Source organism: Salinigranum halophilum (assembly GCF_007004735.1).
In the GTDB taxonomy this organism is placed as follows: domain Archaea; phylum Halobacteriota; class Halobacteria; order Halobacteriales; family Haloferacaceae; genus Salinigranum; species Salinigranum halophilum.
In genome coordinates, this window is the sequence record NZ_SSNL01000006.1 from 457502 (window position 1) to 572844 (window position 115343).

The 115343-nt window shown below is 59.8% G+C and carries 99 protein-coding genes and 9 pseudogenes (2 of these 108 running past the window's edge); 56 read left to right on the forward strand and 52 right to left on the reverse strand.

The window, feature by feature from the left end; genetic code table 11:
• Both E6N53_RS17335 and E6N53_RS17340 read left to right on the forward strand, forming a co-directional pair.
• Window positions 1-63, forward strand: a pseudogene (locus tag E6N53_RS17335) (IS5 family transposase) (it extends 806 nt beyond the left edge of the window).
• A gap of 12 nt (window positions 64-75) precedes the next feature.
• Window positions 76-822 (forward strand): transposase, encoded by a 747-nt coding sequence (locus tag E6N53_RS17340; protein WP_201741196.1) that lies wholly within the window; start codon window positions 76-78, stop codon window positions 820-822.
• A 509-nt stretch (window positions 823-1331) separates the two neighbouring features.
• On the opposite strand, the gene E6N53_RS21135 is transcribed toward E6N53_RS17340, so the two are convergent.
• Window positions 1332-1790: a hypothetical protein gene (locus E6N53_RS21135; RefSeq protein ID WP_201741182.1), complete on the reverse strand. Its 459-nt coding sequence runs from the start codon at window positions 1788-1790 to the stop codon at window positions 1332-1334.
• Between E6N53_RS21135 and E6N53_RS17345 the strand changes: the two genes are divergently transcribed.
• Window positions 1771-2607: a serine/threonine-protein kinase gene (locus E6N53_RS17345; RefSeq protein ID WP_201741183.1), complete on the forward strand. Its 837-nt coding sequence runs from the start codon at window positions 1771-1773 to the stop codon at window positions 2605-2607. The genes E6N53_RS21135 and E6N53_RS17345 overlap by 20 nt on opposite strands.
• 116 nt (window positions 2608-2723) lie before the next feature.
• On the opposite strand, the gene E6N53_RS17350 is transcribed toward E6N53_RS17345, so the two are convergent.
• Entirely contained in the window at window positions 2724-4829 is a 2106-nt protein-coding gene (locus E6N53_RS17350) for a beta-alanine-activating enzyme beta-propeller domain-containing protein (RefSeq protein ID WP_142860749.1), read from the reverse strand.
• 95 nt (window positions 4830-4924) lie between these two features.
• On the opposite strand from E6N53_RS17350, the gene E6N53_RS17355 reads away from it, so the two are divergent.
• The 8 genes and pseudogenes from E6N53_RS17355 (at window position 4925) to E6N53_RS17390 (ending at window position 13726) form a co-directional block, all read left to right on the forward strand.
• Window positions 4925-5563: an IS6 family transposase gene (locus tag E6N53_RS17355; protein WP_142860750.1), complete on the forward strand. Its 639-nt coding sequence runs from the start codon at window positions 4925-4927 to the stop codon at window positions 5561-5563.
• A gap of 124 nt (window positions 5564-5687) precedes the next feature.
• On the forward strand, window positions 5688-7421 hold the full coding sequence (locus tag E6N53_RS17360; protein ID WP_142860751.1) for an outer membrane protein assembly factor BamB family protein: 1734 nt from the start codon (window positions 5688-5690) through the stop codon (window positions 7419-7421).
• Between the two features lie 64 nt (window positions 7422-7485).
• On the forward strand, window positions 7486-8604 hold the full coding sequence (locus E6N53_RS17365) for a transposase (protein WP_142860752.1): 1119 nt from the start codon (window positions 7486-7488) through the stop codon (window positions 8602-8604).
• A 119-nt stretch (window positions 8605-8723) separates the two neighbouring features.
• Window positions 8724-9826, forward strand: a pseudogene (locus tag E6N53_RS17370) (IS630 family transposase).
• Window positions 9827-10180: 354 nt separating this feature from the next.
• Window positions 10181-11239 (forward strand): outer membrane protein assembly factor BamB family protein, encoded by a 1059-nt coding sequence (locus tag E6N53_RS21765; protein WP_142860753.1) that lies wholly within the window; start codon window positions 10181-10183, stop codon window positions 11237-11239.
• A complete protein-coding gene (locus E6N53_RS21535; protein ID WP_343183784.1) occupies window positions 11133-11570 on the forward strand; it encodes an outer membrane protein assembly factor BamB family protein in 438 nt (145 codons plus the stop codon). The genes E6N53_RS21765 and E6N53_RS21535 overlap by 107 nt, the downstream gene beginning before the upstream one ends.
• A gap of 30 nt (window positions 11571-11600) precedes the next feature.
• A pseudogene (locus E6N53_RS21540) lies at window positions 11601-11789 on the forward strand (outer membrane protein assembly factor BamB family protein); the annotation flags it as partial.
• Between the two features lie 131 nt (window positions 11790-11920).
• Window positions 11921-13726, forward strand: coding sequence for a protein kinase domain-containing protein (locus tag E6N53_RS17390; protein WP_142860756.1), 1806 nt, complete (start codon window positions 11921-11923; stop codon window positions 13724-13726).
• Between the two features lie 169 nt (window positions 13727-13895).
• On the opposite strand, the pseudogene E6N53_RS17395 reads toward E6N53_RS17390, so the two are convergent.
• Window positions 13896-14126: pseudogene (locus E6N53_RS17395) on the reverse strand (IS5/IS1182 family transposase); the annotation flags it as partial.
• Window positions 14127-14199: 73 nt separating this feature from the next.
• On the opposite strand from E6N53_RS17395, the pseudogene E6N53_RS17400 reads away from it, so the two are divergent.
• A pseudogene (locus E6N53_RS17400) lies at window positions 14200-14364 on the forward strand (ISH3 family transposase); the annotation flags it as partial.
• Window positions 14365-14657: 293 nt separating this feature from the next.
• Here E6N53_RS17400 and E6N53_RS21770 read toward each other — a convergent pair.
• Entirely contained in the window at window positions 14658-14816 is a 159-nt protein-coding gene (locus E6N53_RS21770; protein ID WP_449421037.1) for a DUF7837 family putative zinc-binding protein, read from the reverse strand.
• Between the two features lie 250 nt (window positions 14817-15066).
• Here E6N53_RS21770 and E6N53_RS17405 point away from each other — a divergent pair, with 250 nt between their 5' ends.
• A complete protein-coding gene (locus E6N53_RS17405; protein WP_142860757.1) occupies window positions 15067-16248 on the forward strand; it encodes a serine/threonine-protein kinase in 1182 nt (393 codons plus the stop codon).
• Window positions 16249-16493: 245 nt separating this feature from the next.
• Here E6N53_RS17405 and E6N53_RS17410 read toward each other — a convergent pair whose 3' ends face one another.
• A complete protein-coding gene (locus tag E6N53_RS17410) occupies window positions 16494-16955 on the reverse strand; it encodes a hypothetical protein (protein ID WP_142860758.1) in 462 nt (153 codons plus the stop codon).
• Window positions 16956-17024: 69 nt separating this feature from the next.
• Between E6N53_RS17410 and E6N53_RS17415 the strand changes: the two genes are divergently transcribed.
• On the forward strand, window positions 17025-17480 hold the full coding sequence (locus E6N53_RS17415) for a dual specificity protein phosphatase family protein (RefSeq protein WP_142860759.1): 456 nt from the start codon (window positions 17025-17027) through the stop codon (window positions 17478-17480).
• 666 nt (window positions 17481-18146) lie between these two features.
• On the opposite strand, the gene E6N53_RS17420 is transcribed toward E6N53_RS17415, so the two are convergent.
• Window positions 18147-19796: a hypothetical protein gene (locus tag E6N53_RS17420; protein ID WP_161596599.1), complete on the reverse strand. Its 1650-nt coding sequence runs from the start codon at window positions 19794-19796 to the stop codon at window positions 18147-18149.
• Window positions 19797-19964: 168 nt separating this feature from the next.
• Window positions 19965-20858, reverse strand: coding sequence for a metallophosphoesterase family protein (locus E6N53_RS17425; RefSeq protein ID WP_142860761.1), 894 nt, complete (start codon window positions 20856-20858; stop codon window positions 19965-19967).
• Window positions 20859-21019: 161 nt separating this feature from the next.
• Here E6N53_RS17425 and E6N53_RS17430 point away from each other — a divergent pair, with 161 nt between their 5' ends.
• A complete protein-coding gene (locus tag E6N53_RS17430) occupies window positions 21020-21760 on the forward strand; it encodes a TATA-box-binding protein (protein ID WP_142860762.1) in 741 nt (246 codons plus the stop codon).
• Between the two features lie 240 nt (window positions 21761-22000).
• Window positions 22001-24091 (forward strand): minichromosome maintenance protein MCM, encoded by a 2091-nt coding sequence (locus E6N53_RS17435; protein ID WP_142860763.1) that lies wholly within the window; start codon window positions 22001-22003, stop codon window positions 24089-24091.
• Between the two features lie 230 nt (window positions 24092-24321).
• Here the strand turns inward: E6N53_RS17435 and E6N53_RS17440 are convergent, their stop codons facing one another.
• From E6N53_RS17440 to E6N53_RS17455, 4 genes are all read right to left on the reverse strand, one after another.
• Window positions 24322-25311, reverse strand: coding sequence for a TIM barrel protein (locus tag E6N53_RS17440; RefSeq protein ID WP_142860764.1), 990 nt, complete (start codon window positions 25309-25311; stop codon window positions 24322-24324).
• A 286-nt stretch (window positions 25312-25597) separates the two neighbouring features.
• The gene (locus tag E6N53_RS17445; RefSeq protein ID WP_142860765.1) at window positions 25598-25933 is read right to left on the reverse strand and encodes a hypothetical protein; all 336 of its coding nucleotides are present in this window, start codon (window positions 25931-25933) and stop codon (window positions 25598-25600) included.
• A gap of 995 nt (window positions 25934-26928) precedes the next feature.
• On the reverse strand, window positions 26929-27237 hold the full coding sequence (locus E6N53_RS17450) for a hypothetical protein (protein WP_142860766.1): 309 nt from the start codon (window positions 27235-27237) through the stop codon (window positions 26929-26931).
• Window positions 27238-27285: 48 nt separating this feature from the next.
• Entirely contained in the window at window positions 27286-27693 is a 408-nt protein-coding gene (locus tag E6N53_RS17455; RefSeq protein WP_142860767.1) for a transcription initiation factor IIB family protein, read from the reverse strand.
• A 174-nt stretch (window positions 27694-27867) separates the two neighbouring features.
• Here E6N53_RS17455 and E6N53_RS17460 point away from each other — a divergent pair, with 174 nt between their 5' ends.
• The gene (locus E6N53_RS17460) at window positions 27868-28305 is read left to right on the forward strand and encodes a TRAM domain-containing protein (RefSeq protein ID WP_142860768.1); all 438 of its coding nucleotides are present in this window, start codon (window positions 27868-27870) and stop codon (window positions 28303-28305) included.
• Between the two features lie 99 nt (window positions 28306-28404).
• Here E6N53_RS17460 and E6N53_RS17465 read toward each other — a convergent pair whose 3' ends face one another.
• Entirely contained in the window at window positions 28405-29025 is a 621-nt protein-coding gene (locus E6N53_RS17465) for a DUF7509 family protein (RefSeq protein ID WP_142860769.1), read from the reverse strand.
• Window positions 29026-29122: 97 nt separating this feature from the next.
• On the opposite strand from E6N53_RS17465, the gene E6N53_RS17470 reads away from it, so the two are divergent.
• Window positions 29123-29536, forward strand: coding sequence for an ArsR/SmtB family transcription factor (locus tag E6N53_RS17470; RefSeq protein WP_142860770.1), 414 nt, complete (start codon window positions 29123-29125; stop codon window positions 29534-29536).
• A gap of 70 nt (window positions 29537-29606) precedes the next feature.
• Here the strand turns inward: E6N53_RS17470 and E6N53_RS21775 are convergent, their stop codons facing one another.
• From E6N53_RS21775 to E6N53_RS17480, 3 genes are all read right to left on the reverse strand, one after another.
• Entirely contained in the window at window positions 29607-29759 is a 153-nt protein-coding gene (locus tag E6N53_RS21775; protein ID WP_449421038.1) for a DUF7837 family putative zinc-binding protein, read from the reverse strand.
• Window positions 29760-30074: 315 nt separating this feature from the next.
• A complete protein-coding gene (locus E6N53_RS17475; RefSeq protein WP_142860771.1) occupies window positions 30075-30335 on the reverse strand; it encodes a DUF8150 family protein in 261 nt (86 codons plus the stop codon).
• Complete coding sequence (locus tag E6N53_RS17480; protein WP_236642398.1) at window positions 30313-30588, reverse strand: hypothetical protein; 276 nt, start codon at window positions 30586-30588, stop codon at window positions 30313-30315. The genes E6N53_RS17475 and E6N53_RS17480 overlap by 23 nt, the downstream gene beginning before the upstream one ends.
• Before the next feature lie 573 nt (window positions 30589-31161).
• Here E6N53_RS17480 and E6N53_RS17485 point away from each other — a divergent pair.
• The 3 genes from E6N53_RS17485 to E6N53_RS17495 all read left to right on the forward strand — a co-directional run bounded on the left by E6N53_RS17485 (window position 31162) and on the right by E6N53_RS17495 (window position 34306).
• Entirely contained in the window at window positions 31162-32469 is a 1308-nt protein-coding gene (locus tag E6N53_RS17485; protein ID WP_142860911.1) for a tyrosine-type recombinase/integrase, read from the forward strand.
• A 494-nt stretch (window positions 32470-32963) separates the two neighbouring features.
• Entirely contained in the window at window positions 32964-33875 is a 912-nt protein-coding gene (locus E6N53_RS17490; RefSeq protein ID WP_142860772.1) for a ParA family protein, read from the forward strand.
• A gap of 14 nt (window positions 33876-33889) precedes the next feature.
• Complete coding sequence (locus E6N53_RS17495) at window positions 33890-34306, forward strand: DUF8160 family protein (protein ID WP_201741198.1); 417 nt, start codon at window positions 33890-33892, stop codon at window positions 34304-34306.
• Window positions 34307-34994: 688 nt separating this feature from the next.
• Here the strand turns inward: E6N53_RS17495 and E6N53_RS17500 are convergent.
• Both E6N53_RS17500 and E6N53_RS17505 read right to left on the reverse strand, forming a co-directional pair.
• Complete coding sequence (locus E6N53_RS17500) at window positions 34995-35567, reverse strand: hypothetical protein (RefSeq protein WP_142860774.1); 573 nt, start codon at window positions 35565-35567, stop codon at window positions 34995-34997.
• A complete protein-coding gene (locus E6N53_RS17505; RefSeq protein WP_142860775.1) occupies window positions 35564-35932 on the reverse strand; it encodes a ribbon-helix-helix domain-containing protein in 369 nt (122 codons plus the stop codon). Before E6N53_RS17505 ends, E6N53_RS17500 begins: the two co-directional genes overlap by 4 nt.
• A 302-nt stretch (window positions 35933-36234) precedes the next feature.
• Between E6N53_RS17505 and E6N53_RS21495 the strand changes: the two genes are divergently transcribed.
• The 3 genes and pseudogenes from E6N53_RS21495 (at window position 36235) to E6N53_RS21340 (ending at window position 38188) form a co-directional block, all read left to right on the forward strand.
• Window positions 36235-37494 (forward strand): thiol-activated cytolysin family protein, encoded by a 1260-nt coding sequence (locus E6N53_RS21495; RefSeq protein ID WP_269090106.1) that lies wholly within the window; start codon window positions 36235-36237, stop codon window positions 37492-37494.
• 4 nt (window positions 37495-37498) lie between these two features.
• A pseudogene (locus E6N53_RS21705) lies at window positions 37499-37564 on the forward strand (hypothetical protein); the annotation flags it as partial.
• Between the two features lie 327 nt (window positions 37565-37891).
• Window positions 37892-38188: a C2 domain-containing protein gene (locus E6N53_RS21340; protein WP_236642401.1), complete on the forward strand. Its 297-nt coding sequence runs from the start codon at window positions 37892-37894 to the stop codon at window positions 38186-38188.
• Between the two features lie 122 nt (window positions 38189-38310).
• Here E6N53_RS21340 and E6N53_RS17520 read toward each other — a convergent pair whose 3' ends face one another.
• The gene (locus E6N53_RS17520; RefSeq protein WP_142860777.1) at window positions 38311-39687 is read right to left on the reverse strand and encodes a hypothetical protein; all 1377 of its coding nucleotides are present in this window, start codon (window positions 39685-39687) and stop codon (window positions 38311-38313) included.
• A 105-nt stretch (window positions 39688-39792) separates the two neighbouring features.
• Between E6N53_RS17520 and E6N53_RS21780 the strand changes: the two genes are divergently transcribed.
• Window positions 39793-39906 (forward strand): DUF7845 domain-containing protein, encoded by a 114-nt coding sequence (locus E6N53_RS21780; protein ID WP_449421039.1) that lies wholly within the window; start codon window positions 39793-39795, stop codon window positions 39904-39906.
• A gap of 402 nt (window positions 39907-40308) precedes the next feature.
• Here E6N53_RS21780 and E6N53_RS21140 read toward each other — a convergent pair whose 3' ends face one another.
• Window positions 40309-40596: a DUF8069 family protein gene (locus E6N53_RS21140; RefSeq protein ID WP_201741184.1), complete on the reverse strand. Its 288-nt coding sequence runs from the start codon at window positions 40594-40596 to the stop codon at window positions 40309-40311.
• A 685-nt stretch (window positions 40597-41281) separates the two neighbouring features.
• Between E6N53_RS21140 and ppk2 the strand changes: the two genes are divergently transcribed.
• Together ppk2 and E6N53_RS17535 are read left to right on the forward strand one after the other, a co-directional pair.
• On the forward strand, window positions 41282-42172 hold the full coding sequence (gene ppk2 / locus E6N53_RS17530; protein ID WP_142860778.1) for a polyphosphate kinase 2: 891 nt from the start codon (window positions 41282-41284) through the stop codon (window positions 42170-42172).
• A gap of 152 nt (window positions 42173-42324) precedes the next feature.
• Entirely contained in the window at window positions 42325-42903 is a 579-nt protein-coding gene (locus E6N53_RS17535) for a cupin domain-containing protein (protein ID WP_142860779.1), read from the forward strand.
• Window positions 42904-43378: 475 nt separating this feature from the next.
• Here the strand turns inward: E6N53_RS17535 and E6N53_RS17540 are convergent, their stop codons facing one another.
• Window positions 43379-44119: a helix-turn-helix transcriptional regulator gene (locus tag E6N53_RS17540; protein WP_136591306.1), complete on the reverse strand. Its 741-nt coding sequence runs from the start codon at window positions 44117-44119 to the stop codon at window positions 43379-43381.
• 110 nt (window positions 44120-44229) lie between these two features.
• On the opposite strand from E6N53_RS17540, the gene E6N53_RS17545 reads away from it, so the two are divergent.
• Window positions 44230-45114, forward strand: coding sequence for an alpha/beta fold hydrolase (locus E6N53_RS17545; RefSeq protein ID WP_142860780.1), 885 nt, complete (start codon window positions 44230-44232; stop codon window positions 45112-45114).
• A 399-nt stretch (window positions 45115-45513) separates the two neighbouring features.
• Here E6N53_RS17545 and E6N53_RS17550 read toward each other — a convergent pair whose 3' ends face one another.
• Entirely contained in the window at window positions 45514-46083 is a 570-nt protein-coding gene (locus E6N53_RS17550) for a flavodoxin domain-containing protein (protein ID WP_142860781.1), read from the reverse strand.
• A gap of 295 nt (window positions 46084-46378) precedes the next feature.
• Here E6N53_RS17550 and E6N53_RS17555 point away from each other — a divergent pair, with 295 nt between their 5' ends.
• On the forward strand, window positions 46379-46957 hold the full coding sequence (locus E6N53_RS17555; RefSeq protein WP_161596601.1) for a cupin domain-containing protein: 579 nt from the start codon (window positions 46379-46381) through the stop codon (window positions 46955-46957).
• A 223-nt stretch (window positions 46958-47180) separates the two neighbouring features.
• Window positions 47181-47864 carry a DUF4386 family protein gene (locus E6N53_RS17560; protein WP_142860783.1) on the forward strand — a complete coding sequence of 228 codons (684 nt, stop codon included), beginning with the start codon at window positions 47181-47183 and terminating at the stop codon, window positions 47862-47864.
• Window positions 47865-47991: 127 nt separating this feature from the next.
• On the opposite strand, the gene E6N53_RS17565 is transcribed toward E6N53_RS17560, so the two are convergent.
• Entirely contained in the window at window positions 47992-48693 is a 702-nt protein-coding gene (locus E6N53_RS17565; protein WP_142860784.1) for a hypothetical protein, read from the reverse strand.
• Window positions 48694-48997: 304 nt separating this feature from the next.
• Between E6N53_RS17565 and E6N53_RS17570 the strand changes: the two genes are divergently transcribed.
• The 3 genes from E6N53_RS17570 (at window position 48998) to E6N53_RS17580 (ending at window position 50881) form a co-directional block, all read left to right on the forward strand.
• The gene (locus E6N53_RS17570; RefSeq protein ID WP_136591302.1) at window positions 48998-49855 is read left to right on the forward strand and encodes a DUF7351 domain-containing protein; all 858 of its coding nucleotides are present in this window, start codon (window positions 48998-49000) and stop codon (window positions 49853-49855) included.
• A gap of 92 nt (window positions 49856-49947) precedes the next feature.
• The gene (locus E6N53_RS17575) at window positions 49948-50466 is read left to right on the forward strand and encodes a type II toxin-antitoxin system RatA family toxin (RefSeq protein WP_142860785.1); all 519 of its coding nucleotides are present in this window, start codon (window positions 49948-49950) and stop codon (window positions 50464-50466) included.
• A gap of 88 nt (window positions 50467-50554) precedes the next feature.
• Window positions 50555-50881: a DUF5367 family protein gene (locus E6N53_RS17580; protein WP_142860786.1), complete on the forward strand. Its 327-nt coding sequence runs from the start codon at window positions 50555-50557 to the stop codon at window positions 50879-50881.
• 949 nt (window positions 50882-51830) lie between these two features.
• Here the strand turns inward: E6N53_RS17580 and E6N53_RS17585 are convergent.
• From E6N53_RS17585 to E6N53_RS17595, 3 genes are read right to left on the reverse strand one after another with little or no spacing between them, the layout of a single operon-like run.
• Window positions 51831-53357, reverse strand: coding sequence for a primase-associated protein (locus E6N53_RS17585; RefSeq protein WP_142860787.1), 1527 nt, complete (start codon window positions 53355-53357; stop codon window positions 51831-51833).
• Window positions 53354-54238 (reverse strand): bifunctional DNA primase/polymerase, encoded by an 885-nt coding sequence (locus E6N53_RS17590; protein WP_142860788.1) that lies wholly within the window; start codon window positions 54236-54238, stop codon window positions 53354-53356. The genes E6N53_RS17585 and E6N53_RS17590 overlap by 4 nt, the downstream gene beginning before the upstream one ends.
• Window positions 54235-58029: an ATP-binding protein gene (locus tag E6N53_RS17595; protein ID WP_142860789.1), complete on the reverse strand. Its 3795-nt coding sequence runs from the start codon at window positions 58027-58029 to the stop codon at window positions 54235-54237. Before E6N53_RS17595 ends, E6N53_RS17590 begins: the two co-directional genes overlap by 4 nt.
• Window positions 58030-58636: 607 nt before the next feature.
• On the opposite strand from E6N53_RS17595, the gene E6N53_RS17600 reads away from it, so the two are divergent.
• Window positions 58637-58996: a hypothetical protein gene (locus E6N53_RS17600; RefSeq protein WP_142860790.1), complete on the forward strand. Its 360-nt coding sequence runs from the start codon at window positions 58637-58639 to the stop codon at window positions 58994-58996.
• A gap of 881 nt (window positions 58997-59877) precedes the next feature.
• Here E6N53_RS17600 and E6N53_RS17605 read toward each other — a convergent pair.
• Window positions 59878-60120 (reverse strand): annotated as a pseudogene (locus E6N53_RS17605) (heavy metal translocating P-type ATPase); the annotation flags it as partial.
• A gap of 177 nt (window positions 60121-60297) precedes the next feature.
• Here E6N53_RS17605 and E6N53_RS21145 point away from each other — a divergent pair.
• On the forward strand, window positions 60298-60474 hold the full coding sequence (locus tag E6N53_RS21145; RefSeq protein ID WP_201741185.1) for a hypothetical protein: 177 nt from the start codon (window positions 60298-60300) through the stop codon (window positions 60472-60474).
• 369 nt (window positions 60475-60843) lie between these two features.
• On the opposite strand, the gene E6N53_RS17610 is transcribed toward E6N53_RS21145, so the two are convergent.
• The 3 genes from E6N53_RS17610 to E6N53_RS17620 form a co-directional block, all read right to left on the reverse strand.
• Entirely contained in the window at window positions 60844-62496 is a 1653-nt protein-coding gene (locus E6N53_RS17610; protein WP_142860791.1) for a COG1361 S-layer family protein, read from the reverse strand.
• Window positions 62497-62680: 184 nt separating this feature from the next.
• Entirely contained in the window at window positions 62681-63478 is a 798-nt protein-coding gene (locus tag E6N53_RS17615) for an ABC transporter permease (RefSeq protein WP_236639633.1), read from the reverse strand.
• Window positions 63462-64397 carry an ABC transporter ATP-binding protein gene (locus tag E6N53_RS17620; RefSeq protein WP_142860913.1) on the reverse strand — a complete coding sequence of 312 codons (936 nt, stop codon included), beginning with the start codon at window positions 64395-64397 and terminating at the stop codon, window positions 63462-63464. The genes E6N53_RS17615 and E6N53_RS17620 overlap by 17 nt, the downstream gene beginning before the upstream one ends.
• 748 nt (window positions 64398-65145) lie before the next feature.
• Here E6N53_RS17620 and E6N53_RS17625 point away from each other — a divergent pair.
• Both E6N53_RS17625 and E6N53_RS17635 read left to right on the forward strand, forming a co-directional pair.
• Window positions 65146-67362 carry an efflux RND transporter permease subunit gene (locus E6N53_RS17625; RefSeq protein ID WP_269090107.1) on the forward strand — a complete coding sequence of 739 codons (2217 nt, stop codon included), beginning with the start codon at window positions 65146-65148 and terminating at the stop codon, window positions 67360-67362.
• 388 nt (window positions 67363-67750) lie between these two features.
• Entirely contained in the window at window positions 67751-68968 is a 1218-nt protein-coding gene (locus E6N53_RS17635; protein ID WP_142860794.1) for a Gfo/Idh/MocA family protein, read from the forward strand.
• A gap of 6 nt (window positions 68969-68974) precedes the next feature.
• On the opposite strand, the gene E6N53_RS17640 is transcribed toward E6N53_RS17635, so the two are convergent.
• Complete coding sequence (locus E6N53_RS17640) at window positions 68975-70006, reverse strand: Gfo/Idh/MocA family protein (RefSeq protein WP_142860795.1); 1032 nt, start codon at window positions 70004-70006, stop codon at window positions 68975-68977.
• 160 nt (window positions 70007-70166) lie between these two features.
• On the opposite strand from E6N53_RS17640, the gene E6N53_RS17645 reads away from it, so the two are divergent.
• Both E6N53_RS17645 and E6N53_RS17650 read left to right on the forward strand, forming a co-directional pair.
• A complete protein-coding gene (locus tag E6N53_RS17645; RefSeq protein ID WP_142860796.1) occupies window positions 70167-71405 on the forward strand; it encodes a Gfo/Idh/MocA family protein in 1239 nt (412 codons plus the stop codon).
• Window positions 71406-71490: 85 nt separating this feature from the next.
• Complete coding sequence (locus E6N53_RS17650; RefSeq protein WP_142860797.1) at window positions 71491-72705, forward strand: aminotransferase class V-fold PLP-dependent enzyme; 1215 nt, start codon at window positions 71491-71493, stop codon at window positions 72703-72705.
• A 44-nt stretch (window positions 72706-72749) separates the two neighbouring features.
• Here E6N53_RS17650 and E6N53_RS17655 read toward each other — a convergent pair whose 3' ends face one another.
• The 6 genes from E6N53_RS17655 to E6N53_RS17680 form a co-directional block, all read right to left on the reverse strand.
• On the reverse strand, window positions 72750-73835 hold the full coding sequence (locus E6N53_RS17655; RefSeq protein WP_142860798.1) for a glucose 1-dehydrogenase: 1086 nt from the start codon (window positions 73833-73835) through the stop codon (window positions 72750-72752).
• A complete protein-coding gene (locus E6N53_RS17660) occupies window positions 73832-74215 on the reverse strand; it encodes a Rid family detoxifying hydrolase (RefSeq protein WP_142860799.1) in 384 nt (127 codons plus the stop codon). The genes E6N53_RS17655 and E6N53_RS17660 overlap by 4 nt, the downstream gene beginning before the upstream one ends.
• 159 nt (window positions 74216-74374) lie before the next feature.
• Window positions 74375-75433, reverse strand: coding sequence for an ABC transporter permease (locus tag E6N53_RS17665; protein ID WP_142860800.1), 1059 nt, complete (start codon window positions 75431-75433; stop codon window positions 74375-74377).
• Window positions 75430-76506, reverse strand: coding sequence for an ABC transporter permease (locus E6N53_RS17670; protein WP_394343782.1), 1077 nt, complete (start codon window positions 76504-76506; stop codon window positions 75430-75432). Before E6N53_RS17670 ends, E6N53_RS17665 begins: the two co-directional genes overlap by 4 nt.
• A gap of 50 nt (window positions 76507-76556) precedes the next feature.
• The gene (locus E6N53_RS17675; RefSeq protein ID WP_142860801.1) at window positions 76557-78125 is read right to left on the reverse strand and encodes an ABC transporter ATP-binding protein; all 1569 of its coding nucleotides are present in this window, start codon (window positions 78123-78125) and stop codon (window positions 76557-76559) included.
• A gap of 56 nt (window positions 78126-78181) precedes the next feature.
• The gene (locus E6N53_RS17680; protein ID WP_142860802.1) at window positions 78182-79435 is read right to left on the reverse strand and encodes a BMP family ABC transporter substrate-binding protein; all 1254 of its coding nucleotides are present in this window, start codon (window positions 79433-79435) and stop codon (window positions 78182-78184) included.
• 627 nt (window positions 79436-80062) lie between these two features.
• On the opposite strand from E6N53_RS17680, the gene E6N53_RS17685 reads away from it, so the two are divergent.
• Window positions 80063-80887: a PIG-L deacetylase family protein gene (locus E6N53_RS17685; RefSeq protein ID WP_142860803.1), complete on the forward strand. Its 825-nt coding sequence runs from the start codon at window positions 80063-80065 to the stop codon at window positions 80885-80887.
• A gap of 372 nt (window positions 80888-81259) precedes the next feature.
• Window positions 81260-82186: a carbohydrate kinase family protein gene (locus E6N53_RS17690; RefSeq protein ID WP_142860804.1), complete on the forward strand. Its 927-nt coding sequence runs from the start codon at window positions 81260-81262 to the stop codon at window positions 82184-82186.
• Window positions 82187-82322: 136 nt separating this feature from the next.
• Here E6N53_RS17690 and E6N53_RS17695 read toward each other — a convergent pair whose 3' ends face one another.
• From E6N53_RS17695 to E6N53_RS17710, 4 genes are all read right to left on the reverse strand, one after another.
• Window positions 82323-82523, reverse strand: a complete 201-nt coding sequence (locus E6N53_RS17695) for a PIN domain-containing protein (RefSeq protein WP_236642404.1) — start codon at window positions 82521-82523, stop codon at window positions 82323-82325.
• A gap of 71 nt (window positions 82524-82594) precedes the next feature.
• Window positions 82595-82726: an antitoxin VapB family protein gene (locus tag E6N53_RS21345; RefSeq protein WP_236642405.1), complete on the reverse strand. Its 132-nt coding sequence runs from the start codon at window positions 82724-82726 to the stop codon at window positions 82595-82597.
• A gap of 247 nt (window positions 82727-82973) precedes the next feature.
• Window positions 82974-83258 (reverse strand): hypothetical protein, encoded by a 285-nt coding sequence (locus E6N53_RS17705; protein ID WP_142860805.1) that lies wholly within the window; start codon window positions 83256-83258, stop codon window positions 82974-82976.
• A gap of 336 nt (window positions 83259-83594) precedes the next feature.
• A complete protein-coding gene (locus E6N53_RS17710) occupies window positions 83595-84164 on the reverse strand; it encodes a response regulator (protein ID WP_142860806.1) in 570 nt (189 codons plus the stop codon).
• 185 nt (window positions 84165-84349) lie between these two features.
• Here E6N53_RS17710 and E6N53_RS17715 point away from each other — a divergent pair, with 185 nt between their 5' ends.
• Complete coding sequence (locus E6N53_RS17715; RefSeq protein ID WP_142860807.1) at window positions 84350-86158, forward strand: sensor histidine kinase; 1809 nt, start codon at window positions 84350-84352, stop codon at window positions 86156-86158.
• Between the two features lie 85 nt (window positions 86159-86243).
• Here E6N53_RS17715 and E6N53_RS17720 read toward each other — a convergent pair whose 3' ends face one another.
• On the reverse strand, window positions 86244-87653 hold the full coding sequence (locus E6N53_RS17720) for a PGF-pre-PGF domain-containing protein (protein ID WP_142860808.1): 1410 nt from the start codon (window positions 87651-87653) through the stop codon (window positions 86244-86246).
• Between the two features lie 79 nt (window positions 87654-87732).
• Complete coding sequence (locus tag E6N53_RS17725) at window positions 87733-88170, reverse strand: hypothetical protein (RefSeq protein WP_142860809.1); 438 nt, start codon at window positions 88168-88170, stop codon at window positions 87733-87735.
• 175 nt (window positions 88171-88345) lie between these two features.
• Here E6N53_RS17725 and E6N53_RS17730 point away from each other — a divergent pair, with 175 nt between their 5' ends.
• The 7 genes from E6N53_RS17730 (at window position 88346) to E6N53_RS17755 (ending at window position 95990) form a co-directional block, all read left to right on the forward strand.
• Window positions 88346-89968: a bacterio-opsin activator domain-containing protein gene (locus E6N53_RS17730; protein WP_142860810.1), complete on the forward strand. Its 1623-nt coding sequence runs from the start codon at window positions 88346-88348 to the stop codon at window positions 89966-89968.
• Window positions 89965-91071, forward strand: a complete 1107-nt coding sequence (locus tag E6N53_RS17735) for a sensor histidine kinase (protein ID WP_142860811.1) — start codon at window positions 89965-89967, stop codon at window positions 91069-91071. The genes E6N53_RS17730 and E6N53_RS17735 overlap by 4 nt, the downstream gene beginning before the upstream one ends.
• A gap of 355 nt (window positions 91072-91426) precedes the next feature.
• On the forward strand, window positions 91427-91747 hold the full coding sequence (locus E6N53_RS17740) for a hypothetical protein (protein ID WP_142860812.1): 321 nt from the start codon (window positions 91427-91429) through the stop codon (window positions 91745-91747).
• A gap of 918 nt (window positions 91748-92665) precedes the next feature.
• Window positions 92666-93058 (forward strand): DUF5684 domain-containing protein, encoded by a 393-nt coding sequence (locus E6N53_RS17745; protein WP_142860813.1) that lies wholly within the window; start codon window positions 92666-92668, stop codon window positions 93056-93058.
• A gap of 248 nt (window positions 93059-93306) precedes the next feature.
• The gene (locus E6N53_RS17750; protein ID WP_142860814.1) at window positions 93307-94725 is read left to right on the forward strand and encodes a DUF6498-containing protein; all 1419 of its coding nucleotides are present in this window, start codon (window positions 93307-93309) and stop codon (window positions 94723-94725) included.
• 71 nt (window positions 94726-94796) lie between these two features.
• A complete protein-coding gene (locus E6N53_RS20830) occupies window positions 94797-94946 on the forward strand; it encodes a hypothetical protein (protein ID WP_161596602.1) in 150 nt (49 codons plus the stop codon).
• Between the two features lie 210 nt (window positions 94947-95156).
• Entirely contained in the window at window positions 95157-95990 is an 834-nt protein-coding gene (locus tag E6N53_RS17755; RefSeq protein ID WP_142860815.1) for a helix-turn-helix transcriptional regulator, read from the forward strand.
• A 129-nt stretch (window positions 95991-96119) separates the two neighbouring features.
• Here E6N53_RS17755 and E6N53_RS17760 read toward each other — a convergent pair whose 3' ends face one another.
• The 3 genes from E6N53_RS17760 to E6N53_RS21350 all read right to left on the reverse strand — a co-directional run bounded on the left by E6N53_RS17760 (window position 96120) and on the right by E6N53_RS21350 (window position 99177).
• Complete coding sequence (locus tag E6N53_RS17760) at window positions 96120-97256, reverse strand: DUF7973 family transport facilitator (RefSeq protein WP_321167807.1); 1137 nt, start codon at window positions 97254-97256, stop codon at window positions 96120-96122.
• 681 nt (window positions 97257-97937) lie between these two features.
• A complete protein-coding gene (locus E6N53_RS17765; protein WP_142860816.1) occupies window positions 97938-98390 on the reverse strand; it encodes a pyridoxamine 5'-phosphate oxidase family protein in 453 nt (150 codons plus the stop codon).
• 619 nt (window positions 98391-99009) lie between these two features.
• Entirely contained in the window at window positions 99010-99177 is a 168-nt protein-coding gene (locus E6N53_RS21350; RefSeq protein ID WP_236642406.1) for a hypothetical protein, read from the reverse strand.
• Between the two features lie 102 nt (window positions 99178-99279).
• Between E6N53_RS21350 and E6N53_RS17770 the strand changes: the two genes are divergently transcribed.
• From E6N53_RS17770 to E6N53_RS17785, 3 genes are all read left to right on the forward strand, one after another.
• The gene (locus E6N53_RS17770) at window positions 99280-100500 is read left to right on the forward strand and encodes a glutamate-cysteine ligase family protein (RefSeq protein WP_236642407.1); all 1221 of its coding nucleotides are present in this window, start codon (window positions 99280-99282) and stop codon (window positions 100498-100500) included.
• Between the two features lie 932 nt (window positions 100501-101432).
• Window positions 101433-101951 (forward strand): DUF7342 family protein, encoded by a 519-nt coding sequence (locus E6N53_RS17780; protein ID WP_142860819.1) that lies wholly within the window; start codon window positions 101433-101435, stop codon window positions 101949-101951.
• Window positions 101948-102388 (forward strand): hypothetical protein, encoded by a 441-nt coding sequence (locus E6N53_RS17785; protein WP_142860820.1) that lies wholly within the window; start codon window positions 101948-101950, stop codon window positions 102386-102388. Before E6N53_RS17780 ends, E6N53_RS17785 begins: the two co-directional genes overlap by 4 nt.
• Window positions 102389-102470: 82 nt before the next feature.
• On the opposite strand, the pseudogene E6N53_RS21355 reads toward E6N53_RS17785, so the two are convergent.
• Window positions 102471-102690, reverse strand: a pseudogene (locus E6N53_RS21355) (ferredoxin); the annotation flags it as partial.
• Between the two features lie 40 nt (window positions 102691-102730).
• Window positions 102731-104161, reverse strand: coding sequence for a Fe-S cluster assembly protein SufB (gene sufB / locus E6N53_RS17795; protein ID WP_142860821.1), 1431 nt, complete (start codon window positions 104159-104161; stop codon window positions 102731-102733).
• A gap of 138 nt (window positions 104162-104299) precedes the next feature.
• On the opposite strand from sufB, the gene E6N53_RS17800 reads away from it, so the two are divergent.
• A complete protein-coding gene (locus E6N53_RS17800; protein ID WP_142860822.1) occupies window positions 104300-105262 on the forward strand; it encodes a transcription initiation factor IIB in 963 nt (320 codons plus the stop codon).
• Between the two features lie 312 nt (window positions 105263-105574).
• Here E6N53_RS17800 and E6N53_RS17805 read toward each other — a convergent pair whose 3' ends face one another.
• Entirely contained in the window at window positions 105575-105970 is a 396-nt protein-coding gene (locus E6N53_RS17805; protein ID WP_142860823.1) for a hypothetical protein, read from the reverse strand.
• Window positions 105971-106094: 124 nt separating this feature from the next.
• Between E6N53_RS17805 and E6N53_RS21150 the strand changes: the two genes are divergently transcribed.
• The gene (locus E6N53_RS21150; RefSeq protein ID WP_201741187.1) at window positions 106095-106256 is read left to right on the forward strand and encodes a hypothetical protein; all 162 of its coding nucleotides are present in this window, start codon (window positions 106095-106097) and stop codon (window positions 106254-106256) included.
• A gap of 872 nt (window positions 106257-107128) precedes the next feature.
• On the opposite strand, the pseudogene E6N53_RS21710 reads toward E6N53_RS21150, so the two are convergent.
• A pseudogene (locus E6N53_RS21710) lies at window positions 107129-107251 on the reverse strand (universal stress protein); the annotation flags it as partial.
• Window positions 107252-107471: 220 nt separating this feature from the next.
• Here E6N53_RS21710 and E6N53_RS17820 point away from each other — a divergent pair.
• Entirely contained in the window at window positions 107472-107930 is a 459-nt protein-coding gene (locus E6N53_RS17820; protein ID WP_142860824.1) for a pyridoxamine 5'-phosphate oxidase family protein, read from the forward strand.
• A 365-nt stretch (window positions 107931-108295) separates the two neighbouring features.
• Window positions 108296-108727 (forward strand): ester cyclase, encoded by a 432-nt coding sequence (locus E6N53_RS17825; protein ID WP_136591241.1) that lies wholly within the window; start codon window positions 108296-108298, stop codon window positions 108725-108727.
• Between the two features lie 336 nt (window positions 108728-109063).
• Here the strand turns inward: E6N53_RS17825 and E6N53_RS17830 are convergent, their stop codons facing one another.
• The 3 genes in view from E6N53_RS17830 to E6N53_RS17840 are tightly spaced (at most 25 nt apart) and all read right to left on the reverse strand, a layout consistent with a single transcriptional unit that may run on beyond the window.
• Window positions 109064-111646: a CIS13 family contractile injection system protein gene (locus tag E6N53_RS17830; RefSeq protein ID WP_142860825.1), complete on the reverse strand. Its 2583-nt coding sequence runs from the start codon at window positions 111644-111646 to the stop codon at window positions 109064-109066.
• A 25-nt stretch (window positions 111647-111671) separates the two neighbouring features.
• Window positions 111672-114287: a phage tail protein gene (locus E6N53_RS17835; protein ID WP_142860826.1), complete on the reverse strand. Its 2616-nt coding sequence runs from the start codon at window positions 114285-114287 to the stop codon at window positions 111672-111674.
• Window position 114288: 1 nt separating this feature from the next.
• Window positions 114289-115343, reverse strand: partial view of a putative baseplate assembly protein gene (locus E6N53_RS17840; protein ID WP_142860827.1) — the 3' portion only. Its footprint extends 1015 nt past the window's final position; the window shows 1055 of its 2070 coding nt (coding positions 1016-2070); its start codon lies off the right edge, out of view — the gene reads right to left on this strand; its stop codon occupies window positions 114289-114291.

A 115343-nucleotide genomic window follows, 5' to 3' on the forward strand; every position in this document is an offset into this window, starting at 1 on the left:
TTCCGTGAAATTATCCTCATGTTCACCATCAGCAACATAGAACCACTGTGTGAGCTGCTGTAACCATGACTCAGCATCTATTCAACAGAGCAGTCACACCACTCTCCCGACGAACTCTGTCACACGACACCCCGTGATGGCACCTCACAGTGCCATCGCTACCTTGCTGGATTCGTCCTCTGTCGGGCGAAGCCGCTCGTCGTCGCCGTCACTGCGGTTCGTGGAGACGAACCAAAGTGCGACGCGGTTGAGCGACTGCTCAACCACGTCGCGGCACTTCCCTTCGATGTCGCTGGTCTCCTCTGTGACCGCGGGGTCTACAGCGGTGCGTGCATCCAGCGGTTGCGTGAGACTGCACCGGTCGTTCTCCCGGTTATCCGACGCGGTCAACGGATGGCCGAGAAACTGGAGACGTCAATCTCCTACTGGACGGAGTACGCGATGTACGAGGGAAGCGAGCGGGAACTGCGCTTCCCGCTCGCTGTCTGTGTCTCCTACCGACAGGGCAAGCGGGGGAAGCACGGGCTGCTTGTTCGTCCCTACACGGCGTGCGATCAACCAGATCGCACGCCGAAGGAGGTCGAAGCTCTCTACCGGAAACGATCAGCCATCGAGACAGCCTTTCGAACCATGCGCGAAGCACGTGCACGTACAACCACAACCGACCCGGTCGTTCGGTTGGTGTTCGTGCTGGTGAGTTTCCTGTTGCGGAATCTGTGGCTGATTGTCCACTGGAGCGTGCTCGCCACGCCGCGGCGGGCGAGCACTATCCGTCTGGTTCCGTTTCGAGGTATTCCGAGAATGGAGCAACCACACTCTTGACGAACTGCTACACCGGAAGTGGGAAGCACCGACCAACGGTGTCGGGATTCTCGCGACCTATGGCCAGTTGGACGCGGGCTGATTGAGCCCGCGTCCAGCGAGTGCCCACGATGAGCGATTGCTTTACACCATTGTCATGCATTCGGCGCTCTCACAGGCGTGAGACCGCCTTTCGCTGTTCATCCTCTCCGCACTCAGATCGGACGTGTCGCTTCTGTCGTGGAAAATCAAGTCAGTTCGTAGAACCGATGGGAACTACCGACATTACAGCACTAGCTCCGTAACTGTCCCTCAGAACGAGTTGGACGATCATACTGTTCACCCCAGGCCAGCCGAGAACGTGAGACTATCCCACTACTCAGACCGTTCTCGCGCGTCACCCGTCTCGCGTCTGCCCTCCGAATCGCTGGACAGCTGCTCCGCAGAACGGCGTCGTGCGCGCATCGGAACACGACGCTACCCCTCGCGAGTACGCTTGGAACCAAAGTGTTTCGCCGACCACATTTCCATTACCGGTCGCCTCGTACGTCCGTCGTATGGAGTACATCTACGCGTACCTGCTCCTCCACTGTGTGAGGACACCTGTCACCGAGGACACGCTGACTCGGACGCTTCGGGAGGCCGGTATCGACGTGAGCCGACAGCGTGTTCGGGCGCTTCTCACGAGGGTCGAAGACCTCGATGACGAGGAACTGCCCGACGTGGACGACGGACCGGGGCCGTACATGTACGCCGCGCTCTCGCTCCACGAGGCTGGCCAATCCACCACCGACGAGAGGCTCGAGGGGCTCCTCGAGTGCGCCGGTCTCGAGGTCGACCGAGACCGCGTGACGGCTCTCGTGGATGCGCTCGGGGATGTCGACATCACAGACGCGATTGACGAGTTCGACGAGACATCCGTACCCACAGCCACCGACGACGAACACCCACCGGAGTCGATTTCCCCGCGTGGAACCGCTGTCGCTCACTTACGACGACCTTTGCGTCGAGGAGCCCATCGATTCCGGGAGGAACCCCGACGTCCAACGGGCGACGGTCTCCACCCCCGAGGGAGAGGTCACGCTGGCGGTCAAGCCCCCCGGGTTGAGGGAAACAATCCACGCCGACCGCGTCGAGCGGTTGCTCTCCGAAGCGTCGACGTGGGACCGACTGGACAACCACTACCACGTCATCGGCGTTGTCGACTGGGGGCCGAAGCCGTTCCCGTGGATTGCGATGGAATTCATGGACTGCGGCGACCTCGGCGTGCGAGCGGGTACGCTGCCACAATCGCAGGCGCTCTGGACCGCCATCGCGGTCACCGAAGGCGTTCACCACGCACACCGTCGTGGGGTGGCACACCTCGATCTGAAGCCTGCGAACGTCCTCTTCCGGTTGGTCGACGGCGCGTGGGACGTCCCGAAGGTGGGCGACTGGGGACTCTCGAAGCACCTCTTGGACCACTCCGCAAGCGTCGAGGGGCTGTCCGTCGAGTACGCTGCGCCCGAACAGTTTGACTCCGCGTACGGCCCTGCCGACGACCTGACGGACGTCTACCAACTCGGGGCCGTGTTCTACGAGCTGTTCACCGGCCGTCCCCCGTTCGAGGAGTCACCGGCGGCGGTGATGCGCGCGGTTCTGGAGGAGACGCCAACGCCGCCGAGCGAGCACGCGGACCTCCCGAGCGACATCGACGACATCCTCCTGCGTTCGCTGGCGAAAGAGCGGACCGACCGCTACGAGAGCGTCCTCTACCTCCGTGACCAACTCCGTACACTGTACGAGCAGTCACGTCCCGTCGTGTGAGCCGCGGCGGCCGGCGCGAGTCACACTTGCCCGTGGTCGTCGTGTTCAACTCACCCGACGACTGCGGCATCGTCGGTCGTGACTGTGGCGTCGGGTGGAGTGGTCTCGGCCACTTGTCAGTCGGTCGCCTCGACAAGCGCGTACAAGACGCCGTCGTTGCTCCCGACGTAGACGGTCCCGTCGCCGACCGCGGGGGAGGACCACTGCACGCTACTGTCGGTCTCGAACCGCCACTGTTCCTCGCCGGTCGCCGCCTCGAACGCGTAGACGTGTTGGTCACCCCCGCAGACGTAGACGGTCGACCTGCTCACTGCCGGTGACGACCGCAGAAACCTCGCGGCGCCGATCTCGACAGTCCACCGTTCTTCACCAGTGTCGGCGTCCAGCGCGGAGACCTGTCCGTCATTGTTTCCGACGTAGAGCCTCCCATCGACGACAGCCGGCGACGAGTACACAACGTCACCGGTGTCGAACCGCCACTGTTCCTCGCCGGTGTCGGCGTCCAGCGCGCGGACGTACCCGTCCTTCGCTCCGACGTAGACCGTCCCGTCGACGACAACCGGCGACGAGTACACCGGTCGATACGACCCGCTCGACCACTGTTTGTCGCCCGTCGACGCGTCCACCGCGTACACCCAGTAGTCGCGACAGCCGACGTAGACCGTCCCGTCGACCACCGCCGGGGACGAGTCGATTCTGAACTCGCGCTCGAAGACCCACTGCACGAAGCCGGTCTCGGTGTCCACGGCGTACAGGTGGCTGTCGTCGCTCCCGACGTAGGCCGTCCCGTCGACGACAGCAGGTGAAGACTTCATCGGGTCTCCGGTCACCATGCGCCACTGCACTTCCCCGGTCGTCGTGTCCACGGCGTACAGTTGGCTGTCCTTGCTCCCGACGTAGACCGTCCCGTCGACGACGGTGGGTGAGGAGGTCACCGCGTCTTCGGTCTTCACGCACCACTGCTCGGCCCCGGTCGCCGTGTCCACAGCGTACAGATGACCGTCGCCGCTCCCGACGTAGACCGTCCCTTCGACGACGGTGGGAGACGAGCTAATCGCCCCGCCCGTTTCGAGGGTCCACCGTTCGGCGACCCGCTCGCGTGGCCCGCGTGACTGACCGGTGGATCCGGTGCGTGCCGGCCCACCGCGGAACATCGGCCACTGTGTGGGCTGGGCTCCCGTCGGTTGGGCTTCCGTGGACTGACGTCCGTGGTCTGGTCGGCTGTCCGGCTCGGCGTGTCCCCCGAGCGACCGGCCGGTGTCGTGGGCGTCATCCAGCTGGCGGGCGACGACCGGTGGGAGCGCTCGGTCGGTCCGAATCGCCTCGAGCGCGTCGCCGAACGTGGTGGCCGTGCGGTACCGGTTGGACTTAGCCGTGTTGAGCGCCGTCGCGACCGCGGCGTCGAGTGCCGCAGGGACATCGTCGCGCACGTTGCTGGGTGTTGCCGGCGCCGCTCCGGAGAGGACGTCGTGCATGATGCTGACCTGGCTGCCGGTGTACGGGGGCTCGCCGGTCAGGAGCGCGTAGACGAGTGCGCCGAGCTGGTAGACGTCCGTCAGGGTATCTGGGGCGCCGTACCCGTCGGCGTCGAACTGCTCGGGCGCGGCGTACTCAACCGACAGGCCTTCCATGGTCCCAGTCTGCTCGGCCAGCACCCGTGAGAGCCCCCAGTCGGCCACCTTCGGGACGTCCCACACGCCCGTCGGTGTGCTCCGGAAGAGGACGTTTGCGGGTTTGAGGTCGAGATGCGCGATGCCGTAGCTGTGTGCGACCTCCACGCCTCGACAGATCGACTCACCGATCCAGAGGGCCTCGTCGACCGGGAGCCCGTCGGGGTTGTCTCGAAGTCGGCTGTCAAGGTCGCCGCCGTCCATGAACTCCATCGCGACCCAGGGGAGGTCGTCGCCGGTGTCGATCACGCCGACGACGTGTTCGGAGTCTTGCCAGCGCGGCTCGCTCCGCTGGCGTCTGTCGACCAGCTCCCAGGTGCTGGCCTCCGCGAGAAACCGCTCGACCACCTCTCGCGTCAACGTCTCCCGACAGTGTGGTTCCTTGAGCGCGATCCGGTCTGGCGGGTCGGGGCCGTTGAGGCTGACCTCGTAGACGATTGCATGGCCTCCCGTGTCGATCGGACGGTCGCCGACCCGGAGCGTCGTGTAGTCGAGAGTCCTGCGTGGTGGACTGGCGACCGTCGAGCGATCGGGGATCGGCGACTCGGTCATTCAGAATACCCATACGGATCACCTGTATTAATGCTATCCCCCTCAGTATGGGTCGTGTTAAGTTAGGAATGAGGCGGTCAATTTCTAAGTTGTCTATGCCCGAAACCAACCGCCTCAGCGGACCTACCGAGTGGATTGACTTGGAATTTGTGGAGCGACAGCGGACACCCGAGTTCGCGATTCAAGTGGGTATTCAGCTTCATCTTGCTGGTCTGTCGCTCTCGAATACCAAACCATATCTTGAGAAGTTGGGTGTCGAGCGAAGTCGAACCGCGATTCACGACTGGGTGCGGAAAGCTGATCTACAGCCCGACTGCGATGTGAGTCCTAATCAGATTGCGGTTGACGAAACGGTGATTCGAGTCAACGGCCAGCGCCACTGGCTGTACGCTGCGGTCGATCCTGAAACAAACCAATTCCTTCATCTACGGCTGTTTCAGACGTGTACAACGCAACTCACCGTGCTGTTTCTTCGTGAACTCCGTGAGAAACAGCAGCTCTCAGACACCACGTCTTTGATCGATGATGCGGCTCATCTCAAAGCTGCACTTGACCGACTCGGCCTCCGATCTCGAGTGAACCGCCATGGAAATCGAAACAGCGTCGAACGTGTCTTTCGTGGGATAAAACGACGAACCTCTTTGTTCTCAAATACGTTCTCGAACGCTAAGCTATCGACCGCGGATTCGTGGCTGAGGGCCTTCGCCGTCTGGTGGAATCGATGTCAAAGTTAACACGACCCGGTCGCCCACGTAGGTCACCGTTACTCGACCGTGCTGGATTCACCGGTGTAATGCATACCCCACTCAGGATCCAGTATACAAACATTCATGATAGCAAAAGAATCACGTATAGACCGTGACTCGCGGTGACAACAACTCGTCCGGGCTTCGCCCCATCGAGCCAGGTGATTTCGTTTATCTCTCTCTCACAGAGGTCGAAATACGGGACGGAGAGGTTCACACCAATGAAGGATTGGGTTCGATCGATACCTACGGCGTGCTCGTGGGTGCTGGGGAGTTGCCAGTCGTGCTCGAACGCTCGCTTGTCGGAACTCAGGTCGGCCATGAGGCTGGCATCGAGTTCGAATCCAGATCTGTGCTTGTCGACCCCGTTACCGAGGAGGAACACTGGGTACCCGTCGACGAGGTGACCGGCATCGGCGAGGTTACCTCTACCATCTCCGATATCCCTTCTGAGGAGGTTGCAACCCGCCTGGAAGACGGTGGAATCAAATCCGCGTGGCATCTCGTGATCGCCGATCCGGAGCGATTCACGGACGTGTTTCTGCTGGACAAATCACGTGTTCAGGAGCTGCGGACAGCCGCAAAAGACGTGCTCGCGGACCGACGACTGCTCTCGTACGAGGTCGTCGAGGTGTACAGCTGGCACGAACGGACCGACGAGGGACGTCCTTCAGGCATCACCGCGGGAGGGCAGACGAGCCCGACGAGTGATCCGACCGTCATTAAGACGGACATCCTCGACGGCGGTGATCCCGAGGGCGGTGCTGATACCACGGCCACGGCCGCGGCAACGGGGACGGATGGTCCGGAGGACTGGCCAATGTTCCGTGGAGGTCCTGCCCGATCCGGGGCGAACCCCTCAGTGCAGCGGTCTCCGGCACCGACGTGTAACATCGACTGGCAGTTCGATACCAGTGGTTCAGTCGTGTCGTCACCGGCAGTCGCCCGGGGAACGGTGTTCGTCGGGAGTCAAAACGGACGCCTGTACGCGTTGGACACTGCTGACGGTACTGAACTGTGGACGGCCGACCTAGGAAGTGGGATACGGTCTTCACCCGCAGTCGCTGATGAAACGGTTATCGTGGGGTGCACAGGTACCAACGAAACTATTTACGCGTTGTCAACTGTGGATGGGACCGTCCAGTGGAGTCTCGACGCGGGTGAGATCGTCTCGTCTTCGCCAGCCGTGGTCGACGGGACGGTGTACATCGGGACCAACCGTAACGCCGTCTCTGCGCTTTCCGTCGAGGATGGGACCACGCACTGGACAGCCGACGTTGGGGGGAACGTCAGATCCTCACCTGCGGTGGTTGATGATACGGTCTACTTCGGCAGTGACGACAGGTACGTGTACGCCGTGTCTGCTGCGGATGGATCCGAACAGTGGCGAACGCGAACGGATGGGAAGATCTACGCCACTCCAGCAGTCGTCGACTCGACGGTGTACGTCGGGAGTTCGGATGGTGGAATCTACGCCTTGTACCCCGGCGACGGTGATCGACTCTGGCAGTTCCGGACGAACGCCGAAGTAATGTCCTCACCCGCCGTCGCGAACGATACCGTCTTTGCGGGGAGTTACGACGGGACTCTCTACGCGCTGAGCAGTCAACGGGGCAAGGTGCGCTGGCAGTTCGACACGGACCACTGGATCAGATCATCGCCGACGGTCGTCGACGGAACCGTATACATCGGCTGCAACGACTACGGCATTCACGCGTTCGGTGCCGAGACGGGTGATCGACGGTGGCGGATCGGAACCGGCGCCCGAGTGTATTCATCCCCAGCGGTCGCCGATGGAACGGTCTATATTGGCAGTCATGACGGCTGTGTCTATGCGCTCCGTTGACATCCTCCCCGCCCTGAACAGTAGACGCCGAACCTAACTGACGACTCGATTCGTAGTCGTCGATATGGTTGACACAACCGAGGCAAAACAGGTCTGCCGTGCCGTCTTAACCCTCCTCTATCCGGCACTAGACTTCGGGATCAAACCGTGTGGAACCTACACGAGAGAGGACTTCGAGCAAGTCCTCTCTCGAATCTCTTTCGATCAAGAGTTCGCCAATACGGGTGGCAAAACCGTTCAGTTGGATCGGTCCGAGCCGGTCGACGTCACGTCGACGGCTCGGAATCCACTCGCGAAATCGCTCCTCTATCACCTTCGACATCTCGACGCGGACGCCATCGACGCCCAGTTCGATGGCGTCCGCGACCGCCTCTTTCAGGTCCTTCGGTCACTCCGGTTGCTTCCCTCTCGTGTTGACGTTGCGATCGACCTCCACGAGTGGCGGTTCTACGGCTCAGCCGACACGGGCCACGTCCTCATCACCTATCCTGATCTCGGGACGAACCGAGCGTACTGCTTTGCGACGCTCTGTATTGTCGCTCCGGGTGTTAGATTCACGCTTGCTGTCTTACCGATGGATGCGAACGGCTTCCCTGCAAAGCAGGAAGCCGTTCGCTCACTCATCATCGAAGCGCGGCGGTACGTATCGATCAGACACGTCTACCTCGAACGGGGCTTCTACCAAGTTCACGTTGTTGCGGAGTTAGATCGACTGAACGTCGGGTACATCGTGCGTGCGAGACCGAGTAAGGGGATGAAAGACCGTCTCAGCGCCGGCGCTGAGACGGTCGTCGATGCCTACCAGATGCAACGACAACGAAAGCGGCCACCGACGGCGTCGGTTGACCTCACCGTATTTGCTGTGCCACATCGAACGAGTGAGGACGAACACGTCTGGTTCGTCACGAATCTTGACGTAGAGCGTGAGACGGCCAAAGCGTACGCGGCGGCGTTCCGCCGCCGCTGGGGTATCGAGACATCGTATCGGCCGATCGGCGACTTCCTGCCGAGAACGTCGGCGACGACGTTCTCGGTGCGGTTGTTCTACTTCCTGTTCGCGGTCTCGCTGTACAACCTGTGGGTGTTAGCGAACGTCCTCCTCGCAGGTGGAACGATTCCAAAGAAACCGCCGCTCTCAACGCGAATCTTCCGAACGTTCGTCCTCTCGACAGACTACGGCTAGCGGCTGAGTCACACCGACCGGGACGACCGGTCAGAACGCCTCAACTGAGTGGCAACGCTCGGGACCGCCGCCGATAGTAACCAAGGTGACTTTTGATCATGGATTGAGACACATGTGCTATGAGCGAAGATCGGCGCAAAGAGATCGTCCGTCACTTGAGTGAGGACGATCTCGATCGTCTCCTCGCCGAAACAGATGATGAAAAGGTGAGCAAGCGGCTCACCTTCGTCAAGAATCTCTACAAAGGAGATACGCTCGAAGAAGCAGCCGACCGCGTCGGCAAGTCTGCTTCAACCGGGAGTCGCTGGGCACGACGGTGGAACGAGGGTGGAATCGGACTACTCACGCCGAACTTCGGGGGCGGCCAGCCCCCGAAGCTCGGCGAAGACGAGCAACAAGAGCTTCTTGAACTCCTGCGTGAGGGACAACCCTGGAAAAACAGGAGATACAGCATCTGATCAAGCAAGAATTCGGCGTCGAGTATTATCCAGTCTATCTCAGTGAGTTTCTCAAGAAACTCGGGCTGTCGAATACGATTCCTCGCCCAAAACGTCCGTCGAGACCCGACAACGCCGAGGAGATACTCGACGAACGCGTCGGCGACGCGTTCGACGAGGCGTCCGATGAACCGCACAATAAGCGAGCCGGTGACGACGAGGAAGGCTGGACGGTTGACGACGAGATCCGGACAGATGGCGGAACCGTCCTCGGGTTTTTCGACGCGTCACATCCACAACCGTGGGATAACTCGCAGCGGCTGTATCACGTCGATGACCCACACATCACCCGACCGCTGGTTCACATCTTCGAACCAGCGGTCGGGTTCTACGCACTCAACGGTCAGAGCGTGGTGAGCTTCCCGGAAGATCAGAAGAAGGAACGGATTTGTGAGTGTCTGGAGGGGATACGCGAGCAGAATCTCGTCAAGCGGATTCTGCTCGTCTTGGACAATCACTCTGCGTATACGTGCGGGCACACGCGCAAGCGGGCCCACCAACTCGGCATCGATCTCGTGTTCTTACCGGTTGGGTCGCCTGATCTCAACCCAATCGAGCAGGTCTGGAAGCAGTTGAAGTGGGTTGCCTCACCGCTGATCGTCGAGAGCGCGGCGGAGTTCCGCGCTCTCGTCGATGACCTCTTTGGGCAACTCACCAGTCGACTGAGTTTCGCGAAGGCATGGATCGACGAGTTCCTCGGCTCTCGTATGCAAAAGTTATCTTAACCACTAGCGGCGGCGGTCCCTCGGTCTCCGATTCCGTTCTGTGAGTTTCCGTTTCGGAATCGTCTCACCTCAGCTGCCGAGAGGAACGAACCTCTTCCGGCATCAATGTGATTCGGCGTCTACTGTGAAGAGAGGGGTTTTAGCCTTGAATCTCCCATGATCCGAGTCCATAGACACTACAGACGCTCTGTGATCACACCACTCGAACCCGATCAGTCACTGGTGTGTCCGTGAGCCACCCGCACAGCATGGCGCTTTTGAGGAAATGAACCTCGGCCACACGCCTCCACCGTGTGCTCACCGGCACTCTCGCCCCAATATATATCAGCTCACCCTCGGTTTCAACGTGTACGAATGGCTGAGAACACGGGAGACGAAAATCCCACGCTGCAATCCGGCGACTTAGTCTATCTTTCTTTATTCGAGGGGGAGACGTATTTTGGCAGCAGACATCCGTTCCGGGAGACGTTTACTGTCCTCATAGGCTCCGGAGAGCTCCCCGCACTCGAAGAGACGCTGGTCGGCATGGACATCGGCGACTCCGGAACGATCGAGATCCCGATACAGAAGCCGGTGACAGACACGAGAATCCCACATATACCGCTGTCTGAACTGCTTCCGGAATCAGTTGTCGATATCGTCGAAACCGCTGGCATAGACACCCCTACTAAGTTCGCCGAGGCTGATCCCGACTGGTTGGAGGAAGAATTTTTGCTTGCATCGGAGCAGGTCTCGGAACTTCAATCCCGTGTCACGGAGGAACTCGCGGATCGACGCATCATCGAGTATACGATTGCCAGCGCCTACCGGTGTCGAGACGGCTACCGCTGGCAGGAGAATCAGCGCCAGCAGTCAAATAGATTAGCTAAGAGTTCGGACGACGAGCGGACCGGATCGACACAGCTAAACGCAGAGACGGAAGCCACACCGGGTGCCGGGTGGCCGATGTTCCGCGGCAATCCGTCTCGAACTGGGGTTGTACAGGACGATCAGTTCCCCAAAATAACCTCCCCAGAGGTTCTCTGGACGTTCGATACGGATGGTGGGATCAGGTCCTCTCCAGCTGTCGATGACGGTACTGTGTACGTCGGAAGCCGAGACTCGCGAGTGTACGCACTCTCGTCCCGCTCCGGTGAGGTGGAGTGGACGTACGCTACTGGCGATGGAGTGAACTCTTCACCAGCTGTTGGCGACAGATTCGTCTACATCGGGAGTAACGACGGCCACCTATATGCATTGAACAAACATACCGGGGATAAACAATGGGCAGTTACCATTGGGAGTAAGGTGGAGACCACACCCCCTACTGCACGACGGAACCGTATATGTCGGAGGCGGCGGTGGGGTCGTACGCGCATTGGAGGGCGAGTCGGGAGAAGGGGTGTGGAAGACGGATATCGGGACGCCGGTTGATTCATCTCCCTCCATCGCTGACGGGACTGTCTCTATCGGCGTTCATGATGGGGTGTATGCTTTGGATGAAGAGACTGGAGATTCCCAGTGGCATTTCAACACCCAAAGTTGGGTATCCTCCTCGCCAGCCGTGTCGAACGGGACGGTTTTGTTCGGAACGTGGCTGAACGATGTCTTCGCTATCAACATGAGTGATGGCACCGAACTGTGGAAATTCACCTGCCACAAATGGGTGCGATCATCACCAGCGGTGACTGACAACACTGTGTACGTCGGAAGTTCGGACAAGACTCTGTACGCAATAAACAAGGCGACAGGTGACGGGGAGTGATCGTTTGACGCACAAAGCTGGGTTCAATCATCACCGACGGTGGCTGCGGGGACAGTATATTTCGGATGTGGCGGTCGCAATGTGTACGCCGTCGACGCCGAATCTGGGGACCAGAGGTGGAAGTTCGAGACGGAGGGGCGGGTCTCGTCATCACCAGCCGTCGCCGAAGGGACGGTGTATATTGGAGACGACGATAGAACCATCTACGCCCTCAACTGATTACAATCGAGCCCGATTTTCTGGCAGTCTCCCGTTTTCGTAGTCCACCTCCTCGAGAGCGATTAGAGACACGTTTCTTCCCCAGCTAAACTGACAGAAAGATATATTGGTAAGGTATCCAATACCGACGTATGGCGCGCTGGACCGCGGACGTTCCGCAGGTACCTGATTTCTCAACCGTAAAGAGTCCAGAACGATTCTCCGTGTCGTACGACGACATCTCAAAAGAACATCGTATCGGCCGTGGGGGGAGCTCGGACGTCTATCAGGGGTCGATCCCAACCGCTGATATCGCTTTCGCGATCAAAGAACCGCGATTCCAGGGAACGATCAACGCACAGACGATTCAAGCGTTCGAAGACGAAGCCGAGCAGTGGTCGCGAATCGACGACCACGACCACATCGTCGGTGTACTCGATTGGGGGAGCAAACCAGTTCCCTGGATTGCCCTGGATTATCTGGACGGTGGAAGCCTCCGCGACCGTCTCGATGACCCAGAAGATCGAATAGAGCATATAGAAGCGCTCTGGATCGGGATCTGTCTCTGTCGAGCCGTCCGCTATGCACACCGACACGGGATGGCCCATCTTGACCTGAAGCCGTCGAACGTTCTGTTCCAGCGCACGCCCGCGGACCGATGGGACGTGTCAAAAGTGACTGATTGGGGCCTCGCAACGTTCCTGATCGAACACTCCGGGAGTGTTGACGGCCTTACACCAACGTACGCTGCTCCCGAGCAGTTCGACGCCGACGAGTACGGCGACCCGAGTGACTTCACCGATATCTATCAGCTGGGCTGTCTCCTCTTCGAGCTTCTCACTGGACAACCACCGTTCCCGGGAAGTGGAGCCGGAGTGATGCACTCTCATCTGACCGAAGAGCCGCCGAGGGCGACCGAAATAAATCCAGACCTCCCTCCGGAGATCGATCCTATTCTCATCCGTGCCCTCTCGAAGCGACAGCGCGAGCGACAAGAAACGGTGGTTGAACTGCGCCAGGCACTCGAAGCAGTGTTTGACGACGTGAGTGCGTCGGGAGCTGAGAGTCCGGAGGAACGGACCCCTGATGAGTCAGTAAGTTACTCGGATGGTCATTCCTCATCAGGCGGTGAGATGACAGCAGATCCCGGTACGACGCCAGCAGCCGAGACCAGTGACCTCGAGTCGATAGATGAGACGCGTACCGAATCAAGCAATCGCTCAGACGAGAAGTCGGGACCTGTGGCAGACCTGTTGGAGCAGACTTTACCGGAGGAGACTGATCGTGAACAGTTCGGGCGGTTCCTCCTGTCCAACACCCATGGGACGCTTCCAGCGGCTTCATCAGTTCCGTTGCGACTGCCGGTGGCAGATGTCTATACTGTCGACGGAACGGCGGTTCTGACTGGTACGGTTGGAACTGGTGAAATCTCGGTCGGCGACGAGGTTATCGTCCAGCCCGAGAGTGTCACTGGAACGGTCGATATCATAGAGCAACATCACGAGGAGATTGACTCCGCTGTTGCAGGTGATTCGGTTGGATTCACAGTCGAGGGGATCGACAAAGAAGACGTTCGACGCGGGAGCGTAGTTGGGCCTGCAGACCAGCCTTCATCCGTACCTGAGACGTTCGTCGCAGAGATTCTTGTCACCGAGCATCCCTCGGTCATCACTGCGGGCTACACCCCAGTGTTCCACGCCCACACCACACAGGTCGCCGGGACACTGGAGTTGATCGAGGCGAAACTCGACCCGGAGGACGGACAGGTCGCCGAACAGAATCCGGATTTCATTCAACCGGGTGAGGCTGCGCGGGTCACTGTGGAGGCCGCTAAGCCGACGGTTTTGGAGCGATTCCTCGACTTTCCTCAACTTGGGATTTTTACTATTCGAGATATGGGCCAGCTGGTTGGAATGGGAGTCGTCCGTGAGGTGAACGGTGTCGACGCTCCTGAATAGCTTCGGACCTATCTGAGTGAATCCGAAGAGTAATCTGGAAGACTCTTCGAGTGACTGGGATAGCGGCGTGGGCAATCTCTCGGAGTACTGGCGAGTAAAGGATGATTTTCGACCAGCGACCTCTCTGTGCGAGATACTTTTGCCCTGTTGAATAGATGCTGAACCACGGTTACAGCGGCTCGCACAGTGATTCTACGTTGCTGATGGCGAACATCAGGATGATTTCACGGAACTGCCGATACCAGCCGAGCACTCGCACGGCATCGCCGAGCGAGCGCTTCGCTGTCGAGTACGAGGTTTCAGCCATCCAGCGCTGAGAGTAGCCTTTTCCCCGGATGAGCGCGTTGTTCAGGGTTGCTTTCGGTGATGAACCGCGGTAGTGAACGAGATACTCAACGTCGGTACTTCACGAACGGCGTAATCAGCCGGATTGATTCGTTACATTGACCGGCAGAACGTGTCTGGGTCTGGATGTGTTCAGAATCCCCAACCCAGACGAGTACATTTCGGCCTCGGATGTTAAAGACGTAGCGGATGAAGTCATCTCTCCACTCCCCTTGCCGGGCGTCGAGGGGAGCCCCCTCGACCCCGGCGACATCTGGCTCGTCGTCATCTTAGCTTGCGTCAACCAGAGTAACCCTTTCTACGGACCGGTGAAGGGAGATATTAGATGCCGAGAAGATGAGTTTCTGGGCCGTCCCCAGCGGATGAGTGGCAACTTAATCGCCTTAATTGCATGGGTCAACCGTATCTCAGTGAGTACTGTCTCCGAATCGGAATGATTCGCGAACGACAGCTGGAGCAAATTTTGCGATACTTATAAAATGACGTCAGTAGAGGGCCGGTTCGGTGAAGGACAGTACTCGACAGCATGACTCATGAGACTCGAACGGTATCGACCCCGAAGTCGGTCTCACACCTTCCTACACGGCTAGGTGGGTTGGATGACTTCGCCACAGGAGGGACACTCGGCAAAGACGTCCGTACTCCCATCGTCTCGCTCGAACGTGATGAGCGTCCAGCCGGACGGAATGGACCGTCCACGGTCAGGACAGCTACCGGGCGAGGAAGAATCAGGATCCGGACACATATGGATAAGGACTGGTGTAGCAGAACGATGTTCATCACACAAACATATGAACGCCGCGATATCTAAAAACGAGTATCAGATTCAGTTCAGATAGACCACTCTTTGATGAATTCGGGATATCACCCGAAGTAATCGTCGTACTGAATCACATCTACCATTCGTCCGAACAGTTTTACGTAGCAAGTATACATACTCTATACCGATTACACGATGGTCCTGCATCTGAAATCGTATATCTGAAATCGTATTCATGAGTAACGAGTCATCACCGGAAGATTTCGAGGAGATTCGAGAGGTTTTCGAGAGACGGGTCCGCCATCTCGGTTCAGCAGATGAAATCACTGACAGCAAGCCAGCAAAGGAGACGAGTGAGACATCCGTAGAGGAACCCAACCCGGACGAGTCGAAAGTGGAAACTTCGTCTGGTGCAACCTCCTCAAGTGACAGCGACGGATGGTCTGTACAACCCGAATCGAACCCTCGTGAGAGTGACGATCGACGAGCGATCCGAGCTGAGCCGAGAAGGAGTCGCAGGAGTCCGTTCTCGGAAGTATCGCAGGTTCCAGACTCGTTCACATTTGATTCCCCGCTTGAAGTCACATCGTGTCCTGAAGACCTGAGTATGAGAATCGATACCGGGGGTAACGCAGACGTCTATCAGTCCTCAGTTTCAATCGATGGCGACACGCACGAGATCGCGGTAAAGATACCCAGAGGATACGGAACGATCCACCGAGACCAGGTTCAACAGTTGCTCGATGAGGCAGAGAACTGGTCGAAGCTCGACGACCACCCACATATCGTTACGGTCTTCGGCTATGGGGCCGAGTCAGGACTGCCGTGGATCGCGATGGAGTACATGGAGGGCGGGAATTTAGCCAGTCGCATTCGCGAAACTTCGATTTCGAGTCTGGAGGCAGTCTGGATCGCGTATGCACTTGCGACAGCACTAAACCACGCTCATCATCGAGGTGTCGCTCATAACGACCTCAAGCCCCGGAACGTCCTGTTCACGGAGGCACAGTCGGGCTCGTGGGCGATCCCGAAGCTCACGGACTGGGGGATTGCAAAAGAACTCATCGAGCGAGAACAGTCTGTCGATGGGTTCACGCCGGAGTATGCTGCCCCGGAACAGTTCCGTCCCGACGAGTTCGGGAAGCCGGACAAACGAACCGATATCTACCAACTCGGCGTGATCCTGTACGAACTGCTCGTCGGCGAGCTACCATTCGTCGGTCCGCCAGCCAAACTGATGTATGAAGCAACGCACGGAGAGGTGGTGCCGCCGACCGAGCGTGATTCGAGCCTCCCCAACATGGTCGATCGGGTGTTGCTCACGGCGCTGGCTACGCGGCCCGAAGATCGGTACGAGTACGCATTGTACTTCCGGGATGATCTCGCTGAACTGGCCTCTCAGCTACAGCGCGACTGAACCGAAGTCTGTGGGCATCGACCCGAACTCGTTTCGGTGTGTTCCGACCCGAATTCGTTTCCGCAGGCTTCGACCAGAGTTCGGGCATCCCATGTCCAACCAAGAATTCACACGCCGAAACCGACCTGGACTGCGATAATCGCTTGAACGAGTACCAGACTCACTCCGCAACTTCGTATAAAGCGACCGTCACGTTGTCGGATGCGCCCGCGTCGAGGGCTCGGTGGATCAACGTCGACCCCGCGTCAGCGATCGTCGAGGAGTTCGCTCGGCCGGTCTGTGGTTCCACTCAACAGGCAGATCGTACGGGACTCAGAAGACGAGAGAACGGTCGACACCCAGTCGGGAACCGTCGCCTCGCAAAGGTCACCAGTGAGGAAGCAGAAGTCGTAATCGGACACCCCATCTGCCACCGATACTGCCTCACCCTCGCTCGAGATGGTCTGGATATTTGCAGCTGTCGCAGTGTCGATCGAATCGACGATGCCGCTCCCGCGCCTGTCCACACCAACAACCGAGACCGATGGTTCCCAGAACGTTTCGCCAGGCTCTGTTGACACGATACGCCCTTTTCTAATCCGGGCTACAATAAGACGTGGTGTGGGACAGATTATGATTAACAGGATACGTTCTCCAACAAACCTTGAGATACAGTCGCTACAAAGTTCCCAGGGCATCTTGACGTGGACGTCACCACAGTCGGTCATGACTCGACAGCAGCAAGCAGTTACGATACCTGCAGATGGCCCGAACGAATCCGCTCAGGTGGCTGAAAGATGACTGAAACCCCGGAGAGCGAGGTTATCCCCGATGGGATGGATCGTATCACCGACCAGTTGTACATCTCCAGTGCACCGTCTGCACGTCGTCTGCCCGAAGATCACCCGTTCGATCGGGTGATAACAGTTGGATACTTCGACCGGCTTGGGTATGAACGACCGGAAGCAACGACAGACGAGCACGTGTTTCCTGATGGGGACCACGACTATACTCAGTTCAAGTGTGCAACCGACACGGCGTTAGCCGCCCTTGCGGACGGCCAGCGAGTCCTCGTCCACTGCCAAGCGGGCGTGTCACGAAGTGCTGCAGTGTGCTCGGCGGTACTTGCTGTTCAGATGGAAATCCCGCTCGAGAAGGCGTATGCGCGCATTCACAACGTACGACCGAAGGTCGACCCGGTCCCGGAGGTTTGGGCTAGTGCCGAGCGGTACGTTGAGGACAGGCACAAGTGAGACCAGTTCCTCTCTTCGCATCACCCACCAATCGTACCGAAATGAATCCCAGAATAGTCCTCGATTCTCTGCGTAATCTCCTCAATGACATCGATTGATCGATTCGATTTTAAATAGAAACGTGCAACCCCAGGCCACCTCCATCCCCGCTGTATCTGCCTCCACGGTCTGGCAGTAACTCCTCACCGAGACTCACCTAATCCGCGAATGCTCTTGAACACCTCCCGACGACGCGAACGTGATCGCGCTGTTCAGAGCAGATGAGCACGCAGTCTGCACCGACTCCCGGAGGGCGTGCGCTGCTGGAGTCTCGAAAGCTCCCGAGATATGAAACGGCCAACGTGAGGTCTTCAGCTAGAAATTCGCACGTGCAGTGGCTTTGAATCGGGCCATTCGTTCGCCCGACTGTGGAGAGGGCTCGAACAGCATCGCGAGGTCGGCGTGTCGATGAGTCACCAGGAGTGACTGCTCGACCGACGTCAGCGCCGAAACAACCTCCTCTTCGGCCACAGGCTTCCGTTCGCGTTGAAAATCCCCTACCTCTCATTAATTCCGCGTCGGCTGAGGGTTCTACTGTGTTGCCGTTCACTCACGACGAGATCCGATGATGTCCAACTCGGGACTTTACACCCAGCACAGACACACTGTGAGCCGCTACACGGGTAGCTACCGCCGGTCAAGGACCGTTCGAGCCGCATCCCGCACAAAATCGGGGCCATCAGCGTCGCTTGCAACGTCGTTGAGGACATCCTCAGTCTCATCGGCCGAGTCAAATCGGAGCCCCCAGACGGCGTAGTACTGGATCATGGAACGACCCACCGAGAGATCGAGAGGATCGCCAGGTGGGTCGAGACACCACCCTCGAAGCAGGTCGACGAACGGCTCAAGCAGCGTTGACTGTCTGCCGGCTGTCACGACTGTGGCACCGAGAACGCTATCGAGTACTTCAAATTGTGATTGATTGATAACATCGTTGAGCAGTTCTCTCAGAGTCGGAACTACCGATTCGACGCTCTCGGGAAAAATAGAACCAACGTGAATGAGTGTGCGACAACAGTTCTGTATAACTGCCTTGTGCTCGTCTTGATTTGTCACTGGGGCCGTGGCAATCGCGTCGTGAATCCACCCGATATGATTCCGAATCAGGGACGGGTCAATAATCCCGATTTCGGCGAACAGATCGGTAATACTCCGGAGATAGAGCGTTTCGGCGTCGGCCTGGTCGGCCGGGGCGAGACCCCTACCCGATTCGAGTAATCGTTCGAGTTCTGCTCGGACTTCAGCAGAGACCTCAAGCGGACGATCTCCCTCAAGTCGACGGTGAACGGTCTTCGTGTCCACGTCGAACCACGCACAGTCACCAGCGAACTGATTGGCGGCGTACGCCCGGAGACAATCAGCGAATCCTCTGCAGAGAATTCTCAAGCAGTTCGGGTCAGAGACGGTCTTGAGTGCCTTTCGGAGTGATTTGAGAGCGCACATCTCCTCGGCACTAGTCCAGTTGATATCGCCATCACGCCAGTCCTCACACGTGTACTCCATTCGATAGCAGATTGCCTGTGCACAGCACGTCTCGATTATGGATGGGTCCTTATTGGTCGTGTATCCCTCAAGAAGGGCGAGGTAGCTCGGCCAAAACTCCAGTTCGGGAGGCAGTAAACGGACCAGTTTGTTGCACACGTCGTGCCTGTCGCCCGGGAGTCGACTTCCAACAGTAGTTACGGCGTCCCATTGTTCTGCGGTCGAGATGTCGGGTCGAAGTATCGACTCGAGGACTCCCCGAAACAGTTTCGCCGAAGTGAGCCGGTCTAGGTAACTTGAGGGAGCGGATTGCTCTGGTGTGGCCCAGACCCCAGCACCGAGTGGATTCGGATTGGAGTCGGCCGTACTAACAAGCCGCTCAACGTGTGGCCGAATCCGACCTGGTTCTCGGCGTGCAACCGACGCAAGCGCAAAACTCGCGTACAGCCGTACGAGAGGGTCAGGATCTTCTGTTCGTGCGAGAAGTACGCCGAGTGGCGCAAATGCGGAGAACTTACGCGCACATGCCGCCAGTGCCAGCATCGCCGCCGCCCGCCGCTCAGGATACTCGTCTGCATCAGCCGACGCGCCATCAACCTGCTCATGGACTGGGGGTACCGTCTCGACGATCGAACACCAGATCGAAACCGCGTCATCCCGAAGTGTTTCGTCCTCCCGAAGCAGGACACTGAGGCCCTCCACAGCGTTTTGGGCTGTCTCGTACCGGGTTCCCAACTCAATAAACAGCCTCCCTACTGCTTTGATTGCACCAGGATTCTCCCCCTGTTCCACCATCTTGTATATGAACTGGTATACGGACACTTCAACCTGACCTCAACCCGATTCAGGGTGAATCAGTACGCGCTGTAGTCAGCCTGGAGTACAGCTGAGAAAGTGCCACAGTAATGAGTGGAGGTGAGCAAGAACACCCGATCGAGGTCTCGGGTTCGTTTTGCAATCATCTCACTCCTCACGGTGAAGCCACGAATAACTGAGACCGTCTGCTTCGAAGTCGATACGCACCTCCCTCCGTTTACCGGGACCAATCACGTGTTTCGCGACCGAGTCGTACGTAGAGTCCGCCACGTGCGTGTGGCCACTGATGAGGAGACCAGTGTGAACACGCGACAGTGCGATGCGGAACGCCATCGAGCCGACGAATCGTCCGACCGCGTCGGAGTGATGCTGATCAAGCGTTGAGCCGAACGGTGGGACGTGGGTGACGAGTATCGGTGGCGACGAAGACCTCACGAGTAGCTCCGCGAGTTCTCGTGCATCGCTCTGAACCGATTGCAACGCCGTTGCCAGCACGGCCCCGTCCACGTTCAGTCTCTCTGTGAGTTCCTCCGGTCCGATCTCACCCCAACAGTATGCGCCGAGCGTTTCGATCTCGGAGGACCAAATCGGCTCGCGGGTCTGTGATGGGTCAAGCGCCCCCTCGATTCGGTCCAGTAACGAGGGAAAGCGCTCAAAGTCGATTCCGGGGTCCTGATGGAATTGCTCACACCCCCACCCCACGATCAGGGTGTCATCTACTCCGCTTCCCGGACAAACTTCGTCGATGGTGATTGTCTCTCTGTGCAGGCACCGTGCATAGTCGATCCCGTCGACCATCGCCGTGGTATACTCGAGATGATCGTGATTGCCGGGGATGCAGAGTATGGGTGTTTCGTCGGCGGTGAGCCGTTTGAGGAATTCCCGGCCGTACTCGATGTCGGATGGATTTGGGTCGTTGATTAGATCTCCGGCAGATATGACGAAATCGATACCTTCCGGTACAGAGACGTTATCAATTGATACTGTGGCCTCGTCAGGATCCAGATGAAAATCGCTAATCACGAGACACGAGAGCGTCATCCGAATACCTCACGAATTCGCAGGAACATATCGTTTGCCTCGCTGACCAGATCAAGATCCTCTCTGTGCACCGTTGTGTCACAACCGAGGTCACGAAATACACCGACATGAGATAGTCACGAAGGCCCGTATTTATGACGAAACCTGACTAATCGGTTGGCATGATAAATTCGGAAGACGCGATCCCCGAAAATCTCCCGCGACTTCCACATCGAGGCGGACAGGTTAGAGCAGACGTCACTATCGAACAACTGAGTGGATATGGGGATACCGACCTTCAAGCATCGGTGACCTGGGCGATGGCAGTGGGCGAATACGCGGCGAATAGATCTACACCACCCACGTTGCCACCGTCATTTGAGGATGCCACCGTTGACGACATACGACAGGTGATGATCGGTCACTGTTCCAAGGAGGAGATACTTGTGTTGCTCGCCTGGCTAGCGTACCAGGACGACCGGCTTGACAGGGATCTCTTCAGCGACGACGAAAGTGGACAGGATCAGCCGATGAGAAACGCCGAGCCGGTCGTTCGCGCAATCGAATCCGTCGATGACGACCTCCTTTCCGAGACCCCCGAGGATTACTCGACCGTCGGCTCTCTGCCCGCCCAAATCGTCAGCAGTATCGAAGCGGCCACAGCTGCGAGCGCGTTCGACCTCGGCTACAACCTCAACCTGAACGCGGTCGCGATCGGTCTTGGACTAGATAATACGGAGTACTCACCACAGGAGTTCCCGGGCGAGTTCTATCGACCAGAACGGGGGTCACTGGGTGAAGACGTCACGATGGTTATTTTTGGAACGGGACAGGTCGTCTGTTTCGCCCAATCGGATCGAGGCGTGCGTGAGAGCGAGACGTCGCTCAGGGAGCAGTTAGACGATCTCGGGTTCCTCGGCTGAGACGGACGGTCTGGAACCGAACCCATCGAGAACGGCCGCGTCCTACCGGCACTTGGCGCCATGAGTGTCCTTGTTATCGTTCTCGTCCTCGTGACTCATCGCCTTCTCCACGTTCGAGCGGTCGCACTGACGGTGTCGCCGATGCAGTTTAGGCTCGGGATTTCGGTCGAGGGTTCCTTTCACTTCCACCACACTTTGCGTAGATTGATACTCGTAGGAACACATCTCTGATCCCCCCAGATGCCTCCCAGAGACCACGGCGACATCGTCACTCGATTCAGAGAGTTCTACCGGGATGAGTACAGCGACAAGATAGAGGAGTTCGCCGAGGCCTTTCCCGACAATCAACGCTCTTTGCACCTCTACTGGAGAGACCTCGACCAATACGATTCTAACCTCGCTGAGAAGATCCGGTCCGAACCCGAACAGTCGCTTGAACGCGCTGCGGAGGCGCTTCGGAGACATAGTCGGGCGACTGACGCTGATTTCAGCGATGCGAAGGTACTGGTCGCACGACTTGACGAGACGACGCCGTTGTCTGATCTCCGCACAGAGCATCTGGGAACGCTCATCGAAGTCACCGGAATGGTCAAAGATGTCTCACCTGTTATTTCTGCCCTCTCTGAAGGGGCGTGGGAGTGCGAGCAATGCGGGGCCGTGACTCACCGGTCATACACGCCGAGCCGAGAAACAGAAACCACCCCGGACGAGTGTACCGGCTGTGGACAGCAGGGACCGTTCAGCCTCGATCACAGCCAATCAGAGTGGGTTGATCGTCATTCGTTCGTGATCGAGGAGCAGTCTCAGGCCTGTCCCTCTGAGACGATCATCGTGAAGGTACCCGGCGACGCGACCGGGCGAGTGGCTGCTGGCAAACACGTGCAGCTCACGGGTGTCCTTCGACGAGAAGAACTCGGCGAACGCAACGGCAGTTCGTTACCGGACAAATACATTGAGCCGTATGCCACGCTGGTCGGCGCAGATGCTCACCTCTTGGACCTCTCTGGTGAGGACAGAGACCAGCTACTCGAAATCTCTCAAGCTACCGACGTCTACGACCAGGTAGTGGATTCGGTGGCCCCCTCGATTCACGGCCATCGCGAGGAGAAACTCGCCATCGCGTTGCAGTTATTCTCTGGGGTTTCGAAGAGGCTCCCACAGGGCTCGCGAATCAGTGGTGACATCCATGTCCTTCTCGTTGGCGACCCTGGAACCGCAAAGACCACCCTGGGTGATGCAGCGCGACGACTCTCATCGAACGGGATTCGCATCACAGTGACCACACATGAATCGTCAATTAATAGACCACCAGCTGAAGAACATCGCTTTGATTCTGAGAGGGAATCTGTTTCTAATCTGTTCGCTGGCGATGTCAATGTAGATGTCGCCGATTTTCTATTCGTCGACGATGTCAATCAACTCTCAAGCCAAGCAAGAGGTGACCTCCTCAATTCCTTGGAAGGGAGAGAGGCAAACGAGGCAAAGAGTGAACCCAACAGGAGGCTGCCTCGACAAGCCAGTGTCCTCTGCACTGGCAGTCCTGAGTACGGTCGGTTCGACCAGTACGTGCCGATTAGCAATCAGCTCAACATTTCTCCAACGCTGCTCTCCCAGTTCGACCTGATCTTTACACTCACGGACATTCCGGCCGAAGATACCGACCGAGATGTTGCAGACCACGTCATTCAAAGGCATCTGGCAGGTGAACGGTACACGAACCGGTCAAACCTCTACATCTCACACGTGAGCCAAGCAGACGTAGATGAAGCTACGGAGGGGGTCACCTCACCGATCGAGGCTGACCTCCTCCGCAAGTACATCGCGTTCGCCAAGCGCAACTGCTATCCAACGATGACAGATGACGCCAACAGGGCCCTTCGTGAGTTCTACGTCAACCTTCGCGCCCATGGAAGCTACGAAGATACACCGGTTCCTGTCACCGCCAAGAAACTCGAAGCGCTCGTGAAGTTGGCAGAGGCTTCTGCGCGAATACGGCTTTCCGATACGGTGACGACCGAGGATACGGAGCGTGTTCTCGGCCTCGTCAAGACCTCGTTACACCAGATCGGAATCGACCCTGAGACGGGCGAGTTCGACGTTGATATCATCGAGCATGGGGTCTCGAAGACGCAGCGCGACCGACTCAAAAACATGAAACTGATTGTAGAAGAACTGCAGAAAGACCACGAGCTGGGAGCGCCAGTTGAGAAGATACTCGACCGTGCGAAGGGGATGGGCATCGATCGCTCGAAAGCAGAGGAGTGTCTCGAAGAACTCAGAGACGAAGGCAGGGTCTACCAGCCCCACGGTGACCACTTTCGTGCGGTGTGAATTCGAGGTGTCCAGGCGAACCTGCTGCAAAATCAACACTGCCCAAAGTTGAGACGCAAAATAGCGACGTCCAGTGAGTAGCAAGCGTGGTCGTTGGAGCCTCCGTTGCGCCTTTGTTTGATGATGCTGTTGAGGAGATAGCATCGCGGGAGAGAGGAGACGGAGCTGTTCTTATAATGGGACTCATATGTTTACCAACAAGGACGAGCAACGCTGGCTTCAACTCACGATCACCATCCGGCCTGACGAATCGCATCCACACTGTCGTGGAGCGTCTCTGCGGTCCGATATGCGGCTGCGAATTCCAAGACGAGCGGTCCTGTGTACCCACTCTGTTCGAGTTTGTCGACGATTGATTCGAGTGGCTCATCACCAGCCTCCGGCGGTAGATGCTGAAGACGGTTGCCTGGTTCTACATCCCCAACCGATGCGTCGCTCTCGAGACCATACTCGTTCCGTAACTGACGACGGGTAGCAGCCGTATTCTTAGTCGATCCGTGCAGATGTACGTGATCTGGGCACCCCATCGCGTCAAGCATCGCCAGTGGCTCGGCCGCGTGTCCGAGATCGAGCGTGTACGCCACGGGTGACACGGTCACGTCCGCATCCTGAGCCGTTTGCAGTTGGTCCCGCGCCGTTGCCAAACGGTCGATATCCGCCGGCTCCGTGAGAAGGTACGTGAATGATCCACGAGGGCAGACGTTTTCGATAGTAATCGTTGGGACGTCCGGAATCTCGGCTTGTTGTCGGAGTCGTTCGTTGGCGTTCGCAAGCGTCCCGACGAGTTGCTGACGTCGGACGCCCAGTTCGATAGGATCATCCGCAGGGAGACGAGGCGGGTGAAAGACCACTGTCTTCGGATCACAGTACCGATATCGGTCGATATCGTCTCCAGATACAGCGTCTCCGTAGCCCAGCATGGCGTCTGTGACCTTGTCGGCGCAGATACGAGCACCATCACTGCTGCACCCGCTCAGGAGTGGCGTCATGTGGATACTGTCAACAGAATGATCGAGGTCCTTGGCCTGGAGTACAGCCGATTCATTGTACAGCTCTTCGTTCATAAACCCGCCCAAGGGGCCATCTGGCTGGTGGCGACGTTGGGTGAACAGTTCGATAGACAGATCACGGTCAGCAATGGCAGCCAGGTACGCCTGCAGGTTCGGGTCATCGGCGTGGAGCAGATTCCGAGGGACAGAAACCCGAATCGGACGGGGCATATAGCTGTACGTATATGAGCAGCGACATCAGTGTTCCGTGGGGTGTTGGTTGAATCGTTCTATTCAACCCCCTTTTCGATACTCTTCAGCAAGCAGTTTCCTTCGGGCAGTGTTGACATTCGCGTGGACAGCGTCCTCGGTCACGCCTCTGACGTCGGCCCACTGTGCGATGCTGTCGCGTCTGGCCCTCTCGACGACAATCCAGTCGACGGCCTCGTGAGCGAGCAGTCGCCAGCGATCAACTCGGCGATCCGTTCGAGAAAGTCCTGCTCGTCCCAAGCGAGGGTCACGTCTTCGAACTGGTGGTGTTCTCGGTAGTAATCGGTGAAATCTGGGCGGCACCGTCGCGCTCCAGGTCGACTCGAATATGAGCTGGCAGTGAATCCAAGGCTGCCTGCGGCAGGGGATACGCAGGAACGTCGTGGAGTGAGGCGACGTCGAACGGGGTAAGTCCCCGATGTGAGACATCACCGAACTTCATCAGGTAGCCCGTCTCCGAGGCAAGCTGGGTTCGACCTTCGAGTAAGTGGTCGGCGAGTTCTGGATAGTCGTCTCGATCGACCGAGCCAGTCTTGAAGATCGTAATGAAATCTCGACCCTCGGTATCTGGAGATGCTCTCATCGGTGGATGCTCCCGGTATTGCAAGTGGAAAATCGGCGTCAGAGAGTATGAGTCTACCCCCGAGACAGTTGGATCTTAGATCAGGTGGTCTTACGAAGCGTTGAAGCTCGGGCAGCCAACATCCGGAGTACCCATCGTCGACGTTCGTTCTGATTCTCGTGGGCGACGTATCGCTTGACGGTCTCGACATCGTACATACAGGCGACACCTCCGCGGATGAGATCTGCTTGGTCGGTTTTGAGTAGTTCCGAAGGCGGGACTGCCTCAAGAATCGTTGCAGCGTTTTTATCAGTCATAACATTTCGATCTATGTGGCCTCACGTGGTCCAACGAAGCAATCCACACTCAGTTACCCCACAACGTAGGGAAGTCGTACTTGTGGGGTAACCTTCGTTGGATTAATTCCGAGAATGGAAAGTACGTTCCGTTGGATGGAAACTGTTACAAGGAGATCTGGCTTTTTGAAATCCTCAGAGGCTGACAAAAATTCTATGCTGAATAGAGAGGGCATATCTTGTAAAAAGATTCAATCTAGATCTTCCGCATCAGCGTATTCACACCAGAATTCAGACTTACTCTCGTATGGAAGAGTTTGTTGCCGGTGGATGTTATTATCACAGTCACTACACAGGGTCGCCATATTTTCGAGGTTATCGGATTCAAGAGCAAGTTCACTAGGTGTTGAGTAGGTCCAGACCATCGGCGTTGCTTAACGCTCGGCAGCGTTCCCGTGCGCCGATTCTGTCCACATCGCATGCTGCGGACCTCTTCCAGCCGGTCTGAGGCAGCGGTCGCAGGCCCGAGACAGCCGCACGAGCGCCTACTGGCGTTTAGTGTCGAGAACGCATGGATTTCAGCCCTCTCCCGCACGCCACATTGTCCTACAGCAGAAGGCCTCTTTGCTGTGCATATTATACTAACACTGTATGGGAGATAGAACCACTGAGGCATACGCAGATGTTTCTTGACCCAAGTCGTCGGGAGGCATCTCGGCGCTATCGTCGTCTACGTTCATCCTTGATGCGCACGGCCTGTCCGACCCCGGGGTCCTCGGTTGTCACACGGTTGCTGCCGCAGCGCGTGCAGCCGTTGGGCTGTCCACCCTCACCGAGGTACTGGCCACAGGCGGCACAGTACCAATCCCGCTCCACCTCGAGGTCCCAGGCGGCGATGACTACGCCGAGCACCGTTAAGATGGTTCCCACGGTCATAACGTCGGTGTTGTACCCGAGGAACGCTCCGACGCCGACTGCTGCGAGTCCAATGAGGAGCAGTCCGCCGCCGATTGTCTCACGGTCCGCCATATGGTTTCTACTCTATCAAAATTATTGATAAATTCTTTGTCCTGAATATCAGCGGCTGTAACTCAACGCGGGCAATGCAAGCCCTCGAGGTCGCTCTGCTTGGTCCGCCGTGTTGCGTTTGACCTGGGCATTCTGCGTTGAAGCCGGCGTTATAAATGAGGACGAGCGCGGGCTCGACGTCCCGCGCAGCGAGCCGAGCGACGACCCGCGGTCGTGCCGGGTCGGAGTGAGTGGGGGTCCCGTCCGTTTCCGATCCTCCGGCTCATCCTCGAACGATCGCCACTCCAGTCCGTAGTCGAGCGGACAATCCTCAAGAACGAGGCTGCAGTCCTCGTAATTGGTTTCGATACTGTTCGTCAGGACGGTCCCGCCACACTCCGGACAACCGCCGGTTGCGTGCGTCTCTGCAGGGACGTCCTCGTCGAAGGTCTGTTCGTAGACATCGTTGATTGCCACTTCGAATCACCGAGGGCTCGTTCACTCTGCGACTTGCCCTCGCTCTCAGTGGGGATGATAAACGGCGCTCGAACGGCTCCTCTATATTTTTTCCGACGAGATCTGCTCGTGACTCATCACGATGCGTATCTTATATACCCCTTTGCCACGAGTTCGCATACAGACCGATTCATTATGACCGAGATTCCCGACTCTCTGCGCAGCCTATTCAGTGCGACCCTCGATGAACGAGGTGACTCCTACGTTATCGAGATCCCTCGAACCGAAGTTGAACGCGACGCCGTTAGCCCCGGCGACACCTATCGTCTGGGTCTCCTCTCTTCTATCGAGACGGACTCGCAGCCTTCCAACGAGGACACTCAGACGGCCAAGATGAGTGATTCGCGTGCACAAGATGAATCAGACGACGGGCCACCGGTCGAGGAAGGCGAAGTACGGGAGGTAATGATCGAAGCAACAGGCGATCAAGGCGACGGAATCGCGAAGGTTGACCAGGGATACGTGATCATCGTTCCCGGAGGCTATCCGGGTGAGACCCTTACGATCGAGATCGATACCGTCCGACCGAACGTCGCGTTCGCCCAGACTCTTGGGAACGGGACGAACGGATAGACCACACGCCACTCAATCTGACCGTACCTCATATACCGTTGGCTCGGTACGATAACGTAGATGATACCGTTGAGACGTTCTCGACCGGATGTTTGCCCATCAGTCTAAACGACTGAGTTCGCCTCGACGTTCTCGCTGCATGATTCCACCGGCGAAGAATCGGAGTTTGTCAGCGAGCTCTGCCTCCGTCTCATATGTTTCGACCCGCAGGTCCCACCGAACCCGTGCTGACCGAATCATCGCGCTCGTCACGTCGTCCTCGTGGACGAAGATCAACCGGTCCCCGTGTGTCTCTGAAAGCGCTTCGAGAATACTTCCGGCCTCCTCCCCGACCCCGAAATTGTGCCCGAGAAACGGCACGAGGAACGCAGTCGCGTTGCTGCACTTCGTGTACTCGATGCTCTGGGTTGCCGCATCGACGTCGTCAGTATCCACGTCGATGTCGAGAGCGAGAAACGCGTTTATCCCTGGCGCGACTCGGAGCTTCCCCTGTATCCGTCGTAACAGCGCCTGCGCTGCATCGATGTCGTCTTTGCTCTGGAAGAGACGACGTAATGGTCCCGGGAGGTCCTCGACGTCGATCTCGCGGCGCTCTGTTTCGCTGAGAACATAATTGAGATTGAACGACTTGTACGGGCCCATCAGGTAGAACAGGAACCGGTCGTACTTCACGTGTCCCAACCGGTCGACGATTAGGTCTCGCGTAATCTCCACAGTCACGAGCGATTGTGCTCGTGGTAGGTATTTAAAAAAGGCATTTTTGAGAAATCCTGGCTTGAGAACAGCTAAGAATCTCTCGCACGTACTACAGCACAAGATGGCGACGAACCACCCGCATGCGGTCGGCGGTGGCGTTCCGGAAGACCCGGAGGATTTGCTGCCGGACGATAGTGTTCTCAGTCTCGACGAATATCTTGCGATGCACGCTGCGGTCGGGCACCGGACCCGCTATGAGATCCTCTACCGTCTGGTCCACAGCGGTGACATGAGCCCAAAGGAACTGGAAGAGGCGATTAGCATCGACGACAGCACACTCCACTACCACCTCAACAAACTCGTTGATGTTGGCCTCGTCGAGAAGCGTCAACGCACCGAGCGAGGACAAGACGGCCTGTACACCTACTACCGGGCGACCGTATTCGGGGAAGTGACACTCACAGAAGGCGTCGATGAGCTGATCCGCGGCGAGCAGGAGTTCGAGACGATGTACGACAGTTCGACTGGCAACTGATATTGTACTGAAATTCTCGTGTGGCGTGATAACGAGGAGTCCTATCAGGTGCGGAGCGCCTGGTCCACAGTCATTCAGGCCTGACGACCTCGTCGCACTCCGGACACTCAGCAAAGACACCCACGCTCCCGTCTTCTTGTTCCCATTCGATGGGCTTCCAGGCCTCAGAGATCGACCGACTACATTCCGGGCATCGACCAAGAGACGAGGAATCCGAATTCATGGGGAATGGAGGGGGAGCGTGTGACAGTATTCCCTCCAGATTCAAATACGGTACTCACGGAAATAATGGTCCTGCTGTCTTGCGTTCGTTGTGAAGCGCCTTTTCCTGCGATCACGCGTTCCGCTCGACTCCCGACGGAGCACAATCGGTGTGGCTCGGTGAACAGATATCGTGGGGGAACCACGTACAATTTCACAAGGATTCGAGCACTCGTGGATGTATTTCACACGCCAGACGATATTCCTGGGCCAGACGAAGAGGACCCGGACCTCTCTGACTGGGATTCCCCTAAAGCCGTGTTAACAAAGGGACCGATCAGGAACCAGACTCATCGTCGGATAGATCCTCGGACGCACCGGCCGCGAACGACCGAACACGTTGCTCATGGTCGACAGAGAGGCCAGTCTCACGAGCACTCTCTAACTGCGTGTTAACGAGCCGGTTCTGCTGAGAGCCCCACTCCTCAGGTGGTTGTTCCTGTATATACTCGACCCACCGGCGGATGCCCTCAAGACGGTCCTCGCGATTCTGCTCCTGTTTCGACGCGAGTCGATCAAATTGATTTGAGTCGCTCATACTCCTCCGTCACGTCCAGGCGCTCGACCCACTGTTCGAGTCGGTCGGTGCTAAGTGTTTCTCGGAAAAGAAGGTAGAGGTGTGCAGCGGCTTTGAAGTCCTTCTGTCCACGCAGAAAGAGTTTGTACGCGATTTGTAGCTCAAGCGGCCCGATCGGAATCGTCGCGCCCGCGACCTGAGCATCGATCGAGTTGGTTAGTGAGGCGCGATCGAACTCATCGGTCGGAAACTTCACCTCCAGGTGTGGTGTCATCTGATCGGTAGGCGCCACCCAGATGTTCGTCCCCGAGGAGAGATTTTCGTACATCGCATAGAGGAGGCATCCTGTATGTCTATGTGGAGCCGACAGACGGCTCGATACCATCGCAACTGCGACTCCAGGTCTTCAACGTAGTCCTCGTACGCCCGGAGCTGGCGCCGCTGTCTGTTCACCTCAGTCGCGAGGCGTTTTGCATCCCCGACTGCGCTGAGATCGACGCCAGCGGCTTCTGGGCTCTCGTCCCAGCCGATACAAGCTTTTGATCCTTGAACAGACACAGTAGAGGTGTCTGAATTCCGCTCTCGTTGTGCTCTGATTTGCTCGCTCTCTGTTCTATATCGCAACATACCATTTATAGAATAATCACGCCTACGCCGACAAACTAGCGTGGGTTACGCAGATTCTGCCAGTCAGCTGAACCCACAAATTGATTAGGAATCCAACTGAACCGTTGAGCAACCCGAATATGCCACGCTTAGAATCGCCATGCTGCAGCGCGAGTGGGCTTCTAGCCGATTTCTACAGAAATTCAGTTGCGAACGGTCGAAGCTCACAGAGAACACGATTATGAATCGGCCAGACGCCGACCAGGAGGACAAGACCGACGCTGAGCGGATACCCACCTTCGATGGTGTCCGATGGACCTCGTGTTCCCTTGAGGACTTCACGGACCTGTACTGGGACGAGATCGCCCCCTGCCTCGAAGCAGAGGGCATCGATCCAGCAAGCGAGAAGCCCACCCATCAATGGTTTCGGGATCACGATGCGCGGGCGTTTCTCGCAGCTCTCCGTCGTCATCACGACCGCTCGTTCGGTGAGTTCTGGAACGAGGACCTCGGGCTCGGTGACGCTGAAGCGGGCTACGCATGGGCAACAACGGACAATGCAACAATCGACGCCCTCGAGCAGTTCCTCGACCGCCGAGAGTCCCGATACAGCCTTGCGACGTCGTCCGTCGACGCGCTTCGAACACGACTGAATCTCTACGTCCGTGCCTATCGAGAGGCGAACGGGACGGACGACCTCCTTACACCGATTCATCGCGAGCAAGAGCACCCAGCCTACGAAGCCGTTGACGCGGTCTATGCCGCGTTCGACTGGTTGAACGAGGGAGCAGAACGCGAGTACAGTGCCCAGACCCTCCAGCGTGTGCGGCGCGTCGTCGACGCCTGGTACCAACATCTGGTTGGTCGGCGAGTCGCCTCGGTGAACCCCGCAAGCGGCCTCTACGACGAATTCAAGTGGGAAGTCGAAGACTCCCCGACACCGTCGCTGTCGGCGAATCAGATTCGGAAGCTGATGCAAGCGGCGGGGACGTCCCGAGAACAACTGCTTGTCGTGGCGTTGGCCGGCTGGGGATTGCGAGCGAGTGAGGTCGCAGCACTCCACGTCTCGCAGTTCTACCGTGACGTTGCCGAAGACGACGTCCCCTTCATCACGTTCGAGAGCCGCAAAAACGGACCTGGAGAGGTGTCGCTCCTCTATGGTATCGACGTGCTCGACACCCGAATCGACGAGCTATCGGAAGATGAGACGTGGACGGGATACTTGTTCCCCTCCTCACAGGGAAAAACGCCGTACGTGACCCGAGATACGGTCCGTAATTGGTTCCAGAATCTCGCATCAGAAGCCGGCCTCCCCGACCGAATCGAGGGTGAGCGACCCAGTCCGCAACTCTGCCGTCGCTTCTGGTACGATACCTACACCGCAGTCCTCGAAGGCGTCCTCGAAGGCGTCGACGAAATCGCTGCAGAGCAAGGGAGTAGCGATCCTCGGGTGGTGATGCAAAACTACCTCTCTGACTCGCGTTCTCGTCGAGTCCGACGCGAGTTCATGCGAGAACAGCTGGAGGAAGCTTTCGGGGAGAATATGTAGCGTCAACCGCCGGGTATCTGGGCGTCGCTTCTTGGGGTGGTATTTGAATCAAAGATTCAATGAATCAGTGATTCATTGAGTGTATGATTCCACGAGTTACTGAATATAGGAGATCATGAGTCTACGAGTACCTGAGTCAGCAATCACAATCGACGCGAAGATTTGAGTCCATGACTCATTGATTCATTGAATTTATGAACCACTGAGTTAGTGACTCACAACATCTGTGAGTGTGTGACGCAGTGAATCAAGGACTCTGGAACGAGAACGTTCGTATCTCGGATGAGTGAGTAACTAAGTACTAACTCAGTGAGTCACTGAATCATTGATATACAATCTGTGATTCCCTGAGTCTATGATTCAATGATATCGATTATGTGCCCGTATTCAGGCTCCTAACCCGTCAAAATGCGGTTTTCGATAGAATTGGTTTGAAGATGGCACAGCAAATTGTCTGACGTAAGTTTATGAATCAGTGATTCAATGATTCGTGCATGACCGATACACCGCGTGGGTGGGGCGTCATCTCATCGACTGGCATCCCGACCATCGCCTTCGGGAATCAGAAAGGTGGGACCGGCAAGACGACAGCGACGATCAACAGCGCGGGCGCGCTGGCGACGCGCGGCCACGATGTCCTTGCGATCGATATCGACCCCCAGGCCGACATGACGAAGGGACTCGGACTGGGTCCAGGCGACAACAACGACCCATCGAGTCCGAAGAACGACCTCCCAAACACGCTCGCCACTGATGACGCGAACCTCCTTGACGTCCTCGTCGACAATCCGCGCACGCACGATACCAGACTTTCAGAGATTGTGATCGAGGCCGAGGAGTACGACCACCTGAACTTCGATTTGATTCCCAGTCACAAGGATATGGGCCTCGCGCGAGACTGGATGGACGATGCGAGCGCTCGGCTCTCGCTGAAACTCGCTCTCGAAGAGATGGTCGACGAGGGATACGACTACGATTTCATTCTGATCGACTGCCCTCCCGACCTTTCAGTCCTGACCGACGCAGCGTTCATCGCGGCCCAGAACGTCTTCTTGGCTGCACAGACCCAGGCAACATCACGAGATGCGTTGGACGACCTGTGGGACCAGCTGGAATCGATAGAAGACAACCAGCAGATCGAGATTGCAATTGTCGGGCTCTTAGCGAACATGTACCGAGATGACGGTCAATCCCAGAAGTTCCTCAACGCCTTCGATGAGTCCTTCGCGTCCATGGCTCCAATTTTCAAACTCCCGATGCGAGTGGCGATTCAACGCGCATGGGACAACGGACGCGACATCTTCGAATGGGAGGATACGAACGACCAACAGGTTGAGCGTGGTGTCTTCCTTGAGATTGCAGAGACGATGGAACGCGCGTTCGACAAGACGCAGGTGGAGGCGTAAGTATGCCCCGTGGAATGGATGAGCGGTTCGAAGATCCGTCAGATGAGAGTGGAGACGATGAGACCACGGAGACGTCAGCGGAAGCCGAGGATCGTGAAACTGGATCAGACACCGAATCGCACTCAGAACAACAGCGGTCCGCTTCCACGGTCGACACAGATCCATCGAGCAGTGAGATAGAAGAAACAGACGACGAACCACTAAACATCCGCGAAGATTGGGATTCAGCCACGATATACGTAGAACCAGAACAGAGCGAGGACATCGAGATCACATTTACTCGTTTGAAGAAGCAGTTGAAACGCGAGGACGTCACGCTGGAGAAGAACAAACATTTCTACCGCGGCGTCTTCGAGGTAGCATTCGGCGAGTATCGAGAGGAAACGAAAGAGAAGATTCGTGAACTAGCAAAACGAGACGTCGATCAGTGAATCAGTGAATCATTGAATCTCGAATGTTATGAATGGCCTGGCGTTGACGAGGAACCAAGAATCAACCTCTCTCCCTTCGCAAGACAATATATATCGCCATTCGCTATACTATCGAGTCGGTGGAGAGTAGAACTAAGTGGAGGTAGAGTTTGGAAGAGGAGGATCAAACCAGTTCTCTTGGTTCGGTCGTTCGTCGGGACTCGCGAAGACGAATTCGAAGCCGTTTACGTCCCGTGAGAGTCGTTTCATCATTCATCGTTGCTAGGGTACGCTGTTGTATGTCTTCCGCACCTCCGAAGACAGACAAACACACCCCTCGCAGCGTCACCTCCAGAACTATAGGACTCTCGACGCTCAGTGACACAGCTGACATCTTGGCGGACTCAGAAAGGGCGAGGCCGTCTCGGTCACCGGGAGACAACGTCTCCCGAGCACACGGCGCGAAGCGCCGTGAACGTCCCCCGGCCCCGCAAGCGACGCGAGAGCGAAGCTCTCGCTAGTCCTCAGGCTCCGCCTGAAGGCACCGCAGACACAAGGAGCCTAGCGGGGTTCCCGTGAGCGGGAGCACGGAAGACGACCGATGCGAGTCTTCAGGAGCTAACGGGCGGCGACGCCGCCCGTGAACGGCCGAGGGCTTACAGGAGTCGTCACCGGCGCTGGGTGTTCTGCGTCGCCACTTGGAGAGCGGTTACGCGTCGAGGCGTTGGAGCAATTGCGTGACGTAGGGGCTGTTCTCCCAACTCCGATGCGGGCTGATCGTCGTGATCAGCGTTCTCGCTTCCCCGTGGCTCATGTGGCCGTTCCGAGCGTAATCTACGATGAGCCGCGGCGTCGGGACGATCCGCGGGCCCTGCAGCACGGCGTGAATCAGTGGGAAGTTCGTCCCACCGAACTCGTCAGTCAGAAACCCATCGACTTCGAGCGCGTTCGCGAGAATGATGCCATCGGTTTCGCCGTCGTCGAGGCCGAACATTGGCCGGGCGTCCGGCGTATCGTCGCGTTCGTACGGGTCCTCGACTGTGTAGTGGTTGCGAGCGGCGAGGACGTTGTTCGCAGCTGCGGAGTGGATGTCTTGGTACTGCGTGATGTCACGGAGCTCTGCAACGACTTCTGGCGGCACGAACACGTCACACGAGGTGAGGAGATACTGGAAGGGATCCGGAGCCGTGTCAGTGTCGTAGGCTGCGTCGGCTCGTGGGACGGCGAGACTGACCAGCGCACTTGTGTCGGCGACGACTGTCCGCAGTCGCGGCCTGCTCATCTCTCGTCGCCGTCACCAGTCTCGACCGTCGTCGCGTTGTCGCCGTAGATATCGACGTCAGTGGGTGCAGCGAGATCGAGTGGCTCGCCCTCCAGATCTGCCTTGAGTAGGCGGAGTCGTTGGGCGGTTTCAGCGCCGACCAACTGCTTGACCGTCTCGAACTCAACCTGGTCGTCGTAGTATTTCGTTGCCACCAGTTCTTGGAACGTTTCGCTGTCGGCAGTCTCTTCGATGTACTCGCGGATCGCTTCGACGAGGAGGTCCGTCCGGTCCTTGTCGAAGAGTGCTGCAATCGCGTCGAGTCGGTCGACGAGGTACTCCGGGGACTGGAAGTGGACTCGTCGGGGCTTGTCACTCGCGCTCATTCTATGTGCAAGTTCTGCACACAGCCCGATAACGATTCCGGTGCATGCACATGGCTTGCACATCGGTGAGGAACACTGTTTGAACGGGCTGGTCAAAGACTGCTGCAACACGACTTCACGCACCACATGCTCGCCAAGATCTTGCAAGCCGCACATGCATTCCGGACCACCCTCATGTGCTGATAGACGGTCTATCTGTAGACATTTCATTCTTCCCAGACGATATCTGTAATCAGTATTACCCATTCGTGACAATATTTAGACTGGTTTTATACGCGATGGCATTGTATTCCCAATATTACATGATTGAATATGATAGTACTGCCGAAGGACCGGAAAACGAGAGTCGGTTGCGCGCAAGTCAAAGTGGGAACGTTCAGCGAGACAATCGCAGGGCTCGAGTGATTTCTCGTCGAACACTTCTTCTCGGGTCTGCAGGCACGGCACTGGCTGGACTTGCCGGTTGCAACCGATTACCAATAGACGAATTCGCTGACACGAGATTCTCACCTCAACCACCCCCCACGAGTCCAACGCCGATTACGGAGACGCCGGTGACTTCCAACGACGTAGTGCCTGAAGACTTCGAAGACGGGTGTGGAAAGGTCGGTCCCGGAGAGACAGTTGCGGGGACTCGAGAGGGCATCGAATTTCGGATCAGCCCAATTGGTGACCAGCCTACAGCCACAGCGAAGGGTGCTCCTGACGTCGCGCTTGAATCGGTGGAACCACCAATAATCGGGCGTTCGAGACGGATCGCGGCTCTGGATGGTTTGCAACTGTCAACTCCTGTTACGCTTCAAACACGGCAGTCTGATGCCTGTACACAGGAAACGAAACAGGCTGTTCGGAAGTCAGCACGGACATTGACATTAGTTCCTGAATCCTCACGAATCTATCCTGGGGCACTAGTAAGGCTCGACTCGGTTTGGAAGGGCCAGATGCAACCGGTGATAGGTGACCGGGCTCCGATTCGAATCTCTATCTCGCTCCCAGCAACGCAGTTTGAAGGCTCCGCAGTGCGTGTCGTCTCGTCCCCCTCGCTGTCTGCAGTTCGAGACGCGGTAAACGACCTATTACGAACAGTAATCGGTGGGACGGCCACGAGAGCCGATGTGACCTACGACATGCACTCGGTGTACGATTGGCGTCAAGGACACGTCGATATCGGAGCTCACTTCGATGGTTTCGTTTACGACTTTGGATTCGATTTTGAAGCCGAAAAAGAGGGAGAGAGATCCAAGGTGGTCGTGGTTTTCAGACAGAATTATTTCACCGTTGATGTCGATATCCCGAACGCGTTCTTTGCAGACGGTCGCAACCCGTCGCGGCAGGACGCGATCGTATCAAGTGTGACCTATGGACGGTTACTCCTCTTTTCTGCCGAATCTGATGCTTCAGAAGAGCGTACCAAGGCCGCGCTCAATGCAGCGTTGCTTGGTCTCGGTCGTGCGTCAGCTGGCGGTGGACATGAGGAAGTCATACGGGAAATGACGCTCCGTGTGAGGGCGTTGGGCGGACTCAGGATCAGCAGCAACCGAAACAATCAGGAACGGAGTTGAAGGCATTAACACGTATCTCTCTGAAGGGGCCGAATACTCCGCCACAAGCCCAGCATTTCCGCTTTCGTATCAATTGACCTACTTGAGTGATTTTTCAATCGCAGAAGTGCAAATGCGTACTGAATACACTCGACAAGTCTGTCACGGTCAGCGTGTCTTACTTCGAGATGTCACGCTTACTGGCATCGATACCTATGACGGATTCTTAAATCGGGGGTATGGTCTCGAATTATACGGTCTCATAACCGCCGAGGCGGTTGGGGGGACGTTCGTCGGGTCCGAGGAACCTCCAACGTCGACCGAGTCTCCGACAGACAGTACGAGTACTCCACAGGCTACCGAAGTCGTCGAGGCGACCCAAGAACCATCGACCAGTTCAGAAATCGTCCTCTGGCGTGTGCCCGCAGGTGCCTCTGAGATGATCTTGCTAACTGAAGAAAACCCATACACCCTCTCGTTAGGTACCATATTCGAGTTCCCAGTACCAGAGGGCTTACCGTCACCAACGTCTGGACTCCGCCTCAGTGTCGAACTCACTGATTATGATGGCGGTAGCGATGATTTCATCGGACGCGATGAGGTGTTTATCGAACTGTTTGAAATACTATCCAGTACTGATGATTCGCTAACGTATTCGATAGAACTCTCCGAAAACAATCGTGTTCGAGTAGAGTTTACTATCGAACGGCTCTGAGAGCACTCGATGGTGTTTGACCCGTTCTGCTCACCAATTCGTTCTACAGACCACCTCGAAGTGCCACGCCTGCATGGACGGTAGCGATATCTCGAGACTCACTTGAAGCCGTTCGCAAGCGTTCAGGGGGTTGTTGACCATTTACAGCGCTCATTAGCGAACGGTCTCATCGGGAACGAGGCCCGGACGGTCAGGTTTTCGAGGCTTGTCTCTGCTGGCACAGAACAGTGAACAACCCCTGACTGTTCCTCGTCTGCCCAGAGCCTATTGAATCGACGGCTATTGTAATACTCGCCCTCGATAGGCTTTGACAACCCGGTCGCATCGAAATACCGTGGTTTCGACTCGAACTCACCGACCTGGACCTGAAACCAGTTGTGTTCGATTTCAGCAACTGATTGCTGAGTCGGGTTCCGTACCGAGATCTCGAAGACGGCGAACGTCTCATCCACTGTGGAATCTCGACGGGAATCTGCCTCCCCGCCACTGAGAACGACCGAGTCCGTGAGGGTTGGGCTCGAAACAGTCACTGCGGCACCTGATCGGGTAATGAATGAATCACCGAACTGTCTGCTGGTCGGTGGCGCGGTCAACTGTTCTGCTGTGACTGATTCGAGGTGGAACGTGAACTCCTCACCTGATTTCACCCAAACCTCTTCGGTAATCGTCTTGGTTTCACCAGGCTCGAACTCCTCAACGAGATCCCCCTTGTCCGAAAGCCGGTTCTGACCCACTGAAATCGTGTATCGCTTGTGGAGTAACGCGGGGGTGTAACCGAGGTTTTCGACCGTGATCTGAAGCGCAACGGTTTCTCCGTTGCCGTTGCTCGCGGCCGGTTCGATATCGTGGACATGGAATTTTGGGAGGCTGTCCTGGTCGAGCTGGAACTCCCAGACAGCGATCTTCCCCTCGGATCGACTATCTCGATAGTAGAGCCACTCCCTCGATTTGTTTTCCCCGATCATAAACACGAGCCAGCCAGTCAGTGACTCACCCGGCTTGGCAGGTGGGGGAGTTCGATACACGTCACCAGGCCAGGGAAATTCCACCACCGGGGAGTCGTTATCATGCTCGCCGACGATGTACACCTCATCCCCCCAGGGACTCCCAAGCGTAAACGAGGACGGTTTTGGGCGTGGTGCCAACGAGTCGGTACGGTTCGTCGTTCGAATCTTGATCAGGAGCCACTTGTAGCCGGTTCTGGCTCCGACAACGGTTCCCTCTTCGAGTCGAAGCGCGTTCGCTTGGCTAATAGACTCAATCTGGATTCCGACTGTGTCTTCCTCGAAGTCGGAGTCATACTCGACGAACCTTGCCTTCCATTCGGGTGCGTCAGGTTCAGGATGTGGCAACGGCTGTGAACCTGACTGCCCAGTTGCTCCGATGGCGGTTTCGGTCATCTGATTTGCAGGAAGTGAGCTATCATTGTCCGAGTTGAGGCCGGTACATCCAGTGGCGCCCAGTAGCGCAGCGGTACTCAGGAACGTTCGTCGATTCATCGAGCCTGGTTGGCCTCGGTTTCATACTTAAATGTCAGGGCGAGCGTTACCGACGCCTCTGTCTCTGTTGGTGGATATTGGGATGTAAGGCTCGCCGTCGGAAGTTTGTTCCACACGGTCGCGGACACTGAGGGCTCGAAGATCGTCTACTCGGGGGACAATCGCGAGATAGTGGGCCACAACCACCAGGTCCGACTCGACACCAAGGCCGTGAACTAGGTGCTCTCTGGTTGGCGAACGGGTGGGCAGTTCAGGCACTACCACTCTGAGCACGTGGGCGAGCATGTAGACGGTCGCCCCTTGGTGTTCGCGCGGGTCGAACGCCAGTGGATTCAGTAACTCGCTGTATATCGCGTCGTCGAACGTTCTGACGCCGTAGACGATGCCGCTCGAATCGATGGTAGACGGCAGTGCGTCGACTCCCCGACTGAGAACTCTGACGGTGAGAGGACGCCGATTTTATATCGGTATCAGAACCTTTCGTCCACCTCACTTTTCCTCCATATCTGACCGCTGCTCGTTGGGCCTGATGCTGGGTTTCTTATTGCCTGGATGGTGGTCGACCTCCGCCGAGACGCTTTTTGTGTCCGTAGTATCCCCATCCATTGAGGGGTTACCACATCAGTCATCTGTTTGGTCGCCGTGAGCGGCGGTCCACCCTCGATGGAAGACCGCCAGTTGGAGCATCGAGTCGAATGCTTCGCCGCTCGGTTCGTGAACGAGCATCCGTTCGTTTGGGATGGGAATCACGACGTCGTCGTCGACGAGGGCACTGACCAGCGCATGCGCGAGCTGCTCGTCAATGTCCGCGACTGCGCTGCGGGCGGCATCTCGATCCTGTGCGATGAGTTCCGCTTCAAACTGTTCGTGGTCGGCCGCTGTATCGTCGAATGCGTCTGTATCGGGCATGTGAATCACGGTGGCGCGCCATTACGCGCCTCGGCCGCTCAGGCGCGGATAAACTGCTTGCTACCCCATGCTTAACCAACAATACGAGAAAATACGGTGCTGTGTTGGTTAACCTGTGACGGGTTCGAATCGACGACTACCCGTAGCGCAGAACGTCTCCGGGTCGGCATTCGGCGTCTCGTTTCGGTTTGAACGGCTCTGTTGAAATCCTATCTTCTCGACACATTTCGTGCCAGAATAGCCGTTGGCAGGTGAGTGACTGGTTGGTAGAAAAATCAGCAGCTTCAATGGATAATCATGCGACCGTGCTGCATACACCGCGCGAGTAGGTCATAGGGTCAGTGTCGCACGCATAGCCACCGGGAGTGGTGTCGCATCGCAGAACGGGTATCCCCCATCTGCTCCGAAACGCACCATGTGCTGACGGGAGGAGAGTTCACGCACACGATAGCGAGAATTAGCCGCGCCTTCGCACACGTCATCCTGCTCGGCCCACGTCACCTCCCTCGATATCGACGGTTTGCCGTCTACGGCAGACCGATGTGGTACTCAAGCGTCCACTTGGACACCGCACGCTTGGGGAAGGCCAACAGTTGCGTGGGGGAGAGAATTATGTACGTTGTCATTGACAGTTCTGTATGTACGCATCAATAACTATTGTCAGAGACGAGCAGCGGTGGCTCCAATGACCGAGCACCCGGTGTTACCGGCCGAGGAGTCCGTGCTGACCACCGTCGACGAGGAGGACCTCTACAAGAAAAGTGGCAAGATCAAGAACAAGCACTACGAGCGGGAGCTCGAGCGGCTCCAGGAAGAACTCGTCAGGCTCCAGATGTGGGTCAAAGAGCAGGGACTCCGAGTCGTCGTGCTCTTCGATGGTCGAGACGCGGCCGGCAAAGGCGGAACGATCCACCGAATTACTCGCCGGACGAGTTCCCGGGTGGTGAAAGTCGTCGCGCTCGGCAAACCCACCGAACGCGAGCAGAGTCAGTGGTACTTCCAGCGGTACGTCGAACGCCTCCCGGCGGCCGGTGAGATGGTGCTGTTCGACCGGAGTTGGTACAACCGTGCGACCGTCGAGCGTGTGATGGACTTCTGTACCGACGAGGAGTACCAAGAGTTCCTTCGGTCGGCCCCCGAGTTCGAGCGGATGCTCATGCGCTCGGGGATCATCCTCATCAAGTACTGGTTCTCGGTCAGCGATGAGGAACAGGAACGGCGCTTCCAGAAGCGCAGTAATGACCCGAAACGTCGCTGGAAGCTCAGCCCGGTCGACCTCGAAGCCCGAGAGCGGTGGGTCGAGTATTCGCGGGCGAAAGACGCGATGTTCACCTACACGGATACGAGTAACTCGCCGTGGCACGTGATCAACGCCGATATCAAGAAACACGCCCGGCTCAACTGTATCAGTCACCTCCTCTCACAGATCGAGTACGAGGACATCATGCCCGGGCCGACCGAGTTGCCGGACCGACAGCAGGATCCCAACTACGACCGCCCAGCCATCGACGGGCAGGGCTGGGTGCCTGCACTGTATGGGTCAAATCCATCCGCGGCCGACGTCGAACGATCCTGACCGCCCAAGTCTCGGATCGTGCGGTTGCCGCTGGGCACCCTCGCCCGATGCAGGCGAGGTGTGCTCAGGCCAGCCTTTCCTTTCGATGCTCTGTGCCACCTGTTCGACATCGCCAGTGAATAGTTAACACTACTCACGTCGTAACAGGTCGTATGAATCTGCCAACGGAGATTGTCAACCCAGAGACCGGTGAGCGGATCATGTTCGACGAGAGCGCCTCGAATAACGAGCGGTTGGTCTGGGATGAGGTGAGGCCGGGAAATCTCGAGCCGCCGCCGGTACACTATCACCCCCACACTGAGGAACGATTCGAGGTGACGGAGGGTCTACTCGTCGTTGAAACCGATGGAGATGTACAGCGGATCGAAGTGGGTGAGGAGGTCGTGATTCCTCCGCGGACCCCACACGTTTCGTATGCTGAGGCAGAATCAGCCCGGTTCAGGCGCACCGTGTCGCCCCCCGGGCAGTGGCGAGAGTTTCTGACCGCACGGTTTGCCGCCGTCCACGAGATTGGTGAGTTGTCGGGCGTCACTGGCCTCCTCCAGACAGTACTCCTGATCCGGACATACCCGGCTGTGGTCGTCCCCGAGCAGCCACCACGGGCTGTCCAGCGTGTCCTGTTCCCCGTTCTCGCCGTGGTTGCTCAGGGTTTCGGACTGAAGCCCCACCACCAGTATCCACGACCCTCCACGGACGGGGCCGAAGAACGCCGCTCTGATACATCTCACTGAACGGTGGTGTACTGGATTCACCCTCTGCGTGTTGTGTGACGATTCTGACAGTGGCTGTGGAGGTTTCTGAGGTTGTGCTGAGTACAGGGCGCATATCTCGCAGGCAGTTGTCTCCCAATTGCGGGTGGTTGGAGTAATCAGTACAGGGTGCGTATCTCGGAAGGTAGTTAGTGAAAATCATTGATACACGAATTTGAACGGTGTTCACTGCCAGAATTACGTAGTTGAGCTCCTAGACTTCGAGTGCCGAAATCATATCCGCAGCGTGGAACCCCCGATCAGCGAGGGTTCTGTCAGTGCCTCGGTAAGCTGTTGAATCGCTTACCAGAGGGTGTCGATGTAGGATTTCCGCGGACCGCTACGCTGACAACTGACGCACGTCGACCCCGACGGCTACCGCTCGCCCCCCGACAGCCGCGTGAGCGTGATGAGAAGGTGCGGGCCGGTGAGAGCGTACTTGTCGAGTGAGTCGTGTCTACACTTCTACTGGGGTCGCGCCCTCGCGGTATCGGTCGACCGTCGCCCGCGCCCACGCCGACGCGGCCGGCGTCTCGTTCGTTATCAGGCCGGTGATGAGCGCCCCCTCGCGGAGTTCGATGGCCATCCGTGCCGGCGAGCCGTCAGTGACGATGACGCCGAACGGGATGGGGTCGCCCGTCTCGTAGAGGGCCGCACGCTCGACCACGTCCGCGAGCGCATCGGCGTGGTCCCGGCGGAGCGTCTCAACAACGCCCGCCGGTAACACAAGTTCGGCGTCCAGTCCGGCGTCGAGTATCGCCCGGAACCGATCGACATAGCCCGGCGAGACGACGGGTGCGATGCCACGGACCCGGTCGGCGCCCGCGAGCAGGTCCCAGACGGCTTCGAGGTGCCGCTCGGCGTCGGAGTCGTCGGGCCGGACGACTGTCGCGCCCACGAGCGCCGCCGGGTCCACTGCGTCCCCCGGCAGGTCCGCGAGCAGGTCTCCGTAGCCGGCCGTATCCGCAAGTGACTCGAACCGCGAGAGCGCAGCCACGCCGAACAGCGTCGGGGTGAACCCCCGGTCGGTTCGTTCGACTAGCCCTGCCTCCGCCAACTGTGTGAGGCCCTTGTAGACCGTCGACTTCGAGTCCGAGAGCGCGTCGACGAGTTCGTGACGTGGGCGTGGCTTGTCGACGACCGCCCGAAGGATTTCGTGCCGGAGGCCCAGCAACTCAGTGAGATCCGACCCGTCCATACCATCCCGTCACGTCACCGGTACATCAGTCCTACCATCGCGAGCCGATTCCGAGCGGCTCGGAATTTCCCGGCCGGTGTCTTGAGGCCCGTACGACGCCTCCTCCCGGTATGACACGACCGGAGACAGACGGGACGGCCTGGCCAGGCGCGGTGAACGAACGGTCGCGCGTCGACCTGCCCGGAGGCACTCTTGAGTACGTGGACATCGGGAGCGGGGACCCAGTCCTGTTCGTCCACGGCGCGTTCGTGAACGGCGATCTGTGGCGGAACGTGGCCGGGCCGCTCGCCGAGTCCCACCGCTGTCTCGTCCCGACGCTCCCACTCGGGGGCCACCGACTGCCGATGGACGCGGACGCCGACCTCACGCCCGCGGGGCTGGCCGACCTGCTCGCGGCGTTCCTCGGCGCCCTCGAAGTCGACCGGGTGACGCTCGTGGGCAACGACACCGGCGGCGCGATCTGTCAGGTGTTCCTCGCTCGACACCCCGAACGGGTCGAGCGGCTGGTGCTGGTGAACTGCGATGCGTACGACAACTTCCCGCCGCTGGCGGCCAAGCCGTTCACCATCGGCGCACGGGTACCGGGTTTCCTCGGCCTGTTCGCCCGGTCGCTCCGGTCGGCATCGGTCCGACGACTCGCCTTCCGCCTGCTGACGAAACACCCCGTCGAGGACAGCGTCCTCGCGGGCTACGTCGACGCGCTTACCCGTGAGCCGGGGGTGCGGCGTGACCTCCGGAGGGCGTTGCTCGGCGTCGAACCGCGCTACACCAACGAGGCGGCCGCGTCGTTCCCCGATTTCGAGCGGCCCGTCCTCGTCGTCTGGGGGACCGACGACCCCATTTTCCCCGTCGCGGACGCCGAGCGACTGGTCACCGAGTTCCCGAACGCGCAGCTCGAGCGGGTCGCGGATGCGTACGCGTTGGTCCCGGAGGACCAGTCCGAGAGCCTCGTGGAACTGCTCGACACGTTCCTCAGAATGCGGGTGCCAGCCTGAGCGTGGCTGTCGGGCGTGTGGCGACGGAGCAGGTGTTACGACCGCCGAATAATCTCCAGGGCAAATTGAAGTCGCCACCGCCGCACTAGAGTCAGGCAAAGCCCTGGAAAAAATCGAGAAGGAGGCCCTAATGCCGGAGATACAGCGCGTAGAAGAACGGTTGGAGAATAATTACTATGTACGCAGACTGAACAGTTAATTCATGCGTAGCGGCTTGAACTAAACCGTAATCGGGTGATGCTTGCTCTCTATGACTCATCTACTGAGCCGATACTGGGTTCGTCGGCCCAGGAGCTGTCTCACTTCTGGCCGCTCTCTATTCAGTTGGTCTCGGCCGCAGTAGTGGTCGCCTGGTGTCAGTTCGTGAACGTCAACCGGTCGGTTGCTGTCGGTCGGTCCTCAGTCTGCTTCGACCGCTTCGCCAAGTCGCTCCTCGACGAACACGGCGAACTCGCCGGCGAACGACACGACCGATTCCCAGTCGGTGAGCTCGGCGTCTCCCGACTCGTCCGTCTCAAATTCCTGGTTCCTCACGATGAATTTCAGCAGCGCCCGCTTGAGAAAGCCGTACTCTGAGAAGCGGAGCGCGCCGCCAAAGAGGGCGATTCTGTCGGGCTGCCAGTTCGTGGCGTCGATAAACTTGTCGAGATATCCCGTCGCCTCCGCGAGTCCCTCGTCGTTTTTCGCCCCGGACGCACCAGAGACTTGGAAGAACCCGTTCGGCGTTCTCACCAGTACCTCGCGGTTCGCTTTGACCCACCTCCTGACCGACTTCTGTTGTCTCCCGTAGTGGACCGACGCGCCGATCAAGACGGCGTCGAACTCGTCGAGATCGAGTTCAGGATCGATCTCCGCGACGTTCACCGTCGTTGCCTCGTGGCCACTGGCTCTGAATTCCTCCGTGATGCTGTCGGCTATCTTCGCGGTCTGTCCCTCGCCGGTTCCGAACACAGTAAGGATCGTGGCCATGCATGTAGTAACGTCGACAACGGGCAAATACTAGCCGCAGATTCCCATGTATAAACGATACATCACTGAGGCTCTCCGTTGGGCTACTATTCTGATCTTTACGGATCGGAGCTCCACAGTGAATCCCATTGCCCACTTCGGCCTCTGCATCTCCTAGGCCGCTACTGGGGGAACGCTCGAAGAGTCGCTACGGGAATAGACTCGACGGGACGAGGGTCCGTAGGAGGAAGACCACATCCAGCCAGCGAACAGCACGTACGGAATGGTTACGACCGCTGGAGCACTATTGAACCGGATGAGCCGATTTTCGAACGAACATCAGTCGATGGTACCAGGTGATCCCTCAGAGAACGATGCAGTCGGATATCCAAGCACAGTCGAGGATCTATCGACGGGAGCACGTATCACGTTCCTCGAACGCGGTGTCGATGAACAGGGGGCGTACTTGATAATGGAGGGCGTTCTTCCGCCGGGGACCGACAGCGGGCCCGCCCGTCTGCACCCACAGTCGGAGGTACGCTCGGAGGTGATGGCGGGTCGGGCCGACGTGACGGTTCGCGGTGACTCCCATGTCCTGCTTCCCGGCGAATCGTTGACCATCGCACCCGGAGAGGCCCACAGTATCCGAAACCGCGGCGACAACACCCTCGTCGTTCGGACGACGCTCCGCCCGCCCGGCGAGTTCGAAGCCGCAATTCGGGCGCTCTACGAGGCCGGGGCAGGGGGCCGACCGGATCTATTCGCGGTGTCCGCAGTCCTCTCTCAGTACCGTTCGGACGTGCGTCTCGCAGCCGTTCCGTGGGTGATTCAGCGACCGCTCTTGCGTGCGCTCGCCGGCATTGCAGCGATGCTCGGTCGAAATCCACTCAGGTAGTCCGCTCCCCTGTCGCGGCCAACTGGGAGTGACACAGTCTCTGGCCGACCGTCGAGTACGGTGACGAGCGTATCCTGCACCGTCTGCATGGACGAAGGCAGTCTGACTGGCGGATGAGAAACCTTCGACACGGCTATCTTCTCAGATGGTTATTGTAACATCAGCGATAAAAATGGCATCGTCTACTAACCAAGCAGTCGAACGTATTGAGCGACCGACCGGTGTGAGTCGGTGGAACTACCTACGTGTAGGAGGTCTGGCCGCGCTCACCGAGGCGGCCATCTACGTGGCCGGTATCGCGTACTTCCTCGTTATCCTCGACTTTGCGACCACCCGCGCGCCGCTCCAACAGGTCGAACTGTTCGTCGCGAACGAGACGAGTTTGTACGCCATGTACCTGCTCATCTACGTGGTCTTCGGTATCGTACTGGTGGCGCTCGTGCTGATGCTCCACGAGCGCCTCGCGGCCGGGGCACCGATGCTGATGCGCGCGACAACCGCGTTCGGCCTCATCTGGGCTGGTCTCGTCATCGCAAGCGGGATGATTGCCACCCTCGCGACGGGCGTCGTCGTCGATCTCTACAGTACCGACCCGACGCAGGCGACCACGGTCTGGCTGGCAGTTAGTCCGGTCATCGACGGGTTGGGCGGCGGTAACGAGATTATCGGCGGGCTCTGGACGCTACTCGTGAGCGTCGCCGCGCTGCGAGCGCGGGCGCTCCACCGACTGGTGAACTATCTCGGGCTCGTGGTCGGAGGTGCAGGAATCCTCTCGGCGATTCCAGCGCTCGCTGAGATCGGCGGTGGCGTCTTCGGGCTTACCCAGATTGTCTGGTTCGTCGCGCTCGGCGTCCTCCTGTTAGGCGCGGGACGCCGTGAGGCGGCCGCATACCTTCGTGAGGAGTGACTCGACTGATTGTGGTGTGAGACGAACACGGACAGGGTGCTGACTACAGCCTCTGTATCTCGCACACCGATTGTATCAACTGCTGAGGGTTTCAACAGAACCAATGATATGAGTTTTCGGTAGATGACTACAAACTACTTCTGAGGAACTTCGACTTGTGGGTGGCTCCGACTTCTATCCCTGAGCTTTCCAACTGATGCTTGACGCCGTCCATGTGCTTGTGTCCCACCACTAAACATCCTCTCTTTACCCGGTCGTTACTGTTCAATATCTCCTGTATGTTTTGAGCCATTATATCGTCGCGCTTGGAGAGCGACATTCGTGCAAAGAGCACGACTGGTAGAATACTGAAGAATACCCCCATGCCGAGAATAGTACTCCCGGTCACTGGAAGGCCATACACCAAAGGAGTACGGGGCCAGATTGCGGCCCCGGATGCGAAGATAGCTATTATGAACATTGTCCATACCCAACTCGCTAACGTAATCAGGAGGCTCACGTCAGCCAGTTGGGGCGCTATTTTCATGTCGACGGGCTCGATGCTGAGGCCTCTCTTTTGAGCTACCTGCTTGGTGGAGTGACTATCTACAGTATCAAATCGTCTAGTGAGGAGAAGTCCAGGCAACCCCCAAAGGAGATTCAGACCCCATCCCGCTATGAACATCGCCGGGTTGCGTGACAGCAACTCGGTCCAATCCGAGGCGTCTGCCGCTTCACGGGCCTGCTCGGTGAAGAACACCTGAGCACCCCCGGAGAACTCCTCGAGCTCTCGCCTCACTTTACTAGGTCGATCGATGTGGTAAGTCCCAAAAAGGTCGACCTGTTCCATCGGTAATCAATCAGGATATACCACCATAAGAAGGTAATTCCGGGCAGGAGATGACCGATGCATCCTCTGTATGTTGTACGCGGCTTCTGACAGCAACCGGGTAGCTTTCAGCAGTCGTGCTGACTACAGGGCGCGAATGCATCAGCAAGGAAAAACCGGTCTGGACAGTCGAAATCTGTCGTGAGGCTTATCGTATGGGGCTCTATGCCGGGTGAAACTCAGCGGCACATCCAGAGAGGAAACCAACGCTCCGATTCGACATCTGCAACAGCACCACTATGATGACCGATGTCGAGTATCTCGCATGGACTCTGATGCGGAGGGACTCTCACCCGATGAAGCGTTCTGGCTGTTAGGCGACCAGATGCGGACCGCGATTCTTCGAGCAGTGTGGGAGTCCTCCGAGGAGACGATCACGTTCTCCGAGATCAGAGAGCAGATTGGAAGTCCCGATAGCGGCAAATTCAATTATCATCTGAACAAACTTGTCGGCCAGTTCCTCTCGAAGGGTGACGGGGGCTACAGCCTAACTCAGGCTGGCCGCGAAGTCGTACGCGCGGTGATGGCAGGGACGATTACAAACCATGCTGAAATTGAGCCGGTAGCAATCGATGCCCAGTGTCCGGAGTGTGGTGGCACACTCGTCGTCCGATACGACGAGTACGGTATCATCGAATGCGAGGACTGCGGGGACCTAGTGATGTGGAACGAGTTCCCGCCGGCTGGCCTCGATACTCGCTCACCGGCGGAGTTCGCGAGCACGTTTGATCGCTGGACTCAGGTCCGATTCGGGCTCGCGATGGACGGCATCTGTCCGAACTGTGCCTGTGAGATGACGATGGAGATTCTCGACAGTGTCGGGGAGGGTGCGGACGGTATCGCGACCATGCATCGCTGTGAGAACTGTAAGTACGAGGCACGTGTCCCCCTGTTCGGACACGTCGTCTCTCACCCTGCGACGATCTCGTTCTTCTACGACAGGGGCGTCGACGTGACCGAGATGCCGTACTGGCGGATGCAATCGCTCGCGCGCGAGTTCAACGAAGAAGTGTCTTCCCAGAGTCCGTGGACAGCGAAAATCACGATGCGATCCGACGGACACACGCTCGAACTGACCCTTGACGAGAGTATGAATGTCGTTGACGTCGAATTGGTTGATTAGCGACAAAACGAATCTTCGGTAACGCCCCCTACAGAATTTTCATTCTGCAATCACTTATTCCCACGAGTACCCTGTATTCGGTCGGAAAATACATGACAACAATCAGTATGCACAGAACGGTCGATGCCCCACGAACAGTCGTCTGGGACGTCATCACCGACCATGAACTGTACGGAGAGGTTGCCCCGAATCTCTCGTCGGTATCAGTCGTCGAGGGCAAGGGCGAAGGACTGATTCGTCGCTGTGTCGATACGGACGGGAACGAGTGGACGGAGTCGTGTACCCACTGGGAAGCGTGCCAATCGTACGCCGTCTCGGTCCACGTCGACAACAGTGTGTTCCACAGGCGCCTTTTCACTCGGATGGACGGCGAGTGGCGGGTCTCAGAGGACCGTGACGGTGTCCGAATCACAATCACGTTCGATTTCGAGCCACGGTACGGGCCGCTCGGTGTATTCATCTCGAAGTACTTCGCGTCCATCGCTCCCGGACTCATCGAGACGATATTCGATGACTGGGAGGACGAAATACGCTCACGATCGTTGGACGAGGCGGGAAGAGAAACGGACCAAACCCACACTAACAGAGGTGTCAATGCACTCTCTCGATAGTGGCGCGAGGGCCAGTGCAGCGAGCGTATCGCTTGACAGAACCACTAGCCGGTGGTTGATCCTCTGGGGACTGAGTGTCTGGTTCGCCGTGGCCATTCTCATCCGTCTCGCTGGTCATATCCTCCTCTCGCCGACGAACACACTGCTTCTCACCGCGTTCTTCCTCTCGGTAATCCCACTCATGCTCTCGGTGACGTATCCGGTGTACTGGTGGCTCGAACTCTCGTCCGACGCACAGAGAGGCGCCGCTGCACTCATGGCACTCCCCGGGATGTTCTTGGACGTCCTCTTGATCCTGTTTGCAGGAACGGTCTTCCCCGCAATGGCGACGGAAGCGGTGGTACACTTCGGTGCGATCCTTCTGTTCGGGTACGCCATCGTCTTGTTGACGGGATTCGTCCAACTCAGGCGATGATTGCGACCCCACGACAGCGGTTGGATCGCCGGTTGCGTCCGATTTCCGTCGGGTGGTTGCAGGGGCGGCGGACGTCCGAGACGGCCTCCTCTTGCTGCGTCCGCCAGGATGTCGGCTGGATCACTGAGCGTTGAGAGTGGGTGAACGATGTTTCTCTCTGGTCCGTCTCGCTCGCCGACGCTGTCGACGGCGATGAACAGTGTCCGCTTCACGCCCGCCACCCCCGTTGAGGCGAACTCTGCTCTGACGTCTTCGTGGATGCGTTCGACGGGTGCGCGGTCGATCGGTCAGTCGATGCGAGTCGGACTGCTGTCGTGAGAGACTGTTACTTTGAGGGCTGCCCACCGGCTGTCACTGTCGGCACTGCGTGTTGTCGTGGTGTCCTGTGCTACCCCGATGGTCCGTTCTGAACCCGTCGTCTGGTGAGCACCTCTCCATTGCTCCCACGAGTGACGACAGACACTTCCGGAAATCACCCACACGACCTCTCCTCCAAATCTGACACCTTCCCGAATCCGCTCGTCCACGGACAGCCCCCCTCTGCCTAGGTGCCCCACCAGCCGTTGCATATTGCATATCGACTCTTTCTTTGGACGATTTTGGCGATATGCAAGGCGAAATGACGTCCTCTCATTGCACTAAAGTCCCGTCGGGCCGATTTGAGGCGGTGAAAATCACCTCGACGAATCCACAAACAAGCTTGTAAGCCAATAATTGCTCGACGAAGGGGTGAGGAGGCTGAAATCAAGCGTTTTCGAATTTCTGCAGATGTGTCTCTCATCTGTCCGATACACCGTGCTGTCTCTCTCGAATCCCCTCGAGCCGAGAAACACCCCCGGTCCCCCCGATTTCGGGTGTGTTAGCCGCTGAAAATTGCTCGACGGAGATTCGGAACAATTGGATTCCGTACTGTGATAGAGTTCTAGAAAATCAAAGATATATCTGAACGTCAGAACTGTTCAGTCGTGTCGGTCGAACCCCTGTCGACTTGCTCGTACATCTTATCTGGGAACGGAAGACTCCCCCAGATCGAATAGGGACATTGGTCTTGACCGATGCAGTAGCGCTGCAGGTCGTCGTTGTCGCAGTTCATCGGCAGCGGCGTGTCGCCGCCGATCGTGTTCGAGAATTCGTAGCGGACCTGGTACTCGGTCTCGTGCTCGTCGTACCAGGGCCATCGCGAAAAGAGATCCTTTAGATCCGTAACGATCTCGTCGAGGCTGCTCTCCCGATACTGTGGCAGCCACATCACCATCCGCGCAAAGTTGTAGAGGTCCTTTCGGACGGGTTTTTTCTCATGCAGTCGGGCCTCCATATTCGCCATACAGGGGAGTTCGAATACGTCTTCGATGTGCGTCACCTCTATCTGTTCCGAGCTGGTCCCTGATCGCCCGATACAGTACGTGTTGACGCGATCGTCGCGGTCGATCGTGACTGCCGAATGTGACTCGTGATCGGTGAGGCTCTTCGCAAGACCACTCGGACTCGAGATCCAGTCCGTTACGGAAGATTCCCAGTCGTCCTGGGCGTCGTACGCGTCGACTGCTCGATAGAGCTCTTTTGCGGTGTGGAACTCTCCTTGCTGGACGACATCATCGCGAGCATCACGGAGAGCTCGTCGAAGCACGCGGATCAATCGCTCGCCAGGTTCCCAGTTTCGCCAGATTCGCTCGTGATGGCCGGTTTCGACAAAACGGTCGATCTGCTCCGTGATGGCTGACTCGTTCGTGGTCAGCCACGTCAACTGATCCTCGGAAAGCCCGCCCTCCTGAACGACCAAGAGCTTCTTGAACGCCTCCTTTGCGTAGTCACGATACTTGCTGTCGAAATCACCGACGGGGACGTACAGATGATTGTTTTTCACTCGCGTCAGTATCTCTCTCGTCTCCCCTCCGTCGTTCGCAGACTCGGCTGCTGCCCGAACGAGACAGTTCCGTGATGCCGAAGCCATTGGAATTTCGAGGTACAACCCATCCCCGAACTCTGCCAGCTCCGTGATGCCCGTGCAGACTCGACCCGGATGTGGCCCATCCTCACTTGGCTGTTTGCTGTACAGCACCTCCGCGATATCCTGTTGAAGCGACCACTCACCGTACGAGCTGATGAGTGACGCGAGATTGTTGACGTACAATTCACGGATGTCGTAGAGTACCTGGATATTTCGTGGTGAGGTGTGCTCGAATTTCGGGTGTGCTTTCACGCAGACCGCACTCAGTGTCGCGAGCACTGCAAGCGTCCCTGGCTCATCGACGAACGGTTCCTCGGCCGCGTCGGAGCGTACTTGCTCTTTGAGCGCAGCCTTCCCGAACCGCTCGATATCGTTCACGAGAGCAGTGGGTTGGCCCTCGCCGTCGACGATGTAGCGATTGTAGCCCCGCGTAAACAGCTGGTTGATGTGTGATTCCCTGTATTCTGTGGGGAGCGCTGCAATCCGATATGCGACGTCCTCGTCGTCACGGGCGTTACGCGATTTCATCCCGAGATTACCTCCGGCGTCGCTGACCGAACGTCGAATTCCGGACTTTCGATGGGTTGGACGATGCGACAGACGTCGGCGTGGAGTGAGTAGGGAAGGCGGGCGACACGCCGGCGGTCAGCCGTCACGACCGGGTCAATCGGGATGTCATACGTCTTGAGGAGAAGGTCGTTCAGCACCTCACGGCTCTGTTCGTCGTATCGGTGCGCAGGGTCAGTATCGAGGAGGTAGACGTGGACGCCCTGCCCACTGTAGACGACCATTGTCTCCTCGGCGTTGAACTCCTCGGTGAAGATGTCGCGGACCTCAAACCCGTACTCGATAGCACGGTTGACGTCCTCGAAGGCATACGGATACCCCGTTGGGGCCGAGTCGATAATTCCTGAAGCCTCGAGGAGCGTCCCCTTTGTCTGATTGTCTCCAGCCTCCGAGACGTCACCTGCTGCGCGTTCCCAAGCGATCTCTTTGGCGTCGATGTCGACAAGAAGGATCCACGGCCGATCCCAGTGATCTAGCGCATAATAGACGGCATCGGGACGCGGGTCTGGTTGCTCCAGCACCGCCGGATCAGCGAGGGCGAACGGGCTCCATCCGAGGGGATCGTTTCGAGCAGGGTGCCGAATGAACTCCAGAACGTCTTCGAACGTACTGAACTCTGCAGTCGCCCGGTTTCCAGATGCATCTGTTTGCCAGGTACCGCGTCGGATGAAGTTCTTGTCAGGGGCGTTTTCTGTGCGAACCGGATGTGGGTCTCGAAAAGAGAGTGCGTACTCCTTCGGCCCGTCCGCCGTGATGAACTCAGGGAGGCGGTCGACGTAGCGAGGGAATTCTTCGGCGTAGTAGGTGTAGAGTTCCTCACGGGTTGCCTGTCGCCACGTCATTGGTTGACCTCATGGTCGAGGTTTTTGAACCCACGAACAGTGGTCATGCCCGCTGCATCGAAGTCTTCGACAGCGTCCCTGATCGCCGAAAACGAGCGTGCGTCACGCCCGCTGACGCTCTCGTCGATCCGGTCCCCCTCAGCAAGTCGATCGAGCACTTCGAGCGCTGTCTCGCGATTGTTGAACGCCCAGATCGCATCGGCGTCCACCGCGGCGAGTTTGTCGAAGTCGTCAATCGATGCATGGCTGTTGTTACTCGGGAGTTCAACCTCGCCGACCCACACGAGTTCACCATCAGCATCGAGGCCCGCAACGTCGAACACCGTCTCCTCATTGTACTCGTAGTATGGCTCGACCTGTTCGACGCTGTCGAGGGAGTTTATCCACTGTTCGAGTAGCTTCACACCGACCTTATGGGGTGTCTTCTCTCCGATGTCTCCCTGACCAGGACCGACCTTGAGTCGCTGACCGAGCAAGTCACGCCCTGCCGGGAGAACGGTGTAGTATTTCCGACCGCACGCTTGGCACTCCTCCACCAGGTCTTGCTCTACGAGTCGTTGGACGTCCAGATCATCGAAGTCGTTCTCGAACGAACTCATTGAATCAATGAGTCTATGATCTGGTGCGTCGCCGTTCATCACGTCGAGAACGCGGATCAGGAACCGGATGTCGTCGTGAGTGAGGCCACGCCGCCGGAGTTCCTCATCTGCGACAGGTACACCACCGTCTCGTACTGGCGACGGCCCGCGCTCATCGACAGGTGACCCTTCTTCACCGACTGGTTCATCCGTATCAGTTGCTCCGGAATCGCGATACGGTGAGTTGGTGTCTGTGTCCTCTTCATCCTCATCTTCATCGACCGTTGAATCGCTGGTTGCCTCTCCGATGAACGACGATTGTGTCGGGTCTGTGGCTGTCGACCGTTCGTCGTTCGGTCTACTTCCCCAGCCCTCACCTCCCACACTCTCCGATTCACCGGTATCCTCTGCAAGCCCGTATTGGACCTGTGTTCGTTCCGTCAGTTGTGGGAGGACATCGGCCTCGAACTGCGCTTCTTGTTCAACAGAGAGCGGGTCATCACTCTCTGGATGTCCGGGTGCAATTGGGAGCGACTTCAGAGAAAACGGGGCTGGACCCGTCTCCCCGAACAACGGACTCGGGAGCTGAACAATCCACTCTCCGTTGGGGAGCGTGTTGATCCGATTCCGGAGGTCGGTCGGGCTCAGGTCTTCGTGAGCGAGTGACTCTATGAGATCACGATCGATCGAGATGTTCCCGATGATTTTGGTCTTAATATTGTTGAGCAGTTCGTTGTAGGCTCGCTCACTCCGCTCTCGAACCTGACCGGGGAACTGCATCATCAGCCCCATGCTCAGCCCGAACGACCGCCCCTGCGGAAGCAACTGTTTTGAGACGAGCTTCGTTGACGCAATGGGCGCCGCCTCTTCGATGATGAGATTGGTGGTCTTGTCGTAGTCGGTGATGCCATCGCGACGACGAATCTGTACGGCGTCCCAGAGGTTGCTCAATAACAGGAGCGTGATCGCTCGTTGTGCCTCCGGTCGGAGGTCTCCGATGTCGAACAATATCGTGACGTCCCTGCTCAGGAAGTCAGCAAAGTCAAATCGATTCCCAAGGTACTCGCCGTCACTCCCCGCGTCGCGTTGTTCCGGAACATGGTTGAAGAGTTGTCGAAGGTGGGTGTCCTCCATGAGTTTGTCAAGGCGATTTCCAACGGCATTCATCGACGTCTCGAACTGGTGGTCGTCCTTCGCTAAGTGTCGTGTCAGCGACTCCTCGACGTTCTGGTTGGCTGCCGAGATGGGTGGGATGATACTGTCTCGCTGCATCTGTAGTGCCGCCTCGAAGAGGTCATTGAGGCCGAAGGCGTCACTTCCGTACTCTTTGTCGAACAGCGCCTTGATCAGGTAACCGATGATCTCGTTGGCCACGAACGCCTGTTCGTACGTATCGCGCCCCATGACCATCCGAAGGATGTCGTGGAAGTGGTCGACCTTATCCTGAATCGCATCCTCACGGGGCCGTCCGCGTGCAATCGCAGGGCGGATGTCGAAAAACGAAACGGCCGGAAGGATTTCTGGAACGCGGAAGTAGTAGACATCGTCCACACTGCCGAATAGCTTGAAGTGAGCCCGAAGGTAGTTCACACACATCCCATCGCCCTTCGGGTCGAATGTAATCACGGGACCACTGGTTGTCGCTCGAAGTGAGAGGGTATCGTTGGTATTCGATGTGGACTTTCCGCTGCCAGTCGATGCGAATCGCGCGTAATGCATCGTCAACAGCCTCGGTGGGATTCGGACCGGGTCCCGATGGCAAGTCCTGTTCTCATCGAGGGCGTACCCGATTGCCATTCCTGTCTGGAACTGCTGAAGTAGGTCCGGGTTTGGCAGCGGAAGTGGACGCCGACTCTGTTGTTCAGCACGCGTCCCTCGGATGCCGTCTGCCGAGAGTTCCTTCGCAGACGGAACGAGGAGGAACTGAGCGAGTTCAGCTCCATCGAGGACGAAATCCGGGCGGGTCTTTCCTCGGCCAGTCACGACTTGTCGCTCCAGCACTCTGCTGAGGGCTGTCCGGGCAGCCTTCTCTCTCGTTTTCTCACGAAATCTTCCCGCTCGAAGCCGCTCTCCGCTCACTTGATAGAAGGGGCCACTCACCGAGTCGAAGACATGACAGAGTGCGTCCATCCGGTTCGCGAGGTGATCACGAGCTGATTCTGCAGTCGGGACACCTACCGCCCGGATATTGACGCTGAACGATCGCGTAGAATTCTTCTGTTCGATTGCGTCGATACGTTTGGCGACGGACTCACTGAGACGCTCCTTTGAGGATGATTCTCGTTCTAGTCCTCCATCGAGTAGCGTCCCCACGAACTGCTGAAAGACGGTGTCTCGTCCGTCAAGCAATTCTGCAACCCTGAGGTCGGCCTCCGACTGCCAGACGGTCCGTGGTTGGAAGACCACCTGAAACGCAATGGGGGACGTCGCCTGTGTCACGTGGTCGATGAGTGACGCGAGTGCCCGTCCGTTTCTCTCATCAACCGTCGATTCGTCACCTGAACTCTCACTCGTAATGTGGGGTAATGACGTCATCCAGTCTCTCGATCGGGTGGCCGAAGCAGACCAGTGTACGCCCACTGGTGAGACTGCATCGAGACTCGGGCGTGCGAGTATCGTCCCGTCGAACGTCTCGGTCGGCTTCGTGAGTGGGATCTCTGACGCTCCACTCGAGGCGTCACTGGGTGGGGCGAGTTTGAGTACCGTCTCTCCAGCCTGAACGGAGTGGTCGAACGCAGAGTTGCTCCCTGCGTTCTCAATCGAATCGGCTGCGTCCGATTGGTCTGGCTGTGAATCCGTCGTGTCGACCGTGGTTCGTTCACTCGCTCCGAACTCGTACCGGAGGTTTCCTGCAGTATACTGTTCGATAAAGTCCGGCCGTGTGAATTCGACTGGCTGAATAAGCCGTGAGGCGACATCGAACTCGACACGTGAAATCTCGAACGTCGATGGATAGATCGAACGCAGTCGTTTCTCGAGCGTATCGAGATGCCCATCCACACCGTAATAGAATTCGACAGGCTCGTCTGCTCCCTCACTCAACGTAAGGAACTCGAACTGCGTCGGCGCTGGAGTCCAGAAGGGATTCAACCGCTCGATTGTCCCACCCGAATTAGTTGTCTGGAGTGTATGTAGACTTTCGAGCAATCGCTGAACGTGTTCTGTGCTAATACGCTCAGACGTGGGCCGAACGCGGACGTATTCACGCCTCATTCCATCCCCCGAACTAGTCTGTCGTCTCGGTGACGGCCTCGGCACGGACCGGTGACCTCCTCGCGCCCGAACCACCCAGTGCGATCTTGACTCGTGTCCCAGATCGGCCCACCTCTGATCACGTCACACCTGAGACACTGCCAGAGTGACTCACTAGTATCAAACTCCAAGCCACGACTGAACTTCGTGAACTGATGCTCCGTGACGCTCGCACACTCGTGACAGGGAAGCGGGGTCAATGGGCCATCCACTACAACTTCATTTCTCGGCCACCATCGATTTCGATATTTCATACCGGTTCGAGGACCGTTGGCTTCGGAATCGTACTTAAACTTCAGCAGGACACTCACTTGAGAGGGCACGTACTCAGTATTTGATACTCGATTACTGCAGCTGTCGAGGATTCCGTGTTAGAACGTAACCAACAATAGCAGAGGACCGAGTCTTTGTTGGTTAAGACAGTGCACCACACCGATTCAAGGCGAGCACATGCAGTGAAATGTACAATCAACCTCCTAGCTGATTCGGCGTTCCGAATTGGTTACCAAATTAAACATTCGTCATACGCAGACACACTTATTCATCTCTGCGAACTCGGTCTTCGGACATGGGTCTCAGCGAAGAGCAAGTATTCGAAATATTAACTAACGAGTTAGAGAGCCGCGGCTTCCGATTCTTTGTCGATTGCCGATACGACTCTATTCTCCAGAAATACGAACGCCATTCAATCGTCATCGCGAATAGTGTTCCTGATATTCTCGGGATTGCCCCGGATGACTCTGTTGTTGGTTTTGAGGTCAAAGGGGACGATGACATCACGAAGGGAACCGCACAGGCTTCATCACTCCGTGCAGGAACGAATGTGTCCTTCCTCGCTGCAGATGCGTCCGAACTCTCACGATACAAAAGCCAAATACGCTCGTCAACACTCGGTTCGATAGGGGTCTCTGAGGCAGGGATTGAGTAGTGGGAGGAACCCAATGAGATCGAAAACAAATCCTCGCTTCAGGATGTTCGCGCTCAACTCACAGATGAGACCGCCACCGTGCCATAGGTCGGCACCGACACTACGGGCGCTTGTGGCGCACGAGCCCGCGTTATGACTAAAATCGCTCGTTTCAGCAGATGTAGCGTCTAGGTTGACTTGGAATTCATCGAGCAGGCATCACTGCGTCTGATGGGGCTCGGTATCCGACTTCACCTCACTAAATTATCGCTCTCGAATATAGTTCAATATTCATAGATGTTCGGTGAAAAACGTAGTTGAAAGGTCGTTCCCAATAGGGCACAGAAAGTGGATTATCAGGCCCCAGATGGTGTGTGCCCGAATTGTGTTGCGCTTGGTGGGACGGTGATTCGAGTCGTCGACAAACAATATTGACTGTGTGCTACAGTCGGTTCAAATAAATAAAGGCAGGCTTACCCCATATCCGGCTTTCCGCAAGGGGGTGGCCGCGTAAATAAGAATTTTCTCTCGGAGACTTCGTGAAGGTAATAAAGCACGAGGCGGCAACGCGACCGACCAAGCATGCGTCGATGCAGAACACGGCGTCATTCGTAATGACGCTCGGCGAGAGCGACGCCACGGCGTTGAACGACCCGTGAAGCAGTGTTGCGGCGAGCACTGAGTGCGCGCTGACGGTCGGGTAGGTACACAGCGGGGAGGCGGCGACCGTCCAGCCAGTCATCACGATAATCCTAGTGAACGGCGCGTTGGAGAAGTTGTGCCACTGGACAACGAGCGGGGTATACCAGATGCCCCGGACAGTGCCCGTCAGGATCGACAGTCGCCAGAATCCGAGCGGTGAGAGCGGTGAGTCGCAGACAGATGTACAGTCCGTCTCAACGTCACGAATAGCCCAACAGCCGCAGCCCGTTCAGCGAAACGACGACCGTCGATCCCTCGTGACCGATCACTGCACGGGGAAGAGGGATGCCACGGAGCAGTATCGTTCCGATCATGAGCGCAATCGTCCCGAAAGCGATGGCGAGATTGATCGTGAGCCTTCGGCGGGTCCGTCGTCCCAACCCGAGGACGTTCGGAATCTTGCTGAGGTCGTCTCCAATCAACACGACATCGGCAGTTTCAACGCGCTGTTGGGAGGTCGAGTAATCGAGGCCATGGTTCAGATTTCGTCCACGACACGATAGCGATTTAGCATGATGCTCGTCGAGTAGGAACTCCACCGTGAACTGTACTTACTGAGGTGGACGCGAGGTGGCACCCTCTGGGAGAAAAATTAACCGACGTTCGGGAGAGTACCCTGCATGGACCGCCGACGCAACCTCTACGTCGCTGCGTTTGTCGGGGCGTCGTTGTCGTATATTTTCAACGTCCTCGCGTTTACAGGCACGTTTGATCTATTCCGCTGGTTCGTGTTTGCCGTCGTCTTTCTCGGGTTCACGTATGGGTTCGAGGCGTTCATCGGGTGGCAGACTGGATAGGGGGCGTATCACCCCCGTTTGTTCACCCGGAGAGATACGTCTCGTTCTCACTGCGGGCTCCGGGCAGGCTCGAACCCCTGGAGGCCGAAGGACGTGATGAGAACCGCTCCGAGGCCGACGGGGCAGCCCGCGGCTGAGTTCGTGGCGCCGGAGGGAGAGGTCGTTGACGAGGTCGTCGAGCACGGGGACCCGTGCTGAAGCCAAGACTGCGAGCACGGCGGTTCCTGGCCCCATCGCGACCAGCACGATCCGACTGAACACGTCGGTCGACCAGTCGAGCGGGGTTGCGTTAGCTACGAAGTAGTGAGTACGCACCACACAGAGGAGCGTAGTGGTCGGTCGTCACGACAGCGCTCGGCGTCACGTGAGCTATCGACGGAGCCACCACCACCCCCCGCCGAGGACGAGGACGAGCACGAGTATTCCCGCCCCGAGAAGGGCTGTATTCCCCGGTCCACTCCGCTCGGTGACAGTAGCCGATACGACGTACGGTCCGTCGCGTATCCTGTCACCATCGGGTTCGCGAGCCGTCACCGTCGCCTCGATGGCGGTGGTTGTCGGGACCGCGTCTTCGGAGACCGTCACCTCGAAGAACAGCGTGGCCGACTCACCGGGCGCTAACTCCGCAACGTAGGCGGTGGGAGACTCGCTCGTGAACGGGTCGGTCGCGTTAATGTGGACCCGAACCTCCCGGTACCGGGCGGACTCGCGGTTCGTGAGGCGGACGGTGAGTCGGTTGTCGGTATCGACTTCGAACGTCGCGTTCACTGGGGTCAGCGAGAAGCGGTCGCGCTGGGGGGCAACCTCAATCGGCGTCTCGAGCGGGTCGCTTCGACGGAGCTGACCGCGCTGGTTCCGGTGGTGGACGGTCAGTTCGGCCTGGTGCGTCGTCGCTGCGGCGGATTCGGACACACGTACGTCGAACGAAAACGACGCCCGTCCGCCCGGTTCGATATCTGAGACGGCGACGCGAGTCGGCTGTGGGACCAGTTCGGGTGCCCCTGTCGAGAGCACCACGACAGGGTTTCTGACCGTCGTCTCGCCCGTGTTGACGACGGTTCCGGACAGGGTTCCGGTGCGTCCAACGCGGAGGTTCGACTGCACGTTTTCGAGTTCGAACGACTGTTCCGGTATGGGGCGGACGCCGAACGTGAGCGGGCGTGCCGTTTGCTCGACACCATCCGTGTCCTCGTACTGGACGCTTGCTCGGAAGGCGAGTGACTCGACATCGACGTTCTCGTCGACGGCGGCAGTGAACGTGGCCGAACGTGTCTCGCCGGGCCGCCACGTCCCGAGATACACTGCTGTGGTCGACGGCCCTTGCCCTGGTGAGCCCGTAGCCTGTTCCTCACCGTTGGTGGTAATCCGAGCGTTCGCTGACGACGAGGACAGCGAGACGCGGGCGTCACGGGCCGTCTCTGTCCCGACGTTCTCGAAGGTGACTGTGACACGCCCGGTATCACCCACCTGAAGGTCCGACTGCGTTCCCACAACGACGAACCGTGGTCGGGAATCGACGCGGACCGTGACTTCGTCCGTGATCGTCCGCGTTCCGTCAGCATAGCTGATGTCGTCGCCGTCGTACGAAATCAGCCGCGTGTACGAGTACGTGACCTCGACCGGAACCTCGTACGACCCCGGCGACACGGACTCTGGAACCGTGACGGTGACCGGTGGGAGGTTCGTCTTTCCTGGTGGAACGTCTCCCACTGTAACCGAGTCCGGACGGATATCGAACGGCAGATTGCTGTCGTCGATATCGACCGTCACGGCCCGTGCCGTCGTGACACGCTGTTCGTAGCGCTCCGGTCCGGCCTGCCGGAGGTCAGGGTCGTTCAACACCTCCAGTGTGAGCGACTGCTCGCCACCGGGCGTGAACTCGGGCGTCGACGTTGTCACGGAGAGCTGAGGCCATCCGAGGACCTGCCCCTCACCCGCCGTCTGGGCGATAGCGACTGGGGCGACGATACTCGACACGACGAGGACTGCGACGACCGCAACGAGGCGTTTGTGTAGGTTCATGAGTTCGATGGTGGTCGACCTGGGTGCGACGGTTCGACGGTCCAATACTGTGACGAGGGTGGCTGCTGCTCAGAGGACTGACAGGGAAGTGCTGGTGCCCCTCGTCGCTCCGCGCTCGGTTGGGACGCTCTGCGGTCGAGTGTCCGGCGCGTGGCCGAGCGACAGTCCGTCTCACCCAGCGACATCAGACGTCCCTCCGTTGGAAGACACCTAACGCCGCGATGACGAGGACAGCAGCCGCGATGAGGAGTACGATCGCACCACCGAGGTCGAGCGTCTCGTTCAGCAGAATCTCGGTGGGGTCGAAGTACCGGGTCGGGCTGAGCGTTCCCAGCCACTCGAAGTCGGTGTCGACAGTGACCGTATCGAGCATGAACAGGAGGAACACGATGGCGATACCGCTCCGCTGGGCGACGTCGCCGCGGTCGAAGAGGACCGACAACACGAGCCCGATTCCCGAGCACGCAAGCAGGTACGGAATCGACAGCAGATGAACCAAGAGCAGGTACCACGGGTCGATGACGTAGTCGATGGCCATGGAGGCGGCGAACACGAACACCGGAATGACCGTGTTGAGCGTGACGAGGGGGACTAACAGCGACAGGAACTTCTCGACTGCCAACCGTGTTCGCGAGACGGGGGTCGCGAGGACGAGATACAGCCGTCCGCTCTCGACGTCGTTCGCCAGCAGGCCGCCAGCAGCGTACGTGAAGTACAACCCGAGGAGCAACACCCAGAGGAACTGGTACAGTTCCGTCGAGAGGAAGCCCTCGATACTCGCGTAGGATTCGGCCCCGAACCCTTCGCGGAAGGCCTGTGGGAGGCTCTCGAGGAGCGCGTCGATCTCGGCCGTCGATTCGGCGAAAGAGGGGTAGATGTAGATAATCAGCCCGATGAACGCCGCCAACAACACCGTGAGCGCTGCCGTCCCTTTGAGCCGTTGGCGGGACTCGTACCGCATCGTCTCAAGCATCGTCGGCATCCCTCTGCTCACCGGTGGATTCCGTCTCCCCCGTGTCTCTACTCACGTCGCCGTAGAAGTGCATGAATACCTCTTCGATGGGCGGTTCGTCGATTTCCAGGTCGACGACATCGTGCTCGCCTAGCGCCCTCAGGAGGTCGTTGTACTCGCCCGTGAACGTGAACTGTGCCTCTCGACCGACGCGTTCGAAGGAGACGACACCGTCGAGTGCGAGGTCCGATTCGCGGAGCGGTTCGGCAGTGTGCAACTGGACCCGCTTCCCTCCACGCTCCAGTAGTGTGTCGACGTCTTCGACGGTGACGAGACGCCCCTGGCGGATGATGCCGACGCGGTCACAGACCCGTCGGACTTCACCGAGGATGTGCGAGGAGAAGAACACAGTCTTGCCAGCGTCGCGCTCCTCACGGAGGAACGTGTTGAACACCTCCTGTTTGAGCGGGTCGAGCCCCGACGTCGGCTCGTCCATGATGAGGAGGTCGGGGTCGTGCATGAACGCCTGGACGAGGCCGAGCATCTGCTTGTTCCCGGTCGAGTACTCCCTGATCTGTTTCTCGAGTGGGGGGGTGAACAACTCGAGCAACTCCTCGCGGCGACTGTCTCCCTTGAGCGCGGCCTGGTAGTCGAGGAACTCCTCGCCAGTGACGTTACGGTCGAACGCGGGTTCACCGGGGAGGAATCCGATTCGCCGTTTCGCCGCCCGCAGTTCCACCGGGTTACTGATGTCGTGTCCGAGTAGCGTCGCTGACCCCGCGGTCGGGGACTGAAATCCCAGAAGGGTTCGAATCGTCGTGCTCTTGCCAGCGCCGTTCGGCCCGAGATATCCAAACACCTCACCAGTCTCGACAGAGAAGCTGAGGTCGTCGTTGGCGAGGAATCCGTCGTACGCCTTACTCAGACCGGAGACCTCGATCGCGGTCATGATGGGTGGAGGAGTGGTGATTGGTTCACGGGGCACACCGTCCTGAACGAGTACACAGGATACAAATGTCAGATATAAATATGTGCCGACCCGAGAAGTTCAGAAGCGAGAAGGGCCCCTCGAAAGCAGGTTGTTCGTCGATGTGACGCCGGCTTCGAGCCTCGATTCAACGAGCAAGGCCGTCAGGGAGGTGCGGATTCCATTCGTCCACGTAGTTCGTTCTCAGGCGGTTTGACCTCTGTCCACAGCGACGACTATCAGACCGACCGGGGAACCGTCAGCCGTAGTTTCCTGTATACGGGAGGTGAGTCAACACGCTTGTCGAGCGATCAAACGAGCGCCTCGCTGTTCTTTTTTTGCGTTCTCGAATCCACAGCGTTCGGTCCGGCAGACGAAACATTCATGACTGCTGTATCTAACTCTGAATACCGTTCTCTGCTAACAGCGGTATAACGCTCTCTCACAACTGATGGATTTCCAGTGGCTCATCGACCGTTTTGATTCGGCGATTGTGGCGCGGCCAAAAACAGTTATTCTCCTGTTTTTGCTCCTGACCGTCGGGTTCGCGACCGGGTTTGGGTCGATCACGAGCGAAAGTGGTCAAGGGCAGTTTATCGAGGACCTCCCCTCGTTCCAGGCTGTCGAAGACATCAACGAGGAGTTCGGTCCATCGTTCCAAGCGGAGACAACGAGTACGACGATTGTCCAAGAGTCGACTAACGTGCTCTCGAAGCCTGCGTTACTCGATATGTTGAAGACGCGTGAGCGGATTCTCGCCTCTCCCTCACTCCGTGCGGAGTCGGTTTCGACGCCCGCTGAAACGGTCGCGACAACACTTGACCCTGCTGCTACGACCCCGGAAGCACAACATCGAGCAGTCGAACGGGCAACGGCCACTGAAATCGCGGTGGCAGTGCGGGAGGCTGCAGACGACCCCGGCTTCACGAACAGTCTGAGCGACGATTTCAACAGGGAGTCGGCCTCGGCTTCAGCGAGTCAGGGTAGCGTTACGCACCGTGCTGGCCCAGGCGCAGGGGAATCCGGTGGACCCGGTGGTGGCTCAGAGTTCCCGCCCAACCGCGTCGAGCGAATCAACGCTCTTGCACAAGACGAAGCCAGCAACATCTGGGTTCAGGGCACGCCGCCAGACACGACTGGAACGACGACTGCGCTCGTGTTACCGGCAGCGCTCGTACTCATTGTACTGTTCCTCGTGGTCGCGTATCGTGACCCCATCGATATCGGTATCGGGCTTCTCGCAATCCTGATGACCCTCATCTGGACGTTCGGGTTCATCGGTCTGGCTGGTATTCCCTTTGCGGTGTTGCTGATTGCCGTCCCCCCGATTCTGATCGCGATCGGTATCGACTTCGGAATCCACTCGATCAACCGCTACCGCGAAGAGCGTGTCCGTGGGTTGAACATCGACGACTCGATGTCTCGAACAACGAACCAGATGACAGTTGCGTTCGCGATTGTCGCAGGCACGTCGGCGGTCGGCTTCCTCTCGAACGTCGTCAGTGCGTTCCCACCCACACGAGATTTCGGACTCGTCGCCGCTGCGGGAATCGCGTTCACCTTCCTGATTTTCGGACTCTTTGTTCCAGCGGTGAAAGTCTCCGTCGACCGCGCCCGCCAGCGGTATCCGATTCCGACGTTAGCAACGACCCCGTTGGGCTCGGAGTCGTCGCCGCTGGGTCGGCTACTATCGGTTGGAGTCGGCGTTGCAAAACGTGGTCCCGTCGTCTTTCTCGTCCTCATGACGCTCGTCACGGTCGGTGGTGGCGTGTACGCGACCGGTGTCGACACGGGGTTTAGCCCGGACGACTTCCAGCCAGCCGAGGAGACGCCGGAGTACCTCCAGCTGCTTCCAGAACCAATCCGGCCACCCGAGCGGTTCGAGTACGTCCGTATCAACAACTATCTCGACCGCAACTTCGAGCAGGACGACCAGGTGTTGATGTACGTCGAGGGGCCGATGACGCGGGAGACAGCACTCGAAGACATCCATCGAGCGAGCCAGTCCCCCCCTGAGACGTTTCGCGCGACCGAGCGCCAAGCCGACAGTCGAAGTATCGTCACGGTGATTCAGTCTCGAGCCGAGCGTGACCCCGAGTTCCGCGCACTCGTCGAACGCAACGACCGCAACGACAACGGGATTCCCGACGACAACCTGCCGGTCATCTATGATGCCCTGGCCGACTCACCGAACAGCGATATCGACACCTTCCTCGCTGCTGACCGCCGGAGTGCACAGGTAATCTACACTGTCGACGGCGAGGCCGACGATGAGGTGGTGACCGACGACGCGTACAGTGTCGCAGCGTCATATCGGGCGTCGGCCCAGCCGACCGGCAGTGTCGTGATCTTCGACGAGGCGATCTCGCTCGTTCTCGAGTCGGTAATCGCCTCGCTCATCCTGACACTTATCGGGTCGAGTGCATTCTTGCTCGTGGCATACTGGACCATCGAGGGACGACCCTCGCTGGGCGTGGTCAACGTCGTCCCAATCCTCGTGACGATTGTCGCGGTGGTCGCTTCGATGCGTGCGCTTGACATCGCGTTCAACGCAATCAACGGAACCATCCTCGCAATCGCGGTCGGGATCGGCATCGATTACGCGGTCCACGTCGTCCATCGCTTTGCCGACGAGTACCACGAACGTCCGTTGTATCCTGCCCTCACACGGACCGTCGTCGGCACCGGAGGCGCACTCACCGGCAGCATGTTGACGACCGTCTTCGGCATCGGTGTGTTAGCCCTGGCACTGAATCCTGCCCTCGGCGTGTTCGGCGTTCTCATCTCGCTGAGCGTGCTGTACGCGTATCTGTCGTCGGTGTTCCTTCTGCCATCACTCCTTGTCATCTGGGAGCGCCTCGCGACCGACACGTCCACTGCAGTCCCGCTCGTCGACACCGCGACCGACCTCATCGCTGACCGGCGCCACCCATCGAAGGAAGACTGAGTGGGACGTGGACAGAATCCGGTGGGCCCCATTCTTCATCGCTCGGCTGGGACTCCAGCGTGCGTTGTGCCTCCAGCAACGTGCCCTTCCACGTGAACCCGTAGTGGTCTTTCGTCTGCTTCAACGACTCGTACTGCTTCTCGAGTGGTTCACGAAGACACGTCGGAACATCCGGTGTTGGTGATCTCTTCGAGAGGTCGTCGCCCATTACCCACATAGTCCCATTCGACACCGATCTGTGGGGTAACCGTTCGGGGGCGTGACAGCCACCCCCCGGCATCGAAGTGTAACACACCGAATCGCTGGTACCGACCTCGCAGTAGCGGCCATCGACGGACGCGTCGGCCTCGGCCGGGGACTTATCACGGCGGCACCCACCAGCACTGACATGACGGATGCGAGTTTCGGTATCGGCGTCGTCGGTGCCGGATTCATCAGTCGCGAGGCGCACCTTCCGAGCGTCGACTACCTCCCCGATGCACACGTCGCTGCGATTCAGAACCGAACGCGAGAGACCGCGGCCGAACTCGCGACGGACTGCCGCGCGGCCGGACGGGGTGAGCCGACGGTCTATGGAGAGGGAGAAGTCGCCGCCCTGGTCGCCGACCCCGACGTCGATGGGGTCTGGGTGACGACGCCGAACTTCGTCCGCGTCGACACCGTCGACACCGTCGTCGACGTCGTCGCCGACGGGGCGTCGCTTCAGGGCATCGCAATCGAGAAACCCATCGCCAGAACGCTGCAGGAGGCAAAACACATCGTCGAGCGAGTCGAATCGATCGACCTCCCTACTGCCTATCTCGAGAACTGGGTGCACGAACCTGACATCAAGAAACTCCGCACCCTCCTCTGGGAACGGGGCCGCGACGCGGGCCGGCCGTATCTCGCGCGGGCACGGGCTGAACACGGCGGTCCTCACTCGGGATGGTTCTGGGACGGACGGCGTCAGGGCGGCGGTGCGCTCACGGACATGCTCTGTCACTCGCTCGCCGGAAACGACTACCTGCTTCGTGACCCGAACTCGGAGACCCCGCTCCAGCCGGACACCGTCTCTGCCGATACGGCCACGCTCAAGTGGGCCCGCGAGGCGTACGCCAACGAGTTGCAGGACAGCTACGGCGTGGACTACCACTCGAACCCTTCGGAGGATTACGCCCGAGTGACCGTCCACTACGAGGACGACAGGGGCAACCCGGTCGTCTCGGAGGCGACCGGGTCCTGGTGTTACGTCGGCTCCGGCGTGAGCCGTCGAATCGAACTACTCGGCCCGGAGTACTCGGGGCAGGTCCAGTCCGACGACGAGTCGTCGAGCGTCTTCTTTTCGGACGACGTGGCCGGCGGGGGCGGCTGGGCAGAGAAACAGACCGCGACCAGCGGACGGATGCCCATCGCGGCGGCGACCGTCGTCACCGGCGGGTTCGTCGCCGAGAACCGTGATGCGGTCGCCGCCTTCCGCGCCAGCGAGCACGCCACGCTTGACCTCTCCGATGGCGAGCGCATCCTCAGGCTCTGTATGGCGGCGTACAAGGCGGCAGAGGACAACGGGAGCGTCGACCCGACGAACCCTTCACTGGAGACGTACACGCCGCCACCGGCACGGGAGTGACGCGGATTAGTCGACGAGTTCGAGCGTCGTGCCCGCTCGCGCACTCCGTCGAGCGGTTTCGACGATGCGATGGGCCTCCCGACAGAACCCTGCGTTCGCTGGCCCTTCAGGCTCAACGCCGTTCTCCAAGCAGTAGATCAGGTAATATGCGAGGTTCCGGTATCGCTCCGGCAGGTCGTCCGCCTCGACGGTGTAGCCGTCGGGGTGGTCGACAGTCGTGACGCGAACCGGAGCAGCGCGCTCACGCGTGCTGATGCTTCCCTTCTCGCCGACGAGTTCGTACCCTTTCGCTGGCTGTGGCTCCGTCTCCCACGGGTTCGTCAACATCCGCCACGTGGTCTGCAGCGTCGATATTCCCCCTTCGTACCGGCATATCGTCGAACTCTGGACGTCTACTTCCTGTTCCGGGGGTACGTACGTCTCGGCCGTCACCGACTCGGGGAGGTCACCGTCTCGGTACCACGTGCTGAACGTCGCGCCGTACCCGAGGTAGTCGAGGAGGGAGCCACCACCCGCGTCGACGTCGTAGAACCAACTCCCGTCAGGTGGTGCGCCGGCGTTACCGCCGTAGTACTGTACCTCGGTAATCGGGCCGATGGTGCCCTCCTCGACGAGGCGTTTGACGGTGTGTTTTACCGGATGCCAAAGTACCGGCCAGTTGATAACGAGGTGTCTGTCTGCGGGCATCGCGTCGAGCATCCGGTCGGCATCTGCGAGTGACCCCGCCATCGGTTTCTCGATGACGACGTGGACGTCGTGGGGTGCGGCGCGTTCGACGAACGCTGCGTGGTTGGCATTGTGCGGCCCCGCGATGACGACGTCGGGTGCCGTCTTCGACAACATCCGTTCGACGTCGTCGAAGCGGTCTTTCTCACTGAGTTCGCAGTCGGTCATCGCCTGTTCGAGCGACCCCGTCGACGTTTCCGGTGTCTCGTCACAGACGCCGACGAGCTCCGCGTCGGGGTGGTCGTGAACCCATTGCAGGTTCGTGTTCATGTGCATCTGGTCGAAGTTCGCACCCGCGAAGCGCCACGTCATGGACGACGTATCCAGTCACCGCTGTTTCAACGTTTCCCAGCAGAAGGTGTCGGAGAGTCACCGAAACGGGTCGCTGGAGTCCACCACGTTCGCTGTTCTCGAGGCGAGTGAGTGTCCGTCCGGGGCAAGTATTTTGTCAGAATATACAAATGATCTGGGCATGACGACCGAGCGACTGGGAGTTGGGTTCGTCGGTGCTGGATTCATCACACGGGAGTTCCACGCCCCCTCGTTGGCGCGCATCCGAGGGGCCGATGCGGCGGGGGTGATGAACCCGACGCTCAGCAAGGCCGAAGACGTCGCCGCTTCGCTCGAAGACGCTGGATGTGGTGACCCGATGGCGACGAGCGACCTGCGGGAACTGGTGACCGACCCCGACGTCGACGCACTGTGGGTGACCAGTCCGAACCACACGCGCGTCGAGACGGTCCGGACTGTCGTCGACGAGATCGAGCAGGGGGACGCCAACCTCACCGGCATCGCCATCGAGAAACCACTCGCTCGCAACGTTGAGGAAGCGAAGACGATCGTGGACCTGGTCGAACCGACAGACCTGGCACACGCCTATCTGGAGAATCAAGTGTACATGCCCGGTGTCGAACGGATGAAGGAGTTGTTGTGGGAGCGCGCCCCCGCGGCCGGCCGGCCGTATCTCGCCCGCGCCGCCGAGGAACACGCCGGACCGCACAGTTCGTGGTTCTGGGACGGCCGACGGCAGGGTGGTGGCGTCCTCAACGACATGATGTGTCACTCGCACAAAGTGAACCATCACCTCCTCTCCTCGCCGGAAGACCCAGACCTGACGCCGAAGGCAGTCGCTTGTGACCTCTCGACGCTCAAGTGGACGCGCGACGAGTACGCCGACGAACTCGCGGAGGCGCACGGCGTCGACTACCGTGACGAACCGGCGGAGGACTACGCCCGCGCGACGATCTACTACGAGACGCCTGCGGGGGACATCGTCGTGGGGGAAGCGACGAACTCGTGGTGTTTCGTCGGCACCGGCCTCCGCATCAGCGTCGAACTGCTCGGCCCGGAGTACTCCGGGCGGGTCGACACCCTCGACTCGGGGACGGACGTCTTCTTCTCGGGCGACGCCACCGAGAGCGCCGGCTACGCCGTCGAGAAACAACAGGCGACCGAGGGTGGGATGGACGTCCTTGCCGACGAGAGCAACACCTACGGCTACGTCGCACAGAACCGCCACGTCGTCGACGCCTTCCGTGACGGAGAGCACGCTCGGGAGGACCTATCCGACGGCCTCGAGGTGGTGGAACTCTGTATGGCGTCGTACCTCGCCGCAGAGCGTGGCGAGCGTGTCGCGTTCGCGGACGCTGACCTCGAAGAATACGTGCCGGAACCTGCCCGTGGCGCGTTCGACCCCGAACCGCTGGGATGAGCTCCGACCGGCATGCCACGGAGCGTACCGAACTGATTGGGGCAACCGCCGTGCGTATTTGTAGCCGGACCTCGGATGGTCGGACATGAACACCGACAGCGTCTACGACGAGCTCGGGGTATCCCCCGTCGTCAACGCGACGGGGACGAAGACACGAATCGGCGGCAGTCGCATCCGCCCGGACGCACTGGAGGCGATGAACCGCGCGGCCGAGGAGTTCGTTCGTCTCTCAGACCTCCAAGCACGGGCTAGCGAGCGAATCGCGGAGGTAACCGGGGCGGAGGCGGGCTACGTCACCTCAGGTGCGGCGAGTGCGCTCACGCTCGGTGCAGCGGCGTGTATCGCCGGAGACGACCTCGGACGGATGGCACGGCTTCCGGCGACGGACACGCCCGCCGAAATCGTTGTCCCGCGGACACACCGAACGGGCTACGACCACGCTCTCCGGGCCAGCGGAGCGACCATCGTCGACGTCGGGATGAACGACCGATATCTCGGAACCGGGTCGCACAACACCGAACCCTGGGAGATCGCCGACGCCATCACCGAACACACGGTGGCGGTCGCCTATATGGCAAAAGAGTACACTGAGCCGCCGCTGTCGACGGTCACGGCCATCGCACACGAACACGAGGTGCCCGTCATCGTCGACGCCGCAGCAGAACTCCCTCCGACGAGCAACTTCGAGCGGTTCGTCAACGAGGGGGCTGACCTCGTCGCGTTCAGTGGCGGAAAGGCCATTCGTGGGCCGCAGACGACTGGTATCCTCGCGGGCCGACGTGACCTGATCCGGTCGGTCGCAGCCCAACATCTCGACATGCACGCCGCTGCGGACGTCTACACGCCGCCGTCCGACCTGGTCGACGTCGACCGTCTCGGTGGGGTTCCACGACAGGGTATCGGCCGCCCGATGAAGGTTGGCAAGGAAGAACTCGTGGGGTTGCTCGTGGCACTCGACCGGTTCATCGAAGAGGACCACGGCGCCCTGCGCGAGGAGTGGCACAAGCGCTCGAAGCGACTCGCCGACGCGTTGGACCGCGTACCGGGCGTCTCGACAGAGATCAGTGCGGCCGAGGAGGTGGCCGTGGCACCGGAAGTCGTCGTCACCGTCGCCCCCGACGTCGCCGTCACTGACGCCACGACAGTTGTCGGTGACCTCCGGCAGGAGAACCCGCGGGTGTTCGTCGGCGCCGACAGCCTCCCCGAGGCGTTCACGGTGAATCCCATGTGTCTCGACGAGGAGGAGACGACGTACGTCCTCGAGCGACTGCGGGCCCATCTCGGCGGGAACGGGAACTGACCGGAGCCACCGACGCCGACATCGACCCTCGATAGACGAGTGGGTCAAGGCGTCCCGAATTCGACGACCGTCTTGATGGACCTCGTGTCGTCCGCGAGGGCATCGGTGACAGCCTCCGGGGGGTAGACGCCGGTGACGAGCGACTCACAGAACCAGTCGGGGAGGGCGGCGAGAGACTCCTTGGCCGCCTCGAAGTGGCGGCGGTTCGAGTTGACGCTCCCGACGAGCGCTCTGTTATGGAGGACCATCTCGCGGTGGAGTCTCCCGCCGTCGACTTCGAAGGTCCAGTCGTCCGGGATGCCGAGCAGTGCGCCGACGCCGTTCGGGGCGAGCGCGTCAAGCAAGTCGAACGGATGTTTTGCGTGACCTGTCGCCTCGTAGACGAAGTCGACCGACTCATGCGTCTCGGCCATCTCCCTGACGGGCGTTTCGCGAGAGTCGACGTACGTCGCCCCCAACCGCTCGATGATGTCGACCGTCGGGTCGGGACGGTCACGCCGCCCGAGACAGTAGGTGCGCTCGAACGGTTCGTAGCGGCCATGGTCCTGCTGAAGCATCGCCAGCGTGAGCAGGCCGAGCGAGCCGTTGCCGAGGACGAACGCCGTCTTTGGGTGCCAGTCGAACGCCGACCGGGCGGCGAAGGCGTGTTCGACCGCTTTCTCCGTGTTGCTCATCGGTTCGACGAGGAAGCCGTACGCCGCATAGCTGTCCGGAACGGGAACGAGGTGGTCGACGGGGCTCGTGAAGTAGTCGCTCATGTAGCCGTGCGCGCCGACGATTCCACGCTCGACGTAATCGCCATCGGGGGCCATGTCGGGTTCGCCGCGTTCGAAGTAGTCGTTCGTCCGCGTCTCCGGAGGCTGACGGCGGACCGTCGGAACGACGAGCTGTCCTTCGTCGAGCGCCGTCCCGTTGGCCTGCTCGACCACCCCGACGGCCTCGTGCCCGAGTATCTGATACGCCGACCCCGGCGGATAGCCGCCGTGGCTCCCTTCGATCACCTCGTGGTCGGTGCCGTCGATACCGACGCGGAGCGTTCGGACGAGCACTTCGCCGTCGTCTGGTGTGGGGGCTGGAACGTCCATCACGGTCGGCTCGGCGTCACCGCGACGAATCACGACCGCGTTCATCGGTTGGCCGCCGTGGCGATGGCCTCGACCTCGACGTCGATGTCCACCGGAAGGCGAACGATTTCGACGGCGCTTCGGGCCGGATACGGCTCCGAGAGGTACTTTCCGTACAGCTCGTTGAGGGCGTCGTAGTCGTCCATATCGCGGACGAAGACGGTGGTTTTCACCGCGTCGTCGAGCGAACAACCGGCCGCTTGGAGGATGGCGTCGACGTTCGCTAGCGTCAGCGCGGTCTGTGCGGCGACGTCACCCTCGATACGCTCGCCGGATGCGGGATCGATAGGGCCTTGCCCCGAGACGTAGATTCGGTTGCCGTCCTCGATGGCCTGTGAGAACGATCCGATACTCTGTGGCGCGTTCTCGGTGTGTCTCTCTCTCATTCGTCGGCGCTCACGCACTGGTGACCAGCGACCGGCGACGCCTCGTTCGAGGGGAGTCGATTTCGTGTGAGCATCTGGGGCCGATATTCTCGACGGGGCCGTATAACGTTCCGGCCCTCGGACAGTCGAGGGTGGGAACGTCACTCGACGGTGTCGTCGTCAGTCGTCCTCCGTCTCGTAGGGTTCGCCGACTGCGGCGGGGACGCGGGTGTACCCCACGAGCGTCAGGACGACGAGGACTGCCACGTATGGGAACAGCCCAGTGATGCTGCCCGGCAGCGAGATGCCGACGGTCTGCAGTTGAATCTGGAGCATGTCCATCGCGCCGAACAGAAGCGACGCGAGGAACGCCCCGATTGGGTTGTAGTTCCCGAAGAGGTACGCGACGATGGCAATCCAGCCTCGACCGTCGACCATCGTCGCCCCCGTTCCGGTGAAGCCGCTCCCGATGCCGATGGAGAGCACCGCCCCACCGAGACCGGCCATGACGCCGGAAAAAACCACGGTGGCGTACCGGACGCGGTTCACGTCGACGCCGGCCGTGTCGAGTGCCTCCGGGTTCTCGCCGGCGGCCTGAACCCAGTAGCCGTACCGCGTGCGGTAGAGGACGACCCACGCCACGATGGCCACGGCAAGAGTGAATAAGACGAGGGGGGAGGCGTCGAAGATGAGGCGACCGAGGACCGGCACTTCGGCGAGCACCGGGACGGTCACGCTGTTGATGTTCGGTAGCGTCGGACTGGAGACGCCGCCCCAGATGACCGTCGCGGTGAACGGCCCGAACCCCAACCCGATGAACCAGACGGCGAGGCCGACGACGATCTGATCGGCCTTGTATCGAATCGTCAAGAGGGCAAAGATGTACGTGAGAATCCCACAGACGACCATCGCGGCGAGGACGCCGACCCAGAGGTCGGCCTGTGAGACCGAGGTATCACCGGCGATGAACCACGACACCGCGGCGGCCGTCAGCGCGCCGAATATCATGAACCCCTCGAGCCCGATGTTGAACACCCCGCTCTTCTCGGCGAAGAGGCCGCCGATGGCGGCCAGCGCGATGGGCGTCGCCGCCTGGAGCGACCGCTGGAGCGTCCCCACGGTCAGGAGTTCCGCACCGGGAAGGTCCAAGCCCGCAGCGGCCACCACCAGGACACCGACGAGTATCGCCCCGGTGCCGATTTTCACGGGGTTGTCCGTCACGTACTCTGCGACGGTCATTCGTCATCCCCCCCGAGTCCGACGCGTCGAGCGCTCATGCGGAACAGTTCGGGTGCGGCGACGAACAGCACGATGAGGCCGATGACGCCGTCGACGAGTTCCGCCGGGACGTCGAGCGTGAACCCGATATACTGCCCTCCGGCGTCCAACGCGCCGAACAGGATTCCTGCCGGAATCACACCGAGTGGGTTGTTCGCGGCGAGCAGACTCACGGCGATTGCGTCGAATCCGAACGTGGGGAACGTGCTGGGGTCGCTGTAGTAGCCGAGAATCATGATGGCGAAGATCGCGCCGGCGAGGCCCGCAACCATCCCGGAGAAGGTCATCGTGGTGATAATCGTCCGGTTTGAGTTGACGCCAGAGTAATCCGCCGCACGCTGTTGGTAGCCGCTCGTCACGAGGTCGTACCCGAACCGCGTCCGGGCCATGACGACGTAGACGCCGACGGCAGTGAGAAGGGCGACTCCGAGGCCGATGACGGAGAACGACCCGCTTCCGAAGACGAATCCGGGCAGGCCGATGTAGGAGGGGAACGACTCGGTGTTGGGCGCGGAAGTCCCTGCGGGACGGAGGTACGCGTCGATGAGGAAGTAGACGACGCCGGAGGCGATGAAGTTCAACATGATGGTCGTGATGACCTCGTTCGCGTCCGCGTACGCCTTCATCAGTCCGGGCAGTGTCGCGTACGCGCCGCCGACAGCGATAGCAATCAACGTCCCGAGGATCATCAAGAGGACGCCCCCGCCTGCTCCACCCGGGAGGACGGGTGCGAGAAAGATAATCGTCAGCGCCGTAGCGAAGCCGCCGACGACGAACTGGCCTTGGACGCCGATATTGAAGACACCGGCTCTAAACGCAACGGCGACCGCAACGCCCGTCAGGATGAGCATCGTCGACTGACGGAGGGTGAAGGCGACGTTCGAGAGGTTTCCGACCGCACCGTAGACCAACGACGAGACGAACGCGACGGCATCATAGCCGGTGGCTGCGACGATGACCGATCCGATAAGCAGTGCGAGCGTCGTTGATAGGAGCGCGATGGCGAACCGCTCGAACACGGTCGCGTCGAGCATCCGGTCCGCGAGTCGGTCGAGCACCGCTCTCAGTCGCGAGGGCTCCGCGCTCACGACTGAATCCCCGACTCTACCTCGCCGTCGGTCGTCTCGCGCCGTTTCTGCCCAGCCATCATCAGCCCGATCTCCTCTTCGGTCACCTCGTCGGGGTCGACGATATCGACGAACCGCCCCTCGGAGATGACTGCCAGTCTGTCTGAGAGCTTCTGGACCTCGTCGAGTTTCGACGAGACGAGTAGGATTGCCAAGCCGGCGTCACGCATCTCGAGGAGGCGGTTGTGGATGAACTCGATGGAGCCGATGTCGACGCCACGCGTCGGATGGGAGGCGACGACGAGGTCCGGATGATGTTCGAGTTCACGGCCGACGACGAACTTCTGCTGGTTGCCCCCCGAGAGCGAGTGTGCCTCCGCGTCCAAGTTCGGAGGCTGCACGTCGTACTCTGAGATGACCTCCTTCGCGTGGTCGCGGACCGCTTCCCAGTCGATGAACCCCCCGTTGACGAACGGTTCGATGGTCTGGTTACCGAGTAAGGCGTTTCGGACGAGACTGTACTCCTGGACGAGCCCGCGCTCTTGCCGGTCTTCGGGGACGTACGCGATGCCCGCTTCGATACGCTTCCGACGGCTCATCCGCGTGATGTCTTCCCCGTCGAATGTGACTCGTCCCGACTCGACCGGTCGGAGGCCGGTGATCGCTTCGACGAGTTCCGACTGGCCGTTGCCGTCGACGCCGGCGATACCGAACACCTCGCCGGACCGGACGGTCAGGTCGATGCCGTCGGCCTGTGTGATATCGCGGTCGTCTCGCACGTGGACGTCGTCGACATCAAGGACGACATCTCCCGGCGTGCTCGTCCGTTCTTCGACATCGAAGAGGACGTCACGACCGACCATCATGCGTGCGAGTTCTTGTTCGGTCGTGGCCCCGCCGTCGACTGTCCCGACGGCCTTCCCGTCACGGAGGACGGTGATGTCGTCGGCGACGGCCATCGCCTCCTCGAGTTTGTGCGTGATGAAGATGAGCGAGCGCCCGCTGTCGGTCAACGCCTCCATCACGCCGAACAGTTCTTCGACCTCTTGTGGTGTCAGAACCGCCGTTGGCTCGTCAAGGATGAGCGTATCGGCCCCGCGGTAGAGGCTCTTGACGATCTCGACCCGCTGTTGAATCCCGACGCCGAGGTCCTCGATGCGTTCGTCCAGAACGCGGTCGACATCGAAGCCGTAGGTCGAACAGACCTCTTCGATGGTCGACCGGGCATCGCCCTCGTCCACGAGTCCCTTCGCGGTGGGTTCGTGTCCGAGGATGATGTTCTGGATGACGGTCATCGTATCCACGAGTTGGAAGTGCTGGTGAATCATCCCGACCCCTGCGTCGATGGCGTCGCGTGGCGAGTCGAACGTCTCTTCTGTGCCGTCTATCCTGATTCGCCCGTCGTCGGGGGTGTACAGCCCATAGAGGATGCTCATCAACGTCGTCTTACCCGCACCGTTCTCACCGACGAGGGCGTGGACCGTCCCGTGGTCGACGGTCAGGTCGACGCCGTCGTTCGCGAGGACGTCGCCGAACCGCTTGGTGATGCCTTCGAGTTCGACAGCGGGCACTGTTGGAGAACCCATTACTGTGTGTCCTTGTGGTCGTCTAACATATATCGTCGGAACAGGCGGCGTTCCCGTCAGTTCTGACAACCGGCGGCCGTACAGGGCACCGTGATGTCGCCGTCGACGATGGCCTGCTTCGATTCTTCGAGGTTCTGTGTGACAGCGTCGGGGAGTTTTGGACCGATGGCGTTGCCCAGAACGACGGCAACGGCGTCTTGATCCAATCCGAGGACGTTCCGCCCGTTGACTTCCTCCCAGTTGTCGTTCACGACTCCTTCGGCGACGAGGTATGTCCCTTCGTTGATGTACTTGACCGCCGAGCCCATGATGACGTCCTCGTAGTCAGGGAGCGTCACGGACTGGTCGGCGTCGACGCCGATGGCGAACCGGTTTGCCTCCTGGGCGGCCTGGAAGACGCCCTGTCCGGCGGCGGCAGCCGCCTGATAGACGATGTCGGCGCCGGCGTCGTACTGTGATGCGGCGATGTTGGCTGCGGTCTGCGTGTCGGTGTAGTTCCCGATGTAACCGACGCGGACTTCGATGTCCTCGTTGACCCAGTGGACACCTTCGACGTAGGCCCGCTCGAACGCGTTGATGAGCGCCCCGTCGACGCCGCCCACGAAGCCGACTGTCGTCCCGTCGGGGTCGAGCGAGTTCCCCTCGTGGGAGAGTTCGCGGTCTGCCATCGTCCCGGCGAGGACGCCCGCCTGGAAAGACATCTGGTGGTTCGCCCAGATGTAGCCGCCGACGTTCGGCTGGTCGATGTGGTCGTTGATGAGCATCCAGTTCTGGTCCGGATACTCCTCGGCGTTCGTCTGCAGCGCCTGTGTGTGCTGGTAGCCGACCAACACGATGAGGTCGTAGTCGGGATTCTGACTTTCCGCGAGTCGTGACTGGACCGTCCCGTAGTTCGACTGGTTCGTCTCTTCGACCTGCTGGAGTTCGATGTTGTACTCGTCCGCGGCGTTCTGGAGCCCCTCGTACGCGAGGTCGTTGAACGCCCGGTCACCGAATCCGGCCGAACTGGAGACGATAGCAATGTTGTTCGAGCCGCTCCCGCCACTGCTGTCACCGCTACTTGACCCGCCACCGTCGCCGCTGCCGCCGCTGTCGTCCGACCCACCGTCTCCGCCGTCATCGCTCCCACCGTCACCACTTCCGCCGCCACCGCTCCCGCCGCCACCGCTTCCGGCACAGCCCGCAACGCCACCGAGGAGTGCCGTCGCGGCACCGGTCCGGAGGATGTTTCGACGGCTGAACGTGTCCGCCGTCACTGCGCGCCTGGACGCGGATTCGGACTGCTCGTCTGGGGTCTTCTCTGACGCCATACGTTCATCTATCTAGTGGGATGTATAAATGATAAGGGTCTTTTATGACTTTTGCGTAATAAACTACCCTCACGACGGGGGCTCATCCCACCTCGCAAGCCGACAGTCGCGTGAGACGCGAGTGAACTGTGTCGGCTACGCGAGTGTGTCCCGATTACGGAGTTCCGAGGAGAAAGCCCCGCTGTTTACGACGGGGATGAATCCGACAACAGGGACGCTGCCACACAGTTTTATCGAGCCTGACAGCATACTGTGAAGTAAGCACATCGGACGAAAATTGGAGTTGGATTGGGGTCTCATTCATCAAAAAGCAACCCTGCGTCGGATGTTCTACTCGACCAGTGTGGTTGAGTCGGGCCGATGGCACGGCCTGTGCGGTGCAAGCGGATACCCAAGCAGACCACGCCTCCATTGGGAGACCCGACGCACTACGCACAAACCACAGCCGACACTCCCGTAGTCTCGGTCAGGGTGCCTTCGGTGACGCACGAACGAAGTGCTGTCCCACGAGGGAATCCTCGCCCTTCAGGGCGGGGAGAATGTCAAGAACGGCACCGTACCTGACGTGTCTCCTCGTCGGTTCACTGGGATGACAACGCATTTCATGTACTGTCGAGATAACAGGTCGTGGTTGAGACACGCTCACTGCTGGTCGTCGGGCCCCACCCCGACGACTGTTCGATCAAAACGGGCGGGACGGCGGCGAAGTACGTCGAGGCGGGCCACGAGGTGACGTTCCTCTCGATGACCGACGGGAGTGCGGGCCACCACGAGATGGATCGCTTCTCTCTCGCCGCTCGGCGAAAGCGTGAGACGGAGGCAGTCGCCGAGACGCTCGGTATCGATTACGAGGTGTTCGACATCCCCGATGGGGGCCTCACTCCCTCGTTGGAGAACCGGCGACGGCTCATCCGGTTCATCAGGGGCGTCGATCCCGATCTCGTTCTCGGCCCGCGGATGAACGACTACCACCCCGACCACCGCTACTGCGCCCAACTTCTGCAGGACGCCGCGTATATGCTCATCGTCCCGAACGTCTGCCCAGAGACGCCGCCAGTCGAAACACCCCCCGTGTTCGGCTACGTCGCCGACCACTTCCAGAAGCCGATGCCGTTCGACCCCGACGCCGTCCTTGACGTGACCGACGTCGAGGAGCGGAAACTCGACGCACTTCACTGTCACGAGTCGCAGATGTACGAGTGGCTCCCGTACACGTTCGACGAACTCGATGCCGTCCCCGAGGGGGACGACGCGCGACGGGCGTGGCTTGCGGGCGATGGCCTCTCTCACCTCACTGAACACACGGAGATGAACGTCGCAGACCGCTTCCGAGGTGAACTGCGCGCGCGCTACGACGATGCGAGTGCCGTCACCCACGCCGAAGCCATCGAGATCTCGGAGTACGGCGCACCGCTCACGGACGAGCGTCGTGAGGAACTGTTCTTCTTCTAAGAGCGCGCGCACGGCTCTCGACGTGACCTGTCCCTCAGCGCCCAAGCGTCCCTTACGCGCGACCGGCGCGTCGGGGGTCGACTCACGGGGTGTGCTCGACTGCAGTTCGACAGGTGTCTCCCTGCATCGGCCACGTTCCGAGTCCCAGTGCCGGGACGCCACACCGTCAGCGGTGACGTGTTCGATATGCTCCACCAATGGGCTGGTGCGAGAAGAGACTATGCAAGCGACGGTTCACACCCGCCGGATTTCGCTTCGAGTACCCCCCCGTTCTCGACTCGCTTCGATGGCCGGGAGCGTGAGAGTCGGCACGTGTGCTTTAGACCGGAATCTACTGTAGGTTCAAGACGCTCGGTCGTCTGAGTAAGCGTAATGCCGTCGAGAGATGTCGTCGCGGTCGGGAGTGCCGTCATCGATCACCTCTATACACTCTCGAACTTACCGGAACCCGACGGCGGTGCGTTCGTCCGCGACCACACGACCGACGTGGGTGGAGTGGCCGCGAACGTCGCAGCTGGACTCGCGGAACTCGGGGACGAAACAGGCGTGATATCACGCGTTGGCGCCGATACCGCTGCTGAGATAACAGACGACTTACGAACACGCGGTATCGATTGTAGCCGGATTCGCTCTGGCTCCGAAGAGTCGTCGTACACGTTAATCCTCCGGGGCCAGGGTGGAGAACGGATGATCATCGCAGGCGGGCAGAGCGTTCCGAACCTTCGACTCAACGACCACGATATCACGTACGCCAGTGACGCCGAAGTGGTCTTCACCAGTGCCTACGCCCCCGATGCGGCGGTTTCGAAGCTCGTGAACGCGCGTGAACGTGGTGAGGTTTCGACGCTCGTCTTCGACCTCGCTGGGCCGCTCTCGGAACTCGAAGGCCGGGGAACCGCCCCATCGACCATCGATCAACTGCTCTCTGCCGTTGATCTCTTTGTGGTCGGTGAGGTCGCTGCACGATCGTACTTTGGCGGTGTCGAGGACGCCGTCGCCGCTCTGGCCCGACGAGCCGTCCCTCGAGCCGCTGTCACGCAGGGCGAGACCGGGGCATTGTTAATCGACGGGGACACAGTGACCGAGGTCCCTGCCTTCGACGTGAATACTGCAGATACGACTGGCGCTGGCGACGTCTTCACAGCGGGGCTGATTCACACCTGGCTGCTCGATACCGATTCGGTGCGAGAAGCAGGACGGTTTGCCGCCGCTGCTGCAGCACTCAGTTGTACGGCGGACCATGCCCGTGGTCGACTCCCGACTGATGCCGATGTGCGAGAGTTCCTCGCGAATCACTGAGGACGGGCCCGACAAGGACGTTTGCTGGTGATTCATCGGTGAGATTGGTCGTCTGAGCCTTGCGTCTAAGCACAGCTCCGGCGATTGCTCCGTCGGCAATCCAAAGTCGTCGAATCCGGATTCAGGCGTCACACAGTTATCGCTCGATTATGACTCTCCCGAAGTTCTCACGCGCGCCTCTGAGGTCAGTCTCACCTGCTGAGAATACTTCACCGGCGAAGACATCGTAGATACAGAGACTGGACGCGACCAGAGTCGGTCGTTCATCGACGGACTCGACAACGTCTTCGACACCGTCGAGGTAATCGATGATACTCGACGAATCGAGCAAGGTCACCGCTGGAAGCTCTCTCGGGAACGCTCGGTAGCTTCGCGCGCCTTTTCGGGTTTGCCATTGTCAGTTCCTTTCTACGCGCCAGCCTTCATTCTTGACCCCTCGTTCGCCAGTCGGTCGAGGAACTCAGCCCAACTCTCCTCTTCACGCTTCAGCCTCGCCAGCTTCTCCTTCGTCTCCTCGGAGACGCGAATTGACGTGCTCATGTGCATACATTGTGTATGCAGTCCGAAGTGGTTTGAGAGAACCGCCACTGTTGACTTGTGGCAATGATTTCAGGGTCAAGATTGCTGTACACTTCCTCTGTACCGGTCACGCCACTCCCGACAGAGACTGAGTCGTTGTCGGAGACGCTGATGTATAAGAGGGCGCGTCTCGGTCAGAGAAGGCGCTCGCACTCGCGGTCGTCGTATCGAGATTCACAAGCAGGCACATCGATCGAGCGCTTGGAGACTACGGCTCGGACGACGCGCCGACCCCGTCGGCGATCGCTTGGAGTTCGGCCTTCCGGAAGGTGGAGCCGTCTGCTGTCTCTCGCGACTCCGCGATACCGACCTGTGCCCGGATTTGTCGGCGCATCCGCGCTGTTGACGGACGCCCCGCTTCGTCGACACTGGTCCCGAGTGCCTCACAGATCGCCTGCAGCTCCTCCTTCGTGAACGATGCCTCGAACTCCCGTTCGAAGCGGCCCGTCGCCGCTCGAATCGCGTTCCGAACTTCGTGAACAGTAAGGCTCACGACTCTTTACTCTCCTGTAACCTCCGTCAAAGTTCCTACTCGGGAGGAATGAGACGTTTCAGCGGATGGCAGTGGATGCGAACGCTACTTATTGCTGGGCTTGTTTTCGACGTTCAGCAGACTGTTCCTGAGCGAGTTGTGAGCACGAGAGCGAACGTCTCGACACTGGTCTTAGGTGAACACCGTGGCCGTCGGACAGCGCGTAAGAAGAAACAGCGCCGAAAGTCCCTCGACGACGTCTAACCAGTTGTCGTCTCTCTTGGTTCATATAGACCATCTGTCATATGTGGATGAACGTCGATATATTGACCGCATTCACCCCAAACAGAGAGACCTTCACCCAGCTCGATTGATCGCGGTGAACGTCTCTCGCATCTCGGCGAAGTTCTCTTCCGAGACCATGAGTTCCTCACGGAGTGTCTCGCTTCGCCGTTGCATCCGGAGGTACTCGGTGGACTCCGCGAGCTGTTCAGATGTCTGCTCAGCCTCGAGTACGGCCAGTTTCGCCGCGAGGCTGAAAAAGGCCGTGAGTGGGTCATCGTACGACGCAGCCTCCAGTTGCTGGTCGACCGCTGCGAAGAGGTCCTCTTTGTCGATTGGTTTACAGAGGTAATCGTCGAAGGGCATGTCGACGATACCGAATCCGGGGTCGACTGCCGTCACCATGATGATACGGCAGTCGTACCCGTCGTCTCGGAGGTCACGCAACACGTGATCACCCGAATACGGCATCCGACGGTCCAACAACACCACGTCTACCGCGTCGTCCATCTCCGCGAGCGCTTCTTCACCACCGTACGCTGTTCTGACGTCTCCGTAACGCGTTCGTAACCGGAGCGCGTACGCATCGGCGACTTCGCGTTCGTCATCGACGACGAGAATCGTTCCCGCTCTCTCCTGTGCCATAGTATCACGCGCCAATGAGATTGGTCACTGAAGCTGTTATACTTTAGTGTAAAGCTCCGACAGAACGGAGGCATTCTCCAGTCAATTTCTCCTGAGTTCAGTTCCAAGCGTCCGCCTCGAGTCCGTGTGGTTTCTGCGTTCGTTTGAGTGTGTATTGTTATCACGTCTCTTGACAAGGTTCATGTATGCGGCTCAGGCGCAAGTTCGCGATCGTCTTCATCCTGGTGACACTCACACTGAGTCTCTCGGTTTCCACCGCTGTGGATCTGTATCGACGCGATGCCGTCGAGGAGTCTCGCGTGGCCGTCAACGAGACGGCGACCCATACAGCAGACCAGATCGACGCATCGATTCGCGAGCGACAGGATTACTTGGGCCTCGTCGCATCCCGGCCCGATGCACACCAGTTCGACCGGAGTCGTCAGTTACTCGATGCGCTCGTTTTGAACTCACGGTTCTACGCCGCCCAGGTCGTCGCCGCAAACGGGACCGTCATCGCCTTTCGCGGAGACATCACGGCCCAGCAGCGGCGAGCCGTCCTCGACTCGAACCGAAGCGCCGAACCCTACGTCGAGGCTGCGCTCCACGGTCACTCGTTCGTGGGAGAGGGCGAGGCTGTCGACGACACGGACAGACACGTCCTCGTGTTCAGCACGCCAATCTTCGAGGATGGGGAGATAACAGGCGTCCTCGCAGGGGCGGTCTATCTCGACACACAGACCGCCTTTGACGCACTTCCACCCCTGGAGACGAGCAGACAGACCGTTCGAGTCGTCGGGAACGGGATGGAACTCTACGAGGGTGACCAGGAGTTCACCGCGTCGATTGAAGCCTCCGCGACTGTTGACGCGACGGGGTGGACGGTCACCGTCGTCCGCGACCGGTCGAGACTCGATGCCCGGCTCCATCGCCTGGAGCTGTTTCAAGCCGGGCAGCTGGGAGTCGTACTCCTAGTGATGGCCGGATTCGGCTACTGGCAGTACGTCGCGAGTCTCCGCCAGACGGAGCGTCTTCTCGGGGGCTTCGATGACCTCGGGTCCGGTGACTACGATCGAACCGTCTCGCTCGACGGTGGCACCGAGTGGGAGCAGATCAGCGACGGGTTCAACGACTTGGCGGCGACGCTTCGAGCGCGAGAGGCGGCGCTTCGTCGGCGAACACAGCGACTGGAAGTCATGTACCGCGTCTTGCGGCACAACCTCCGGAATCAACTGACGGTTCTCTTGACCTACGCCGACGTCATCGCTGAGCGGACCAACGACGACGAAATCCGCAGGGCGGCTCAGTCTATCGGCGACGCAGGGCAGTCGCTCACGCACCTCAGCGAACGAGCCCGTCAGATCGAGACTGCTCTCGCGGACGAGCAGACACCCTCGCAGATGGAGGTGAGCGAAATCGTCTCCGACGTTGTCGCCGACCTCCGCGAGACGTATCCCGCGGTGGAAATCGAAACCTCTCTCGCCGAGGACCAGTGGGCACGCGCGCTCCCTTCGCTCCGGATGGCGATCGAGAGCCTCTGTGAGAACGCTTGCCAGCACAACGACGCCGAGGCACCTCACGTCGAGGTGACGGTCTCCACCGTCGACGGGACCAGTGAGGCCGGAACGAGTACAGATGAACTGACTCGAACCGGGACGGTGGGTCACAGCGTCCAGCGCGCTAAGCGGGACAGTACGGAGGCCGGTGCGACTGTGTGGACGGATGGCGTCGTCGACAGCGACACCGACCGCTGGGTACGCGTCGTGATTGCCGACAACGGCCCCGGTCTCCCCGAACAGGACCGGACTGCCATCACCGAGGGACGCGAGACGGAGCTCGAACACGCGAGCGGCCTCGGTCTCTGGTTGGCCCACTGGCTCGTCGACCGTTCGGGCGGTCTCCTCCGGTTCCACGACGCATCCCCCCAGGGGACAGTCGTCGAACTGCTCCTGCCACGGGCCGCGTCGACGACACCGACAGGCGAACCGGACGGGGAGTCGGGAAAAGAACGGTAGCCGGCCGAACCAGGCCGCCCAGGCGGTCCTCATCACTGGTGGCCAAGCGCCCACTGAGCCGGGACATCGACTGGGCCGGACTGGACTACCGGTGACGACGGCTGAACGCGACGGACAGGGCCACGACGAGCAGTGCGACAGCCGACGTGCCGAATCCGAGTCCAGGAGCGGACTCACCGCTCGTTGCCTGACTGGCCTCCGGAGGGCCCGTCGACACGTTGGCCGTCGTCTCGAGTGGAGGGATGTCCGTGCGACCGGTCGTTGATGCATCCGTCGGTGCGGTGTCTCCGGACTCGACCGTGACGTTCCCGACGAACCGCTCGTTGACGGACACCTGATAGACTCCTGGTTCGTCGAAGGAGCGCTCGAAGGTGGCCTGTCGAGTGCCGTTCGGGGCGATCGACAGCTCCGTGCGGTCCACCATCCTCTCTTCGAGGAACAGTTTCACCGTATACGTGCCATCCGCACCTCCATCGTTCCGCACGCGGACCAGGACCTCGGTTCCCTGCTGTGTGCTGATGCGCGTGACGGTCACGAGCGCGTCGGTGATACGGAACTTCGCCTGGTTTACACCCGTCGTGAAGTCAGAAAGTCCCGGTGCCCTCGCCTCGAAGAAGTAGTGGGTCGCACCCGCTTCGACGAACTGTGTCGGGAGTTCGACCCACCCGCTCTCCTCGTGACGGTACAGCACGACGTCTTCTGGTCCGGTCTCGTTCCCGGCCAATCGGTCTTTCCGAACACGGATTCTGAACGTGACGTCACTGACCTGCTCGTTCGGAATACTGTGATCGACGTGGACGTATCCTGCGGGCTCTGTTCCGTCACCGAGGGCGAACGCAGGGACGTCGCCGAACCGACTGACGTTCGTCGCGATGCTGAGAGTGACCGACCCGGTGCGTTCAGGCGTGAACGAGACCGCGTCGACGGCGACGACATCGTCACGCGTCAACGGCCACGAGATATTGAGCGACTGCGTCGTGTTCGCCTCGGCGTCCGTGAGCGTGGCGTTCACCAGTGTCTTCCGCTCCAGCACCCTCGAGGGCGAGACGTCGGCGTCCGTCTGCGTGTTCGTGAGCCAGACGTTCCGTTGCGGTTCGTCCGGGTCGTTGCTCAGGACGTGGAGCGTCGCGAACTGCGGACGCGCCGTCGCGGCGTCGAACGTTACAGTCACGTTCTGTCGGTCACCCGGTCCGAGCGTCAGCGCGCCGTCGAACGCCCGCTCGAAGGACGCCCGGTCGGGTCCGACGATGGCGACTGCACCGACTGTCAGTGGGGCGTCTCCCACGTTTCGTATCGAGAAAGTTTGAGCCTCCGACTCGCCAGTCGCGTTCGTGAAGTAGAGCGCCTCGGGGAGGACCGCGATATCCGGTTTCGCGTCGACCTGCCGCGAGACAGGACGCGTGGGCTGGACTGCCACCCCGACGGCAACGGTCGAGAGAAGGACTGCCATCACGAGGAACACCCGCACTGTCCGCCCAGCGGCACCTGGTCTCATACTCGTCTCCGTTCCTCACTGTATGCTAACACACACCAAATAGCTTGTCGAAAACCGTGGTAATATCTCCGAATCGGTTCTAGTACGGGTCCATGTCCTGCGGGAGTCCGTCCGGACGCCGCGGTAGCGCATAGGGGTCCATATCCTGCATTCGGAACTGCGAAGCTGCGCCGGTGGCGTCCGTCACGCCACGCAGGTCGGCGATTCGGACGTCCCAGTGCCCCGCGCGACTCGTCACAGTATCGATCGGGGACGCGACGGAGATGTTGTCGATCGGGAACGCAGTCTGGAAGGCGTCGTTGCCGTTCCCATCGACCGAGACGAGTGGGGCACCTGCCGTCGCAGTCACGTTGTCTATCGGAAACGCGAGCGCGGCTGTGTGCTCTCCACTCACTCCATCCTCGTGGACCGTCGCGGGTGCAAGTCCCATGCTGCCGACCGCACCACTCGTGAGAACGATGCAGGCCAGCAGCAGTTTGACGGCGATTCCATCGGCGATGTGGGTGTCTTTCATCATCACACGTATTGCTCGGACGGAGACGCCGATGAGCATAGATGCTCAGTACTGAGGACGTTTCGCTTCTCAGGACGCGTACTATCTAGAGTAGAGCCGCCACTGCAGGGCTTGGATACGTCGCTGGTGCCGAAGGCTCATCCGAATCTTGACTACTGGTACCATCCAACACGATACTATGGACGACGCCCTGGAGTACGTGACTGACGGCGTGCTCGTCGTCGATGAGGGGTGGCACGTCACTCGGGCGAACGCCGTCGCGGCGGCCAGCCTCCATCACGACGTCTCGGAACTGACCGGCCTCGATGTCCGCGATGTCTTTCCCCGGTCGGTCGACTCGCGGTTCCACGAGGCCGTCGCGGATGCGGACGCAGAGCCGATTGCGACCGACTTCGAGGACTATTTCCCCGACATCGGGAAGTGGTTCGAGGTTCGGACGGTCCCCGTGGATGGCGGGATGATAGTCGTCTTCCACGATATCACTGGTCGCAAAAACCTCGAAGACTCGATTACCGACCGCGAGGCGGAGTTAGACCGTCTCACGCGCATCAACGCGACCATTCAGGAGATAATCCGTGAACTGGTCGGCGCGACGACTCGTGAGGAAATCGAACGGACCGTCTGTGAACGGCTTGCGGCGAGCGACCTCTACGAGTTCACGTGGATCGGAGAGCGCGACCTGCTGACCGACCGTCTCATCCACCGGAGTGCGGCCGGCGAGTACGAGGGCGTCGTCGAGTTGCTCGTCGACGAGAGCGGAACGTCCGACGGGCCGGAGTCCCTGGAACAAGCCGTCACACGAACCGGTGAGACGCGACTCGTTCGACAGCTCGTCGAGGACGAGTCAGTGCCCGAGTCGGTACGGCGCGTCGCGTTCGCCCGCGGACTGCAGTCTGCCATCGCGGTCCCCGTTCGATACGGTACGACCACCTACGGCGTCCTCGGCGTGTACGCGGCTCGCGCGAACGCCTTCACCGAGCGTGAGCGCAAGAGCCTGGCGACGTTGGGCGTCGCAACGGGGTTCGTTATCAACGCCGCTCGACAGCGCAATCTCCTCCTGTCGGATACGGTGGTCGAACTCACGTTCCGCCTGACCGATTCTGCGGACGTGCTGCTGGCGGCATCGTCTCGACTAGCCTGCTCGCTCGCGGTCGAAGGCATCGTCCCGCTCTCCGAAGGCGCGTTGCGCTGTTTCGTCGGCGTCGAGGGCACGCCACCCGGACACCTCCTCGAGGCGGTGAGAGACTCGACTGGGATCGTCGACGCCCGCGTCGTCCACGAAACGACGGCAGACGAAGCGACCGATGGTGGACTGCTCGAACTCACTATCACCGAGGAGTCACCACTCTTGTCCCTGGTGGAGTACGGCGCAACCGTCCGGACGGCGACGTACACTGAGGGCGTCGGACGGGTCGTCGCGGAACTCGCCCCTGACGAGGACGTCCGCGCAGTGGTCGAAGCCGTCGGTGAGCGATTTCCCGACTCGAATCTCCTCGCGAAGCGGGAACGAGAGCGGGACGTCGAGACGGCTCAGGAGTTCCGAAGCTCGCTCTACGAGCGACTCACCGACCGCCAGCAAACGGCACTGAGGGTGGCGTATCACGGCGGCTACTTCAAATCACCACGTGACAGCACGGCCGAGGAACTCGCCGACGGACTCGGTATCTCCTCGCCCACGCTCCACTACCACCTCCGGGCCGCCCAGTGGAAGCTGGTCGACGCATTCATCACCGATGACCCGGGCCGACCACTTCGCGACGAGCGTGACGGGTGGCACGGGGGTCAGGGGGTCGACCGATGACAGCGCCCCCGGGTACCGGGCCGAACCGTGAATCCACGGAGAGTCTCTTCGACACGTTGCCCGACCCCGTTCTGTCGTACGGGTCCGAGCGGTCAGGTGGGCCGGATTCGAGTCCAGATGCGCTCGTCCTTCGCATGGTCAATCCCGCCTTCGCATCGACGTTCGACGTCGACCGCGACTGGGTCGGCACTCCGCTCGAGCGCGTCACCGTTGCTGGTCGAATCGTGTCCGACACAGGTGACGACGCTGACGCCAACGACATCAGCCCGCATGACACGACAACCGTGAGAAGAATCCTCGATGCCATCCGTGGAACAGCCAACTCGACGGTCCGATTCGCACAGCATCACTCGGATGACAGACGTCAGTTTCACGTCCGAGCGGTCGACACAGGGGATGACGACACTGACGGCTATCTCCACTTCACTACAGTCTCAGAACTCGAACGACGAGCGCTCGAACTGGTGGCGAGGGTCGACCGCCTCGAACGAACCTTGGACGTCGTGACCCACGACATCATGAGCCCCATCGAAGTGGCTCGAATCCGCCTCGAAGCAGCACAGGAGACCAGCGAGGCGGTCCACTTCCAGAAAGTCGCGGGCGCACTCGATCGTATCGAACAACTAGTCAGTGATGTCCATTCGGTCAGTGCAGGGGGTATCGACCCGACCGACACGGTTGCGCTGGGGGACGTCGCCGAGTCCGCGTGGGAGACAGTCGACACGGCCGAGGCCACGCTCGTTATTTCACCAGATGCACCGACTATCCGAGCCGATACCGACCGTCTCCGCCAGATGTTGGAGAACCTCTTTCGCAACGCCGTCGAGCATGCGGGGCCTGATGTGACCGTGACTGTCGACCCGATTCCGGATGGGTTCGCGGTCGTCGACGACGGTCCGGGAATCCCGTCGGAAGTCGGCGACAATGTGTTCAGGTTTGGCGTGACGACTACGCCGGAGAGTCGAGGGCTCGGACTCGCCATCGTCGATCGGATCGCACGGGAACATGGCTGGCGGGTGTCGGTCGTCTCACCCGACTCTACATCGACCGACTCGAATACGGGTGCCAGATTCGAGTTTACGGGTGTCTCGATTCTCACGTGACCGACTGATGACGACCCGGTGAACGATTCACCTGACGGTGATGGTGCGAGTCGAAACAGCTCCGAGCCCCATTCACCGTCGGTGCTGGCGCGGACGAGACCACACCTGTGAGTGACGGCTCTCGAGAAACTCACTCCCGTATTCAGCTTTCTCACGACGAGTGACCTCTTCCCGCGCCGACAGTCTCGGCTCTGCGCTCGATTCTGTATCAGTCACTGGGTTCGCTTGGGAAGTGAGACCCCGCTTCAGGCCGAACCGCTCAATTCAGTCTACGTATCTAGAGACGGCCTCCGGCGGCGCGGTTCAATACTGAGCATCCGACTTCATCGAATACCGTCTCTTCCCTCCAACTGTGATGAACGCACTGACCCACATCACGATTGGACGCACTGCCACCAGACTACTCCTCGTCGCGGTCCTGTTGACCGCCGCGGTCGCTGGAACCAGCGGGATGGCCGCAGCCGAACCGATGGATGGCAAGGGGAACGACCCGTTCCCCCCGATGTTAGCCTCACTTGACGGAAAGGGGAACGATGTTTACCCTCCGCCGTCCCGGAACTCACTCGACTGGACGGGAGGAGATGCGGCGATCTCCGCGTTCCCAATCGACAACGTCACCGTCTTCACCGCGACGTACGTGGGGCGGGGCGGTGGCTCCGGCAAACCCAGCTTCTAACAGCCAGCCTAGGGGCGATTCCGGTTCCCCGACGTCACGCCCGCGTTCGAGGTGTACAGCCAGTCAGAACGGCTGTCTTGACGTGAGTTCCGGTAGCTTCCGAGTGAGGGTCACTCGGCTGAGCCCACAGATCACGAATCGATGAGAACACTCAGAGCCCACGAGTCGCGCGGTCCACTCAGTGTGTGAAAAGGAGGGCCCATCTTTGGTGGGGGGGAGAGAGGGGGGAAGGGGGAACCAAAGTAGGCCCGTCTCACCGATACGGTTCCACGCACCTCAATGTTATCAAATCCAACCACACTCTCGTGGAACAGAAAGCATTTTTGACTGTCGTGTCTACGAATATGTGGTTCCAGACAACTGAGAGGGGTGTCTGGAACTCCGGCGCGGCGACTTTCCGAGCGTCGGTGGGGAGCGGGGGGAAGAAAGCGTCCCACACTGCAGCCATCCCGATGCCGACCCGTTTTGTCTAGTATCTGGCACAAGATTGAGGACCGAGCCCTCCGTGAGTAAACTGGGGGGATTACCCCCCGGACCGCAGTGTGGGTCGAATCCCGTGCTGGCGGCACCGCTGTCAGCGTGGTGTCGCCGCTCCGTCCCACGCTGTTCAGTCGCGACGACGCAAACGACGTGTTCTGTGTGCCAACCGGACGACCTTCGACGAGTCGATACCGTGTCGCTCGCCCCACGGCCGGACGCTCGATGAGCTAACCTGGGTGAGACTCCGGAGATCGCCCGCTCACGAAGCTCCTGACGAGCGTGGGCGTTCGTCGTGTGAACCGAACATGAGTCTCAACAGAACGGTGACCGAATCTTCTTCGGCCAGTACGCTTGTTCCGGCTTCGGGGCATCAAAAGCGCAGTCGAAGCATGACCGAGATTCGTCAGGCTTTTTTCCACTCCGCGTACCATTGGTTATATGGTCCCGCTCGAAGTATCCGCGGTCCCCCTCCAGAGCAGTGATCTCGGTGGTATCGCACTCCTCTTACTCCAGCTGTTGCTTATCCTGATTCACATTGCGGGGATGTGGGCGGTATTCGAAAAGGCTGGTCACGCGGGGTGGAAGGCGGTCATACCAATATACAACTTATACGTCATGCTTCAGATCGGGGGGAATGCCTGGTGGTGGCTGGTACTTATATTCATCCCGATCGTAAACATCTACGCGCTGTACAAGATCCACGCTGGAGTGGCCCGGTTCTTCGGGCGAGGGATTGGCTTCGGGCTTGGGCTCACGTTCCTCGGATTGGTCTTCTTCCCACTCTTAGGCTTCGGTGAGTATCGGCCTCGCCGGTCCGGTGGACTAGTGTAGCGCGAGCACACTGAAATCGGTCTTTCGACCGAACGTCAGCCATCGTGAATACAGCAGTTCGACTCCGTTCCGACCCGGTGCAGAGCGTCAGCTCCGTCGGATGCCCAAAGAGCGAAATCGGATAGAGAGACACTCATCGACGGGTCTTGTTCACTCGATAGAGCCACCGACGACGACTTCAGCGGTGTCCAAACAAGGTTCGATTGTTCCACCACACATATCTGTCACTGAGAGAGAGAGCGCAACCAATGCCCTCCATCCGGGACGGCGACGCCCTACAGACAGCACTCGGCTTGCTCCCCGTTCTCGCTGCCAACATCCTCCCGCTCGTGGGGGTGGTGTGGTTCGGCTGGGACCCCGAGACACTCGTCACCGTCTACGCCCTCGAACTGCTGGTCCTGCTGCCGCTCGCGGGAGTGAAAGCGCTATTCGCCGGCAAACCGCCTGCGTCCGACCGGGAGAGCGGCGTCTTCAGCGTCTCCGAGAGCGATCTCGTCGATAAACGCGGAAGGGTCACCGTCCACGACCGTCTGCCACCGATCTATCCGCGGAACGTCCCGTTCGCCGCCGCAGTCGTCGTCGGTGGCGTGTGGGTTGGCTTCTTCGTCCTCGTCCCTGTCTCGGAAGTCGCCGCGGTCCTCGATGTGCTCGGCCGCCCGGAGGTACTGCTCAGCGTCGTCGCGCTGGTCGTCGGGCAGGTCGTCGAGACCGCCCACACCTACGTCCGGAGCGGGCAGTATGCGGAGCTCTCTCCGTACGCCGTCGTCGAGATTCCCGCCCGTCAGGGGTTCTTTCTCGCCTGCTTCCTGTTCGTCGTCATAGTTGGGGGAGCGACGTCCGTGCTTGTCGCGTTCGTGGTCGTGAAGGTGCTCTTCGAGTGGTCGGGACTCCGCGCGGAACGCGGTGGGGGTGGACGGTTCTCTGGGTGGCTCTCCGGCCCCGACAGTGACACGACCGTCGACTCAGTCGACGTCCCCGTGGGGCAACCGTCGGCCACGGTCGACGTCGACGGGCGTTCGGTCGCGGCGGCCGCGATCTGGCGGGCGGTCACCACGACGGGACCGTTCTACGTCGTGTTGGCCGCGTTCGTCTGGCTCGGCGTGCCCGCATTCCTCGGCGACGGTACGCCCTCGCCGACGCTCTGGGTCGCGAGCGGTCTCACCGGCCTCGTCCTGTTGGGCCTCATGCTCGCAGGCGACATCGTGGAGGCTATTCTGCTGAACAGATGGACGACGTACCATCGAATCGGTGACTACCTCGTCGCCCACGATCGCCTGACCGACGAACCACAGTGGACGACGCCGGTCAACGAACTCCGTGACGCCGCTGTCGTCGAGACACGACCCTCCGACCGGTACTTCGGGACGCGAACAGTCATCGTGACAGCCGGCTGGGGCGACGAAAAGACCGAACGTACGCTGGGACCAGTTGATACCCCGGAGGCGTTCGTCGAGACGTTCGATATCCCGCTTCAGTCGACCGACTGCTCGCCGCTCGATCGGCGGTTCGTCGGTGCTGCGGTCGGATCGGTCGCCCTCATCACCGTCGGTAGCGTCGTCGTGGCCGCCACGCCGCTCGGCCCGTCCGTCCCGTGGGTGTTCCTCCCCGTGTATCTTCCGTTCCTCGGTGTCGTCCCGATGAGGCTCTGGAAACTCGCACACCCGTGACCGACTCGGGCTCTGTATGCAGCATACTATTGAAAACCCATCAACAACGAATGATTTCGACAGAGTCGCTGATGTACCTCACAGCGCCGTTCGGAGGAGTTCTCGCGGAGAGTGGCTCGATCAGAAGGTCTACAGTCAGGGCTGTGCTCGAGGAGTGCTGGAGTGACGCTGCCCGCATCGACGAACAGCCTCCCGACACTACAGTCGGTCTCGACGCGTAGGTCGTGGGCGTCACGGAACACGTCCCTTCGTCGTGTAGACAGGTCTCGTGGTTATGTCAGCGTCGCCAGAGATCCCACATCTCACACAAAAAGACAACTAAATGATATATACCAATCATTAAGTCAATAAATTGGCATTGTAGAACGTAATGGTGGACGATTGGCCCCGCTAAACCGGTAATCACGACAAACTCGATTGGGTGACAATACATGAATTCAGTCTGCCAGTTCGTCACAGCATCGTCGATCAGAGAAGACATCGTACGACTGCTCGCCAAACAACAGCAGCCGACATCGAAACTAATCGAGAAGCTCGACGCCTGCCGCTCCGGCGTCTACAAAGAGCTGTCTAACCTCAGACAACGGGGTGCGTTGACAGAAGGTGAAGACGGGTGGCAACTGACCGCATGCGGACAGCTTGTAACGGACACCATCGCGCGCCGCCAAGCGACCGAGGAGTTCATTGGTCGGGACATCGAGTACTGGCAACACCACGACCTCGAACTGCTACCCGATCGGTTCCGCCGCCGGTTACCCTGCATCGGCGAGTACGAGGTCGTCCGTGGTGAAATGCCGGCGGTCGACAGACACATCTCGGAGTTCGTCTCTCGGATAGAGGCGAGTGAGGGTCCGGACGTTCTGACCCCGATCTTCGTTCGGGGACTCAATGACACTATCCCGGACAGTCCAGACACCCGGGTGCTCGTTACGAGCGAGGTTCGCGACCGGCTCCTTGGGACCGAGTCCAAACGGAAGCAGGCGTTCCTGAAAGCCCAGGTCAGAGTTGTCCAGGCTGAGTTCGGCCTGGGACGTACTGCCGAATCGCTGTGTCTCGTCTTTCCGACTCGGGCAGATGGGGAGTGGCAAGCGACGCTCATCTCGGAGACGGACGCGGCGGCTCAGTGGGGCGAGGAACTCTTCGAGTCGCTGTGGGTTAATGCCGAACCTGTCAACAGTCCCGAAGAGGGTTCATTCAAGCCGACTGGACGACACGGCATGGTTGGGCCGCCCGGATCCCATCCTGATTCACGGTCACCATACTAAACGAGCGGCTTCGTTCGAGCCCACCCGGAAACAATCAATAGAGAGTGTGACGCGTCCCGTCTGGCGCATGGTTCGGGACCGTCACCTCGGGCGTGTGGTGGTGGCCGACCGACGCTCCAACACGCCGAATTAGGCGGTCCCTGGAATCCAGACGCCGGTCGGAACGATTCCCACGATATGAAGGAAACCCAACATAACCGTCCAGACGACGATCGAGATCGCAGGCGGGTCGAAGTGAGTCCGACCGTGAGCATAGAAGATCCGCTGGCCCAGTTCACCGATCAGCGCGGCCAGCACACCAAAGAGGCCGGCGGCGATCAGAGCAAGTCCGGCGGAGAGCCCGGCCATGGCGGAGTCACCCGACGCCGTCAGGGCGAGGAAGACAGTCCCGCCGGCCAGCGTCATATGGTGAGTCGCGGGAATCTTCTCTACCCCGAGGTTCAGGAACAACAGCGATGCGGCACTGATCCCGAATCCAAGGAAGGGATTGCCGGTCCGGAACGCGACGTAGCCGGACGCGAGACCGGCCACGAGTCCGATCGCGGCGACCTGATGCCACTTGTACATATGTCCCAGCCAAGGTTCAGTGGCCAACCACTCGGCTTTTGGGACACCGCCGTTCTCCACGAGTCCACCGTCGGCGACCATTTCACCGTCGTCGGGGGCCCCGCCTACCCTCTCTCCGCGCTCGAACGGGCTCATGTCGAGGATGCTTCCGCCATGGACGGTCCCGACGAGGTCGTAGCCGAACGCCAGCCGGTGGACGACCGCGCTCGCACAGATGGCAAGCGGGATCGGGTCAACCGGGATCAGCAGCTGCCGAAAGAGTTGCTCGACCGCGATGCCGAAAAGCCCGAAGACGCCACCGACCGCCAGTACGTCGACCCTGCATCCAAGCGCGCTCGCGATGTCCTTGCCATTGTGGTAGCCGTTTTCTGCCCCGATATACCCTTTTTTGCCCGCGTAGGCAGCCGCAGCCGCACCCCCTGCGAAGGAGACGTGCGGCCCGAACACGTGGCCGAAGCCGATACCGACCAGTCCGACTGAGTCACCGCCCGGCACCCCGACGACGCTCGCCGCAGCGCCAGCGATGACGAGGAAACCGGTGAACGCGAAGGCCGGTAGTGCACCGATGGCCGCCCCGAACGCGCCGCCAGCGAACGCGCCGAGCCATATCGGGAGGTTGCCTAGCGTGTCCACGACAGCGTCGAGCGACCCGCCGAACGCACCTTGCAGAACTACCTCGGCAGTCACGTTCATAGGCATACCCACTCATCTCCCGGCGTCATCGACAGTGGTCTACCCGCAGCGTTCGAGGGCCGCATCAGAAGCGTCTTACGGTGTCTTCCGTTCAATTGCACGGTACCTCCTTTTGTCACTCGTTTGTAATTACGAGGCACGGCGATACTGTCCACTGGATTATATATAAATTTGTTGTTAATTATGAGTGGACATGTAGAACGTAGTTCGACTGACTTCGACCGTGGACAACAATCTATTTTATATAGATTATGATATTTGTAGCCGACTCGCGCTGTCTATCCAGCAGCATCGATTCAAATTACTCAGAGTCAATCAGTAACGGCGTGACCGATAGAGAGGGTGCAGTCGGGTGTCTTCGCCAGCTACTCGAACTCTGTCAGTAACGGTTTGACCGAGACAGAGGATGTGTGTGACAACTGGTCTGAGGTCGCCGCAGCACTCGCGCCCGTCTGTTACCTCGGCCTCTCACACCCAGTGCACTGGTCGATACGTCCGGTCCGCGTTCACGCTCCGGAGCATGGTTTGGCCCACTTTTGTCCCGATGTGGCTTTTGTCCACGATGTCACAACTTCACTGCACACCCGTGTTCGTGCGAATCTCGTGTACAGATCGTGCAGAGCCGACTGTCGATGAGACTCGCTGGATCGCCAGCAGCCTCAGCCAGGATGTGGGGTCGCCGCACGGTCACTGTCGACCGATAGCGCGCCCCGATCGGTCCTGAATCCCGAGTGTCCACACGTTCGGATTCTCTTGGAGTTCGTACTCGGCGAGGAGCTTAGATTGGTACGCGTTGTCGATCATCGCTTCGCGTGCCTTGTCCCATTCTCCGGGGGTGATTCGATCGAGTGGGCCGGCGACGATCACACTCCGCCAAGAGCCGTCGGTGCTGATATCGGAGGTCGTGAAACTCGCTACTTCGGACTGTTCCGCGTACGTCTCCTTCCGGAGCTCGGTGGTCGAGCCGAGAAACACGAAGTACAAGTTGTCATCCCCGTCGTACCCGAACGACAGCGGCACGCCGTACGGCACACCGTCGGCGCTCATCGACAGGACACCGACGCCTGCCTCTGTCAACAGTTCGTCGATCCCAGACTCGTCTAATTCCCTCCCCAACAGGGGTCTGTAGTTTGAATTCATACGTTCGACGTGCTCACGTTTGTTCATAAACACCGTACACAATTCCCACTCTTTCGGAATGCGACCCTCTCTCGCCGAACGCGGAGTGCGCGAACCAGGGACGTGTAACGCTCGACGAACCGAACTCCCGCACCGTGTTGGCACCACCTCGGGTTGTGCACGAGACACGGGTTATACTAGCGTTTGAAACAGGGCACCCACTTCATCATTGCTGCGCATGATAGATCTACTGGGAAGGCAAAAGCGATGCGATTGGCTGTGAGGAGTCTCGAACACTATTGTATGTTTACCGCATGCTCGTCAAACCCTTTCCCATCGTGGATGTATGATTCCATCCAGCAAACCGATACCGGAGGGGGTATCGAACCGGAGTCGAAGCGACGAGGTCCACGGGCGATCTCGTCAGCGAGTTACTAATCAGCACCCATACCACGTACTCAACGAGACGTTCCGACCGACGAACCGAGAGCGGTGTTCTGACCTAGTCCGTGAGTGCGGTGACCCCAACGAGCCCGCGGTCATCTCCCGAAACTCGCTTGCGGTCGAGGGTATGAGTTATTAGTTGCACTACACATTCTTCATATTAATGAGTGATAATCAATTGGACCGACTCATGGAATCACGGGGAATCGACTTCGAGGAGTTCGAGCGGCAAGTGCGCGAAGAGGGAGACCTCGTCGTCGAGCACCTCAAGGAGGGGACGTTCGACAACCCACAGACGACCATCGGATTGGAGTACGAATTTTACGCCGTCGATGAAGACGACGGAAGTATCCGGCGTGTTCACCGGTCGTTGATGGAGTTTCTCGGCTTCGAGAAGGAACTGGGATTACACAACACCGAGCTCACCACCGGCGTCCAGCCGTGTAACGAAGCGGGCCTCAACGCGATGCGGAAGGAAGTCGAGGCGAAACTAGTGGCCACCGAGGAGTGGGCCACTACGAGAGGAATCCAGCTCGTCAGCGACGGAATGTGGGTGATCGGCCCCACCGACCATTCGACACTGACATACCTCTCGGAGGCGACTCACGAGGAAGGGCTCACGCTGGCGATAAACGTCAGCAACGCCGTCCGGTATCACGGCTTTGCGAGTAGTAAGCGGACGATCGGCGGTCGGATCGACGTTCCCGGCGTCACCATTGAAGCCGATAATCCCGGACCGGTGAGTCTGACGACGTCGATTCAACCCCACTTCCAGGTCGAGCGAGCAGCCGATCTCCCACTCTATTTCAACCACGCGCTTCGGATCGCCGGTCCGATGCTGGCGCTCGGGGTGAATTCGCCGCTGTTCCCCCCGGAGCTGTACGGCGATCCGGACCGCAAGACTGTCCTCGAAGACGGCTGGGCTGAGAACCGAATCCCGGTCTACGAGGGTATGATGAATCCGGCCGACGGGCCAGAAAAAGTCCGGTTCCCGACCGACATCGACCACCCCAGAGACGCAGTCGACCGAATCGTCGAGGACCGTGTGCTCGTCCCGGCAGCGATCGCGGCGGGCGAACGATTCGACGACTCGTTCGTTCACTTCCGACACAAACACGGCAGTTTCTGGCGCTGGGTTAGACCCGTGTTCGACGGGGCGTCACGGGCGGCAGCCAACGTCAGGATCGAGTTCAGGCCGCTCCCAGCCCAGCCGACCCTCCGAGACACCATGGCGTTTCTCGCCGCCTTTGCCGGGGTGATGACAGCCTTCTCGTCCACTGAGCACCCGGTCACCGACCTCTCGTGGGACCAGGCCCGAGAGAACTTCTACGCGGCTGCCCGAGACGGGATGGAGGCGGACATGACGTGGATTACTGCCGACGATCAGACCACGAACGACATCGGCCGGTGTCTCGACGACCTCCTAAACACGGCTCTCGACGGGCTAGAGGCGTGTGGACTCCCGCAGGAGCGAGCCGCGGATTGGATCGAACCACTACGGGACCGGGCGCGTCGGCGACGGACCCCAGCCGCCTGGAAGCGGTCGCTGGTCGCCACACGACTGGACGAGGGTCTCTCGCTCGCCGACGCGATACACGACGCACAGCGCGAGTATCTCGCCTACCAGCGCGAGACGTTCATGGACGGGTGTTTTTCGGATTGGCCAGATACCCCAGGTCGCCGCTGAGCTACACAGCCGAGGGGTGTCTTCCGATTGACTCACCAGCACTGTCGGGCGACATCTTCGAGCCTTCACCCTTCCCAGAATTACGGAGGACAAGTGTGTTGCAACGACTCTGGCTAGTCGAAACAAGTTGAGGGGCGACCTGGTCGTAGCGAGGAGAGCTCATGCAACTCGCAGACACGACGGAGTCGAACGTGACGACGCTGCCGATCGAGACTTTCTCGAACCTCCAGACTGGGGCGACCATCTGGCGGTTGTTCCCTCGGATCCCGTGACGGCCGGGCTCGTGGACTCCCCCGCCACTGGCTTCGAGCTGAAAATGTGTCGTCCCCAGATCGAGGTCATCATCGTCTTCGTGCCAGCCCAGACTCACGGCATCATCTCGACATCGATGCCTGCAACGACGGTTCGCGGCCGAAGCTGAGAGGCCTCGTGTCGAACGTTGGTGGTTCCGTTCAAGCAGTTGTTCACGCAAGAGTTCATGCAGCTATACACCGAGTTTGAGTCGTTCGGAACGTTGCTTGAAACCAGTTAATGGTGAGATAATTCGTCGAAGTCACACTGATTCTCCCAATGATGTCCTTAGCGGCCACCGGAAGAGAGAAATCAATATGCAAATCCCATCTAAAGCTGTTCGATCCTCCTACCTTCCGAATCAAATACCGAGGCTACCGCTACTGGAACTCTTCGACAAGAGGAGCAACCGTCTTCAGTCGTTCGTTGAGGAAGGGGGCTTAGCGCCTACTTTCAGCTAAAATCGATGTCCTCATGATCGGTAGATTGGACGCCTCACGTAACGATTCGGCTCTCGTTGGACATCCCGTTACGAACCCGGCTCTCCTCAGAAATGTCGATCAGTCCACCCTGAGCGGACCAGAGTCTATATAATCCGAATCACCTCAAATTATTTCTATACAGACACTGTAGACGTCGTCATGAGCGACGAACCGGCTCGATCCTGGACTGACAGTCTGTCGGCGGCCGAGCGCGTCGAAGCAGTCGCGCTCACCGTCAGTGAGCCCCGAACGGCTAACTGGATCGCCTCGGAGGCAGAGGTCGCCCACGAGACAGCGACGAAGTACCTCAAACGACTCACAGACGACGGCAAACTGAGCTCGGAGGAACGCGGCCAGCAGACGACGTACGAGCCCGACCTCGTCGGTCAATACCTCATCGAGATGCGCGAACTCTACGAAGGACACTCCCCGGACGAACTCGCCGCGAGTCTCGAAGACATGAACGAGCAAATCCGAACGTGGAAGACCGAGTACGACGTCGAAACCCCCAACGAACTCCGTGCAAGCCTCGTGCGGACAGAAGACGCCACAGACGAACGCGAGCGTCGACAAGCAGCCCGCAAGTGGGATCACCTCGAAACGCGTCGTCGTCTCGTCGAGGATGCACTCCGGCTCTACGACCGGTTCCCCGGTGAGCGGCACTCGACATCCGCATGAACCGGGGATCAGAAAACCCGGCCATCTATCGGACACTCAAGGACGTACTCGAGCGGCAAGCGGAGGTTGTCTCTGTCTGGTTCGAGCCAGACGCGATCCAGAAACGATACCTCGCGGCCGAGATCGAGCCACAGCGTGTCGTGCCACCGACCGGGCCCGAGTCACCACAACTCGAGGTCCACTGGAAACTCACTCCGCCCCACGACGAGTTCAGGATCGACTACGCCGACCCGAATGTGGGGTTCCACTGCGGCTGGCACCAAGACGAGGACCACACGGACCTCGGCGCGGCGCACTTCCAGTACCAGACAGCTTGGATGGAGACCCCACACTACGAAGGGGTCGTGTTCGAAGCAGCGTCTCCTCCGAAGCTCCTCTGGGAGTGCTGTGGCGAACTCTTCGAGGATGTAGTTCCCAACTATACCACAGAGCGCTGAGTCCTTTCTCGAGACGGATGTTCACAGCCCCCCTCCCGAGGTGGGGACTCTTTGGGTAACACACGCTGACCACGCCCTATGTGTCGCTCTCGGGGTGTCCCGGTGTACCTGTCCACTCGAACACGTCGACGGGACAGCCTTCCAGACGGACACCGTCGGCGATGCGGATGTCGAAGTCGACAGCCACGTGTGTGCCGTGGATTACCTAGCCGTTCCGGTTCGTCGACCGGCCCCCAGACTCGGTACCCCGCGTGTTGCTCGGCGACATCGCGGTTCTGCTCGAAGTTTGGATCGATCGCTATGAGATATCCTCGATAAGAGTGGCGTAGGCCAGACGAACTACTATCCGAGCGATCCCTCCATCTCCAGTTCGACGAGCCGGTTGAGTTCGACCGCGTACTCGATGGGCAACTCTTCGGTGATGGGCTCGATGAAGCCCGAAACGATCATCTGCTTTGCGTCGTCGTCGTCCAGACCGCGCGACTGGAGGTAGAAGACGTCCTCGTCGCCGATCTTCCCGACGGTGGCCTCGTGGGCGACATTCACTGTGGACTCGTTAATCTCCATGTACGGCATCGTGTCCGACGTGGACTCGTTGTCGAACATCAGCGCGTCACACTCGACCGACGTTGAGGAGTCTTGAGCGCCGTCGGCGATGTGGACCAGCCCACGGTAGTTGGTGCGGCCGCCGTCTTTCGAGATGGACTTCGACTCGATGGTCGATTTCGTGTCCGGCGCGTTGTGATACACCTTCGCGCCAGTGTCGATGTTCTGGCCCTTACCGGCGAACGCGATGGTGATGTGGTTGTCAGTCGCGCCCGGTCCCTTCAGGATCGTCGATGGATACAGCATCGTCGCCTTCGAGCCCATCGACCCGGAGATCCACTCCATCGTCGCATCTTTCTCGGCAATCGCACGCTTCGTGTTGAGATTGTAGGTGTTCTTCGACCAGTTTTGTACCGTCGAGTACTGGACGTGAGCGTTCTCTTTCACGATCACCTCGACGCCGCCCGAGTGCAGATTGAACGCCGAGTACTTCGGGGCCGAACAGCCCTCGATGTAGTGAACCTCAGAGTTTGGCTCCGCAATGATGAGCGTATGTTCGAACTGCCCCATCCCCTCGGAGTTCATCCGGAAATACGCCTGGACGGGCATCTCGACGGTGACATCCTCGGGAACGTAGACGAACGAGCCGCCGGACCAGATGGCCCCGTGCAGCGCCGCGAACTTATTGTCGCTCGGCGGCACGCACTTGGTCATGAAGTACTCGCGGACGAGGTCTTCGTGTTCCTGCACGGCCTCATCCATATTACAGAAGATGACGCCTTTCTCTTCCCAGCGCTCCTGCATGTTCTGATAGACGACTTCGGACTCGTACTGGGCTCCCACACCGGAGAGTGCATTCTTTTCGGCTTCCGGAATACCGAGCTTGTCGAATGTATCCTTGATGTCTTCGGGCAACTCTTCCCAGTCGTCGACGCCGGCGCGGACGTCGACATCGGGGCGGATGTACGGGACGATTTCGTTGACGTCGACCTCCGACAGGTCTGGCTGCCCCGGCCAGTCAGTTGGCATCGGCATCTCTTGCCAGAGGTTCAACGCACGCAGTCGTCGCTTCAACATCCACTCGGGCTCGTCCTTATCCTCAGAGATGAGCCGTATGGTCTCTTCTGTCAGCCCTTTGTCGGTCTTGAACGCTGCTGCTTCCTCTTTCTTGAAATCGAACCGGTCTTCGGTATCGGTCTCGCGAAGGTGCTCTTGGTCGGAGCTCATCAACTAAAGTTTGTAGTATAAGAAAATAAAGCTAGGGCACTCAAACTGTAGTTTGTAACTACAATAGGTTTCTTTCATAGTCTGTAGAAACTATTAGTGGTCACAAAACTTTACTGTCGGTAGGATAAAAGGGGGTGTATGAATCACCAGACTCGCAAAACGACTGCCCCAGTCGCAGATTCAAAAACAGAGCACTCACAGGAGCAGCGATGCCCCGAGTGTAGTGAAAAAGTACTCGCAGAGAGTGACACGGCCGAGAAGGTGTGTACTGCCTGTGGATTGGTTCTCGATGAGCAACGGATCGACCGTGGGCCGGAGTGGCGTGCCTTCGATGCGGCTGAAAAGGCAGCGAAATCACGTGTTGGCGCCCCGACGACGCAGTTAATGCACGACAAGGGGCTGTCGACCAATATCGGCTGGCAGAATAAAGACACATACGGGAATCCAGTGTCGCCGCGAAAGCGCCAGCGACTCCAGCGATTACGGACGTGGAACGAACGCTTCCGGACACGGGATTCAGCAGAGCGCAACCTCAAGCAGGCGCTCGGTGAGATCGATCGGATGGCCTCTGCGTTGGGGGTACACAAGCCGACACGCGAGACTGCAAGCGTGATGTATCGGCGCGCGTTAGAGGAGGGCCTCTTGCCAGGGCGCTCAATCGAGGGGGTTGCAACCGCGGTTCTGTACGCTGCGACACGACTCGATGGCGTTGCGCGGACCATCGACGAAGTCGCTGTCGTCAGCCGTGTCGAGTCGCTGGAGATCAAGCGCACCTACAGATACGTCGTCCGAGAGCTCGACATCCAGATCCCGCCGACGGATCCAATAGAGTACGTCGGTCGTATCGTCTCCGAACTGAACTGTAGCGATGACACGACACGACAGGCCCGCCAACTGATCGAGGCCGCCACGGCTCACGGCGTTCACAGCGGAAAACACCCCGTCGGGATTGCTGCGAGTGCCGTCTATGCGGCGGGGAAGCTCTGTGGTGAAAATATCACTCAAGACGACGTGTCGGAGGTTGCTGACGTCAGTAACGTCACGATTCGGAACCGATATCGCGAGGTTCTCAACGCTTACGAGAAGCGTCACACTGATTGAAAATCCCGGACACACTCAATGCTATGCCTGCGGGCACAGTTACTGGTATTCGTAGAAGGGGTCTCCTCATCACCGATCTTCGAGTCATCGCTTACTGATTGTACCACGCAGAGAGAACGGCGCTCTCGGCATTGTCGCGAATGGTCTTACTAGTAGACCCAGAAGTGAATTCAACGCGCGTATCTCACAGACCGCCTTTGCGGAAACCGGCCTTGCCGACAGCCGTCTCCATGTTCGGTATGGAGACGATTTCAACGGTACCGGGTTCTGTATGAGCGAACTCGGCATCGTGGATTCCCGGCTGCAACTCGTTCACGGACTCGTCGTCGTGCGCTGATCGCGGATGACCTGCACCGCCGCCACGAGAAGGACGAGACAGACGGCGATCATCACACCCTGTGAGACGGCCGCGATCGGTGAGTCAACTGTGCCACCGGTTAGCAACGCGATTAGGTCCGGGATTCCACGCGTCGATCCGGCCACTCCGAGCACTGCCAGTAGGCCGATTCCGTAGGCGGCCAGCCGTTGCCGATCTGTCTGACGGTACCCCGCCACGCTCAAGATAGCGACGAGAACGCCGAAGAAAGCGGGAATGAGCGCCGTGATACTCACAAAGTCGGAGAGGGTGTAGGCACCGACGCCCAAGACAACGAGTGCGATTCCGAGCACGATACCCAGTATGAACGCAGACGGTCTTGAACTCGACATATACTGAGAACTGTTTGGAGTGGGCCTATAGGTTTCTATGCGGTATCTCACACGCAGCTGCACTCACCCGCTGTATCGGTCACGACGTTACTGACGCATATCGATTATCAGGGAAGCACCGCGAGTGCAAGCAGACGTCCTCAAATCGCTCCTCATGGGCGTCGAGGACGATGTCGGTGCCCCGACCTGCTTCATCTACAGGCTCCCGGACCCAGACGCTCTCGAGAAGAAACGTATGGAGCAGTACGTCGACGACCACCCCGTACGGCGACGAGCGCACGCTTGAAGCGCTGGAAAGGCCAGCGAGACGACGACCTGCGTCGCTTCACGGAGATGACTGACCGATTCTTTACACGCGGCCAAGAGCGTGACCTTGACGAACGCGTCGTCCGCATCGTGATGCCATCTGACGACACCGTCTCCGGGTCCACCGCCCAACTCCGGAGTCTCTTCCGGGATGGCTACGATCTCCGCCACGAGTCGACGAGACCACTCACACGTCCTACCGCGAACAGGACGTCGTTGAGCGACGGGAGCGGCTATAGTAGAGTTTGAAAGAATCCACTCACTCGATTGCCAGGGCCTATTGTGAACCCGTTGGGACGGCCAGAGCGACGCAATCGGCTGCGAAGAGTTTCAAACTCTACTATAGAACGAGTGCTCGACGAGTAGCGCAGATGCTCGATTTTACTACGTTCGGAGACGGTTACCCCACGAGAGAACGTTGATGACGTCGGGTAACCAGCGTCTCCACAGCGGGGTCGTCGTTACCCGCTCGATGAGTACTGCTTGTCGACCGAGACCTGTTCGAGACGAATCTTAGCCTCCGATGACCGCTCTCCCTTACGTGGGCGTAACCGGTCCAGTTGACTCCTCTTTGTCGTCGGGGTCGCCACGATTGAGGATTGCGTCACGGATTCGGTCGAATGCCGATCGATCGGTGCGGACAACTGGTGTGTACATGCCTCGAGTTTGTGTTATTGTTTGTCACACTTGGGTCTGACGCCAGTGGCTAGTCGACAATCGGAACGTGTCTCTCGTTCAATTATTCCTCGAAAGGCGATACGTGAACAGTTCGACCCCACCGTAGACTGTAATGACCCAACTCGCTTCACCTTCTGACTACAGAACGACAACTTATTCGTCCTGATAAGAGAGTCAACCGGATCGCTCTACCACAAGGACAGCGACAGTCCGAAGGACGATTGATGCGACACTGCCGAGAAGTTGCCGCTCGAGATTCGACCGGTCGTGAGACTCCATGGCGACGATATCGATATCGAGATTCTGCGGACACACGAGCGAACCGATTTCGGTCGGTACGTCATGGGCGGTGTCAGCGCCAAACTCGTTTGAACGTCCACGGTGCCAGTGATGTGGGTACGTGAACCAGGCCCCGAGGTCGTCCCCGATTCCTGCATGGACTGCGTGCTCGCGACCAGCGCAAGAGCGATTGGAGTGGAGAGCCACACCTTTTGACCTCGCGCCTCGAAGGACTCGTATGGCAGATATTCGCTCGGTACGGATGAGCGATGACGAACGGAGCGAATTCTTGGGCTGCGGTGGGACGGGTATAATCTCGTTCGATACCCTGGACGAAGACCCGCCGTATTCCCGTCCGGTGTCGTATGGGTACGACACAGAGACGAGGAACTTCTACTTCCGGTTCGCCGTTGGGCCCGACGACGCCGGAAAGGCAGATATCGTAGACGAAGAGAGGATGATATCGTTCGTCACGTACGACCAGACGGACAGTGGTTGGCGAAGCGTCATCGCCACGGGGAGACTGGAAGAAATCACGAAATCGGCACTCGATCCATCTGTCGCCGAGGCGATGGAACGGATAACCATCCCGTTCGTGGACGTGTACGACAGTCATCCACTTACCTTGGAGTTCCGATTCTTCCGACTTACCCCCGACGAAGTCACAGGGAAACAAGAAGCAGGCACCGTGGACTGAGTGGTGTGACGTCGTGTTCCGTGGTTATCTCCGTGCTGTGGTCGGAGGCCAGTCACGTGCATCATCGAGTATGTCGTCCGCTTCGCCCGAGCCGCTTCGTGGTATCTCTCGAGCTGAGCCTGAGAGAGCGATCCGTCGGTCTCCCACGCACCGTGTGGTGTCATACCAGAGAGAACCGTGATCCGGTCCTCAGGAGATGTCGTTACCGCGTACGCCAAGCCCTCCAGAGCCTTCGGCGATCCGTCCGCGGGGACGAGGCACACGACGGGAATCGTTCACCAGCCGGGTTTCGTTCACCCCTTGAATCGTTCACACCGAATAACGCTATGTCGTAGTATCACAAAGCGTCGTCCGGGTGCGATCCCATGGCCGCAACGAAACCATTCGAGCACAAACAGATGATAGAACGGTATCTCACGGCGTTCAACGAGCAAGACGTGGACGCCTTACCGGAGGTAGTGACTGAGGATGTTCTTGTTCAGGGGTTGATCGGTGCCGATGGAGACGTGAACGGTATCGAGGAGTACGAAGCATGGTGGAGAGAAACGTTGTCTGGTCTCCCTGATGCCCGTATCGAAATAGATGATTACTTCGAGTCTGGGGACAGGGCTGCCGCTCGCTGGACCTTCACCGGAACGCACGAAAGGGCCCTCTTTGAAATTCCGGCGACGAACCGGGCCTTCGAGATTACAGGCTTTGCGCTCTTCAGGATAGAAGACGGGAAGATCGCCGAAAAGAGGTATCAACAAGACGACCTCGGCATGCTCCAACAACTCGGCGTCATCGAGGAGAGCTAACAGTTTCCCGAACATCCTCCTCGACAGAGAAACAAGGCGAGTGCCTCGGGGTCGTACAGAAATCTTCGATTTCCGTGATGACGAGAGACGCAGTCTCTCGAACCACTTGACGCCGAGGCGGTTCACGACTCAATGGTGTCGTTGTACGAACCACCGTTGGACGGGGGGAGGAAACGAGACAACGTGTCGTGTCGACCTCCGCGTGGACGCGAGTGGATGTGTTCGTAACTCGCTTGAAACGACACAGCACCGATCGAGCCGGCCCGTCAGTCACAAGCTGGCCGTCGCAGAGCGCAACCGATGGCTCCGACCCAGAGAGAAACAGACGCGGGAGCGTCAGGAGAAGTCGATTTCGGTGTGCACGTTCTCCATGATCGAGTCGAGGTTGACGTTGCTCGACAGGATGTTCTCGAGCGACGCGCGGTCGGCGGTGCTGAACTCCTCGGCAGTGAAAATACCGTTATCGAACAGGTTCCGACGATTGGTTGTCCCGATGCCGCTGATATTCTCGAAGCCGGTGCCGGCCACGGTGAGAGTCGGCGGCGAGTCGGCATCCCGGGGTGGAGTCGCCTCGAGGATGGTTCCGGGTTCAGCATCGGCCTCCGAGAGCGGACGGTAGTTCACCGTGACGTCGTCGTACCGAGAATAGAGTTCGCCGGCAACCGAGGCGGCCGGGCGGCCTACGTAGCTCTCGGGGTCGAACTCCTCGAAATCCGTGATGGGACTGACGGCGAACTCCGTCCGATCCACCCGATTTCCAGAGAGGTCCGGCTGTAGCAGCGACACGACGAACTGCCCAGGCGTGAGCACCTCGACGATGGTTTCCTCGACGACGTTCAGGTTCGCATCACCCTCGACCACCAGGGTGGGAGTCCGCTGTGAAGAGACTGCGCCGGTGTCGAACCGGAGCGTCACTGTCGCGTCGGACCCTTTCGTCAGCTCCGCTTCGAGGAGGTACTGCTCCGGCCCGCCGAGACGGACACCGACGCTCGTGGTGTCGCGGAAGTTCACATCGAACGTCGTCGTAGCACCGTTGACGATGGTCGCAGCCGGCCCTAACGAGGCCGTCTCGGCGGCCCGAATCGTCACCGTCGCCGAGTCCACCTCACCTCCGGACGGGTCGCCACGGCTGACTGACACGGCGTACTCGCCTGCGTCGAGTGCCGACCCCCCGGGCTGCTGGCCAACCGTGAGAGTCGCGTCGCCGCCGACGGTAAGACGGTCCGAAGCCGACTCGACAGCACCGGTATCGAGTTTCAACGTGACGGTCGACGCGGTCCCCTTCGTCAGCGTCGCTTCGATGAGCCGGAGACCGTTTTCGTCCTCCACGACGAAGCCGAGGGTCGCGGCGTCGCCGAAACCGACATCGAACGACGCCGTCCCGCCGTCGGCGACGACCACCTCAGTCGGATCGAGCGTCGGGTCGACCGGCCGTGCACCGCCGCGCGGCTCGATGGCGTCTTCGATAATCCGGCGCTCCACCTCCGTGCCGCCGGGGAGCGTCATCGTTTCGTCGGTCGAGCGTTCGAGCCACGCGGCCGTCTCACAGAGCTGGTCTTGAGCGACTGCCAGTTCGGCGGGCGTCTCGTACGCCTCGGGAAGGTCGTCTCGGGGCCGGCCGCTGTCGGTCCGCGGGAGCAGTCCCAGGAGCCGCTCCATGGCCTGCTGGTAGTCGGCGAGGCTCCGGTCGGTCACCAGTTCGCTGCCGTACTCCTCCAGTACCAGCAACAGTCGGCGCTCCATGCGTGCGAGGTCGAGGACGGCCACGGCGAACGCCCGGCTGTCGGCGAACTCGCGTGCGTCGAGGGCGTCGCGTGCCCGGAGGATGATTTCGACCGCGCGGTCGACGACTTCGCCCGCGGCGTCCCCCTCGCCGGAGTCCTCGGCGTACGTCTCGGCCACGTCGTAGAACGCCTCGATGGTGTACTTGAGACATTTGTCGCGGACGTACTCCTGGAGTCCCGGCCCGACCTGGAGGTCGACGGCTCCCTCGCCGGGAATCGGGTCGCTCACGACGCTGCCGTCTACCGACCGGAGTTCGACGTCGCCGTCGACCGGTTCGACCTCGTCGACCGTCGCGACGACGTCGTGCGGGTTGCCGAAGTCCGTCACGTGGTCGACGAGCCCCGCGTGGAGCATCTCGTTGGTGTAGACGTACGGTCTGGGCTCCGGGTCGTCCGTCGCCGGTGCCCAGCTCCCGTCGCTCTGTTCGGTGAACGTGCCGAGAAATATCCGGTCTTCTGTCGCGGTCTGGCTCTCTAGCACGGACTGACACGTTCGAATCCGGCCCTCGTCGTTCGTCGCCGCGTGGTACGACCGCGAGAGCTCGTGGAGGACGTCGTCGCCGGGGGCGACCTGGTCGTCGTCGCCCGTCGCTCTGACCTTGTCGAGCGTCGGCAGTTCCACGCGGTCGACGGGAACGGGTTTCTGTGCTCCCGGCGGGGTCGACTCGAACGTCACTCGGTAGGTCTGCCTGAGTCGGTTGTACTCACACTCGTCCCCGCAGGCGTCCTCGGAGCCAGTCACCGGAACGGACTCCGTCTTGCACGTCGCGTGCGCGATGTAGACGGAAACCTGGCCGCCGCCCGCCGTTCCGGCGGGGATGTCGATCCGCTCTTGAGCTTCGACGACGATCTGTCGACCGCAGCCGTCGACGGCCACACCCGGGTCGACGACCGCCGTCGGCGAGCCGCTGTCGTCTGTCGCCGCCTCCACGTCGACGTCGAGCCCGCAGACGATGCCCACGCCAGTGACGTACCGACTGTGGGTGTGCATGCGTCCCGCGTGGTACTGCTGTTCGGTCCGCATGTCACGGGCGGTCATCAGCTTCCCGTGGAAGTAGCGGTTCCGCTCGAACTGACGGAGCCTGCAGTCGAACCGGTCCATTCCCCTCGCGTTTGTGGTGTCTGAGTCGTTCATCGTGGTCTCCCGTTGGTCGTGCTGTTCAGTCGATCCGTGCGTCGCGGTCGAGGCGGGCCTTCACGTCGAACTGGCCGGTCGCCTCCCGTTCGGTCAGCATCGTGTTCTGCCCGAGCGTCGCCTCTTCGACGGTGAAATCACGCTCGGCGAGCGTGCTGTTGACCCCCAGGTACGTGTGGTAACCCCTCGTCGGCGGATCGTCGTCGGTTTCGCCGCCCGCCAGCCGCACCCAGGGTCGGAGATGGACCGTCCGTCCGGTCGCGTGCGCCGGCTGCTGTGCGTCGACGATCCGCTCGACCGTCCGAACCCGTTCGTCGTCGAGGCCCGGGCGGAGGAGCACCAGGAACCCTTCGGGACAGCTGAGAAGTCGCGAGTACAGCGCTTCGACCGCCGGTGAGTCGATACACCGCAGGTCGCTGTACTCGACGAGGTAGACGGCCTTCCGCGCCGTCGTTCCCTGCCTGTCGGCCGCGATGGGGTCACCGAGCGCTCGCCCCCCGTCGTCGCGCTGCTCGCTGCCGCCCCCCGTCGCACCCCCCGTCTCCACCTGCGCGTCCACACGGGGGGCGGCGTCGACGGACGAGCCCGAAGCACCCGACCCAGCACCCGGCCCTGAACTGGACGTCGCCACGTCGAACCGGGCCGCGTCGGCCGCCGTCTGGTGACGACCCACAGCGCCAGCTCGTCTGTGTGTCGACCCGCCGGCCGGCGCCGAACTGTTGGCGAGGTAGAGTCGAACCATCGCCAGCAACCCCTCTGCGGTTCCCCGTTTCTTGTACAGCGCCGGCGCGTGCCCGACCAGTTCGCGTCTGGCCGCCGTCGGCCAGGTGGCGTCGGCTTCGGTCGCGAGCCACTCGCCGAGCCATGGCAGATGCGCCGCGGGGACGCCCGTCGGATCGATGTACCGGCTCGTCCGCCCGATTTCCTCCTCGATGTCGACGAACGTGCTCTCGAACAACGAGAGGTAGCGTTCGAGGAACGCTGCGCTCTGCTCGTCTTTCCGAAAGACGTCCGGCAGGTGCCGGAGGTACGACTGCCGGGGGAAGTACGCTCGAAACCGTCGCACCTGGGGCGAGGAGAACTCGTTACCGACGAGTTCGAGCCGCACCCACAGATACCGCCCCTCGGCGTCGTCGAGGAGTGCGTCCTCGGGACTGGCGTGACCGAGGGCGCGCCAGTCCAGACGGCTCGTGTCGACGTCGACCCGGAGTGCGTCTCTCGCGCGCTCTGCGAGCGTCGCTGCCGTGGCGAGTGACGTCGGTCGGCCACTGGCAGTGAGGGCGGCGGCGAGCGCACCTGGCTCTGCGTCGGCCAGTTCGCCGAGCGTCGACACACCCGCGTCGCGGAGGTGGTCGGCGGCCGTCGCGCCGATACCGTCGGCGGTTTCGAGCGTCGCAGTCGGGGCCGCACCCGCGGCGGGTTGCCACTCGTCGTCGGTCGCCGCGTACTGCAGCCGGACCTGTGTCCGTGAGTCACCGGGGTCGACGTCCATCGTCACCCGGTGCCACTCTGTCTCGCACTCGCCCGCGTCGAACCGTCCGACGAGCGTCGCGTCGTATCGCCCGGTGTCACCGTTCCGTCGCGACTGAGAGGCGGCGTCGAGTCGGTGGAGCCGACGCGCTCCGTCGACGACGTAGAGGGCCGGGGGCCCGCCGCTGGGACCCGGCCGACCGGTCTGGAGGGCGACGCTAGTCGTGGTGAAACTCGGGAGGCGCTCGAACGCTCCGTCGTGCGCCCGGTAGCGGAACAGGGTCGGCTCCCCCGGCGCATCGCTCCCGACGCCGACGACGAGTTCGCCCGCGTCGATACTCTCCAGACACGAGGGGACGACAGCGTCACCCGTCGCCCGCGTGCGAAACTCGCCTGGCGGTACCGACGGCTCGTCGGGCGTCGTCGTGCCCGTCAGAATTGGGGGCGGGAACAGGAAGACGGCCGGCCCATCGGCCGTTCGACAGAGGACGGAAACGTTGCCCGCGGTGTCTGCAGCGGCGTCAACCGGCTCTAACAGACCCCGCACGACCGTCCGGGTCTCGCCGCCGCCAGCCAGTTCGACCAACCGACCGGTGGTAGACGCAGCCCCGGTTCCAGCTCCCGTCGCTTCCCCCGCCGTCGCGCTCTCGTCACCCCTGTTCGCTTCGGTCGCCGGCGGTGAGCCGGCGTCGAGGACGTACACCGACTCTGTCGTGGCGACGACCCCGACCGGCGACACGAAGCCGTCGGTCAGCCAGCGGGTCTGGAACAGGTGCCGCGAGATGGCCTGAACCCGGCCGCTGGCGTCGGCGACGTAGAGGCTGTCGTCGGTTGCCGCGATTCCGACCGGTCCGTCCGCGGCAGCCACGTCACCGGTGTCACCACCTGAATCGGCCGACGTCCACACGCACGCGAGTCGCGCGGGCGACTCCCGGGGCGGGTCGTGCTGGTAGAGGTCGCCGTCGGCCGTCAGGACGAACACCACGCCACAGCGGTCGACCGCGACGTCGACCGCGTCGAACGGCTGCGGTTCGGCGACCCGGGACGGCGAGACGTACGTCGGGACGGGGTCGGTCGCCACCGCGACCCCGCTCTCGCCGACCGCGACGTTGGTGCGGTACCACTCCGCCCAGCGCGCCGGCGTGTGCGTCCCGACGAACGCGAACGTCATCTCAGCTCTCCCTCCCACACTGGCCGGGGCGGTCCAGCACGACGACGGTGACGGATTCGGGGTACGGCAGCGCCGTTCCGTCTTCGAGGTCGCCCCCCTGGTCCGTCGTCACCGACACGTCGACCACCGTGTCGACGCCGTCGGTCGTCTCCAGTACCTGGTACAACTCCGAGAGGTACACCCCACGGCCGAACGGCCAGCCGTCGCCTTCGAAGCCCCGGAGCGGGTCGAGAAACGCCTCGACGGCCGACTCGGCTGCGACCTGTCGGTCCCGTCGGTCGTAGTCTGGGGCGATCCGAACCTCCGCGCCGACGTCGACGCCGACGTAGGTCGGGGCGACGGCCGTCACGTCGTCGGACAGCAGGGCGTGGCGCTGGAGGTGACAGTCGACTGCGTCGAGGAAGCCCTCGCTGGGTACTGGTCGGGTGTCGGGAGGGCTGAAGGGGACGACGACGACCCGGACGGTCCCATCGCCGTCGTCACCCCGAGACGTCGCCTCGTCCACTCCCGCGCCGGCGCTGTCGACGACGGCCGCGCGGCCGAACCGGAGGCCGGGGGTGTGCGTCGCCAGATATCGGTAGTCGTCGCGCGACACCGCGCGGTACGGCGTCGACCGGTCCGACTTGGCCCGGACCAGGGCCTCCTCGACCGACTCGGCGGCGGTGCCGCCCGTCGCTGGCTCGAGCGGGGTGACGTCGACGGACGAGAGCGCGTCGTCGGCGAACCGCCAGCGAGCCGTCGCCGGCAGGTTTCCGTCCGGCCCCCCGCCGTAGACGGACGACGTGGCGACGACTGCCTGGTCGGCCGCTGGAACCCGCCCCTGGACGCCATCGCCGAACCGGACCGCCCCGTCGGCCCTGTCGAGGACGTAGTGGCGGTCGTCCGGGCCGGAGCCGGCGAAGTCCGGCACCGCCACCCACTCGGTCCCGCCGACCGTGACCGTTGCCGACTGCACCGGATTGTGGGGGAAGAAGAAGGTCTGGTCGGGACGGGCCGTGGTCCGCTCGCCCTCCCGACGTTCGAGCGCCTCGCCGGAGACGGTCGCGCAGTGTTCGG

What these genes read in the sequence shown, in the direction of transcription:
- E6N53_RS17540 (WP_136591306.1), bottom strand. Translation starts at nt 44,119, where the DNA reads ATGGACGGGTCGGATCTCACTGAGTTGCTGGGCCTCCGGCACGAAATC.
- E6N53_RS17475 (WP_142860771.1), bottom strand. Translation starts at nt 30,335, where the DNA reads ATGAGCGACTCAAATCAATTTGATCGACTCGCGTCGAAACAGGAGCAG.
- E6N53_RS17760 (WP_321167807.1), bottom strand. Translation starts at nt 97,256, where the DNA reads ATGCCTATGAACGTGACTGCCGAGGTAGTTCTGCAAGGTGCGTTCGGC.
- E6N53_RS21345 (WP_236642405.1), bottom strand. Translation starts at nt 82,726, where the DNA reads ATGAGCACGTCAATTCGCGTCTCCGAGGAGACGAAGGAGAAGCTGGCG.
- E6N53_RS17745 (WP_142860813.1), top strand. Translation starts at nt 92,666, where the DNA reads ATGGTCCCGCTCGAAGTATCCGCGGTCCCCCTCCAGAGCAGTGATCTC.
- E6N53_RS17655 (WP_142860798.1), bottom strand. Translation starts at nt 73,835, where the DNA reads ATGAACGCGGTCGTGATTCGTCGCGGTGACGCCGAGCCGACCGTGATG.
- E6N53_RS21140 (WP_201741184.1), bottom strand. Translation starts at nt 40,596, where the DNA reads ATGCCCGATACAGACGCATTCGACGATACAGCGGCCGACCACGAACAG.
- E6N53_RS17410 (WP_142860758.1), bottom strand. Translation starts at nt 16,955, where the DNA reads ATGACCGACTGTGGTGACGTCCACGTCAAGATGCCCTGGGAACTTTGT.
- E6N53_RS17800 (WP_142860822.1), top strand. Translation starts at nt 104,300, where the DNA reads ATGAATCACCAGACTCGCAAAACGACTGCCCCAGTCGCAGATTCAAAA.
- E6N53_RS17615 (WP_236639633.1), bottom strand. Translation starts at nt 63,478, where the DNA reads ATGCCGACGATGCTTGAGACGATGCGGTACGAGTCCCGCCAACGGCTC.
- ppk2 (WP_142860778.1), top strand. Translation starts at nt 41,282, where the DNA reads ATGACCGAGCACCCGGTGTTACCGGCCGAGGAGTCCGTGCTGACCACC.
- E6N53_RS17740 (WP_142860812.1), top strand. Translation starts at nt 91,427, where the DNA reads ATGAACGCACTGACCCACATCACGATTGGACGCACTGCCACCAGACTA.
- E6N53_RS17750 (WP_142860814.1), top strand. Translation starts at nt 93,307, where the DNA reads ATGCCCTCCATCCGGGACGGCGACGCCCTACAGACAGCACTCGGCTTG.
- E6N53_RS17680 (WP_142860802.1), bottom strand. Translation starts at nt 79,435, where the DNA reads ATGGCGTCAGAGAAGACCCCAGACGAGCAGTCCGAATCCGCGTCCAGG.
- E6N53_RS17545 (WP_142860780.1), top strand. Translation starts at nt 44,230, where the DNA reads ATGACACGACCGGAGACAGACGGGACGGCCTGGCCAGGCGCGGTGAAC.
- E6N53_RS17420 (WP_161596599.1), bottom strand. Translation starts at nt 19,796, where the DNA reads ATGGTGGAACAGGGGGAGAATCCTGGTGCAATCAAAGCAGTAGGGAGG.
- E6N53_RS17665 (WP_142860800.1), bottom strand. Translation starts at nt 75,433, where the DNA reads ATGACCGTCGCAGAGTACGTGACGGACAACCCCGTGAAAATCGGCACC.
- E6N53_RS17565 (WP_142860784.1), bottom strand. Translation starts at nt 48,693, where the DNA reads ATGGAACAGGTCGACCTTTTTGGGACTTACCACATCGATCGACCTAGT.
- E6N53_RS17640 (WP_142860795.1), bottom strand. Translation starts at nt 70,006, where the DNA reads ATGACGTGGCGCTTCGCGGGTGCGAACTTCGACCAGATGCACATGAAC.
- E6N53_RS17610 (WP_142860791.1), bottom strand. Translation starts at nt 62,496, where the DNA reads ATGAACCTACACAAACGCCTCGTTGCGGTCGTCGCAGTCCTCGTCGTG.
- E6N53_RS17550 (WP_142860781.1), bottom strand. Translation starts at nt 46,083, where the DNA reads ATGGCCACGATCCTTACTGTGTTCGGAACCGGCGAGGGACAGACCGCG.
- E6N53_RS17720 (WP_142860808.1), bottom strand. Translation starts at nt 87,653, where the DNA reads ATGAGACCAGGTGCCGCTGGGCGGACAGTGCGGGTGTTCCTCGTGATG.
- E6N53_RS17735 (WP_142860811.1), top strand. Translation starts at nt 89,965, where the DNA reads ATGACAGCGCCCCCGGGTACCGGGCCGAACCGTGAATCCACGGAGAGT.
- E6N53_RS17670 (WP_394343782.1), bottom strand. Translation starts at nt 76,506, where the DNA reads ATGCTCGACGCGACCGTGTTCGAGCGGTTCGCCATCGCGCTCCTATCA.
- E6N53_RS17590 (WP_142860788.1), bottom strand. Translation starts at nt 54,238, where the DNA reads ATGACGTGGCGACAGGCAACCCGTGAGGAACTCTACACCTACTACGCC.
- E6N53_RS17415 (WP_142860759.1), top strand. Translation starts at nt 17,025, where the DNA reads ATGACTGAAACCCCGGAGAGCGAGGTTATCCCCGATGGGATGGATCGT.
- E6N53_RS17625 (WP_269090107.1), top strand. Translation starts at nt 65,146, where the DNA reads ATGTTGAAGACGCGTGAGCGGATTCTCGCCTCTCCCTCACTCCGTGCG.
- E6N53_RS17645 (WP_142860796.1), top strand. Translation starts at nt 70,167, where the DNA reads ATGACGACCGAGCGACTGGGAGTTGGGTTCGTCGGTGCTGGATTCATC.
- E6N53_RS17765 (WP_142860816.1), bottom strand. Translation starts at nt 98,390, where the DNA reads ATGAATTCAAACTACAGACCCCTGTTGGGGAGGGAATTAGACGAGTCT.
- E6N53_RS17450 (WP_142860766.1), bottom strand. Translation starts at nt 27,237, where the DNA reads ATGGCGGACCGTGAGACAATCGGCGGCGGACTGCTCCTCATTGGACTC.
- E6N53_RS17390 (WP_142860756.1), top strand. Translation starts at nt 11,921, where the DNA reads ATGGCGCGCTGGACCGCGGACGTTCCGCAGGTACCTGATTTCTCAACC.
- E6N53_RS17405 (WP_142860757.1), top strand. Translation starts at nt 15,067, where the DNA reads ATGAGTAACGAGTCATCACCGGAAGATTTCGAGGAGATTCGAGAGGTT.
- E6N53_RS17635 (WP_142860794.1), top strand. Translation starts at nt 67,751, where the DNA reads ATGACGGATGCGAGTTTCGGTATCGGCGTCGTCGGTGCCGGATTCATC.
- E6N53_RS17430 (WP_142860762.1), top strand. Translation starts at nt 21,020, where the DNA reads ATGATAAATTCGGAAGACGCGATCCCCGAAAATCTCCCGCGACTTCCA.
- E6N53_RS17485 (WP_142860911.1), top strand. Translation starts at nt 31,162, where the DNA reads ATGAATCGGCCAGACGCCGACCAGGAGGACAAGACCGACGCTGAGCGG.
- E6N53_RS17690 (WP_142860804.1), top strand. Translation starts at nt 81,260, where the DNA reads ATGCCGTCGAGAGATGTCGTCGCGGTCGGGAGTGCCGTCATCGATCAC.
- E6N53_RS20830 (WP_161596602.1), top strand. Translation starts at nt 94,797, where the DNA reads ATGTACCTCACAGCGCCGTTCGGAGGAGTTCTCGCGGAGAGTGGCTCG.
- E6N53_RS17350 (WP_142860749.1), bottom strand. Translation starts at nt 4,829, where the DNA reads ATGACCGAGTCGCCGATCCCCGATCGCTCGACGGTCGCCAGTCCACCA.
- E6N53_RS17365 (WP_142860752.1), top strand. Translation starts at nt 7,486, where the DNA reads ATGGTTGACACAACCGAGGCAAAACAGGTCTGCCGTGCCGTCTTAACC.
- E6N53_RS17780 (WP_142860819.1), top strand. Translation starts at nt 101,433, where the DNA reads ATGAGCGACGAACCGGCTCGATCCTGGACTGACAGTCTGTCGGCGGCC.
- E6N53_RS17495 (WP_201741198.1), top strand. Translation starts at nt 33,890, where the DNA reads ATGGATGAGCGGTTCGAAGATCCGTCAGATGAGAGTGGAGACGATGAG.
- E6N53_RS17755 (WP_142860815.1), top strand. Translation starts at nt 95,157, where the DNA reads ATGAATTCAGTCTGCCAGTTCGTCACAGCATCGTCGATCAGAGAAGAC.
- E6N53_RS17710 (WP_142860806.1), bottom strand. Translation starts at nt 84,164, where the DNA reads ATGGCACAGGAGAGAGCGGGAACGATTCTCGTCGTCGATGACGAACGC.
- E6N53_RS21145 (WP_201741185.1), top strand. Translation starts at nt 60,298, where the DNA reads ATGGACCGCCGACGCAACCTCTACGTCGCTGCGTTTGTCGGGGCGTCG.
- E6N53_RS21775 (WP_449421038.1), bottom strand. Translation starts at nt 29,759, where the DNA reads ATGAATTCGGATTCCTCGTCTCTTGGTCGATGCCCGGAATGTAGTCGG.
- E6N53_RS17825 (WP_136591241.1), top strand. Translation starts at nt 108,296, where the DNA reads ATGGCCGCAACGAAACCATTCGAGCACAAACAGATGATAGAACGGTAT.
- E6N53_RS17505 (WP_142860775.1), bottom strand. Translation starts at nt 35,932, where the DNA reads ATGAGCGCGAGTGACAAGCCCCGACGAGTCCACTTCCAGTCCCCGGAG.
- E6N53_RS21765 (WP_142860753.1), top strand. Translation starts at nt 10,181, where the DNA reads ATGGCTGAGAACACGGGAGACGAAAATCCCACGCTGCAATCCGGCGAC.
- sufB (WP_142860821.1), bottom strand. Translation starts at nt 104,161, where the DNA reads ATGAGCTCCGACCAAGAGCACCTTCGCGAGACCGATACCGAAGACCGG.
- E6N53_RS17480 (WP_236642398.1), bottom strand. Translation starts at nt 30,588, where the DNA reads ATGACACCACACCTGGAGGTGAAGTTTCCGACCGATGAGTTCGATCGC.
- E6N53_RS17600 (WP_142860790.1), top strand. Translation starts at nt 58,637, where the DNA reads ATGGGTCTCAGCGAAGAGCAAGTATTCGAAATATTAACTAACGAGTTA.
- E6N53_RS17575 (WP_142860785.1), top strand. Translation starts at nt 49,948, where the DNA reads ATGACAACAATCAGTATGCACAGAACGGTCGATGCCCCACGAACAGTC.
- E6N53_RS17470 (WP_142860770.1), top strand. Translation starts at nt 29,123, where the DNA reads ATGGCGACGAACCACCCGCATGCGGTCGGCGGTGGCGTTCCGGAAGAC.
- E6N53_RS17660 (WP_142860799.1), bottom strand. Translation starts at nt 74,215, where the DNA reads ATGAGAGAGAGACACACCGAGAACGCGCCACAGAGTATCGGATCGTTC.
- E6N53_RS17830 (WP_142860825.1), bottom strand. Translation starts at nt 111,646, where the DNA reads ATGAACGACTCAGACACCACAAACGCGAGGGGAATGGACCGGTTCGAC.
- E6N53_RS17460 (WP_142860768.1), top strand. Translation starts at nt 27,868, where the DNA reads ATGACCGAGATTCCCGACTCTCTGCGCAGCCTATTCAGTGCGACCCTC.
- E6N53_RS17730 (WP_142860810.1), top strand. Translation starts at nt 88,346, where the DNA reads ATGGACGACGCCCTGGAGTACGTGACTGACGGCGTGCTCGTCGTCGAT.
- E6N53_RS17805 (WP_142860823.1), bottom strand. Translation starts at nt 105,970, where the DNA reads ATGTCGAGTTCAAGACCGTCTGCGTTCATACTGGGTATCGTGCTCGGA.
- E6N53_RS17620 (WP_142860913.1), bottom strand. Translation starts at nt 64,397, where the DNA reads ATGACCGCGATCGAGGTCTCCGGTCTGAGTAAGGCGTACGACGGATTC.
- E6N53_RS17835 (WP_142860826.1), bottom strand. Translation starts at nt 114,287, where the DNA reads ATGACGTTCGCGTTCGTCGGGACGCACACGCCGGCGCGCTGGGCGGAG.
- E6N53_RS17785 (WP_142860820.1), top strand. Translation starts at nt 101,948, where the DNA reads ATGAACCGGGGATCAGAAAACCCGGCCATCTATCGGACACTCAAGGAC.
- E6N53_RS17445 (WP_142860765.1), bottom strand. Translation starts at nt 25,933, where the DNA reads ATGAGAGCATCTCCAGATACCGAGGGTCGAGATTTCATTACGATCTTC.
- E6N53_RS17435 (WP_142860763.1), top strand. Translation starts at nt 22,001, where the DNA reads ATGCCTCCCAGAGACCACGGCGACATCGTCACTCGATTCAGAGAGTTC.
- E6N53_RS17585 (WP_142860787.1), bottom strand. Translation starts at nt 53,357, where the DNA reads ATGAAATCGCGTAACGCCCGTGACGACGAGGACGTCGCATATCGGATT.
- E6N53_RS17555 (WP_161596601.1), top strand. Translation starts at nt 46,379, where the DNA reads ATGAGCCGATTTTCGAACGAACATCAGTCGATGGTACCAGGTGATCCC.
- E6N53_RS21770 (WP_449421037.1), bottom strand. Translation starts at nt 14,816, where the DNA reads ATGTGTCCGGATCCTGATTCTTCCTCGCCCGGTAGCTGTCCTGACCGT.
- E6N53_RS17675 (WP_142860801.1), bottom strand. Translation starts at nt 78,125, where the DNA reads ATGGGTTCTCCAACAGTGCCCGCTGTCGAACTCGAAGGCATCACCAAG.
- E6N53_RS17425 (WP_142860761.1), bottom strand. Translation starts at nt 20,858, where the DNA reads ATGACGCTCTCGTGTCTCGTGATTAGCGATTTTCATCTGGATCCTGAC.
- E6N53_RS17595 (WP_142860789.1), bottom strand. Translation starts at nt 58,029, where the DNA reads ATGAGGCGTGAATACGTCCGCGTTCGGCCCACGTCTGAGCGTATTAGC.
- E6N53_RS17440 (WP_142860764.1), bottom strand. Translation starts at nt 25,311, where the DNA reads ATGCCCCGTCCGATTCGGGTTTCTGTCCCTCGGAATCTGCTCCACGCC.
- E6N53_RS17715 (WP_142860807.1), top strand. Translation starts at nt 84,350, where the DNA reads ATGCGGCTCAGGCGCAAGTTCGCGATCGTCTTCATCCTGGTGACACTC.
- E6N53_RS17650 (WP_142860797.1), top strand. Translation starts at nt 71,491, where the DNA reads ATGAACACCGACAGCGTCTACGACGAGCTCGGGGTATCCCCCGTCGTC.
- E6N53_RS21495 (WP_269090106.1), top strand. Translation starts at nt 36,235, where the DNA reads ATGATTGAATATGATAGTACTGCCGAAGGACCGGAAAACGAGAGTCGG.
- E6N53_RS17570 (WP_136591302.1), top strand. Translation starts at nt 48,998, where the DNA reads ATGGACTCTGATGCGGAGGGACTCTCACCCGATGAAGCGTTCTGGCTG.
- E6N53_RS17500 (WP_142860774.1), bottom strand. Translation starts at nt 35,567, where the DNA reads ATGAGCAGGCCGCGACTGCGGACAGTCGTCGCCGACACAAGTGCGCTG.
- E6N53_RS17520 (WP_142860777.1), bottom strand. Translation starts at nt 39,687, where the DNA reads ATGAATCGACGAACGTTCCTGAGTACCGCTGCGCTACTGGGCGCCACT.
- E6N53_RS17535 (WP_142860779.1), top strand. Translation starts at nt 42,325, where the DNA reads ATGAATCTGCCAACGGAGATTGTCAACCCAGAGACCGGTGAGCGGATC.
- E6N53_RS17355 (WP_142860750.1), top strand. Translation starts at nt 4,925, where the DNA reads ATGCCCGAAACCAACCGCCTCAGCGGACCTACCGAGTGGATTGACTTG.
- E6N53_RS17770 (WP_236642407.1), top strand. Translation starts at nt 99,280, where the DNA reads ATGCGGAAGGAAGTCGAGGCGAAACTAGTGGCCACCGAGGAGTGGGCC.
- E6N53_RS17725 (WP_142860809.1), bottom strand. Translation starts at nt 88,170, where the DNA reads ATGATGAAAGACACCCACATCGCCGATGGAATCGCCGTCAAACTGCTG.
- E6N53_RS17490 (WP_142860772.1), top strand. Translation starts at nt 32,964, where the DNA reads ATGACCGATACACCGCGTGGGTGGGGCGTCATCTCATCGACTGGCATC.
- E6N53_RS17820 (WP_142860824.1), top strand. Translation starts at nt 107,472, where the DNA reads ATGGCAGATATTCGCTCGGTACGGATGAGCGATGACGAACGGAGCGAA.